Below are 115,343 nucleotides of genomic sequence, written 5' to 3' on the forward strand. Positions count from 1 at the left end.
CGGCGCCGAGGTGCTGCACGCGCCGGCCGTGCGCATCGCCCCCGTCGAGGAGGACGAGATCCTCATCGGTGACACGCGCGCCGTCATCGACTGCCGCCCCGACGTCGTCATCGTCACGACGGCCTACGGCTTCCGGCGCTGGATCGAGGCGGCCGATGCGGCCGGCCTCGGTGAGGACCTGGCGCGAACCCTCGACCACGCCCGCGTCATCGTCCGCGGACCCAAGGCGCGCGGCGCCGTGCGGGCGGCGGGCCACGTCGACGACGGCATCGCCGACGACGAGCGGACCGCGTCGACCGTCGGGCTCGCCCTCGAGGGCGGCGTCGTCGGGAGGCGGGTGGCCGTGCAGCTGCACGGCCACGAGGACGTCGAGCAGCTCGAACGGCTCCGGTCGGCCGGGGCGACGGTGCTGACCGTGGCGCCCTACCGCTGGGTGCGGCCGACCGACGAGAGCCGGCTGGGACGTCTCGTCGCGGCCGTTGCGGCCCGTGAGGTCGACGTCGTCACCTTCACGTCGGCGCCGGCCGTCGACGGACTCGTCTCTGCCGCAGCGCAGCTCGGCATGGACGGCGTGCTCGTCGATGCCCTGCGGTGCGGCGTCACGGCCGCTGCGGTCGGACCGGTGACGGCGGCGCCGCTGCTCGACCTCGGGGTGACACCGATCGTGCCCGACCGCTTCCGGATGGGCGCGCTCATCCGCACCGTCGTCGAGCACCTGACGCTCAACGGCGTCGCCGAGGTCCAGACCGCGCTGGGTCCGCTCGTCGTGCACGGGCGGGTCGTGACCTTCGGCGGCGAGACGGTGACCCTGGCCCGCGGGCCGCGGGCGATGCTCGCCGCCCTGATGTCCGAGCCGGGCGTGGTGCTGAGCCGCGAGCGGCTCCTCGACGAGCTGCCCGAGGCCGAGAACGAGCACGCGCTCGACATGGCCGTGAGCCGGCTCCGGTCGGCGCTGCCCGACCGTCACCTCGTGCAGACCGTGGTGCGACGGGGCTACCGGCTCAACGTGTAGCGGCGGCCGCCTCGGCGTCGCCGACGATCGCGGGCGCGTGGTCGGCGATCCAGTCCATGAGCGGCACCATCCGCTCGGCGAGCTCGCCGCCACGTGCGGTGAGGGTGTACTCGACGTGCGGCGGGACGACCGGCCGGGCGTCCCGGTGGACGAGCCCGTCGGCCTCGAGCATGCGCAGGGTCTGGGCGAGCATCTTCTCGCTGACGCCTTCGGCGCGACGGCGCAGCTCGCTCCACCGCAGCGGATCGCCCTCGGCGAGGGCGAGGATGACGAGCGTGCCCCACTTGCTCGTCACGTGGTCGAGCACGACGCGGCTGGGGCAGTCGGAGGCGAAGACGCCGTCGGGGAAGTGTCGACGCAGGGTGGGACTAACCGTCATGTCAGTACCTTACTTCAAAGTGGGTACTAACTTCTGGGAAGCATGCTGTCGGAGCGGTCGTTCTGGAGGGTGTCAGCCCCACCCGAAAGGAACGTCATGACCCTTCTCGTCACCGGTGCCAGCGGTCACCTCGGCCGTCTCGTCGTCGAGTCCCTCCTCGAGCGCGGCACGCCCGCCGACGACGTCGTCGCCATCGCCCGCAACCCCGAGTCCGTCGCCGACCTGGCTGACCGCGGTGTCGTGGTGCGCCGCGCCGACTACACCGATCCGGCGTCGCTCGACGCTGCGTTCGAAGGTGTCGACCGGCTCCTCCTCGTCTCGGGAAGCGAGGTCGGCCAGCGCATCGCCCAGCACGCCAACGTCATCGATGCGGCAAAGCGGGCCGGGGTGGGCTTCGTCGCCTACACGAGCATCACGCGCGCCGACACGTCCGACCTCGCGTTGGCCGCCGAGCACCGTGCCACGGAGGAGCTGCTCGCGGCGTCCGGCCTGCCGCACGCCCTGCTGCGCAACTCCTGGTACCTCGAGAACTACACCGGCCAGCTGCCGACCGTCCTCGAGCACGGTGCCGTCCTCGGTGCCGCCGGCGACGGGCGCGTCAGCGCCGCGACCCGGGCCGACTATGCCGACGCCGCCGCCGTCGTGCTCGCGGGTGAGGACGGACGCGGTCACGAGGGCGCCGTCTACGAGCTCGGTGGCGACGACGCGTTCACCCTCGGCGAGCTCGCCCAGACCGTGGGTCGCGTCGCCGGACGCGAGGTCGCCTACCGCGACCTGTCCGTCCCCGACTACACCGCGGCTCTCGTCGCGGCCGGCCTCCCCGAGGGGTATGCCGGCGTGCTGGCCGACAGCGACCGCGGGATCGCCGCGGGGGCCCTGTTCACCGACAGTGGCGACCTGTCGCGTCTCATCGGCCGCCCGACGACCAGCCTCGAAGGCGCCCTGAGCGCCGGCTTCGTCGCCACCACCCCCACAGCCTGACCCCGCTCACCCCGTTCCACCCGTCGAAGGGCCACACACCGGGCTCCGGTTTGTGGCCTTTCGACGGTGGGGACCGGCAGAGTCTGGCCTCTCAACGGTGGGGGACCCGCAGATCGTGGCCTTTCGACGGTTCAGGGGAGGGGGAGGCCGACTCGCACGATGCCGTGCTGGACGCGGACGGCATACGTCGGCAGGGCCACCTCGGGATCGTCGAGGGCGGCGCCGGTGCGCAGCGAGAAGACGTGCTTGAGCAGCGGTGAGGCCACGGTCGGCTCGCCGCCGCGGTCGCCGGTCAGGCCCCGCGAGAGGACCGCTGCCCGCGCGTACGGGTCGAGGTTGTCGACGGCGTAGATCATCCCGTTGGGCAGCAGGAAGAGGGCCGCCTGGGCGCCGCCGGGGAGGAGCACGGCGACACCACGGCCGGGCACGAGCGCCGTGACCGGGCAGGCGGACACCCACTGTCTCGCTCCGGGGGACGGCAGGATGCCGGGCCGCACGTTGCGACCGGCCGCGGCCGCGACCTCGGGCGGCAGCGCCTGCGGCGGGGTGACGAGTGTGGTCATGACGGGTTCCCTTCGGTATCAGGCGTTCTCACGGACGACGGGAAGCCCGAGCAGCACCGGCACCTTGCGTGGGCCGGACTCGTCGAAGGCGACGGTGGGGTCGGCCTCCTCGGGCGCGTTGACGAACGACACGAAGCGCGAGAGCTTCTCGGGGTCGTCGAGGACGGCCTTCCACTCGTCCTGGTAGCCCGCGACGTGACGGCCCATGGCCGCCTCGAGGTCGTCGGCGATCCCGAGCGAGTCGTCGCATACGACGGCCCTGAGGTGCTCCAGACCGCCCTCGAGCGCGTCGAGCCACGGAGCCGTGCGCTGGAGGCGGTCCGCCGTGCGGACGTAGAACATGAGGAAGCGGTCGATGTAGCGCACGAGCGTCTCGTCGCCGAGGTCGCTCGCGAGCAGCCGCGCGTGGGCCGGCGTCTGGCCGCCGTTGCCGCAGACGTAGAGGTTCCAACCCTTGTCGGTGGCGATGACGCCGACGTCCTTGCCGCGGGCCTCGGCGCACTCGCGCGCACAGCCCGAGACGCCGAACTTGATCTTGTGCGGCGAGCGGAGACCGCGGTAGCGGTGCTCGAGGTCGACGGCCATCCCGACCGAGTCCTGCACGCCGTAACGGCACCACGAGGAGCCGACACACGACTTCACGGTGCGCAGCGACTTGCCGTAGGCCTGCCCTGACTCCATGCCGACGTCGACGAGGCGCTGCCAGATGGCGGGCAGCTGCTCGACGCGGGCGCCGAAGAGGTCGATGCGCTGGCCGCCGGTCACCTTGACGTAGAGCCCGAAGTCCTGGGCCACCTGGCCGATCGTGATGAGCTGCTCGGCCGTGACCTCACCCCCGGGCATCCGCGGGACGACGGAGTAGGTGCCGTTCTTCTGGATGTTGGCGAGGAAGTGGTCGTTGCTGTCCTGGAGCGCCGCCTGCTCGCCGTCGAGCACGTGGTCGCTGCTCGTCGAAGCGAGGATCGAGGCGACGGTGGGCTTGCAGATCTCGCAGCCGGTGCCCGTGCCGTAGCGCGCCAGGAGCCCCGAGAAGGTGCGGATGCCCGTCGAGGCCACGATCTCGAACAGCTCGGCCCGGCTCTGCTCGAAGTGCTCGCACAGGGCCTTGGAGAGCTCGACGCCCGAGTCGACGAGGAGCTTCTTGACGATGGGCAGGCAACCACCACAGGTGGTTCCGGCGTTCGTGCAGCCCTTGATGGCTGCGAGGTCACAGGCGCCCTCGGCGATCGCACCGCAGATCGACCCCTTGGTGACGTTGTTGCACGAGCAGATGACGGAGTCGTCGGGGAGGGCGTCCGTGCCGAGCTCGGCGCCAGCGGGCGAGACGAGTGCACCCGGGTCGCCCGGGACCTCGCGGCCGACGTACGCCTTGAGCGTCGTGTACGCCGAGGCGTCGCCGACGAGGATCCCGCCGAGCAGCGTCCGCGCGTCGTCGCTGACGACGACCTTGGCGTAGGTGCCTTTCGTCGCGTCGGTGTGGACGATCTCGAGGGACCCCGGGGTCGTGGCCATCGCGTCGCCGAAGGATGCGACGTCCACGCCGAGCAGCTTGAGCTTGGTCGACAGGTCGGCGCCGGGGAACGTCGCCTCGCCCCCGAGCAGCCGGTCGGCGACGACCTCGGCCATCGTGTAGCCGGGGGCGACGAGGCCGTAGCACCGACCCTCGACGGCGGCGACCTCGCCCACGGCCCAGACGTTCTCGTCGCTCGTGCGGCAGGCGACGTCGGTGAGGACGCCGCCCCGCTCCCCGACGTCGAGGCCGGCGGCGCGCGCCACGGCGTCCGACGGGCGCACGCCCGCCGAGAAGACGACGAGGTCGGTGAGCAGCGCCGTGCCGTCGGAGAGCTCGACGGCGAGGCGCCCGTCGTCCTGCGCGGCGATCGAGCTCGTGCCGGCGCCGGTGTGGACCTGAACGCCGAGGTGGCTGATGAGCCCCTCGAGCACCGCGCCGCCACCGTCGTCGACCTGGAGCGGCATGAGGCGGGGAGCGAACTCGACGACGTGCGGCGTGAGGCCGAGCAGGCGCAGGGCGTTGGCCGCCTCGAGGCCGAGCAGGCCACCGCCGACGACGAGGCCGTTCGCCTCGCGCCCCTCCGCCGCGGCCCGCTCGATCGCGGACTCGGCGGCGACGCGGATGCCGTCGAGGTCGTCGAGCGTGCGGTAGACGAAGCAGCCCGTCGAGTCATGGCCCGGGACCGGGGGCACGAAGGGGTGGGAGCCGGTCGCGAGGACGATCTCGTCGTAGGCGATGACGTCCCCGGTGCTCGTCGTGACGGTGCGAGCCTCGCGGTCCACCCGCTCGGCCCGGGTGCCGAGCCGCAGGTCGACGAGGTCGTCGCCGGCATACGTGTTGCCCGCGAGGGCGAGCGACGTGCGGTCCCAGGCTCCGACGTAGGAGGAGAGGCCGACGCGGTCGTATGCCGCCTCGGCCTCCTGCGAGAGGACGGTGACCTTCCACGTGCTCTCCGTGTCGCGGGACCGCAGGGCCTCGACGAAGCGGTGGCCGACCATGCCGTGGCCGACGACGACGACGGTGCGGGTGGTGGTGCCCGTCGGGTTCTCGGTGGGGGTGGACATCAGGCGGCTCCTTCGGTCAGGGCGGCGGCTGCCGGCACCGGTTCGGGGGTCGAGGAGATGGGGGAGGCGGTGGGGGTGGGGGCGGGCTCCGACGAGCGCAGCCACGAGCAGAGGCCGTCGACGGCGCCCTTGCACGAGCCGCAGCCGGTCGTCGCGCGGGTCGCCTCGGCGACCGCGCCGACGGTCTCGGCGCCGGCCCGGAAGGCGCCGACGATCGCGGACTTCGTCACGGTGTTGCACCGGCAGATGACGGCCGCGCCGGGCATCTCGGCGAGGTTGACGGCCTCGGTCGCTCCCGACCGGGTGATCGCGCGACCGAGCATGAGCGAGAGACGGTCCCGCGGGACGACCGAGCCGGTGTCGTAGAGCTGGGTCAGGGCGCCCGCCGCGTCACCGACGCCGAGCAGGATGGCGCCGACGAGACGGTCCTGGCGCAGCACGAGCTTGGCGTAGCGGCCCCGGCTCGGGTCGGTGAAGGCGAGCACCTCGTGACCGGGGTCGTGGACGTCGACGTCGACCGTGCCCATGCTCGCGAGGTCGATGTCGGGAGCCTTGAGCCGGGTCAGGACGCTCGTGCCCTCGTACGTGGCGTCGGGGTCGGCGCCGGTGAGGACGTCGGCGAGGACGCGGGCCTGGTCCCAGCCGGGCTGGACGAGGCCGGGCACCTCACCGCGGTGCTGGGCGCACTCGCCGATGGCGTGGAGGTGCGGGAACGAGGTGGCCAGGCGGTCGTCGACGACGATCCCGCGGTCGACGTCGAGACCGGTCGCGACGGCGAGGTCGGTGCGGGGCCGGACGCCCGTCGCGACGACGACGAGGTCGGCGGCGAGGATCGTGCCGTCGTCGAGGACGACGTGGGCGGACACCCCGTCGACCGGTGCGTGTCGCTCGACGACGAGGCGTCCGAGGACGAGGCGGGCGCCGATCCCGCGGACGACGCGGGACAGGACGGCGCCGCCGTCGGCATCGAGCTGGCGGTCCATCGGGAAGTCCTGCGGGTGCACGACGGTGACGTCGACGCCGCGGGCGAGCAGGCCACGGGCCGCCTCGAGCCCGAGCAGACCGCCGCCGAGGACGACTGCGGTGGAGGCGGATTCGGCTGCCTCGACGATGCGGCCACAGTCGTCGACCGTGCGGAAGGCGACGACCCCGTCGGCCAGCGGGGTCGCGGGACCGGGCGAGCCGGCATACAACCCCTCGGTCGGGGGGACGAAGCTCGTGCTGCCGGTCGCGAGGACCAGCTCGTCCCACGTGACGACGCGCTCGGTGCCGTCGGTGTCGAGCGTCGCCGTGCGTGCGTCGGCGTCGACGGCTGCGACCCGGGATCCGGCGAGGACGTCGATGTGGCGCGCGGCCCACCAGCCGTCGGGCTTGAGGCGCGTGTCGCGCGGGCTGATGCCGCCGGCGACGACGGTCGACAGGAGCACCCGGTTGTAGGCCGCGTGCGGCTCCTCGCCGACGACCGTGACGGCGAAGCGCTCGGCGTCGGGGTCACGGTGGCGGATCTCCTCGGCGAGCCGGGCGCCGGCCATGCCGTTGCCGACGACGAGGACGTGCCTGCGGTGGCGGGTCATGCGATGGCCTCCAGGCGGACGGCGCACGCCTTGAACTCGGGCATGCGGCTGGTCGGGTCGAGGGCGGCGTGGGTCAGCGAGTTGGCTCGCGCGTCGCCGGCCCAGTGGAAGGGCAGGAAGACGACGTCGGCGCGCATGTCGTCGTCGACGCGGACGACGGCGCGGGTGCGGCCGCGACGGCTCACGACGTCGGCGAGGTCGCCGTCACCGAGCCCGGCCGCGTCGGCCGTGTCGGGGTGCACCTGGACGAACATGTCGCCGGCCGCCGCCGACAGCTCGGTGACGAGCCTCGTCTGGGCGCCGGACTGGTAGTGCTGCAGCACCCGACCCGTTGTCGCGACCAGGGGGTATGCCGCGTCGTCGGCCTCCGCGGGCCCCACGTGGTCGACGGCGACGAAGCGGGCGCGGCCGTCGGGTGTCGCGAAGCCGTCGAGGAAGAGCCGCGGCGTGCCCTGCGGTCGCTCGGTGCTGCACGGCCAGTGCAGGCTCTCGCCGGCATCGAGCCGCTCCCACGTCACCGCGGAGTAGTCGGCCGGTCCGCCGGCCGAGGCCCGGCGCAGCTCGTCGAACACGACCCGAGGGTCGGTGGGGAAGGCTGTGCTGCAACCGATCCGGAGTGCCAGCTCGCTCCAGAGCTCGAGCTCGCTGCGGCACCCCACGGGGGCGTCCAGCGCCTTGCGGCGGCGCAGGACCCGGCCCTCGAGGTTGGTGAGGGTGCCCTCCTCCTCGGCCCACTGGAGCACGGGGAGCACGACGTCGGCGACGGCGGCCGTCTCGGAGAGGACGAAGTCGGAGACGACGAGCAGGTCGAGGGCGGCGAGGCGCTCGGCCACGACCCGTGCGTCGGGGGCCGAGACGACGGGGTTGCTGCCGTGGACCATGAGGACGCGCGCACCGCCGTCGGTGCCGAGTGCCGACAGCAGCTCGAAGGCGCTGCGGCCCGGACCCGGCAGGTCCGCGGGGTCGATGCCCCAGACCGCGGCGACGTGGGCCCGGGCGGCCGGGTCGTCGATCTTGCGGTAGCCGGGGAGCTGGTCGGCCTTCTGGCCGTGCTCACGTCCGCCCTGGCCGTTGCCCTGGCCGGTGATCGTGCCGAAGCCGGTGCCGGGGTTGCCGGGCAGCCCGAGCGCGAGGGCGAGGGCGATGAACGCCGTCACCGTGTCGGTGCCGCTCGCGTGCTGCTCGCTGCCGCGGGCCGACAGGACGTAGGCGCCGCGCTCGGTGTCGCGGGCGCGGGCCAGCGCGGCGACGGCCGCCCGCATCGTCGTGACGGCGACACCCGTGACCCGCTCGACGCGCTCGGGCAGCCATTGCGCGGCGATCGGCCAGAGGTCGTCGAAGCCCGAGGTCCGCTCGGCGACGAACCCGCGGTCGGCGTACCCCTCGGTGACGGCGAGGTGGAGCATCCCGAGGGCCAGGGCGGCGTCGGTACCGGGGCGCGGCTGCAGGTGCAGACCGCCGCCGTCGACGGCCTTGGCCGCGGTCGGCGTCAGACGCGGGTCGGCGACCATGAGGCCTCCGGCGTCGGCGGCGCGGACGAGGTGCGTCAGGAAGGGCGGCATCGTCTCGGCGGGGTTGGCGCCGAGGAGCAGCACGGCGTGTGCCGAGCCGATGTCGGTGACGGGGAAGGGGAGGCCCCGATCGAGACCGAAGCAGCGGATGCCGGCGGCGGCGGCCGAGCTCATGCACCAGCGGCCGTTGTAGTCGATCTGGCTCGTGCGGAGCGCCACTCGCGCGAACTTGCCCAGCTGGTAGGCCTTCTCGTTGGTCAGACCCCCACCGCCGAAGACTGCCACGGCGTCCCGCCCGTATACCGCCTGCGTCCGCACGATGGCATCGGCGACGACGTCGAGGGCCTCGTCCCACGACGCGGGGGTCAGGTCGCCGTCGCGGCGGACCAGCGGGGTCGTGAGGCGTCCGGGCGTGCGCAGCAGCTCCGCGCTCGTCCATCCCTTCTGGCACAGGCCACCCCGGTTCGTCGGGAAGCGACGAGGGCTGACCGTGAGGTCGGCCGCCGACGACCCGGTGAGCGTCATCGCGCACTGGAGCCCGCAGTAGGCGCAGTGCGTCGCGACGCCCGCCTGCTCGGAGGGGACGTCCCCACCGAGCGAGCGGGACGGCATTCTCCATGAGGTGGCGGTCATCGGCGGTAGCGCACCTTCGTCAGGGTGGCGGCGCCGACGTAGAAGAGCGTGAAGACGACGAACGCGGCCGTGGCCGAGTGGCCGGCGCCCTGGTAGGACGCGCGCAGCCCGAGGTTGATGAGGACGCCGCCGAGGGCACCGATGGCGCCGGCGATGCCGATGAGGGCGCCGGCCATCGAGCGCGACCAGGCCGTGCGCTCGACCGCGGGACCGGGGATCGAGGCGGACTTCGCCTCGAAGAGGGCCGGGATCATCTTGTAGACGGAGCCGTTGCCGATGCCCGAGAGGACGAAGAGGAGGACGAAGCCGCCCATGAGGCCGGTGAGCTGGAGCCCGGTCGCCGCGCCCGAGGTCACGTCGTCGGAGCGAGCGGCGAGGGTGACGAGGACGCCCGCGACGGTGAGGCCGACGAACGTCCACAGGGTCACGGCGGCCCCGCCCCGGCGGTCCGCGAGCTTGCCACCCCAGACCCGGCTGACCGAGCCGAGGAGCGGTCCGATGAAGGCGATCTGGGCGGCGTGCAGGCTCGCGGCCGCGGTCTGGGCCGGGGTCGGGGCGGCGCCGCCGGTCATGCCGGCGAGGAACGTCTGGTTGAGCACCTGGCCGAACGCGAAGCCGAAGCCGATGAACGAGCCGAAGGTGCCGATGTAGAGCAGCGAGATGACCCAGGCGTCGGCGTGCCGCAGCACCTCGAGCATCGCCTTCGGGTTGGCCGTCTGGTGGTCGAGGTTGTCCATGCGGACCGCGGCGCCGATGCTGGCCACGGCGAGCAGCACGAGGTAGACGGCGCAGACGACCTCGGGTCGGCGGTTGCCGAGCGTCGCGATGACGAGGAGCCCGACGAGCTGGATGACCGGCACGCCGATGTTGCCGCCACCGGCGTTGAGCCCGAGGGCCCAGCCCTTCATCCGCTGCGGGTAGAAGGCGTTGATGTTCGTCATCGACGAGGCGAAGTTGCCGCCGCCGAGGCCCGCGAGACCGGCCACGAGCAGGAAGGTCGACAGCGAGTGGCCGGGGTTGACCATGAGCCACCACGTCAGGGTGGTCGGCACGAGGAGGGCGATGCCGCTGACGATGGCCCAGTTGCGACCGCCGAAGAAGGCCGTCGCCATCGTGTAGGGCACCCGGAGCACGGCGCCGACGAGTGTCGGGACGGCGACGAGGAAGAACTTGTCGGCCGGCGTGAAGCCGTAGACCGCCTGCGGCATGAAGAGGACCATGACCGACCAGATCGACCAGATCGAGAAGCCGATGTGCTCGGTGGCCACCGACCAGATCAGGTTGCGGCGCGCCACGTCCTTGTTGCCGCCCTCCCACGCCGCCGTGTCCTCGGGGTCCCAGTCGCGGATGACCCGCGTCCTGGGGGCGGTGAGCTCACGGAAGCGACCGCGACGGTCGAGCGCAGGAGCGAGAGTGGGTGACGTGGTGCTGGTCTCGGCGGCACTGCCGGTGGTGCTGTCGGTGCTGCTTCCGGTGGTGGTGCTCACGGGGTTCCTCCTGGGCTGCTCGAGCCGAGCGGGACGCTGACGGGGTGAGGCGGTTCTGGGCCGCTGCGAGAGCGTGACGCTCACGCTAGGAAGCCGGTGTTGCCGGTCGCCGGGTCCGCTGTGACACCGTGGTTACAGCTGTCTCACGGACTCCGGGAGGGTCGGTGAGGTTACGCACGGAGCTCTCCCGCGGGGCCCTCACGGACGACCGGGAGCAGCGTGAGGTGGACCGCCGCGTAGGCTCGCGCTCATGACCACGGCTGCTGACCAGGCCTCCCTCAACACCCTGTCCGTGGGCACGGCCGGGCCGCGCATCGCCTTCCTGCACGGGCTCTTCGGCCAGGGCCGCAACTGGAACCAGATCGCCAAGGCGGTGAGCGGCCCGGAGGGCACGGACGCCCGCTGCCTGCTCGTCGACCTCCCGGACCACGGGCGGTCCCCGTGGTCGCAGCAGTTCTCGCTCGACGCGTATGCCGACGCTGTGGCAGCGACGCTCCGCGCGGTCGGCGAGGGGGAGCAGTGGGCCGTCGTCGGCCACTCGCTGGGCGGCAAGGTCGCCATGGTGCTCGCGCTGCGCCACCCCGAGCTGGTCGAGCGACTCGTCGTCGTCGACATCGCGCCCAAGGGCTACGGCTCGCTCGAGCGCTTCGAGGGCTACATCCGCGAGATGCAGGCCCTGCCGCTCGGCGAGCTGACGAGCCGCGGTGACGCAGAGGCCCGCTTCTGCGAGCCCGACCCCGGCGTCAAGGCCTTCCTCCTGCAGAACCTGCGCCGCGACGGCCAGACGTGGCGCTGGCAGGTCAACCTCGACCTCGTCGCGAGCGACGCCGCGCTGGGGGTCGACTCACGCATCGCCGACTGGCCCCATGACGCCGACGAGCTCGCGCCCTACGAGGGCCCGGTGCTGTGGGTCGCCGGCGGCGACTCCCGGTACGTCAAGCGCGAGGACGGCGAGCGCATGCGACGCCACTTCCCGCGCACGCGGCTCTTCACGATCAAGGGCGCCGGTCACTGGGTGCACACCGACGCGCCGGACATCATCGTCACCGCCCTGCGCCGCTTCGTCGCCGACCCCGCCTGACCGGCATACGCCCGCTCCCGCCCACGTCGCGAACGCCGCGTTCGGTGACGAACTCTCTGTTCTAACAACGCTTTCGCGACCGAACGCTGCGTTCGGTCCAGGGCGCAGGAGGATGCGGCGGGTCAGAGGAGGCGGCGGCCCATGGCCCAGGCGGTCAGCTCGTGGCGTGAGCTGAGCTGGAGCTTGCGCAGCACCGAGCTGACGTGGGTCTCGACGGTCTTGACGGAGATGAAGAGCTCCTTCGCGACCTCCTTGTACTGGTAGCCGCGCGCGATGAGGCGCATCACCTCGCGCTCGCGCGCCGAGAGGCGGTCGAGCTCCTCGTCGATCTCGGCGACCTCACCAGCCGTCGCGCCGAACGCGTCGAGGACGAAGCCGGCGAGGCGCGGGCTGAAGACGGCGTCGCCGTCGGCCACCCGACCGATGGCGGTGAGCAGCTCCTCGGCGCTGATCGTCTTCGTGACGTAGCCCCGGGCACCGGCGCGGATGACCGCGATGACGTCCTCGGCGGCGTCTGAGACGGAGAGCGCGAGGAAGCGGACCGGCACGTCGGCGCCTGACTGGACCCCGGCGCACGCTCGGATGACGTCGGCGCCACCGTGCCCGTCGCCGCCGGGCAGGTGCACGTCGAGGAGCACGACGTCGGGTCGCTGCTCCTTGATGACCTGCACGGCCGACTCGACCGCACCGGCCTCGCCGGCGATCTCGAGCGTGAAGGCCCCGGCCCGCGGCGTGGCGGCGAGGGAGGTCAGCTCGGCGCGCACGCCGGTGCGGAACATGTGGTGGTCGTCGACGATGACGATGCGGATGGTCCGCGGGTCGGTCATGAAGCCTGCTCCTGGGGGTCGGGGTCCGGCGTGCTGCGAGGGTGGCTGCCGGCTGTGCTGCTGGGGTCGGTGACTGGTGCGGGGGAATCAGCCGGCCCGCCGGCGGAGGACGCCTCGGGCTCGTTCGGCTGCCGGACCGGCAGGCGCAGGACGACCTCGGTGCCGTCGGCGCGGCGCCGGATGCGGGCCGTGCCACCGTGGCGCTCCATGCGGCCGATGATCGACTCGCGCACACCGGCTCGGTCGTCGGGCACGGTGTCGAGGTCGAAGCCCGCGCCGTGGTCGCGGACGAACGCCTCGACGGCGTCGGGCCCGACCTCGACGTAGGCGCTGACGGGCGGGCTCGCGTGGCGCACGGCGTTCCACGTGGCCTCGCGCACGGCCTTGACGAGGGCGTCGAGGTGCTCGTCCATCGGCCGGTCGCCGGTGACGACGAGCTGGACGGGCACGCCGTGGAGGTCCTCGACCTCGCCCATGGCCGCGGTGAGCGCGGCACCGAGCGTGCCGGCCCGGGCGTCCTCGTCGTAGAGGTAGCTGCGCAGCTGCCGCTCCTGGGCGCGGGCGAGACGCGCGACGGTCGCGGCGTCGCCGGACTGGCGCTGGATGAGGGCCAGGGTCTGGAGCACCGAGTCGTGCAGGTGGGCGGCGATGTCGGCGCGTTCGGTGGCCCGGATGCGCGCGGCCTGCTCGAGGCGCAGGTTGCTCCAGAGACGCAGGATCCACGGTGCCGACAGGACGGCGACCCCGACGAGGGCGGCGAGGACGGCACCCGCCACCTGCCACAGCTCGGTGAGGTTGGTACCGCGCACGAGCAGGCCGACGAGGCCGAGGATGGTCAGGCCGAGGCCGACGACGAGCCAGATCCAGCGGACCGGGCGGCGGGCGCCGAGGGTGTCGGTGTCGTCGAGCTGCGACCAGAAGAAGATCGCGCCGATGACGATGGCGACGACCGGGAGGATGAGCTCCGCGTGGACGTCGAGACCGGCACCCCCGAGCCAGAGCGCCCCCGCGACGGCCAGGGCGGCCACGCCGAGGAGCGTGATGATGACGGCCTGGTTGCCGCTCCGCAGCCACGTGCGCAGGCCGGCGAGGTCGACGTGGTGCTGTCGGACGCCGGGGGAGCCGGACATGGTGCCGGCGCTCGCGGGGCCGGTGGCGATCGGGCCGCCCGGCGACAGGGTCGGGGCGGAGGAGACGGCGGGGTCGACGTCGCCGACCTCGCGCATCGTGGCCCAGAGGAAGACGTAGACGACGAGCCCCGCGCCGAAGGGGATGCTCGTCAGGACGAGAGCCACGCGGACGGCGACGACCGGCAGGCCGAGGTGCTCGGCGAGCCCCATCGCGACTCCCGCGATGACCTTGCCCTGCCGCTGGCGCACGAGCGGGGGCCGTGGCGTCGCCCGCCAGGCCGGGCGCACGGGGCCCGTTCCGTTCTCGTATGCCGTCTGCACCGTTCCATCCTGACTCACCCGGCGGGCGAGGGCGACCATCCCGGCCTCCTTTGGGGGTCGCGTCAGGGTGCGCTCAGGGTCGACCCTCATGGTTGGCAGGCGTCCGGCGCGTCACTGTGGTGGCATGACGAAAAGCAATGACGCCCCTCCGCAGGGGCACGGCCTCGACGGTTTCTACACCGCTCTGCGACGCCCGGGGATCGTGCGTCAGGGAGACGGTCGCTGGTTCGCCGGCGTCGCGACGGGTCTGGCCCGTTGGCTCGGCGTCGACCCGCTCGTCGTCCGGGCGGGCTTCATCCTCTTCTCGATCTTCTTCGGGATGGGCGTCGCCCTCTATCTCGTGCTCTGGCTCCTGATGCCCGACGAGCGCGGCGAGATCCACGTCGAGCGCGCCCTCAAGCACGGCGAGGGCAGCTCGATCTTCCTCCTCGTCGTCACGGCCATCTCCGTCCTCGGGGGTGGGCCCTGGTGGGGCGGCGACTCGAGGGGCTTCCGCTTCTTCGGCTTCGTGCTCCTCGTCGTCGGTGCCTGGTGGTTCGCGACCCGGACCGCCACCGGCCGCGAGCTGATGCAGCAGGCGCCGTGGCGCAACCGCGGCACCGGCGGACCAGGTGCGGCCGGCGCCACGACCGTCGATCCACTGACCGGTGAGGCCGCCGGCCAGCCCGGCACGGGCACCGGCACCCCGGCACCCGCGGCCGCGACGGCATACGGCTCGACGGGCAATGCGGCAGCCAACGCCGGTGCGACCCTCGCGACGCCGCGGCCACCCGCACCGACGCCCGTCCGTGAGCGGACCCGCGCGATCGGCTTCGCCGGTGGGCTGCTCGTCCTCGGGCTCGCCATCGTCGTCGGTGTCGTGATGTCGTCCGTCGCCCAGGCCGCCGGCTGGCCGGGCAACCACGCGGCCGTCGGGATCGCTTCCGGGCTGGGCGTGCTCGGCCTGGGCATCTTCGTGGCCGGCATCGCCGGCCGCCGGGCCGGAGGGCTCGCGTTCTTCGCCGTGACGGGCATGATCGCGGCCGCAGCCACGACGGCTGCGCCGATGGGTCTGTCGCAGCCCTGGCAGGCCGGCGACCGCAGCTACACGGTGACCTCGATGACGCCGGCTCCCGCCTTCGAGCTGGGCCTCGGCCAGATGAAGGTCGACCTGCGCGACGCGAACTGGAAGGGCACCACCGGAACGGACACCGTGACGACGACGATGGGCGTCGGCGAGCTCGACCTCGTCGTCCCCGAGGGCGTCAACGTGGTCGTCAACACGAGGGCACGCGCCGGCGAGATCATCGCCACGGGAACCGGCGTGGCCGGCGAGGGCATGCGACGCGTCGGGCCGGACCAGCTCCAGCACGAGGGCACGGGATGGACGCAGACGGTGACCTTCGGGGACACCACCAAGACCCCCGAGATCGTCGTCGACGCCGAGCTCGGCGTCGGCCAGATCAAGATCACGACGGCGAGCGCGTCATGAGCGCCCGGCCCCAGGACCCGACGAACGACCCGACGAACGACCCGACGAACGACCCGACGACGAACCCAGCGGAGAGCAGTGACATGAGCAGCAACGACACCCCGGACCCGACGGCGGAGTTCCGCGACCCGACGGCCGACCCGGTGCCGGCCCCGACGCCCGCCTCGATGCCCGCCTCGATGCCCGACCCGATGCCCGACCCGGCCGAGACGACGACGATCCCGGCCACGTCGACCCAGGCACTGCCGTCGGCGACGCCCTTCCGCGTCGAGCCCGCGACGCCGGTCCCCGACGACGCCGTCGCAGAGGGGGCCCGCCTCCCGCACCTGCCGCCGCCGACGACCTCGGCGCCCGACCCCTCGTGGCCGGCACCGACGGTTCCCGCGTCCGCGCCGCAGCCGGCCCCGCGCCCGGCTCTCGTCACGGTCCGCAAGGGCCCGCGTCCCGGGTCGATCATGCTCGGCCTGCTGACGATGCTCGTCGCGGCCTACATCCTCGTCGCCAACCTCACGAACGCCGACCTCAGCTTCCGGATGGTGGGCCCGTCGATGATCGGTGCCTTCGGCGGGATGCTCCTGCTCGTCGGCCTCGCAGGCGTCGTCGCCGGCCGGCTGCGGCGCTGAGCCCGGCCGCCGACGCCAGCACACGGCATACCTCCTCCCGGGGTGGTCGGCGCACGTGGCGTCGGCGGTCGTGACTAGGCTCGGCAGCACGCTCGCCGGTCAGGTCCGGCACTCGCAGTGGGGAGAGAACGTGCTCATGAAGTCCGGCATCACGCTCGAGGGATTCGACCGGTCCGCCCGGCCCCAGGACGACCTGTTCCGGTTCGTCAACGGCACCTGGCTCGACACGACGGAGATTCCGGGCGACCGGGCCCGCTTCGGCACCTTCGACATCCTGCGCGAGGAGTCCACCGCGCGGGTGCGTGACCTCATCGAGGAGGCGGCCGCCGCCGAGGCGGGCGCCCCCGGGTCTCCGAAGCGCCAGGTCGGCGACCTCTACGCCAGCTTCACCGACACCGACCGCATCGAGGAGCTCGGGCTCGCGCCCCTGCAGGTCGTGCTGTCGGAGGTCGCGGCGGTCGACGACGTCGACTCCCTCGGAGCGGCCCTCGGCCGCGTCGCCCGTGACGGTGTCGCCGGCGCCCTGCAGCACTTCGTGTCGCCCGACGAGCGCTCGCCCGAGGACTACGTCGTCTATCTCGAGCAGGCCGGTCTCGGTCTGCCGGACGAGTCCTACTACCGCGAGGACAAGTACGCCGACATCCGCACGGCCTACGTCGCGCACATCGAGAGGCTGCTCGGTCTCGCCGGCATCCCAGACGCCGGAGCCAAGGCCACGAGCATCATGGCGCTCGAGACCCTCCTCGCGGCCTCGCACTGGGACACCGTGAGCAACCGCGATGCGATCAAGACCTACAACGCGCACTCGCTGGACGAGGCCAAGGCACTCGCGCCCCAGTTCCCTTGGGACGCATGGCTGTCCGGCCTCGGTGCGCCTGCGGGCTCGTTCGACAAGGTCGTCGTGCGCCAGCCGAGCTTCGTCACCGGCCTCGGGGCCGCGCTCGAGTCCACCGATGTCGCCGACTGGCGCTCGTGGCTGACGTGGCACGTCCTGTCGGAGTTCGCGTCGGTGCTCCCGCAGTCGTTCGTCGACGAGGACTTCGACTTCTACGGCCGCACGCTCTCGGGCCAGCCGGAGAACAAGGAGCGGTGGAAGCGCGGCGTCTCCGTCGTCGAGTCGTGTGTCGGCGAGGCCGTCGGCCAGCTGTATGCCGAGCGCTGGTTCCCCCCGGCGGCCAAGGAGCGCATGCAGCAGCTCGTCGCCAACCTCGTCGAGGCCTTCCGCCGCTCCTTTTCCTCGCTCGAGTGGATGGGTCCCGACACCCGTGCGCAGGCCGTCGACAAGCTCGACGCGTTCACGCCCAAGATCGGCTACCCCGACGTGTGGCGCGACTACGCCGCCATCGAGATCGACCCGACCGACCTCGTGGGCAACGTGCGCCGCAGCTCGGCCTTCGAGGTCGACCGCAACCTCGCCAAGATCGGCGGTCCGATCGACCGCACCGAGTGGTTCATGCTGCCGCAGCACGTCAACGCCTACTACATGCCGTCGATGAACGAGATCGTCTTCCCGGCCGCGATCCTCCAGCCGCCCTTCTTCGACCTCGAGGCCGACGACGCCGTCAACTACGGCGGCATCGGCGCCGTCATCGGCCACGAGCTGGGCCACGGCTTCGACGACCAGGGCTCCCGCTATGACGGCACCGGAGCCCTGCGCGACTGGTGGACCGAGGCCGACCGGGAGCGGTTCGACGCGCTGTCGCACCGGCTCATCGAGCAGTTCAGCGGCTACACCCCGGCCGGGCTGTCCGACGACCACAAGGTCAACGGCGGTCTCACCGTCGGCGAGAACATCGGCGACCTCGGCGGCCTCCAGATCGGCTACTCCGCCTACCGCATCGCGACCGAGGACACCGGCATGCCGGAGCTCGACGGGTTCACCGGCCCCCAGCGCTTCTTCATCGGCTGGGCACAGGTCTGGAAGGGCAAGGCCCGCGAGGCCGAGGCCATCCGGCTGCTCGCCATCGACCCGCACTCCCCGCAGGACGTCCGCGGCAATGCCGTGCGCAACCTCAGCGAGTTCCACGAGGCCTTCGCGGTCAAGCCCGGCGATGCCCTGTGGCTCGACGAGGCCGAGCGGGTCCGCATCTTCTGAGCGAGCGCCCTCGGCGGCCGTCCGAGTGGCGCCGTCGCGTGACGACCGACCCCGTGGGCAGCGCCCGCGGGGTCAGTCGTCGAGGGCGAGCTTGAAGCCGACGTGCGATGCGACGAAGCCGAGCCGTTCGTAGAAGCGGCGGGCGTCGGTGCGGCTCGCGTCGCTCGTCAGCTGCACGAGGGTGCACCCGAGGCGGCGTGACTCCTCGACGGCCCACGTGAGGAGCTCGGTCCCGAGACCCGTGCCGCGCTCGTCGCGGGAGACGCGCACGCCCTCGATGACCGAGCGCGTGGCTCCGCGCCGGGAGAGTCCGGGGATGACGGTGAGCTGGAGCGTGCCCACGACCGAGCCGTCACGCTCGGCGACGACGAGGTGCTGGCCGACGTCGGCCACCACCCGGTCGTAGGCCGCGTCGTACGTCTGCGGGTCGCCGAGGTCCTCACGGGCGGCGCCGAGCGGGTCGTCGGCGAGCATGGCCACGATCGCCGGCACGTCGTCGCGGGTCGCCGGCCGGATCTCCAGACCCATCAGGCGCTCTCGGCGGTGCGCTTGAGCTGCGCGAGGCCCTTCTCGAAGTCGGGTCCGATGAGCTTCTCCATCGACCACACCTTGCTCATGAGGCGCATGACGAGGTTCTGCGGGCCGGTCATGGCCCATTCGACCCGGGTGCCTTCGCCGGCGGGCGCCAGCGTGAAGTCGACGCGGTTGTGCGCCTTCATCGGGGCGGCGAAGAGCAGGTCCACGGCGAGGTGCTGCGGCTCCGACTCGAGGATCTCCATGCGGCCCTCGCCGGCCTTGCTGTTGCCGCGCCAGGCGTAGACGGCGCCGACACCGGACGTCGGGCCGGCATACGTGCGCTCCATCGCCGGGTCGAGACCCTCCCAGGGCGACCAGGCCTGCCACTCGTGGAAGTCGTTGACGAGAGCGTGGATCCGCTCCGGGGGAGCGGCGATCGTCGTCTCGCGGCTGATGTGGAAGCTCTTGTCGGCCATGGCGGCATCCTGCCATCGCGAGCCACCGGGCGGGCGCACCCCGGGTCGGGCGACCCCTTTGTTCCATGTGTCACATGCGCCCCGATATCACCGATTCGGAATGAGTTCCGGGGGTTTTCCGGACATGTGACGTGTTCCTCAATACCTTGGGCCGAGGGATGGCGTGGCGGACACGGCTCGCGCAGGGAACGGGCACACGACACGCCCCCACATGGGGAGAATCATGGTGCGCAAGTCGATTCGTCGTGCCCTCGGAGCCGGTCTCACCTCGCTCCTCGTCGTCGTGGGAGCGCTGGCCGGCCAGTCGCCTGCGTATGCCGCCGACCCCGATCCCGGGGTCGACCGCGTCGTCGCGCTCCTGGGCGGCAGCGGAGGCACGCGGAACCTCGCCGCCTGGACCTCCGGGCTCGCCGGCATCGGCGCGCTCGGGAAGCCGATTCCCTTCGTGTCGGCGAGCCCCGGCGGCCTCGCCGGCGCCGACGACCTGATCGCCAAGGGCGTGTCCCCGACGCTCGCCGGCACGACGACGTGGGCCGACCTCGCGACGTCGGGCGAGTCGGTCGCCCTGCCGGGAGGTCGCACCGGGACGCTCGACGTCTCCGTCGACGACCTCGCCGACGGCAAGCGCGTGCACGTCAACCTCGTCGTGACCCGCACCGCGAACCAGCAGGCGCTCACCGTCAGCTCCACGAGCCCCAAGGTCGAGCTGTCCTCACCCAAGGGGGTCACGGCCACCGTCGAGGCCACCCTCTCCCTCTGGGTCGTCTGGACCGGACCGACGACCAACCGCGTCTACCTCGCCAGCGACGCGGCTCACGCGCCGCGGCTCGACGTCGACGTGACGGCGCAGCTGTCCGGCGCAGCCAAGGCCGCCGTCGGCATCCTCGGCGTCACGCTGAAGAGCACCGACTTCACCGTGAAGGCGCACGCATACGCCCGCGTCAACGACCCGAACAACGACGGGGTCCTCGCCTACGACGCAGCCGGTGTCGGCGACGGTGAGCTCGCCGCGGACGGTTCCCTGGCCGGCCTCGTGTCGGCTGACCTCGACCCCACCGGCTCGGCCTCCGACCCCGGGACCCCGGGCTCGGTCACGGGCACCCTGTCGATCGCCGCGGACACGAGCGGCATCGCGGGCGTCAGCTTCCCGAGCAACGTCGCCGCCGACGTCACGCTGACGTGGGCGAACATCTCGACCGGCACGCCGACCGTCTCGGCGCCGACCCTCGCCACCCTCGTCGGCAAGTTCCAGAACATGAGCCTGCGCGACCTCGCCGACGGCCTCGCCCAGGTCGCGGTCGCCCTGACCGGGATCCAGCAGGCGAAGTTCGACCCCGACGGCGCCGGACCGCTCCCGACGACCGGCAACCTCGATCTGCCCTTCCTGCGCGGCACCGTGTCCGACGCCGTCAAGGCCAACCAGGTCCTCGTCGACTTCCTCAAGGCCAACGTCGTCCAGCAGCCGGACCCCGACCAGCCGTCGCCGTCCGGCTTCGACGCGACAACGGTCGGCAACCCGACCTTCGACTCCCTGCAGGACCTCATCGCCAAGCTCAAGGCGGCGGGCATCGGCCTCGACGACCTCGCGTGGGACCCGACGACGAGCAAGCTCGTCTTCCGCATGCGCATGGTCAAGACCGCGCCGAGCACCGGGGTCGCCATGGACGCCGGCAGTGCCCGCACCTCCCGGCCCTCGGCGACGTATGCCGCCACGGGCCTCACGCTCGACGACGGCTCCCAGCCGTGGCAGGCGAACCAGTGGACCGGCATGCGCGTCATGGCCGGCACGTCCGCCGGTGAGATCGCCTCGAACACGAAGAACGCGCTGACGCTCTCGGGACCCTGGATCGGTGGGCAGCCATCTGCCGGAACGCCGTTCGTCATCGTCGGTCCCGAGGCCCAGCTCGGCGCCGTGACCTTCGGCGACCGGCTGACCGACCAGCCCGTCGCCGGTGGACCGCGCCGCGGCATCCTGCGGGCGAACTCCGCCCAGACCTTCGCCACCGTCAAGCCGTCGTTCGCGGCGGACCTGACGCTCGTGCTCGACCTGCAGGACGCCCGCACCGGTGCGGCGTGCATCGGTTTCGAGGGCAACACCGAGGCCTGCCCGTTCCTCCAGACGACCGGGGCGTTCAAGACCAACGTCACCTCGCTCCCGCTGGGCGCCGACCGCGTGCTCATCCGCACCGGCAGCCCGCTGCTCACGGCCGACTTCCCGATCGACACCGCGGTCGACTTCACCGCCAACGCCGGCTTCTTCCAGGTGCGCCTCAAGGGGCACCTCGCGGTGTGCAACAGCGCCGCGCCCGCCGACTGCTCGGCCCCCGGCACGGGGCACATGCTCTCGATCGGCCTCAAGCAGGCCGGGGACGCCCAGCACGACATCCGCCTGCGCCAGCTCTTCGACCAGCTCGTCACGGCGAGCCCGACCGGGCCCAGCAAGGCCGGCGACCTGCTCGACGTCGACGTCAACGTCCGTGCCACCGCAGACCTCAAGGCTTCGATCCCCGACGCGGACGGCTTCCTGCCTGCCGGCACCGACATCGGCGTCTCCGCCTCGTGGAACGACCTGACCCGGCTCACCGGGACCGACGGTCCCCAGCTTGACCTCAGCCGGCTGAGCCGGATCTTCGCGCTCGACATCAAGCCGGGCTCACAGGCCGAGCTCTTCGCGATCGTGCTCAAGACCTTCCAGACCCTCGCCGCCCAGCTCGCCGACGCCCAGCCCGGCGGCGCGTCGGGCGTCTACAGCCGCGAGATCCCCGGCACCGGCACCTCCCTGCGCGACCTCATGCAGCGCGACTCGTCGGGTGTCGGCAGCGACGTCAACTACGGCACGAACACCCTCCAGCACGTGGGCCGCACGTTCGACGCGTCCTTCGTCGGACGCACCGTCGTCGTCGGCACCCAGGTGGCGGTCGCCGCGTCGGTCTCGGGTGACACGGTCACCCTGACCGACAACTGGACGACCAAGCCGGCCGACGACACGGCATACACCTTCCGCTCGCCCCTCGACGACGCCATCGACATCATGTCGGTGCACCCGCCGCAGAACATGCAGGACCTCGTCGCGTTCCTCGACGAGCGACTCGGCACCGGCGCGCTGCACTTCCGCTACCTCGACGACGGCGGGACGCCGAGCGTCGTGCTCGACCTCGACTGGAAGCGCGACTACCAGACGAACGCGCCGCTGCGCCTCGACCTCGGCGGCGACCAGTCGCTCGTCTCGGCGGCCGCCAGCGGCCAGGGCTCCGTGCACGTCAAGGGCGGCGTGGACGTCGGCCTCGTCGTGCCGCTCGCGCCCGGTACGGGGCCGGGCGACGCCACCTCGCTCAAGGTCCTCGCCGACTCGAAGGTCAGCGTCGCGGCCGCGGCCAGCTTCAACGGCCGCGTCGCGGGCACCATCGGACCGCTGACCGTCTCGGCCGGCGACCCCGGCGGCGATGCGGCCAAGCAGGTGTCCCTCAAGGCCGACGTCAGCCTCGACCTGGCCGACGCGAGCGCGACCGCCGACACCCCGGTGAGCTTCTCGACCTTCCTCTCGGGCCTCGACGTCAGCTTCAACGCCTCGAACACCCCCGTCGACTGCGGCGAGGGCCTCGCGACCCCGCTCATGGTCTGCGGCACCGTCCCGCTCTACGCGACCGTGCCGGGCAGCCCGCCGGCCTCCCTGGGCTCCATCGCGCTACGGCTCCCGGACTCGACGAACCCCGCCGACCTGGCCACCCTGACGGGCAACCTCCCGGCCCCCGACGCCGCCAAGCAGCGCTTCGAGGTGCCCGACCTGTCCGCGGCGTTCGCGAGCGCCTTCGCCGACTTCACCCAGATCGGGCCCGGCCTCGACGGCTACCTCGAGAAGATCGAGCAGGCCATGCGCCTGGCCACCTTCGACGGCAAGCTGCCGTTCGTCGGCAAGGACCTCCAGCAGGGCGCCGACTCCATCGGCCGGCTCCGGACGGAGATCAAGTCCAAGCTCGGCAGCGTGCCGGCCAGCCCGGCCGAGGCCCGCACCTACGTCAACGACAAGCTCGCCGAGGCGATCACCGCAGCCGGTCTGGAGAAGACGACGCTCGAGGTCAACTACGAGTGCAAGCTCAAGCTCGAGCCGACCGGCGCACCGACCCTTGCTGCCACGCCGTCCACGACGGGCTCCACCTCGTGGCGCTACGAGATCGTCGCCAGCCAGGGCAGCGGCTCCGGCACCGGCGGCGACACCGTCCCCTCGGGCGCGAGCGCCGCGGCGACGACGTCGTGGACGACCCTCGGCGGCGGCAACTCGATCACGGTGTCGTGGTCGGCGGCCCCTGGTGCCACGAAGTACAAGGTGCTGCGCAGCAAGGACGGCGGCGCCTACGAGCTCGTCAAGGTCGTCGACGCGGCGTCCGGCAGCGCGCAGACCTTCACCGACGACGGCACCGCCACGGCCACGGCATACGCGCCCGTGAGCACCAAGCCCGACCGCACCGACTGCCCGACGACGAGCATCAACGGGATCAGCCTCGCCTTCACCATCAAGGCGGGCACGGTCACCCCCGAGCAGGGCTGCGTCGCAGGCTCCGGCTGTCTCGGTGACGGCAAGAAGCTGCCGCTCGACATCGGCATCCCGGGCCTCGCCCTCAAGGCGGGCGACACCGACGCCATCACCTACGGCGTCGGCCTCCAGCTGCACCTCAAGGCCGGTGTCAACACGACCAAGGGCTTCGTCATCTACACGCACGACGCCTGGCAGGACGGGGCGGCTGCGCCCGAGTTCGGCCTCGGCGCGCGCTTCGACATGCCTGCGTCGATGAATGCCCAGCTCGCGTTCCTCGACATCGACGTCACGAAGAACGGCACCGCGCCGCTCTTCGCCGGCGCCTTCCTCGTCGACCTCACCTCGCGCGACACGACCGAGTCCGACGGCTCGGTCCTGACGGTCGCCGACATCGGCGACGGGGACGCGTCGTCGCTCTTCGGCATCTCGCTGACGGCGAAGGTCAAGGCCGACTGGATCGTCAAGGCGTCGGTCGACTCGGTGCTTCCCGGCGTCCAGGCGAACTTCGTCATGGGCTGGGAGTTCACGAACCAGGACCTCAAGCACCTCGGCGCACCATCCATCGAGTTCAAGGACGTCGCCATCGACGCCGGTGGCTTCCTGTCCAACCTGCTCGGGCCGGTGCTCAAGAAGGTCAAGTCCGTGACGGGCCCGCTCCAGCCGGTGCTCGACACGCTCTACGCCCCGATCCCCGTCCTGTCCGACCTCAGCCGGATGGCAGGTGGCGGCGACGTCAGCCTCATGACGCTGGCCAAGACGTTCAACACCCTGGCCGGCGGCCCGAAGCTCGACTTCGTCGACAAGATCGCCGCACTCACCACGCTCATCAACAACCTGCCCGACTGCGGCGGTGGGGGGCCGTCGTGCCTCATCCCGATCGGCAGCTTCACCGTGAGCGGTGACAAGGCCCTCGACACCGACGTGTCCCCGACGAGCAGCCTCGCGCCGGGCACCGCGGGCTCGCTCATCAAGACCGCCAGCGCGGCCAGCCCGGACAGCGTGAAGTCCGCCCTCAACACCAAGGGCGGCAAGGGCAACGTCTTCGGTGCCGGCGCCGCCGCCGGCAGCGCCAGCAGGTCCGGCTTCACCTTCCCGATCCTCGACAACCCGTCGTCGGTCTTCAGCCTGCTCATGGGCAGCGACGTCTCGCTCGTCGAGTTCGACAGCGGCCCGCTGACCCTCGGCTTCACCTGGCGCCAGTCGTTCGGACCGGTCTACGCCCCGCCGCCTGTCATGGTGACACTGTCGGGGTCCGCGTCGGTGACCTTGCGCTTCATGGCCGGCCTCGACACCGCCGGCATCAGGTATGCCGTCGAGGCCGCCCAGCAGGGAGCCGCGGTCAACCCCGTCAAGCTCCTCGACGGCCTCTACTTCAAGACGACGGACTCCGAGGGGCGGCCGGTGCCGGTCGTCCAGCTCGACGGCGAGATCGCCGCCGGCGCCGCGGTCACGGCCGTCATCATCACCGTCGGCATCGAGGGTGGGCTGCACCTGACCATCGGCTTCCACTGGAACGACCCGAACAACGACGGGAAGTTCCGGGTCAGCGAGTTCCTCCACGCCGCGGTCAACAACCCGCTCTGCCTCTTCACGACCACGGGCCGGCTCAGCCTCTTCCTGCGCCTCTACGTGACCCTCGGGTTCTCGCCGTTCAGCGTGTCCTTCTCGATCAACCTCGCGGACATCACGCTGCTCGACTTCACGGCACAACCCAACTGCACCCCACCACCACCCAGACTCGGCGGCACCTCGGACGGCACGCTCGCCGTCTTCGCCGGACGCTTCGGCACCGACAGCCAGCGCGGTGAGCCCTGGGGCAACACGAGCGAGACCGAGGCGGACGTCGTCAAGGTGACGGCCCTGCACTTCGCCCAGACGGCCGCCGACCCGGACGGCACCGACGCGGGCTTCGACGGCTTCGCGATCCAGATGCTCGGTGAGCGCCGTGAGTACCTCGACCCGACGCTGAAGCGCGTCGTCGTCGACGGCCGCGGCTCGTCGACGCCCCTCGTCGTCAGCTTCGTGGGCGACGGCAAGAAGGACTCCGACCCGTCGTCGGCGGGCGGCGCGGGAGACCTGAGGTCCTTCGACAAGGACGCCATCGTCTTCGGCACCCCCGGCAACGACCAGATCCAGACCGGCACGGGCAGCTCCTGGGTCGACGGCGGCGACGGGGACGACCGCATCGTCACCGCCCACGCCGTGGGCCAGGTCGCCCGCGTCGCCGGCGGGGTCGGCGCCGACGCCATCACGACCGGACAGGGCGACGACTTCGTCACCGGCGACGGCAGCCTGCCCTCGCCCCCGAAGTCCTTCTCGGCGACGCTCAACGGCGTCGACGATGCCAACTGGCCGGGCAAGACGCCCATCACTCTCGGCGACCTCGTCGACCCGGCCCAGCTGAGCGTGGACCCGACGACCCGCGCCCAGGCCACGGGCGGCGCCGACACCATCAGCGTGGGCCTGGGCCGCAACCGCGTCGACGCCGGTCCCGGCGACGACAAGGTGGGCGTCGCGGCCGACCGGCCGGACGGCTCCGGATCCACCATCCGCTCGAAGGGCAACGTCCTCGTCGGCGGGCTCGGCAGCGACTCGGTCACCGGCGGGACCGGACCCGACACGATCTACACGGCGTCGGAGCAGAACTTTGGCGTCGACGCAGCCGGCCCCGCCGACACACTCACGACGCCGAGCGGCCAGCCGACGGTGCCGAACATCGTCGAGACCGGCTCCGGCGACGACGTCGTCTACGGCAGCCGCGAGCAGGACGTCGTCACGAGCCACTCGGCGCCGTCCGAGCACGCGCGCATCCTCGGCGGCGGGGGCGAGGACGCCCTCGTCGGCGGCTACGGCTCCGACGCGATCTACGGCGGACCGGGTGACGACTACGTCGTCGCCGAGCCCAGCCGCGTCGGTGGACTCGGGGCCACCGAGACGATCGAGGGGGTCACCTTCGGGCACACCCGCCTCGTCGAGCACCAGGCCCTGCCCGCCGGCACGGCGCCGTCTCCCAAGACGCTCGTGGGGGGCCGGGGCAGCGACCACGTCATCGGCGGCGACGGGGCGTCCACGATCTTCGGCGACACCCTGCGTGACGCCGCGACCGTGGCAGCCGCCGCCGACGAGACCTGTCGCGCAGGCTCGCCCGTCGCGTCCGACCCGGTGCCGGAAGGCACGTCGGGTGGCGGCGACCCGAGCACCGACGACGGTCCCGACCTCATCACCGGTGGCGCCGGCGTCGACACCATCTCCGCCGGGGGTGCGGCCGACCGGGTCGACGCCCGCGGTGGCGACGACCTCGTCTGCGGCCAGCAGGGTGACGACGTCCTCTTCGGCGGCGACGGCGCCGACCGCGCCTGGGGCGGCACCGGCCAGGACCGCGGCTACGGCGGACAGGGCCTCGACCTGCTCTTCGGCAACGCCGGCGCCGACGTCCTCTACGGCCAGGAGGCCGCGGACGTCATCGAGGGCAACGACGGCGCCGACTGGGCCAGCGGCGGCGACGGCGACGACCTCGTCTACGGCGGCACGCGGGCCGCGGGCCGCACCGACACGGACCCGGCCGACGCCGGCGACGTGCTCTCGGGCGACACCGGCCGCGACATCCTCATCGGTGACAACGGCACCGTGGACGACCCGTCGACGTCTGCAGACGCGCCTGCCGTCCCGTTCGACCTCGCCGGGACCTCTCCCGACGCCGGTCGCGGCGACAAGCTCTTCGGCGGCGCCGGCGACGACACGGCGTACGGCGGGCTCGGCGACGACCGCGTCAACGGCGGCGACGACGCGGACCACCTCGAAGGCAACAACGGCTCCGACCTCGTCCACGGTGACCGAGGCGAGGACGAGGTCGTCGGTGGCTCGTTCCAGCAGGCGACCGCCGGGGTCGGGCGACCGGACTCCGGTGACGTGCTCTTCGGCGACGCCGGCCCCGACATCGTCGCCGGTGACAACGCCGTCGTGACCTCCGGGGTCAGCGCGGCCGACTCGACGCCGATCACGCGCATGCGCGGCTTCGCGACCACGCACCGGATCACGCTGCTCGACCTCGGCGCCGGCCCGGTCCTCGCCAACTCGGGGGCCGACCAGGTCTTCGGCGGTGACGACGCGGACGTCGTGCTCGGTCAGCGTGGCACCGACCGACTCAAGGGCGACGCGGGCGACGACTACGTCGAGGGTGGGCCCGACATCGACTGGGTCGAGGGCGACCTCGGCGACGACGACCTCGTCGGCGGCAGCTCGACGCCTGAGGGTGGCTCCGGCGACACGACGTCCGGCCAGCCGGACACCGACGACGCCGTCTTCGGTGGTCCCGGCGACGACGTCGTCCTCGGCGACAACGGTCAGGTGCTGCGCCCGGTCGCGGGCCAGGCACCCACCTCGGTGACGGTCCGCCTCGGGAGCACCCCGGGCGCGGCGATGACGTCCCGTGTCATCGAGCCGTACGACCGCTCCGTGGGTTCGGGCTTCCTCACGACCCCGTCCGCGACGCTCTACGGTTTCGACCGCCTCTCCGGCGGCGACGGCGTCGACGTGCTCGAGGGACAGGACGGGAACGACGTCATCACCGGTGACGCCGGCGCCGACCACGTGCAGGGCAACGGGGGAGCCGACGCGCTCTTCGGTGACCTGCCGTTCGGCACGGCGTCGGCGCACGGCACCGCGGCGACGGCACTGAGCGCCGCCTGGCCCGGGTCGGCCAGCGCCGTGGGGCTGCTCCGGGGCACGAGCACCGATGCGGGTCAGGACGACATCGTCGGTGGCACCCCGACTCCCGGCTTCCGCGACGGCGCCGACGTCATCGAGGGCAACGGCGGCGACGACGTCGTCCTCGGCGACAACGGCTCGCTCCTGCGCACGCTCGTCGGCGCAGCGGGCACTCGCTCCGAGAAGGCGTATGCCGACCGCTACCCGGACGGTCCGCTCCCTGCCGACGCGACCGCGTCGCGCACGCACGACCCGGCCCTGCCGGGTCCGAGCACCCGCTTCTGCGCCACGGCGCAGGTGACGTGCGAGGTGGCCGGTGCCTTCGGCGCCGACGTCATCTGGGGTGACGACGGCAACGACGGCATCTGGGGCCAGGACGGTGACGACACCGTGTCCGGTGGGGCCGGCGACGACGACCTCTACGGCGAGCTCGGCAACGACCGTCTGACCGGCGACAGCGGTCGGGACGCCATCGTCGGCGACCGTGGCGGCATCGTGAACCAGTACCTCAGCGCCGGCGACAGCCCGGCGGCGTTCACGAGCTCGCTCAACAGCCCGCCCAAGGAGAGCTTCACCGGCTTCGCGCGGACGGCGTACGACCGGCGCGTCGACCTGCTCCACGACGTCGACGGCGACCAGTGGATCGGCTCGTCGACCGACGCGTCGATGCCGCACAACGGCATGGACGACGGCGGGCGCGACCTCATCCGGGGCGGCACCGACGACGACACCATCCACGCCGGCTACGGCGACGACGTCGCCAACGGCGACAGTGGCGGTGACGACGTCTTCGGTGACGACGGCGAGGACGTGCTGTGGGGCGGCCAGGGCTGCGACGCAGGGCTCGACGGCAACACGCCTGACTGCCGCACGAACGGCGCCTTCGACCCGACGTCGCGCGGCACCGGTGACCGGTTCGTCGACCACCTCTTCGGTGGCGCAGGCGAGTCCGACCCGACGAAGCAGGACGTCCTCGGCTCGGACCTGCTCGACCTCAGGCCGCGCGGCAGCTACACGCCGGGCACCGGGTGCACGCTCGGCGACTGGCCGCTGACGTCGGGCACGAAGAAGGCCGTCACGACGGTCGACCCGTGCCTGTGGTTCGAGATGACCGGGACCGACGACGCCGACCCCGCGAACAACAACCACCACCAGGGGACCGACTGGATCTACGGCGGCTGGGACCGCGACGTCATGCAGGGCGACGTGACGGCCAACGGCCCGAACGCCGGTGACCGGCTCATCGACTGGAACGGCGCCTACAACCTGTTCTCGCACTGCAGCTCGGCCTACGGCGGCTTCAACGACGTGCGTCAGCACTCGCCGGCGATGCAGGACTTCCTGCAGCAGCTGGCGTGGGCCACGAGCGCCGGACGGTCCGCCACCGACGTGACGACGGCGGGGACCTCGGCCTTCCGCGAGCTCGCCCTCGTCCACCCGGGCGAGACGGAGCACGGGGCGGGGGCGGCCTACCCGGGCACGCCTGGCCACTTCGACGAGGCGGCCTGCCAGAACTGAGGCCCGCCGGTATCAGCCGGGCATGACTGCGGCGCCGTGGGATCCGAGATCCCACGGCGCCGCGGTCGTGCGTCGGGCAACGTGCGCCCTGCGTCCGGCGTCAGGCCGGCGGAGCGATGTCCTGCTGGGCCGGGAGCTGGTCCTGGCGCACGATCCCGACCGGGCACGTCATGCCGTTGGGGCCGTGGTTGCAGTAGCCGCCGGGGTTCTTGTGGAGGTAGCCCTGGTGGTAGTCCTCGGCGAGGTAGAACGGCCCGGCGTCGTCCGCGGAGCGGACCTCCGTCGTGATCTGTCCGTAGCCGTTGTCATCGAGCACCTTCTGGAACGCCTCGCGCGTCGCCTCAGCGGCGAGCCGCTGGCCCTCGGTCGTCCAGTAGATCGCCGAGCGGTAGGCGGTGCCGATGTCGTTGCCCTGGCGGTTGGACGTCGTCGGGTCGTGGTTCTCCCAGAAGGCCTTGAGCAGCAGCTCGGGCGAGGTCTTCTCGGGGTCGTAGACGACGCGGACGGTCTCGGCGTGGCCGGTGCGCCCGGTGCACGTCTCCTCGTAGGTCGGGTTGGGCGTGTAGCCACCCATGTAGCCCGCCGCCGTCGAGACGACGCCGTCCTGCTTCCAGAAGATCCGCTCGACCCCCCAGAAGCAGCCCATCGCGACGTAGAGCACCTCGGAGCCGTCGGGCCACGGGCCCTCGAGCGGGGTGCCCAGCACGACATGGGTGGGGTTCACGGCATACGGGCGGTCCGCGCGGCCCGGGAGGGCCTCGTCGCGGCTGGGCATCTGGGACTTCCTACCGAATCCGAACACCATGCCAGTGTCACATCCTTCGTGCTGGGAGCGTCTTACGTCCCTGTAACGTCCGCGACCCCCCGCGTATGCCGGATGGCGCGGTCCCGGACAAATCGCTCGCCGCGCGCGGGGCCGGCCCGACAGACTGCCCACATGAGCGACGACCTCGAGATCCGGCCGATCGACCTGCTCGACCGTGCCCAGGAGGCCGCGGCCACCGACTGGATCGGCGTCCACGCAGCCGTCCAGCGCGAGCTGTTCGGTCCCGCGGGCAGCGCCTGGACCCTGGACGAGATCCGGGGCTTCCACCGCTCGCCGTCGGGCACGCGGGTCGCTCGCGCGGCGTGGGTGGGGGACCGTCTCGTCGGTGCGTTCGAGGCCCGGATGCCGACGAGCGACAACCTCGACCTGGCCCTGTTCTGGCTGTCGGTCCTGCCGGACCACCGGCGGCGGGGCATCGGTGAGGCCCTCCTGCGCGAGGGAGAGGCGATCGCCCGCGAGCACGGCCGCGGCACGTTGATGGGCGAGACCGAGTGGGCCGAGGGCGGTGTCGACCTCGCGGAGATGTTCGCCGCTCGGTACGGCTACGCCGTGGGGCAGACGATGCTCCGCAGCGCCATGCCGCTTCCCGCCGACCGCGACGCGCTCTCGGCGCTGGTGGCCGTCACCGACGACTACGCCGTCGAGACCTTCGTCGACACGATGCCCGAGGCGTGGCTCGACGACCGCGCGGTCCTCCAGCAGCGGATGAGCACCGACGCCCCCACGGACGACCTCGCCCTCGAGGAGGAGGCCTGGGACGCCGACCGCCTGCGGGAGACGCACGCCCGCACGCGGGCCTCCGGGCGGCGGATCGTCGAGTCAGCCGCGCGCCACACGCCCTCGGGCCGTCTCGTCGCCTTCACGACGATCGGGGTGTCCGCAGGAAGCCCCGACCTCGGCTACCAGCAGGACACCCTCGTGCTCAAGGAGCACCGCGGGCACGGGCTCGGTCTCCGGCTCAAGGCGGCCAACGCGTTGCGGCTCATGGACGAGCTGCCCGACGTGACGGCGGTCCGCACGTGGAACGCCGACTCCAACGAGCACATGCTCGCGGTCAACCGGCAGCTCGGCTACGCCGTCGACGGGTACAGCCGGGAGTGGCAGAAGATCACCGGGTGCGGCGAATGACCTTGCAGACCAAGGAGATCGACCTCGCCGTCGACGACCCGACGAGCGAGGCCTGGCTCGAGGTGCACCACGCAGCCAACCGCCACGTGTGGGGCGACGCCGCCGAGCGCACGACGGTCGCCGAGATCGTCGACGTCGCGGAGCGCCGGCACGAGGTGCGGCGGTCCTTCGTCGTCACCGAGGAGGGCGCGGACGGCCCAGTCGCCGCGGCGCAGACGATCCGTCGGACGCGCGACAACGTCGGCACCGCGGGGCTGTGGCTCTCGGTGCACCCCGACCACCAGCGGCGCGGGATCGGCTCGTCACTCCTCGTCCACTGCGAGCAGGTGCTCCGCGACGACGGGTGTGACCGCATCCACGAGCACAGCGGCGCGCCCGTCGAGAACGGAGACGCCGCAACGGGATTCGCCCACGTGAACGGCTACCGGCAGACGCTCCTCGACCTCCGGCAGGACCTGGCCCTGCCGGTGGACGAGGCAGCGCTGACCGCGCTCGACCCCCGACCCGACCCGGCGGCATACGTCATCGAGACGTCGGTCGACGGGCTTCCCGAGGCGTGGCTCGAGGACCGGGCGCTGCTCGCACGACGGATGAGCACCGACGCCCCGTCCGGCGACATCGACCTCGACGAGGAGGACTGGGACGCCGAGCGCGTGCGGCTGCTGTGGAACACGCCGAGTCCCATCTGGGGCATCGAGTCCGTCGCGCGGCACGTGCCGACCGGACGCCTCGTGGCCTTCACCGACATCGTCGTGCGGCCCGGGCAGCCCGACCTCGCCGTCCAGTCGGACACGCTCGTCCTCCGGGAGCACCGAGGCCGGGCGCTCGGCCTCGCCGTCAAGACCGCGAACCTCCGCGCCCTCCGGCGGGAGCGCCCCGACGTCACGACGGTGCGCACGTGGAACGCCGACACGAACACCCACATGGTCGCCATCAACGAGCGGATGGGCTTCGTCGTCACGGGCTGGACGCGGGAGTGGGCCAAGGACCTCTGAGCCCGGGCTCGGTGAACCCACGGCGGCTGCACGGCGTCGTCGTGAGCAGGTACTAGGACCAAAGCCCGATGGTGCCTGCCCGCCCCGAGGACGCACGGTGGACCCACAGCACCCGCTGACCCGCCGCGGACCACCCGGGACGGGCCCCCACCAGGAGGTCACGCATGAGGACTCGCCGAACTCTCACCGCCACGTCCGCCATCGCCCTCGTCGCAGCAGCCCTCGCGTCAGGCGCCGTCACCCTCGCGCCGGCCGCCTCGGCCAAGGGACTCGAGGTGCGCACGTCGGGCACCTGCTCGGCCGGCGCGACGTGGACGCTCAAGGCCAAGCAGGACGACCGCCGGATCCGGGTCGAGCTCGAGGTCGACAGCAACCGCGTCGGCCAGCGCTGGAGCGTCGCGCTCAGCGACAACACCATCCCGGTCCGGTCCGGGTCCGCCGTCACGACGGCGCCGAGCGGCTCGTTCACGGTGCGCAGCCTCGTCACGAACCGCGCCGGTTCGGACACGATCCGCGCCTACGCCCGCTACGCGGCGACGGGCCAGGAGTGCCGAGCCACCGTCGTCTACCCCGGCTGACCGCAGCCCGCCGCCCTCGCGCCCACCCACGAAAGGTCCACCCCCATGAGACGCCTCACCCTCGCCGCGGCTGCTGTCGCCGCCCTCGTCCCGGCCACCCTCGGCCTCGTCGGCAACAGCTCCTTCGCCCAGAGCGTCCCCGCCCGCGTCCCCGCGTCGGCGCAGCTCCTGCCGGAGTCCGGCGACGACGACCCGACCCCGACGGGTATGCCGTCCGCCACCCCGAGCGCCACCCGGACCACCGAGGTCGGTGACGACCACGGCGGCGACCGTCCCCGCGACTCCCGCACCGAGGCCGGCGACGACCACCGTGCGGGCGGCTCGTCGGGCTCTGCCTCGTCGGGTTCCGGCTCCTCGGGCTCCGGCTCGTCCGGGTCCTCCGGTTCCGGGTCGTCGCACTCGGGGGGCGACGACTCGGGGTCGGGGCGTTCCGGCTCCGATGACTCCGGCCCGCACGCGTCCGGCTCGCACTCGTCCGGAGGCCACGGCTCGGACGACTCGGGTGGTGACGACCACTGACCAGTCAGCGCACCGACCGCGCAGGCGCCGGGGACACGATCCCGGTGCCTGTGCCGGCGCCGCACCCGGGGGACCCCCAGCCCCCGGACGCGCCGCGAGCCGTCGGCGGGCGTGACCACCGGGACCTCCCCCCTTGGTGGACGCTCGCCGACGGCGTCGCCCCGGCGCGGGTGCGCCCCCTGCCGAGCCGGCGCCGGATGCTCGTGCAGCTCGGGCTCGCGGCCCTCGTCGTCTTCGTCGTCGTCGTGGTCGGGGCCTCGTTCGCGGCGAGCCGGCTCGCCGAGCGCGAAGCCGTCAACGACGCGGCGCACACGACGAACCTGCTGGCCCTGGCCGTCGTCCAGCCGGTGCTGCAGGACGCCCTCCTCACCGGTGACCCGGCCGCGTACGCCGCTCTCGACCAGGTCGTCCGCGCACGTGTGCTGCCCAACGGGATCGTCAGGGTCAAGCTGTGGGCACCGGACGGACGCATCGTCTACGCCGACGAGACGCGGCTCGTGGGTCAGCACTTCGCGCTGGGCGACGAGCAGCGCGAGACTCTCGTCGCGCCGCAGACCCGGGCCGAGGTGTCCGACCTCGACCGGTCCGAGAACGAGTTCGAGCGCTACGGCGGCAAGCTCCTCGAGGTGTACCGCCCGGTGTGGACCCCGTCCGGCTCCGAGCTGCTCTTCGAGGTCTACGGCGACTACGGTCCCGTCAGCACGCGCGCCTTCGACCTGTGGCGCGGTCTGGCCGGAGTGCTCGCGAGCAGCCTCCTGCTGCTCCTCGTCCTCATGGCGCCGATCATCTGGCGCCTGCTCGACCGGCTCGGCACCGCGCAGGAGCAGCGCGAGTCCCTGCTGCGGCGCGCGGTCGACGCCTCGGCCCGGGAACGCCGCCGCATCGCGGCCGACCTCCACGACGGTCCGGTCCAGGACCTCGTCGCGAGCTCCTTCGCCGTCAGCGGCGCTGCGGAGTCCGCACGGGCACAGGGCCGCTCGGCACTCTCCTCGACGATCGGCGACGCGGCCTCCACGGTGCGGGCGAGCATCGCCAGCCTGCGTTCCCTGCTCGTCGACATCTACCCCGAGCGGCTCGCGGACGCCGGCCTCGCGACGGCCGTCACCGACCTCGCTCGTCCGCTCGCCGGACGCGGCATCGCGGTGTCCGTCGACGTCGACGGGGAGCAGGCCGCGCGGCTCGGCGAGCTGGCCCAGCAGGTGGCGCACCGCGTCACCCGCGAGTGCCTGCGCAACGTCGTGCGCCACGCCGGGGCCACGCACGTCTGGATCCGGCTCTCCGCCGACGGCTCCGACCCGGCGCGCCCGGTCGTGCTCCGGGTCCGGGACGACGGGATCGGCTTCGATCCCACACTGTTGCCCCGTCTCGAGGGACACTTCGGCGTACGCGTCCTCGCCGACCTGGCGACCGACGTCGGGGCGGTCCTGCGGGTCCGGTCCGCGCCGGGACGCGGCACGCAGTGGCTGCTCGCACTCCCGGTGCAGAAGGAGGACGGATGACGACCGTCGTCGTCGTGGACGACCACCGGCTGGTCCGTGCCGGCCTGCGCACCATCATCGACGCCAGCGACGACCTCCGCGTCGTCGGGGAGGCCGCCGACGGGGCGGAGGCCGTCGTGGTCGTCGGCGACCTCGGTCCCGACGTCGTCCTCATGGACCTCTCGATGCCCGGCGTCGACGGCGTCGAGGCGATCCGCCGCCTCCGCGCCGCCGGCACCACGTCTCCCGTCGTCGTCCTCACCTCGTTCGCGGAGGCCGACCGGGTTCGCGCCGCGGTCGAGGCCGGGGCCATCGGCTACCTGCTGAAGGACAGCGAGCCCCGGGACGTCCTCGACGCGGTCCGCGCCGCGGCCGCCGGACACGCGCCCCTCGACCCGCGCGTGGCTCGCGCGCTGCTCCCGTCGCCCGACCGGCGCTCGGCCGGGCCGGCCCTGAGCGAGCGCGAGCGCGAGGTGCTGACACACGTCGCACGAGGCCTCGCCAACAAGCAGATCGCCCGCACCCTCGGCATCAGCGAACGCACCGTCAAGGTGCACCTCGGCAACGTCTTCCGTCGGCTCGGCGTCGGTGACCGGACGTCGGCGGCGCTCTGGGCCCGCGACCACGGCGTCGGCTGAGCCCCTCGCGAGGAGTGGCTCGATCCCACCGCGGCGGACGGGAACCGCGGGAGTGCACGCGGCGTCCCTGACCTGCAGCGCACCGGTGGTCGGTGCCGCAGACAGGAGACCCCACATGGTCCGGAACGTCGTCGCCTCGCTCGCCGTCGGGGTCGTCGCCCTCGCCGGGTGCACCTCGTCCCCGGCCGACGCCCCGTCTCCCGACGCGTCCGGGTCGGTCGCTGCGGGTGACCGCGCGCAGGCGCTCTGGGCCGACCGGACGGCATACGTCGGCGACAACTCCAAGGTCATCGCTCTCGTCGGGGACGCCGGCTTCGGACCCGCCGGCAGCTACACGCTCTCGCTGTGGACGACCCGACCTCCGTATGCCGTGACGATCACCGTCACCGACCCGGCGAAACCGCTCGACGCGACCGACCTCACCGGGCCGGCCACGCTGCTGCTCGGCACGGTGACCAACCTCGACGCCGTCCACGTCACCGGCCCGGGCAGCACCTTCTCCCTGACGGCGCGCGAGGCGACCGCGACCCTCGGGCACGACGTCAAGACGCTGGGCACCGACCGTGCCGCCCTCGCCGACTACGTCCGTTCGCTCGACGACTGAGCACCTCCGCGGCGGTGGTGACACTCCGGGCGGGAATGCGAACGGCTCGCGCTCGGTTGGCACGCGGTGGGCCATGCCGACACCTGATTATGCCCATCCCAAGATGGGCTTATAGGTTGGCGGCCGTCCCGACCCCATCCCACCGATCCACCAGGAAGTGCCCACCATGCGTTCGAGGTTCACCCTCACCGCCCTGCTCGCCACGCTCGTCGCCGTCGTCCTCACCGCTTGCAGCACCGGCTCCGGTGGCGGCTCGGACCTCGAGTCCGTCAAGCAGGCGGGCGTCCTGCGCGTCGCCACGGAGGGCACCTACTCGCCGTTCTCGTTCCACGACCCGAAGACGAACGCCCTGACCGGCTACGACGTCGAGGTCGCGAAGGCCGTCGCCGACAAGCTCGGCGTCAAGGTCGAGTACGTCGAGACGCCGTGGGACGCGATCTTCGCCGGTCTGGCCGCCGACCGCTACGACGTCGTCGTCAACCAGGTCACGAAGAACCCGGAGCGCGCCGGCCTCTACGGCCTGAGCAGCACCTACACGTGGTCCGAGGGCGTCATCGCCACCCGCGCCGACGACGCGACGATCTCCTCGCTCACGAGCCTCGAGGGCAAGAAGTCGGCGCAGAGCCTGACGAGCAACTGGGCCAAGGTCGCCAAGGATGCCGGCGCCCAGGTCGAGTCGGTCGAGGGATTCACCCAAGCCATCACGCTGCTCAAGCAGTCGCGTGTCGACGCGACCGTCAACGACAGCCTCGCGGTCCTCGACTACCTGAAGTCGACGGGCGACACGACGGTGAAGATCGCGGCCAAGACCGGTGACGTCTCCGAGCAGGTCGTCGCGACGCGCAAGGACTCCGACCTCGTCGCCGCCATCGACACGGCGCTCGCCGACCTCGAGGCCGACGGCACCCTGACGAAGATCTCGCACAAGTACTTCTCGGCCGACGTCTCGAAGCAGCCGGCCGGCGCCTCCGGTTCGTGATCGGGTCGTGAACGAACAGACGACCCAGCTGATCCTCGACTCGCTGGGCCCGCTCCTGCGGGCCACGGTGACCACGACGATCCCGCTGACTCTCATCAGCTTCGTCCTCGGGCTGGTCCTCGCGCTCGGCGTCGCCCTCATGCGGCTGTCGTCGGTGCGGGTGGTCTCGTCCCTGGCGCGGATCTACGTCTCGCTGGTTCGTGGCACGCCGCTGCTGCTCCAGCTCTTCATCATCTACTACGGCCTGCCCGCCCTCGGGGTGCGCTTCGACCCCTTCCCGGCCGCGGTCGTCGCCTTCACTCTCAACGTCGGTGGCTATGCGGCCGAGGTGATCCGTTCGGCCATCCTCTCGGTCCCCAAGGGCCAGTGGGAGGCGGCCTCGACGGTCGGGATGGGCTACGTCACGACCCTGCGCCGGGTGGTCCTGCCGCAAGCCGTGCGCACGGCCATCCCACCGCTGTCCAACACGCTCATCTCCCTCGTCAAGGACACCTCGCTCGCCTCGACCATCCAGGTCACCGAGCTGCTCCGCGTGGCGCAGGAGGCCGCGGCACCGACCTACGAGTTCTTCGCGCTCTACGGCGTCGCCGCCGTCTACTACTGGGTCGTGTGCCTCGTCCTCTCCTTCGTCCAAGCCCGTCTCGAGGAACGACAGAACAGGTACGTCTCGACATGACCGAGCCCACCACCCCCTTGATGTCGGCGGAATCCGCTGCGCCGCGGCCCGCCCCGCTCGTCTCGGTGTCCGGCCTCGCGAAGTCGTTCGGCGACCACGAGGTGCTCCGGTCGATCGACTTCGAGGTCGCCCCGGGGAGCGTCACCGTCCTCATCGGCCCTTCGGGTTCGGGCAAGACGACGGTGCTGCGCTCGCTCAACGCGCTCGACGTCGCCGACGCTGGCGTCGTCCGCATCGGTGAGGTCGAGGTCGACTTCGCGCAGCGTCCGGTGACCAGGCAGCAGGTGGCGACCCTCCGCGCCCAGAGCGGCATGGTCTTCCAGTCGCACCATCTCTTCCCGCACCTGACGGTGCTCGAGAACGTCACGGCGGGGCCGGTCCTCGCGCAGCGTCGCGACCGCGCCGAGGTGGCTGAGGAGGCGCGCGAGCTGCTGCGGCTCGTCGGGCTCGAGGAGAAGGCCGACGCCTACCCCTACCAGCTCTCCGGCGGGCAGCAGCAGCGCGTCGGCATCGCCCGCGCGCTCGCCATCAAGCCCAAGCTGATGCTCTTCGACGAGCCGACGTCGGCCCTCGACCCCGAGCTCGTCGGCGAGGTGCTCGTGGTCATGAAGAACCTTGCGGCACAGGGCTGGACCATGGTCGTGGTCACGCACGAGATCCGCTTCGCCCAGCAGGTCGCGGACCAGGTGCTCTTCATGGACGGTGGTGTCGTCGTCGAGCGCGGCACGCCGGACGAGGTGCTGACCCGACCGCGCACCGAGCGAGCCCGCCAGTTCCTGCACCGCATCCTCGACCCGCTCGACTGAGCGGCGCTGCGGCGCAGCGCAACCCGAGGACGTATGCCGTCCGGCCGGCTCAGGCGATGAGGCCCGCTCGGTCGACGGCGCGCTCCACGACGGTCGCCATCTCGGCGTAGCCGCGGTCGTTGGGGTGGAACTTGTCCGACGCGAGTCGGCCCCGCCACGACCGGGGCCCGTCACGGCGCATGTCGACGAGAACGAGGTGACCGGCGTCGGCGCGTGCGCGCAGCATGGCGTCGACGGCGCGGGCCTCGCGGTGCGGGTTGGGCAGGTTCGAGACGAGCGCACCCTCGGGCAACCGGTCGAGCATCGCCGCGAAGCGCTCGACGAGCCCACGACGGTGGCGGCGCATGACGACGTCGTTCGAACCGATGACGACCGTGACCAGCGTGGGCGTCTGGCCGTCCGTGGCGAGGGACTCGAGAGCCGGTAGCTGCCGGTCGAGCACGTCCTCGACCCGCGCGCCGTTGACTCCGAGGTTGACGATGCGGTGGTCCCAGCCGCGCACGGTGAGCCGCTCGCTCAGCTGCCCGACCCACCCGCGGTCCGGGGCGCTCGCGCCGATGCCCTGCGTCATCGAGTCGCCGAGGGCGACCCACAGGGGCCTGCCACCCGCGGCGGCCACGCGGTTGTGGGACTCCCACCACCCGGCATACGGCAGCACCTGCTCCTGGACCGAGCGGATGCCGGGGAAGGCCGTCGAGAGCGCCGACAGCACCGGACCACGCGGTCGGTGGCTGCGGTTGCTGTAGTCGAAGTCGGGCCCCACCGGGGCAGCATCGCAGACGTCGGTGTGACCTCCGCCGCAGCGCCGCCGTCGCGGGTGGCGGCGGAGCCCGACGGGCTTCGGGGGGCCGCGGCTCAGGGCATAGGCTCGTCCTCATGTCTGACGAGCACGGCTTCTCCACACGCGCCATCCACGCCGGCCAGGAGGCCGACGAGCTCACTGGAGCGGTGGTGCCCCCGATCTACCAGGTCTCGACCTACAAGCAGGACGGCATCGGCGGCTTCCGCAACGGCTACGAGTACAGCCGGTCGGCCAACCCGACCCGGACCGCGCTCGAGGAGTGCATCGCCGCGCTCGAGGGCGGCAGCCGCGGCTTCGCCTTCGCGTCCGGCCTCGCCGGCCAGGACACTGTCGCCCGCGCTCTGCTCGTCCCCGGCGACCACGTCGTCGTCCCGAACGACGCCTACGGCGGCACGTACCGCTACTTCAACAAGGTCGCGAAGCCCCAGGGCATCGAGCACTCCATCGCCGACATGGGCGACCTCGAGGCGGTCCGTGCCGCGATCCGTCCCGGGCAGACGAAGATGGTCTGGGTCGAGACCCCGACCAACCCGCTGCTCGGCATCGCCGACATCGAGGCCATCGCCGCGATCGCCCACGAGGCGGGCGCCGTGCTCGTCGTCGACAACACATTCGCGACGGCCTACCTCCAGAGCCCGCTCGCGCTCGGCGCCGACGTCGTGACGCACTCGACGACCAAGTACTCCGGCGGCCACAGCGACGTCGTCGGCGGCGCCGTCGTGACAGCCAGGAGCATCACGGTGCCCGGCTACGCAGACGCCGAGGAGCGGATCGCCTTCCACCAGAACAGCATCGGCGGCGTCGCCGGGCCGTTCGACTCGTGGCTGACCTTGCGCGGGCTCAAGACCCTCGCCCTCCGCATGGAGCGCCACTGCGACAACGCCGAGAAGGTCGTCGAGTTCCTCGAGGGCCACGACGGCGTCTCCCAGGTGCTCTACCCGGGGCTGCCCGGCCACGCCAACCACGATGTCGCCGCGCGCCAGATGAAGCGCTTCGGCGGCATGGTCAGCTTCCGGATGCGTCGCGGTGAGGACGCCGCCGTCAAGGCGTGCGCGGCCGTGAGCCTCTGGACGCTGGGCGAGTCGCTCGGCGGTGTCGAGTCGCTCATCGAGCACCCGGGTCGCATGACGCACGCGAGCGTCGCCGGCACCGAGCTCGAGGTGCCGTCCGACCTCATCCGCCTCTCGGTCGGCATCGAGGACGTCGACGACCTCATCGCCGACCTGCGCGAGGCGCTCGACATCCACGGCTGACCGCTCCGCGCCACGAGACCACCACCGCGCATGACGATCCTCACCGTCGACTTCGGGTCGACGTTCACCAAGGGTGCCCTCCTCGCCGACGACGGCGCCGTGCTCGGCACGGCGTCGACCCCGACGACCGGCACCGAGGGTCGGGGCGACATCCTCGACGGCTACCGGACGCTGCGCGACGAGCTGGACGTCCCTGACGACGCGACGGTGCGGGCCTGCTCGAGCGCGGGTGGTGGGCTGCGGCTCGCCGTCGTCGGCTACGAGCGCACCGTCACCGCCCAGGCCGGGCACCGGGTCGGCCTGTCCGCCGGGGCCAAGGTCGTCCACGTCGCGGCCGGGGAGCTGACGACCGCCGACGTCGCGGGCATCCGCGCGGCCCGGCCCGACATGATCCTGCTCGTCGGCGGCACCGACGGCGGCAACAGCAACGTCCTGCTGCACAACGCCTCCCGGCTCGCCAAGGGCGCCATCGGCGGGCACGGGGCGCACGCCGTGCCGGTCGTCGTCGCCGGCAACGTCGACGCGCGCGACGAGGCGGCGGCCGTCCTCGCGACGACGGGCCGGCCGACCGTCCTCGCCGAGAACGTCCTCCCGCAGATCGGGGTCATCGCGCCCGAGTCGGCACGGGCCGCGATCCGCGACGCCTTCCTGCGCCACGTCATCGGCGGCAAGGGGCTGTCGCGTGACCCGGCCTTCGCCGCGATGGTCGAGGCCGCGACCCCCGACGTCGTCCTGCGCGGCGTCGAGGTGCTGGCCTCGGTGACCGACGGCGGCGACGTCCTCGTCGTCGACGTCGGCGGTGCGACGACCGACGTCTACTCCTGCCTGACCCCCGAGGGCGAGGACGCCGGCCTGCGCAAGGACGTCGTGGCCCCGCTGTGGCACGCCCGCACCGTCGAGGGCGACCTCGGCATGCGGTGGAACGCCGAGCACGTCGTCGAGGCCGCCGTGGCCGAGCACCTGCTCGACACCGTCGCCGACCGCGACGCCCTGACCGCGTATGCCGCCCGCGTCCACGAGCGCCCCGGCTCGCTCCCCGTCGACGACGCCGAGCGCGTGCTCGACCTCGAGCTCGCGCGGCTGGCGGCGCTCGTCGCGGTGCGCCGGCACGCACGCCCGGCCCAGCCGACAGAGTCGCCGCGGCCGCTCGCGAACGTCACGGCGCTCGTCGGGTCCGGGGGAGTGCTGCGCCACACAGACGCCGCCGGGCGCGACCACGTGCTCGGCGCGGTCCTCGCCGACCACGCCGGTGGCTGGAAGGTGCCGCGCGCCGCCCGCGCGACGGTCGACACGGCATACCTCCTCTTCGCGGCAGGCCTGCTCGCCGACGACCCCGACGAGGGCCACCTCGCCCGAGCCGTAGCCACCCAAATCCTCTAACCGTCGAAAGGCCAACGTTTGCGGGTGCCGACCCGTCGAGGGGCCAACGTTTGCGGGTGCTGACCCGTCGAGGGGCCAACGCTTGCGGGCACCAACCGTTGTCCACACCTCTTTGGCCGCAGGCGCCGTTACGCACAGGTGACCCGACGGGCGTCGCGCGCCGTGCCATGGGCGTCGGACCGTCTGGGCATGGAAGCCCAAGCACTGCCACCCGACCTGCTCACTCGTCCCTTCAGGACGTCCGAGGCCCTCCGACGGGGAGTGACACCCTCCCGACTGCGTGCCGACGACCTGTGGACCCCGACACCGGGCGTCCGCACCGTCGAGATTCCGACGACGCTGCTCGAGCGTACGTATGCGTTCGCCGCCGCGGCGCCCCAGGAGTTCGCGTTCGCGCACGCCACGGCGGCTCGTCTCCTCGGGATCCCCCTGCCCTATGCGCTCGACGAGGATCCGCACATCCACATCGTCACGCCCACCGATGCCAATCGGATCCGGCGCGGTGAGGTGATGGGCCACCGCGGTCTGGAGTCGAGAGAGGTCGTCGAGGTTCACGGTCTTCCGGTCGTCGGACCTGCGGACACGTGGGCGGACCTCGGGGAGTACGTCGGTGCCGGACTCCCGGTTGGCCTCGATGACCTCATCGTTGCGGGCGATGCGGCAGCAAACCTCCTGGGGGAGGTCGCCCCGCTCAAGCGGGCCGTCGAGGCGCGGGTGCGGCCCCGTGGCAAGGTGACCCTGACGTTCGCCCTGCCACGGGTGCGGCTCGGAGCGTGGTCGCCCATGGAGACCCGTAGCCGTCTGATGGTCACTCGGGCAGGACTTCCGGAGCCTGGTCACAACCGCCCGGTGGTCAGTCACACCGGCGAGTTGCTCGGGTTCGGCGACCTCGTCTGGGAGCAGCAACGTGTCGTGGGGGAGTACATGGGCGTCGAGTTCCACACTCGCTCACGGGACAAGGTCCATGACGGTCTCCGCCGTGACCGGGTCGAGCGAGGCGACTGGGCCGTCGTCGAGATCGTCTCTGCCGACGTGTTCGAGCACGAAGCCCGTGCCGCGAAGCTGCGCGAGATCGCCGGCTGCCTGGGGGTCAACGCTCACGTGCTGGACGTGATCGCCGCCGCGCCGCAGTTCTTCGCGCCTGCTCAGTTCGCTCGGCCTCGCCGTCGACGGTCTTAGCGGTGGCAACCGCGATCTTTGGCCTTTCGACGATCAGGGACCCGCGAACTTCGGCCTTTCGACGGGTGAGGGTGGGGATGTGCGAGCGGGCCGGCCCCTCCGTGGAGGGGCCGGCCCGCTCGGTCAGGCGTCTGCGGTGCTCAGCCGGTGTAGGGCTTCGCGGCGATGATCTTGACGCCGATGGTCTTCCCGTTGGGGGCGACGTAGCTCGTGCTGTCGCCGACGCTCTTGCCGTTGATGGCGGCGCCCATGGCGGACTTCTCGGAGAAGACCTGGAGGTCGGAGCCGTCAGCGATCTCACGGTTGCCGAGCAGGAAGGTCTCCTCGTCGCCGAAGATCTCGACGGTCACGAGCATGCCCGGCTCGACGACGCCGTCGTCGGGGGGCGTCTCGCCGATCGTCGCGTTCTGGAGCAGCTCGGTGAGCTGGCGGATGCGGGCCTCCATCTTGCCCTGCTCCTCGCGGGCGGCGTGGTAGCCGCCGTTCTCCTTGAGGTCGCCCTCCTCGCGGGCCTCCTCGATCTTGTGCGCGATCTCGAGGCGACCTTCGCCCGTCAGCTGGTCGAGCTCCGCCTTGAGGCGGTCATGGGCCTCCTGGGTCAGGAAGCCAGCGGCAGTCTCGGTCACGGTGTGTCACTCCTCGGATGAACAGCGCCCACGCGGTGCTCGCGTGGGCGCCTGCACAAAAATATGGGCCCGAACCGTGGTGTCGTCGACTCGTGATGCCGGTCGGCGACGGGTCCGGACCCTGGATGAAGCAACAAGGATAACAAAATGAACGGCAAACGTGCAGTTCACGCGGCATTTCCGTGCTGGCGACCCCCGGCGGCGGCACCGTTCACGAGCAGGTCTTGACCTGTCCGGTCACGGCTCGTGACGTCGTGCGGAGCGTCACCGACTCGTCCGTCGTCTCGTCGGCGCTCGCCGGCACCTGCACGGTGCTCGTCCCGACGGGGGCAAAGTCGCGCGCCAGCGCCTCCACCGTGCACGTCAGGGCGGTGCCACCCGGTCGGTAGACCTGGAAGTCGACCCGCACCTGCTGGTCGCTGACCACCTTGTAGCCCAGGGTCTGCCAGCTCGGCTGGCCCAGCGTGGACGACAGGCCGAACCAGATGGCGAGGCCGACACCGGCGAGGATGCCGACCGTGCCGACGACCCACCACTTCAGCTGGCCGGGGGCGGGGCGGGGCAGGGTCGTGCGGGACGGCATACGGAGTCCTGGCGGTTCGAGCCCGCGCATCGTCAGGTGCGAGGGAGTGAGAGGATGGCGGACGGGTCCAGTGTCTCCCATGGCACGGCGCGAGCCGCACGGACCCGGACGCCGAGGGGCACCGGACACCACCAGCCACCCGCGTCCCACCCACGAAACTGACGACGAACAGGGAGCCACGTGGCCGAGGGCATGCGTTTGATGGCGGTGCACGCGCACCCCGACGACGAGTCGAGCAAGGGCGCCGCGACGACGGCCAGGTACGTCGCCGCCGGCACCTCCGTCATGGTCGTGTCGTGCACGGGCGGCGAGCGCGGCGACATCCTCAACGAGAAGCTCAAGGACGACCCGCACATCCTGCGCGACATCGCCCAGGTGCGCCGCGACGAGATGAAGGCCGCGCAGGAGGTGCTCGGCTGCGAGCACACGTGGCTCGGCTTCGTCGACTCCGGTCTGCCGGAGGGCGACCCGCTGCCGCCGCTGCCCGACGGCTGCTTCGGTCTCGAGGACATCGACGTGACCACCGAGGCGCTCGTCCGGGTCATCCGCGCGTGGCGACCGCACGTCATGACGACGTACGACGAGAAGGGTGGCTACCCCCACCCCGACCACATCATGTGCCACACGGTCTCCATGGCGGCCTTCGAGGCGGCGGGCGACCCGTCCCGCTACCCGCACGCCGGCGAGCCGTGGCAGCCGCTCAAGATCTACTACAACGGCGGCTGGTCCAAGGACCGCCTCGAGGCGATCCACGACGCGATGCTCGCCGAGGGACTCGAGAGCCCCTATGCCGAGTGGCTGGCCAACTGGAAGCCGCGGCGTTCCGGACGCCCGACGACGACGATCGCCTGCGGCGAGTTCTTCGAGACGCGTGACCGCGCGCTCATGGCGCACGCGACGCAGGTCGACCCCGACGGCTTCTGGTTCCAGGTGCCGCTCGAGATCCAGACACGGGTCTGGGGCGTCGAGGAGTTCGAGGCCGCCCTGTCCTACGTCGAGATCGCCGACGGGGAGGACGACCTCTTCGCCGGGCTCGGGACCCCCGCAGAGGCCGACGCGCTCGCGACCCGCACCGACCTCGAGCTCGTCCACGACGGCCGGGTCGACGACGAGCCCGAGCCCGACGAGGCCGAGCAGGAGACCGGTCGCGCCCACGGCGACAGCTCCGACACGCACACCGACGAGGACGACGACGCGGACAGCGACAGCGAGAAGGCGGACGCGCGATGAGTGGCGGCGGCAACCTCCCGATCGGACCCGGCATCTGGGGCTTCATCGCGTTCTTCGTGCTCGCGATCGCGCTGTGGTTCCTCGTGCGCAACATGAACAGCCGGCTGCGCCGGATGGCCTACCGCGACCGGGACCGGGCCGAGCAGTTCGCCGCGGACGCCGACGTCGTTGGCACGAAGGACGAGCCGGCGACGGCCGGCACGCCGGACCCCGACGTGGACGAGCCGGGCGACGGCCCTCGCTCGGACGGCGAGACCCCGCGCCCCTGAGACGCTGCGAGCGGCATACGCCCTCGGACACGACGAACGCCCCGGCACGGTGCCGGGGCGTTCGGACGTTCTGGGCTCAGGTCGCGAAACCTGCCGACGTCACGTCGCTGCCTGGTAGCCGATGACGGCGAGCGTCACCGCCACGAAGTGGGTGAGGAAGCCGCCGAGGGTGAAGGCGTGGAAGACCTCGTGGAACCCGAACCACCGGGGCCACGGGTTGGGCCGCTTCGTGCCGTAGACGATCCCGCCGGCGGTGTACATGAGGCCGCCGAGGCCGATGAGCGAGCCGATGAGCGGGCCACCCTCGCGCCAGAACGGCACGACGTAGAAGATGGCGGCCCAGCCGAGCGCGAGGTAGAGCGCCGTGTAGAGCCAGCGCGGGGCGCCGACCCAGAAGACCCGGAAGAGGACGCCGGCGATGGCGCCGCCCCAGATGACGAGGAGCAGCAGCCGGGCCTGGTCGGCCGGCAGGAGCGTCACGGCGAACGGCGTGTAGGTGCCCGCGATGATGAGGTAGATGTTCGAGTGGTCGAACCGCTTGAGCAGGCCCGACATCTTCGGGCCCCACGTGCCGCGGTGGTAGACGGCCGAGACCCCGAAGAGCAGGGCGGCGCTGATCGTGAAGACGATCGAGGCCGTGCGCACGGACCCGGGTTCGGAGAGGAGCACGAGGACCAGGCCGCCGATGAGGGCGACGGGGAACATGCCGAGGTGCAGCCAGCCGCGCAGGCGGGGCTTGACGATCGCAACGAGGTCGGCGACGGGGGTGCCCGACGGGTCCTCGGTGCTGGGGTCAGGGCTGTGGCCAGCGGTGGGCTCGGGGGTGCTGCTCATCGCCCCACTGTAACCTACGCGACCGTAAGTTACGGCAACGTAGGTTCAAGGATTCCTGAGTGCCCCGGGCCCCCGGACACCTCCACGAGACCCTCACGAGGTCGTCACCAAAGCCTCGCGACGACTCCCACCCGACCGCCTCGGTACGCCGATGGGCGAGCGGTACGGTGGGACCGCGGCCCGCTCGGGGCTGCCCAGACCGTGACCGGCGATGACACGAGCGAGTCGACGAGGAGGCCCCGTGGGGTGGCGCGATGTGGTCTACGGCGCGTACGAGCGCCGAGTCCTCAAGGACCTCCCCAAGGAGGCGCTCCCGCGGCACGTCGCCGTCATGCTCGACGGCAACCGGCGGTGGGCCAAGGCCCGCGGCGCCGGCACGGCCAGCGGCCACCAGGCCGGGGCCGACAAGATCGAGGAGCTGCTCGAGTGGTGCCGCGAGGCCGGCGTCGAGTACGTCACCCTCTGGCTGCTCTCGACCGACAACCTGCGCCGCGCCGAGGAGGAGCTCGCTCCGCTCCTCAAGATCATCGAGACGGCCGTCGCCGACCTCGCCGAGTCGGGGCACTGGCACCTCAAGATCGTCGGCGCCCTCGAGCTCCTGCCGCCCGAGACGGCCGCGAGCCTCAGCGCGTCGGCCGAGCGCACCCAGGACGTCCACGGGATGATCGTCAACGTCGCCGTCGGCTACGGCGGCCGCCGCGAGATCGCCGACGCCGTGCGCGACCTGCTGCTCGCGCGGGCCGCTGACGGCGAGACCATCGAGCAGATCGCCGCGGAGCTCACGGTCGAGGACATCGCCGGGCACCTCTACACCAAGGGCCAGCCCGACCCCGACCTCGTCATCCGCACGTCGGGCGAGCAGCGGCTCGGTGGCTTCCTGTTGTGGCAGAGCGCGACGTCGGAGTTCTACTTCTGCGAGGCCTACTGGCCCGACTTCCGCCACGTCGACTTCCTCCGGGCGCTCAGGGCGTATGCCGGCCGGCACCGTCGCTTCGGCGGCTGACCGACCGCTCGACCGACCGCTCGCCCGACCGCTCGACCGACCTGCTGCGACACGCCGCAGCCGTGGGGAGTCCTCCCCATTGTCCGGGTTGGTGCGGTTGCGTAGGTTGCGGGTGGGCCGAGACGCCGGGGCATGCACAGCGGCTCCGAGCCGGCCGGCACGTGCACGACGAACACGGCGACGACATCAGGGGAGTACGAGAGATGGCGATCTACAAGAAGGGTGCCGACCCGGTGGCCCTGCGGGCGTCGGCCGAGCGCTTCACCGGGCACGCCCGTGAGTGCGACACCCTCAAGGGAGAGGCGAGCCGTGCGGTCCATGCCCTCAAGGGCCAGTGGGGCGGCGCCGACCTCGACCACCTGATTGACCGCTGGCCGCCGGTCGAGGCGCAGCTGACCCAGTTCGGCACCGACCTCGGCAAGCTCGCCGAGGCGCTGCGCCGCAACGCCGGCGCCCAGGACAGCACGAGCGGCCAGGGTGGCTCCGGCTCCGGCGGGGGACCCGGCGGGTCCGGTGGCAGCGGGGGCAGCGGGGGCAGCGGCGGCATCCCGGGCTACGACCTGCTCAAGTCGCTGTGGACCCCGATCAAGGGTCTCGGCACGGCCGTCGGTCTGCTCGGCACGGGCATGAAGATCAAGAACTTCCTCTCCAACCTCGGCAGCTGGGACCGCGCGACGGGCCTGTTCGCCAACCTCAAGAACGCGTGGAGCACCGGCCGGCTCGCCGAGTTCGGCGACGCGCTCAACCCGAAGAACTGGAGCACCCTCTCGCGCTTCATGCCGTCGCTCGCCGAGGGCGGGGCGTTGGCCCGCACGCTCGGCACCGTCGGCAAGGCGCTGGGCCCGATCGGTGTGGCCTTCGGTGGCTTCACCGTGGCCAACGACATCTCCGAGGGCAACTACGGCCGTGCCGGCTACGACTCCGTCATGACGGGCCTCGGTGCCGCGGCGCTCATGACGCCGCCCCCCGTCGACGTCGTCTGCGGCATCGCCGCCGGCGGCATGGCGGTCGGCCAGCTCGTCTACGACAACTGGGACACGATCACCGACTTCACCGGTGACGCCGTCGACGCCGTCGGCGACTTCGCCTCCGACGCCGGCGACGCGATCGGCGACCTGGCCGACAAGGCGTGGCCGTTCTGACCGGTCCCGAGGGCCCCGGGAGGCGAAACCCCGGGGCACCCGGCATCGTTGACGTGACGACAGGGCCCACGCGCCGGCCGCACGACCATCCCGCGAACGACACACAGACCACGACCGAGGAGAACCATGGCTGACCCGATGAAGGGCACCCCGCTCGAGGGCTTCGAGCTCCCTGAGGACGTCTTCGGGCTGGGAGCCGCCGAGCTCGCCTACCTGATGGCCCGCCACGAGACCCCGGCCGGTGAGCGCTCACGCCGCCTGCTCATGCTCGACCCCCGTGCGGCCGACGACGCTGCCCTGCTCGCCGGCGCCTCGAGCCTCGCGTCTCGCGGCTGGCTCACGGTCAGCGACGAGGGCACGCCGCAGTCGCGCTCGAACGCCGCCCTCGTCGAGTACGCCGTGGGCGCGGCCACGCGGTGGACGCGCATCGGGCTCGTGGGTGAGAACGTCAGCCAGGCCGACTTCGCGATCCTCGTCGAGTCCGACACCGTGATCGCCCTGATGCAGCCGCGCCAGCTCGCATCGTGGTTCATCCGCCTCGGCGAGCGCGACGGCAACACCGGTGCCCTCGTGACCGGGCTCGTGCGCGAGCGGTTCGCGGCGAACGCCGAGTCCGGCGTCTTCCTCGAGGTGCAGACCCTCGAGGGCAGCACCAACCTCGCGATCCGCCGCTCCGGCACCGACTTCGAGGCGCTGACCGACGTCGCCGGGCCGGGCACCGGCACGGGCGGGGTCGTCGACGCCGAGGGCCTCCAGGCTGCCGTGTCCGCCCTCTACACCGAGAAGGTCGACGCATGAGCGCCCCGACGCCCCGCCAGACCGATCCGACCGGGCAGACCCCGCCGAAGGAGCCGTTCTCCTACGTCAGTCAGGAGCGCGGGCTGCTCACGCTCAAGATCCGTGAGCCCGCGCTGATGTTCCTCTTCTTCCTCGCCTTCACGGTCGTCGGCGTCATCTTCTTCTCCATGGTCAAGAAGGGTGCCGACGAGGGCGCCGAGGGCGCCATGGGCGTCGCCTACCTCATCCTCGCGATCTTCGGCGGCCTCGGCGTCATCGGCATGGCCATCGCCGCCGTGCGCTGGCGCTGGAAGCGTGAGTACGTCCGCGTCATGGGCCGCTCTCCTTGGGCCTGACGCCCCGTCGCGTCGACCTCGGCGCGAGCACCCGAGTGCGCCACCTCGCCGTCGGTCCCGGTCCACGACCGGGGCCGGCGGCGACCGGTGTGTGACGCCCACGTGAACTCTGCGGCGACACGACGACACGACGTCACTCAATCCCCGTCGCCGTCGCCTCCGGGTCGTACCGTCGTCCCAACGGCCGACACCCGTCGGACGTTGCCAGGAGGCCCACCCATGGAGCGATCGCTCAGGACGGAGGGTCGGGCAGTGCGCCACCCTCTGGTGGTCACCGCCCGGCATCTCGGGAGCGATTAGGCGCGCGACGCGCGCCGCGTAGGGAGTGGCACATGGCTCGTACGACCCGTCAGGTCACGTCGGACCCCGCCAGCACGAACACCAAGCCGGCCGCGGCCTCCACACGCGCCACGACTCGCGCCTCCACGCGCACGACGGCCCGCGAACGCGAGCCCGAGCACAAGACGTACGTCCTCGACACGTCGGTGCTCCTGTCCGATCCCCGGGCCATGCTCCGCTTCGCCGAGCACGAGGTCGTCCTGCCGGTCGTCGTGGTGACCGAGCTCGAGGGCAAGCGGCACCACCCCGAGCTCGGCTACTTCGCCCGCCAGGCCCTGCGCCTGCTCGACGACCTGCGCGTCAGCGAGGGCCGGCTCGACAAGCCGGTCGCCGTCGGCACCGACGGCGGGACACTGCGCGTCGAGCTCAACCACACCGACCCGTCCTCGCTGCCGGCGGGCTTCCGCCTCGGCGACAACGACACCCGGATCCTCGCGGTGGCCCGCAACCTCGCCAACGAGGGCGCCGACGTCACCATCGTGTCCAAGGACCTCCCGATGCGCGTCAAGGCCTCGGCCTGCGGTCTCGAGGCGGAGGAGTACCGCCACGAGCAGGGCATCGACTCGGGCTGGACCGGGCTGCAGGAGCTCGAGGTCAGCAGCGAGGAGCTAGACCAGCTCTACGACCGTGGCCGCATCGAGCACGCCGGCGCCGCCGAGCTGCCGTGCCACACCGGTCTCGTCCTGCTCTCGCCGCGGGGAAGCGGCCTGGGGCGGGTCGGCGCCGACAAGCAGATCCGGCTCGTGCGCGGCGACCGTGACGCGTTCGGCCTGCACGGCCGCAGCGCCGAGCAGCGGATCGCCCTCGACCTGCTCCTCGACCCCGATGTGGGCATCGTCAGCCTCGGCGGTCGGGCCGGCACCGGCAAGTCGGCCCTGGCGCTCTGTGCGGGCCTCGAGTCGGTCATGGAGCGCCGGGCCCAGCGCAAGGTCCTCGTCTTCCGCCCGCTCTTCGCCGTCGGTGGCCAGGAGCTCGGCTACCTGCCCGGCACCGAGCAGGAGAAGATGAACCCGTGGGGCCAGGCTGTCTTCGACACCCTGGGGGCGCTCGTCTCGACGGAGGTCGTCGAGGAGATCATGGACCGCGGCCTGCTCGAGGTCCTGCCGCTGACGCACATCCGCGGACGCTCGCTCCACGACGCGTTCGTCATCGTCGACGAGGCCCAGTCGCTCGAGCGCAACGTGCTCCTCACCGTCCTGTCGCGCATCGGCCAGAACAGCAAGGTCGTGCTGACCCACGACGTGGCCCAGCGTGACAACCTGCGCGTCGGACGGCACGACGGCGTGGCCGCCGTCATCGAGAAGCTCAAGGGGCACCCGCTCTTCGCCCACGTCACGCTGACGCGGAGCGAGCGCAGCCCGATCGCGGCGCTCGTCACCGACATGCTCGAAGGTCTCGAGATGTGACCTGAGTCACAGACCGCACGGCGCTCCCCGAGCACGCAGCTCGGGGACGCTGTGCGCTGGGCCACTCGCCACGACCCTTGGAGCACCCCTCGACGGTGGATGCCGACTTGCCCCGCGGGGCGGTCGAATGGCACCGTGTGAGGTTGAAAGATCTCGGAACGGTAACGCTCGCCTCGGGGTGTGAGCGCAACCGGCCGGGTCACCATCACACGTCGGGCGCAGCCGTCGACGGGCCAGCGCCCGCAGACGCGCGCGCCGGGCACTCCCCTCGACACAGGAAGGCGTGACGTCTGTTCATGGCACGGTATGAAGGCCGGCACCGCAACGCACCGGCTCCCTCGACCGCTCCGCGCCCGAACCCCGCCACACCCTCGGCGCGGTCCGGCCGCGTCCACCCCGAGACGGCTCCGGCCGTCCCCCGCAGCCCCCGCCCGGTGAGCCACGGCTCGACCGGCGCGGCAGTCGCGTCAGGTGCGCCAGACGCGAAGGGTGCGACCCAGGGGGCCCGCCGGGCCTTCGACCCGACGCGTGCCATCCCCGTCACCCCGGCCGCTGACCGCGCCGCCTCCGCCAAGACCGCTGCGGGCCCCGACGCCCGCCGCTCGTCGTCGGCCCAGCCGCACGGAACCCGCAGCAGCCGACACCACAAGCCCTCGGCGCGCCGGCGTCACGTCGGCCGACCGATCCTCGCCGGCGCACTCGCCCTCGGTCTCGGCGCCTCGGGGTTCGCCTACGCCAAGGCCACGAACCTCATCGGCGCCGACGCGGCCGCGTTCGTCGTCGGCAGCGGCGTCGTCGCCCAGACCGACGAGCTGGCCCGCGCCTCGACGGTCGACACGACCTACCGCGCCGCCGCCTCCGTCTCGCGCAACGAGCGCCGCACCGCCATCGCGGCCACCGGCCTGCGCACGGCCAAGGAGCTCGAGGCCAAGAAGAAGAAGGAAGCCGCCAAGCAGGCCGTCCTGGCCCGCGAGGAGGCGGCCAAGGCCGAGCGCGCCAAGGAGCGCCAGCGCGCCATCGACAACGCCAAGGACGACCCGCAGGCCGCCGCCCGCGTCCTCATGGCCGACCACGGCTGGACGAGCGACGCGCAGTACAACTGCCTCGTCAACCTCTGGACCGGCGAGAGCGACTGGCGCTGGTTCGCCGAGAACCCCAGCTCGGGCGCGTACGGCATCCCGCAGTCCCTGCCCGCCCGCAAGATGTCGCAGTTCGGTGCCGACTACCGCACCAACCCGCTGACCCAGATCAAGTGGGGTCTCTGGTACATCGAGATGTCCTACGGCAACCCGTGCAACGCCTGGTCCACGTGGCAGGCGCGCTCGCCGCACTGGTACTGACCTGACCCAGCCGTATGCCGTGTGGCCGGCTCCCAGCGGGAGCGCGCCACACGGCAACGTGCGTCGTGGGCAGGGCGCCCCGAGGCTGCGGCCAGGGCCGTCGGTCAGATCTTGCGGAGCCGCACCCGGCGTACCTCGTGGTTGTCGCCCTTGGACAGCACGAGGCTCGCCCGTGAGCGCGTCGGGAGGATGTTCTCGACGAGGTTCGGGCCGTTGATCTCGCGCCAGATCCGGTTGGCGGTCGCGACCGCCTCGTCGTCGGACAGCACCGCATACCGGTGGAAGTACGAGTCGGGGTCCGAGAACGCCGTCTCGCGCAGCCGCAGGAAGCGTTCGACGTACCACTTGCGCACGTCGTCGACCCACGCGTCGACGTAGACCGAGAAGTCGAAGAAGTCACTGACCGCGAGACCGGTCCCTCGCACGGGGTGCACCTCCGGCGCCTGGAGCACGTTGAGGCCCTCGACGATGAGCACGTCGGGTTGGCGCACGACGATGCGCTCGCCCGGGACGATGTCGTAGGTCAGGTGCGAGTAGACGGGGGCCGTGACCTCGGCCCGGCCGGACTTGATCTCGGCGACGAAGCGGAGCAGGGCACGACGGTCGTAGGACTCGGGGAAGCCCTTGCGCTGCAGGATGCCCCGGCGCTCGAGCTCGGCATTGGGGAAGAGGAAGCCGTCGGTCGTGACGAGCGCAACGCGCGGCGTGTCGGGCCAGCGGGCCAGCATCTCGCGCAGGATGCGGGCCGTCGTCGACTTGCCGACGGCGACCGAGCCCGCGACGCCGATGACGAACGGCGTCTTGGCCGGGCGCTCGCCGAGGAAGTCGCTCGTCACCTGGTGGAGCTGGCGGGTGGCCCCCACGTAGAAGTTGAGCAGGCGCGAGAGCGGGAGGTAGACCTCCTCGACCTCGTTGAGGTCGACGCGGTCACCGAGGCCGCGCAGTCGCGCGAGGTCGGCGTCGTCGAGGTTGAGGGGGTGGTTCTCGCGCAACCGGGACCACGCGGCCCGGTCGAACTCGACGTACGGCGACGGGATCGCGGTCCCGTTGGCGCCGTTGCCGCCGTTCCCGCCGGTACCGCTGGATGGCTCCGACACGAGCGACATTCTTGCGGACGCCACCGCCGGGGGTGGCATTGGGCCCCCGGACGGTCCCTTAGGCTGGACCCCATGTGCGGAATCGTGGGATACGTCGGGCGGACCGACGACGGAACGGCGCTCGACGTCGTCATGGAGGGTCTGGCGCGTCTGGAGTACCGCGGCTACGACTCGGCCGGCGTGGCGCTCATCGACGGAGACCACGTCGAGACGCGCAAGAAGTCGGGCAAGCTGGCCAACCTGACGGCCGAGCTCGAGGCCGACCCGATGCCGTCGTCGACGACCGGCATCGGCCACACCCGCTGGGCCACGCACGGCGGCCCCACCGACCAGAACGCCCACCCGCACCGCGGTGGCAAGGACGGCAAGCTCGCCCTCATCCACAACGGCATCATCGAGAACTTCCACAGCCTGAAGAAGGGCCTGCTGTCCGACGGCGTCGAGTTCACGAGCGAGACCGACACCGAGGTCGTCGCCCACCTCGTCGCCGCCGCCTACGAGCGCGAGCAGGACCTGACCGACGCCATGCGCGCCGTCGTCGCCGAGCTCGAGGGCGCGTTCACGCTCCTCGCGATCCACGCCGACCAGCCCGGTGTCGTCGTCGGCGCCCGCCGCAACAGCCCGCTCGTCGTCGGCCTCGGTGACGACGCCAACTACCTCGGCTCCGACGTCGCGGCCTTCATCGGTCACACGCGCCATGCGCTCGAGCTCGCCCAGGACCAGATCGTCACGATCACGCCCGAGGGTGCCAGTGTCATCAACTTCGACGGTACGCCCGCCGAGGGCAAAGCGTACGAGGTCACGTGGGACGCCGCGGCTGCCGAGAAGGGCGGCTACGCGACGTTCATGGAGAAGGAGATCCACGACCAGCCGCACGCCGTCGCCGACACGCTCCTCGGGCGCACCGACGCCGAGGGTCGGCTCGTCCTCGACGAGATGAGCATCTCCGAGGAGCAGCTCCGCTCCATCGACCGCATCACGATCGTGGCCTGTGGCACCGCCGCGTACGCCGGCATGGTCGCGAAGTACGCCATCGAGCACTGGACGCGCATCCCCGTCGAGGTCGCCCTCGCCCACGAGTTCCGCTACTGCGACCCCATCGTCAACGAGCGCACCCTCGTCGTCTCGATCAGCCAGTCCGGCGAGACGATGGACACCCTCATGGCCGTCAAGCACGCCCGCGAGCTCGGTGCCATCACGGTCTCGGTGTGCAACACGCACGGCTCGACGATCCCGCGCGAGTCCGACGCCGTGCTCTACACGCACGCGGGCCCCGAGATCGCGGTGGCCTCGACCAAGGCGTTCCTCGCCCAGATCACCGCCTGCTACGTCCTCGGTCTCTACCTCGCGCAGCTGCGCGGCGGCTCGTTCGCCGACGACGCGCAGTCGGTCATGAAGGAGCTGAGCGGCGTCCCCGCCAAGATCGAGACCCTGCTCGGCCAGATGGGCCGCGTCAAGGAGATCGCCAAGTTCATGGCCGACACCCGCTCGGTCCTCTTCCTCGGGCGCCACGTCGGCTACCCGATCGCCATGGAGGGCGCGCTCAAGCTCAAGGAGCTCGCCTACATCCACGCCGAGGGCTTCGCGGCCGGCGAGCTGAAGCACGGCCCGATCGCGCTCATCGAGCCCGGCCAGCCCGTCTTCGTCGTCGTGCCGTCGCCGACGAGCGAGCACGGCCTGCACGGCAAGGTCGTCAGCAACATCCAGGAGGTCCGCGCGCGCGGCGCCCGCACCCTCGTGATCGCCGAGGAGGGCGACGACTCCGTCGAGCCCTTCGCCGACGAGGTCATCCGGGTGCCCGCGACGTCGTCACTGCTCGCGCCGCTGCTCACCGTCGTGCCGCTCCAGGTCTTCGCGCTGTGGCTCTCGACGGCCAAGGGCCTCGACGTCGACCAGCCGCGCAACCTCGCCAAGTCGGTCACGGTCGAGTGACGTGATCGTCGGGGTCGGGATCGACGTCGTCGACATCGCGCGTTTCGAGTCCACCCTCGAGCGCACCCCGGCGCTGCGCGAGCGGCTCTTCACGCTCGAGGAGCGCCACCTCGGCATCGCCTCGCTCGCGGCGCGGTTCGCCGCGAAGGAGGCGCTCGCCAAGTCGCTCGGTGCGCCCGTGGGCCTGCACTGGACCGATGCCCGGGTCGTGACGAACGACGACGGCCGCCCCACGCTCGAGATCGGCGGCACCGTGCTCGCGCGGGCCAACGACCTCGGCGTCGACTCCTTCCACGTGTCCCTGTCGCACGACGCCGGCGTGGCGTCGGCCGTTGTCATCGCGGAGGGCTGATGATCCGCGCGCACTCCGTCGACGCGGTCCGCACCGCCGAGGCCGCCGCCCAGGCGCAGCTCCCCGAGGGTGAGCTCATGTCCCGGGCGGCCCTCGGGCTCGCCGAGGTCGCGGTGGCCCGCCTCGCCGACGTCGAGGGCACGACCGTCGTCGGGCTGATCGGCGCCGGCGACAACGGCGGCGACACGTTGTATGCCGTCGCCCACCTCGCGGAGTCGGGTTTCGCCTGCGCCGTGGTGCTCGTGCCGGCCTCGGGCCGTGCGGGCGTCCACCCGGGAGGCCTCGAGGCCGCCGAGGCAGCCGGTGTCATGGTCCACGTCGCCGCCGACGACCCGGCCGCTGCCGCCGACGTCGTCGCCGAGGCCGACCTCGTGCTCGACGGCATCGTCGGCATCGGTGGTCGCCCCGGCCTCCGGCCCGAAGCCGCTCACCTCGTGGACGCGGTGGACGACGACGCATGGGTGCTCGCCGTCGACCTCGCCAGCGGGCTCGACCCCACGGGTGAGTCCGGCGAGGACGACGCCGTCTGGGCCGACGAGACCGTCACCTTCGGCACCCCGAAGCCCGTGCACCTGCTCCCGGCGGGAGAGGCCGCGACCGGCCGGCTCACGGTCGTCGACATCGGGATCGACGTCGACGAGGTGCCTGCGGCCGTCGAGCGCCTGACCTGGGACGACGTCGCCGAGCTGTGGCCCGTGCCCGGACGGGGTGACGACAAGTACTCCCGCGGCGTCCTCGGCGTCGTGGCAGGGAGCGAGGCCTACCCCGGCGCAGCCGTGCTGTGCGCGACGTCGGCTGCCGAGGCCGGCGTCGGGATGCTCCGCTACGTCGGCACGCCGACCCCGGTGGGTCTCGTGCACCAGGCCGTGCCCGAGGCGGTCATGGGCGACGGTCGGGTCCAGGCCTGGGTCATCGGCCCGGGCCTCGACGTCGAGAGCACCGACCCGGAGGCGCAGTCCCAGGTGGCGGTGGCCCGGGCCGCCCTTGCCTCCGACCTGCCCGTCGTCATCGACGCGGGCGGGCTCGACCTCATCGAGGGGTGGCGCGGCGCGCCGACCGTGGTCACACCGCACGCGGGAGAGCTCGGCCGGCTGCTGGCACGGATGGTCCGGCCCGGCGCCGAGCCAGGCGAGCTCGAGATCACCGCCGCCGACGTCCAGGCCGAGCCACTGCGCTCCGCCCGCGACCTCGCCGGGCTCATCGGCGGCACCGTGCTGCTCAAGGGAGCCACGACGCTCGTCGTCAGCCACGGCGACCTGCCCGTGCGTTCCCAGGCCGATGCGCCGCCGTGGCTCGCCACGGCCGGAGCCGGTGACGTGCTCTCCGGCGTCATCGGGGCCCTGCTCGCGGCGGGGCTGTCCCCGCTCGACGCGGCGTCGCTCGGCGCGCTCGTCCACGGCGTCACCGCCGACCGGGTCTCCGGCGGCGGCCCGTTGCGGGCGCTCGCGGTGGCCCACGGCATACGACCGACGGTGCGCGACCTGCTGGCCCGGGGACGGTCCGCGCCCGGCTGAGCCGGCCCGCGCGCCCTGCACGCGTGGCCCTGCACCCGGACCTCCCACACGAACTGCGAGACTGAACCGATGAGCCAGATCGACGCCTCCGACGCCGAGCGGACCGCGACGCCCACGGCGGCCGCACGCCCCGCCGCGCCGGAGACCCACGGCCTGACGGTGTGGGCCGAGATCGACCTCGGCGCGCTCGAGGCCAACGTGCGCACGCTGCGCGCCCTCGCTCCCGGCTCCCAGTTCATGGCCGTCGTCAAGGCGGACGCCTACGGGCACGGCCTGCTGCCCGTCGCGCGTGCAGCGGTGCGCGGCGGCGCCACCTGGCTCGGCGCGGCCCAGCTCGCCGAGGCGTTCGCGCTGCGCGACGCGGGCCTCACGACGCCGCTGCTGACGTGGCTCACGGTGCCCGGATCGGACGTCGGCGGCGCCATCCGACGCGACATCGACCTCTCGGCCTCGGCGCCCTGGGTCCTCGACGAGATCGCGGCCGCCGCGTCCGCGCTCGGGAGCGTCGCCCGTGTGCACCTCAAGGTCGACACCGGCCTCGGGCGCGGGGGAGCCTACGGCGGGGACTGGACCACGCTCGTCCAGCACGCGCGTCACCTCGAGGAGGAGGGTGCCGTCTCGGTCGTCGGGGTGTGGACCCACTTCGCCCACGCCGACTCGCCCGAGCACCCCACGGTCCTCGCGCAGCAGGAGCGCTTCTTCGAGGCCGTCACCGAGGCCGAGCAGGCCGGCCTGCGACCCGAGCTGCGCCACCTCGCGAACTCAGCCGCGACGCTCGTGCACCCGTCGGCGCACGCCGACCTCGTGCGCCCCGGGATCGCGATGTACGGCCTGACGCCGGTGCCCCAGGTCGACGACGACTTCGGGCTGCGTCCGGTCATGACCCTCCGCGCGCGCCTCGCCCTCGTCAAGGCGCTCCCCGCGGGACAGGGGATCAGCTACGGCCACGCGTACGTCCCGGACGTCGACACCGTCGTCGGGCTCGTGCCCGCCGGCTACGCCGACGGCGTCCCCCGCAACGCGACCAACGTCGGGCCGCTCCTCGTCGACGGCCGGCGCACCACCATCGCCGGGCGCGTCTGCATGGACCAGTTCGTCGTCGACCTCGGACCGGGGTCCACGGCGCAGGCCGGTGACGTCGTCACGCTCTTCGGTGGCGCCCCGGGCGAGCCGACAGCTCAGGAGTGGGCCGACGCGACCGACACCATCAGCTACGAGATCGTGACGCGGCTCGGGGCCCGCGTGCCGAGGCTCTACGTCGGCGGCTCGGAGGCCGACGCATGAGCCCGCGTCGCAACCCCGTCATCGGCATCGCCGCCGCGACCCTCGGTGTCGCCGCGGGTGTGGCGGCCGGCATCGCCGCCGACCGTGCGGGCAAGCACCGCGCGGCGATGGCCGCTCTCGAGACCCCAGAGCTGCTCGAGATCACCCCCGACGAGGAGCACGTCGTCCTCACCGACGACGGCGTCCCGCTCCACGTCGAGATCGACCTCCCGGCCGCGGCCGCAGCCGCCGCGGCCGCGGCCGGCACCACCCGCCACGGCCGTCCCGACGAGCTGCCCACCATCGTGCTGACCCACGGCTACTGCCTCAGCCTGCGCTGCTGGGTCTACCAACGCCGGGCCCTCAAGGAGGCCGGCTACCGCGTCGTCAGCTGGGACCAGCGCGGCCACGGCCGCTCGGGACGCGGCGAGAAGGACAGCTACACGATCGACCGGCTCGGTCAGGACCTCCACACCGTCATCAGAGAGCTCGTGCCCGAGGGCGACATCGTCCTCGTCGGCCACTCGATGGGCGGCATGACGATGCTCGCGCTCGGCGAGCATCACCCGCGCCTGGTCGTCGACCGGGTCGTCGGCGCCGCCTTCGTCGCGACGAGCCCGGGGGGCATCATGCTCGCCAACGGCGGGCGCACCGCGACCCTCGGCCGCCTCATGCTCGAGCGCCTCGGACCGGGCGTGCTCGGCCCGCTGAGCCACCGGCCCGAGCTCTTCACCCGGATCCGACGCGTCGGCCGAGACATCGAGCACTTCATGGTCGAGCAGAACTCGTTCGCCTCGCCGGTGCCGCGCTCCGTCGTGCGCTACACGAGCGACATCCTCCTCAGCACGCCCCTCGACGTCGTCAACGACTACCTCCAGACGTTCGACGGCTTCGACAAGCGGCCCGCGCTGCTCGAGTTCCGGCACGCCGTCGTCCTCGTCTTCAACGGGCGCGACGACATCCTCACGCCGCCGTCGCACAGCGAGCTCATCGTCGAGGGCATCCCGGGCGCAGAGCACATCGTCGTCAACGACGCCGGGCACGTCATCATGCTCGAGCACCCCGACCTGCTCAACGCGCACCTCGTCCAGCTCGTCGACCAGTCGGCGCGGGCGCGAGCCGAGCAGATCGACGTCGCCCAGCAGCCGCGGGTGCGCCGCATCGTCACCGACGTCGCCAAGAACCGCCGCCAGCGCCGCCTCGAGAAGGAGGCCGCCGAGCTCGTCCGGTCCGGCCGCGGCAAGCAGGCGCGCACCAAGGGGGCGTGACCAGGTGGAGCGCCAGGTGCGCTGGGCCACCACTGACGACACCCAGGACTTCGGCCGACGGCTCGGCGCCCTGCTGCGCGGTGGCGACGTCCTCGTCCTCACCGGCGACCTCGGTGCCGGCAAGACGACCCTGACCCAGGGCATCGCCGAGGGGCTCGGGGTGCGCGGGCCGATCACGTCGCCGACCTTCGTCATCGCGCGGGTGCACCCGTCGCTCGTCGGCGGCCCGCTGCTCGTCCACGTCGACGCCTACCGCCTCGGCAGCGCCCTCGAGCTCGACGACCTCGACCTCGACGCCGACCTCGACGCGAGTGTCACGGTCGTCGAGTGGGGCGCAGGTCTCGCCGAGCAGCTGAGCGACACGCGGCTCGAGCTGACGGTCACCGGTGACGACGTGCGCACGGCGCGGCTGGTGGGAGTGGGCGAACGGTGGGACGACGTCCTCGAGGCCGTGGCGCCGGCGACCCGACCCGACCTGACCTGACCCGTCCGCGTGAGCCGGGCGGACGGCATGCGCGTGCGGGTTCGGGGACCCGGCGGGTGCTCGGATAGCCTGACCGACGTGCTCCTGCTCGCGATCGACACCTCCACGACCGCCATCGCCGTCGGCCTGCACGACGGCACCTCGGTCGTTGCGGAGGTCTCGACGCTCGACGCCCGGGCGCACGCCGAGCACCTCGCCCCCAACATCCGCGACGCGCTCGCCTCGGCCGGCGCAGAGCCCGGCGACGTCACCGACGTCGTCGTCGGCATCGGCCCGGGCCCGTTCACCGGCCTGCGTGTCGGAATCGTCACCGGTCGCACCTTCGCCTTCGCGCTCGGCCTTCCCGTGCGCGGCCTGACGAGTCTCGACGCCATCGCGCACGAGGCGTGGCTGGGGGGCCGGCGCGGTGACCTGCTCGTCGCGACCGACGCCCGCCGCAAGGAGGTGTATGCCGCCGCGTACGTCCTCGGGGACCACCGCGCCGACCGCGTGACCGAGCCCGCAGTGTCCCGCGCGGCCGACCTGCCGGCCGCGACCCGCGCCCTGCCGACCGCAGGTCGTGGTCCCTCCCTCTACGCCGAGGCGCTCCCGCGCGCCGTGGCACCGCTCGACGTCAGCGGGGGAGCGCTCGCCGACCTCGCGGTGCGCCGACTGGGCGAGACCGCACCGGCCTCCGGTGAGCTGCAGGGGGTCGATCCCGGCCACGGCTTCGACGGGCTCGAGCCGCTCTACCTGCGTCGACCCGACGCGGCACCCGCGCCGCCCTCGACGAAGTCGACCCTCGGATGACCGTGGCGCAGCCGCACACGCACCCCGGCGAGGAGGTCGTGCTGCGCGACCTCGAGTGGACCGACCTCGCCCACCTCGCGACGCTCGAGCAGCAGCTCTTCGCCGACGACGCGTGGTCCGAGGCCACGTGGTGGAGCGAGCTCGCCGGGCGCCCGCGTCGCGACTACGTCGTCGCCACGACGCCCGACGGCACGATCGCCGGGTATGCCGGCCTCGACGTCGCGGGGGACGTCGCCGACGTCATGACCATCGCCACCAGCCCCGGCCACCAGGGCCGGGGCACGGGGCGGGTCCTGCTCGACGAGCTCGTCCGCCGGGCGACGCTGCGAGGGGTGGACGCGGTGCTGCTCGAGGTGCGCGCCGACAACGACGCGGCGCGGCGCCTCTACGACCGCGCCGGCTTCGAGGTCATCTCGGTGCGCAGCCGCTACTACCAACCAGGCAACGTGGACGCGCTCGTCATGCGCCTCCTCGTCACGAAGGGAGACGCATGAGCGACGAGCCCCTCGTCCTCGGCATCGAGACGTCCTGCGACGAGACCGGTGTCGGCATCGTGCGCGGCCAGACGCTCCTCGTCGACACCGTCGCGAGCAGCGTCGAGGAGCACGCCCGCTTCGGTGGCGTCGTGCCCGAGGTCGCGAGCCGCGCCCACCTCGAGGCCATCGTGCCGACGATCGAGCGCGCGTGTCGTGAGGCGGGCGTCCAGCTCCGTGACCTCGACGCCATCTCGGTGACCTCGGGTCCCGGTCTCGCGGGTGCGCTGCTCGTCGGCGTCGCCTCGGCCAAGGCCCTGGCGCTCGCCCTCGGCAAGCCGATCTACGGCGTCAACCACCTCGCCTCGCACGTCGCCGTCGACATCGTCGAGCACGGGCCGCTGCCCGAGCCGACGATGGCGATGCTCGTCTCCGGCGGGCACTCCTCGCTGCTCCTCGTGCCCGACGTCACCAACGACGTCCGCTCGCTCGGCTCGACGATGGACGACGCCGCCGGTGAGGCCTTCGACAAGGTCGCGCGCGTGCTCGGACTGCCCTTCCCCGGAGGGCCGCACGTGGATCGCGCTGCGCGAGAAGGCAACCGGATCGCCATCGACTTCCCACGAGGGCTCACCACCGGGCGCGACATGGAGCGGCACCGCTTCGACTTCTCCTTCTCGGGGCTCAAGACCGCCGTCGCGCGGTGGGTCGAGACGCGACAGCGCGCCGGCGAGGCCGTGCCGGTCGCGGACGTCGCCGCCAGCTTCCAGGAGGCCGTCGTCGACGTCCTCACCCGCAAGGCCCTGCTCGCCTGCAAGGAGCACGACGTCGACCACCTGCTCATCGGCGGCGGGGTCGCGGCGAACTCGCGCCTGCGCGCGCTCGCCGAGGAGCGGTGCGCCAAGGCCGGTGTCACTCTTCGCGTCCCGCGCCCCGGACTCTGCACCGACAACGGGGCGATGGTCGCGGCTCTCGGGGCGCAGATGGTGGCGAAGGGGCGCGAGCCCAGCGACCTCGGACTTCCCACTGACTCCTCGATGCCGGTCACTCTCGTCCAGGCGTAGGTGACGTCCCGGCCCGCGTGGCTGGGTCGTGGGCGCTGCGCCCGCGACGTGGTGTCGGCGGGCACCCGCTCGCCCGCGCGGCGTGGAGCGAAGGCGGCGTATGCGGGCACGTGGCCTTGCAGGGACACGGTGCCGCCTTCGATGCCGCGCGGACGAACGGCTGCCCACCTCCCGGCCTGTTGTACTGCGCACCCTGCGTGCGCCTCCTGGACCCGCCCGAGGCCCTCTCGTGCTGGCGGGGTGTGACCGGCTGCAGCTGATCTGCACCCACCCTTGGTCGTCGGCTCACGCTGGGAGGGTGGGGTTCGGTGGGGCTGGTGACTGGGTCGGGGACGCGGTCTGGGTGTTGCTGTCTGGGCCTACGGGCAGCGGGCCAGGCCCATCCTGAGCTTGAGGTCGACGACTCTCGTCGCGGCGGTCTGGACCTGCTTCGCGAAGGCGGGGCTCGCGTTCATCTTCTTCGTGATGGCGTCGTGCATGGCGGGCACCGTGGCAGGGCGGGCGGTCAGGGTGATGTCACCACCGGCCTCGATGAAGCGGGTGGCGCGCGCCCCGACGGGCACGTCGGCGACGGCCTTCGCAGCGCCGACGTCGTCGGTGATGACGACCCCGTCGTAGGAGAGCCGGTCGCGGAGCAGGTCGGTGACGATCGGCCTCGAGAAGACGGCGTTGGTGCCCGGGTCGATGCGGCTGTAGATGGCCGAGCCGACCATGACGAGCTCGACGCCGTCCTGGATGCCGGTGCGGAACGGCTCGAGGTAGGGGTCGTCGACGGTCGTCGTGCGGTCGGTGATGCCGCGTGACGTGACGTCGGTGTTGCCGGTGATGCGGCCGAGGCCGGGGAAGTGCTTGACGGTCGAGGCGATGCCACCCGCGCGCATGCCGGCGATGAAGGCACCGACCATGCGCGCGTTGCGCTCTGGGTCGCTCGAGAACTGACGGTCGTACTGACCGATCGGCCCGTTGTCGCGCCCGATCGACGTCGGCACCGTGTCGGCGACCGGCGCGAGGTTGACGTTGATGCCCGCGGTGCGCAGTTGGTCGGCCCACCGGGTGGCGTCGGCGGTGAGGGCGCTGGCCGAGCCCTGGTCCTGAACGCGGGCGGACGGCATGCGGCTGAAGCCGTCGCCACGCAGTTGCTGCACGGCCCCGCCCTCCTGGTCGGCGGCGACGAGCAGGCCGAGGCCCGCGGTGTCCTCCTTCGAGGCGAGCGCCGCGAGGTGTCGGGTCGTCGCGCGGACGCGTTCGGTGCCGCCGTCCCAGCCGCCGAGCAGGATGACCCCGCCGAGGTGGCGCCGGGCCACGAGAGCGTCGAGGCTCGTGCGGCTCGCCCCGTTGTCGAGGCCGACCATGAGCAGCTGCCCCGCGCGTTCGTCGTCGTCCATGCCGGCGACGATCGCCGGTGCGCACGAGGAGGGCGTCGACGGTGTGCTGGTCGTGGCGGCGGGAGTGGTCGTCGTCGACGGGGTGGCGCTCGTCGACGGGACCGTCGTGGGCGCGCTCGATGCCGAGGTGGAGGGGACGGTCGTGGTGCCCGTCGCGGTGGGCCCGGCTGCCGGCGGGGCGGAGGAGCAGGCGGTCACGAGGGACGTCACGGCGACCGCGAGGACGGCCCCCCGGGCGATGGACGGGCGGCGTCGGCTGTGGCTCGGGCGCATCGTTCGAGCCTATCCTCGGACGCCGGTCGTCCCCAGCGGGGCCGCGGCGCCACCCGACCGGTACGTTGCCGCTGTGACGACCGAACCCACCCCCATCGTGCTCGACGTCGACACCGGAGTCGACGACGCGTGCGCCCTGCTCCTCGCCGCCCTGCACCCGGCCCTCGACCTGCGCGCCGTGTCGTGCGTCGGGGGCAACGCCCCCGTCGACGACGTCGTGCGCAACACGCTGCTCGTCCTCGAGACCGCAGGACGCACCGACGTCCCGGTGGCCCGTGGTGCCGAGCGCCCCCTGCTGGAGCCGCCCGTCGACGCCCGCCACGTGCACGGGGACGACGGCATGGGCGACCTGCACTGGCCGCCCGCCGCCATGAAGGCCGACCCGCGCCACGCCGTGGAGCTGCTCCGGGACGTCTGCCGTGAGGCCGCGGCGGAGGACCGGCCGATCACGCTCGTGCCCCTGGCGCCGCTGACGAACATCGCCCTGCTGCTGCGGACCTATCCGGACGTCGTGTCGGGCATCTCCGAGATCGTCTTCATGGGCGGCGCCGCCAACGTCGGCAACGCGACGGCGTCGGCGGAGTTCAACGTCTTCCACGACCCCGAGGCGGCGGCGATCGCACTCGACGCCGCGGCCGACCTCGGCATCCCGGTGACGATGTACGGCCTCGACGTCTTCTACGAGCCGGTCGTGTCGGGCGAGCTGGCCGACGAGCTCGTCGCCGTCGGTGGTCGGGGGCCCGCCGAGCTCGCGGGCAGCCTGATCCGCTTCCAGAACGCCCGCTTCGACCGGCCGGCGTCGACCATCGGTGACGCCGGCGCCGTCTGCGTCGTCATCGACCGGGCCGGGATCCGGACCGAACCGCTGCCGCTGCGCGTCGAGCTCGCCGGCACGTGGTCACGGGGACGCACCATCGTCGACCGGCGTGACTGGAGCGGCGACATGGCCCACGACCCGCACGGCGAGGCGCCGGTGCGCGTCGACGTGGCGCTCGAGGTCGACGGTCCCCGCTACGCACGGCTCTGGGCCGACACCGTGCTCGGTCGGGCGGGCGAGCGCTGATGGGCCGCGTCGCGGTCCTCGGCTCGCTCAACGTCGACGTCGTCATCCTCGTCGAGCGGCACCCGGTGCCCGGGGAGACCCTCCTCGGTGAGGCAGGGGGCACATATGCCGGTGGCAAGGGTGGCAACCAGGCCGCGGCTGCCGCTCGGGCCGGGGCCGCCGTCTCGATGCTCGCCCGGGTCGGCGACGACGGACCCGGCCGGGCCTACCTCGACCGCCTCGCCGGTCTCGGCATCGACACCGCAGCGGTGTCGACGAGCGGAAGCGCCCCGACCGGCACGGCCTTCATCACCGTCGACGAGCAGGGCGAGAACTCGATCATCGTCGTGGCCGGCGCCAACGGTGAGTGTGATCGGGCGCTCGTCGAGCAGGCCGGAGGGCTCGGACCCGACGACGTGCTGCTCTGCTCGCTCGAGGTCGACCTCGCGACGGTGGCCGATGCCGCTCGCGCGGCCCACGCCGCGGGAGCCCGGGTCGTCCTCAACCTCGCACCGTATGCCGCACTGCCGCCCGACGTCATCGCGCTCGCCGACCCGGTCGTCGTCAACGAGTCGGAGATGCGCGACCTCGCCGACTCCGACCTCGTGCCGGAGTCGCTGCTCGTGACCTTCGGGGCAGCGGGCGCGCGCTGGGGGATGGACGGCGTGGACGGCATACCCGTGGCGAAGCGCGACCTCGGTGACACGGTCGGTGCCGGGGACGCGTTCTGCGGGGCGCTCGCGGCGGCGCTCGCCGTGGGAGCGGACCGTCAGGCCGCCCTCGAGGCGGCCAACGCGGCCGGCGCGGCCGCCGTGCGCTGGGTCGGGGCCCAGCCGGACGCCGCGCTCTGAGCCGCAAGGCGTACCTTGTGTGTTACGTAACGAGCGACTTACTCTGTGCTCGTGAGCGGGACCTGGGAAGCACTGACCGACCCGACGCGGCGGACCATCGTCGAGCACCTCGCCCGTGGGGAGCTGACGGCCGGCGAGGTCGCGGCGCTCTTCGACGCCTCGCGGCCCGGGATCTCGAGGCACCTGCGGGTGCTGCGCGAGGCAGGCGTCGTCGAGGCGGAGGCGGCCGGCCAACGGCGCGTCTACCGGCTGACGCCGGGCGCCCTCGACGAGGTCGAGCAGTGGTGCCGTGAGGTCCGCTCGTTCTGGGGGCAGCGCCTCGACGCCCTCGACACCGAGATCGCCCGCGGCGCGCGGGCCCGACGACAGGGACAGGGACACCGATGAGCGAGCTGACGCAGGTGCTGGGCCGGATCGAGCGCGACGGCGAGGAGGTGGCGGTCGTCTTCGACCGGCACTACGCGACGTCGCCCGACGACCTCTGGCGGGCGTGCACCGAGCCCGACCGCCTCGCGCGTTGGTTCGCCCCCGTCCAGGGGGAGCTGCGACCCGGTGGCGACTTCACCATCCACTTCGACGACGCCGACACCCCGGTGTGCCGCGTGGTGGTGTGCGAGGCGCCGAACCGGCTCGTCTGGGAGTGGCCGATCGGCGACGTGCGGTCGGTCGTCACCGCCGAGGTCATCGCCGACGGGGAGGGCGCCCGCCTGCACCTGCGGCACGAGCGGCTCAGCGGCGTCCAGGCAGCGGGGTATGCCGCGGGCTGGGACACCTACGTGCGTCGCCTGGAGTCGGACGTCGCGGATGCTGCGATGGCGGACTGGGACGCCACGTGGAGCGCCCTGCACGCGCTCTACGCCGCCATCGCCTGAAGCCCGTGGCGGCCGTCGCGCTCGGTCGAGGAGCGACGAGGCGTCCGTTGCCGGGAGCGGCATCGGCGGCGGGCCGCTGACGCTGGAACGCCACGTCGGAGACGGACGCCCGCCACCGCTCCCGTTGCGAGCGGTGGCGGTCGCTTTGGCAGCCTGGGGCGCCGGTCAGCCGGGGCTGCCGGTCAGGCGGGGGTGACGACGAGGGCGACCTGGCCGCCGCCGACGCGTGTCAGGACGAGCGTCGCCTCGGAGCCACCCTTGCCCCGGCCGGTCATCTTCAGCTGCCGGCGCAGCAGGTCGGCGTCGAGGGTCACGCCGCGCTTCTTGATGGTGACCCGGTCGTGGCCGTGATCGCGCAGCCAGCGGGCGAGGCGCTTCGTCGACAGGGGCATCGCCTCGACGACCCGGAAGCGTCGCGCCCACGGCAGCTCGCGCGCGACGCCGCTCGAGACGTAGCCGACGCCCGTCGCGAGCTCGGCGCCGTCGACGGCCGCCACGAGCGCCCCCGTGAGCCCGGCCCGGATGACGGCCCGGTCCGGCTCGTAGAGCCACTCGCCGATGTCGGTCACCGACCCGAGGCCGGGCCTCTGGCCGCCGTCGACCGCATCCTGATCCGTGACGACGGAGGTCGAGGTCTCGGTGCACACGGCGGCGGTCCGTCCGGCGGTCGCGACGAGCGGTCCCCACCAGACTGCGCACTCGAGCACCTCGCCGTGCCACGACGTCCACTGCGCCTCCGCCCCCGACGGGACCGAGCCGTGCGGGAACGCGGGGGAGAGCTTGGCCCCCGTCGCCGGCACCTGCGCCGCGAAGTCGAGCACCTGTGACCACGACGGCGAGATCGCGTCGAGCGAGAAGACGCGCTTCGTGCGCCCGCTGATGTCGGCCACGCCGGTGACGCGGCGGGCCGGGTCGAGCCACAGCCCGAGGTGCCGTCGCCCCTCGCCCTGCGGCAGGCGTACGTCCTCGGCGAGCCCGTGCGTCACCCGGGCTGACGGCCAGTGACGCAGGTTGACCGCGGCGACGCGGGCGGTCGTGTCGTCGGCGTCGACCGCGTGAACTGTCAGGTCCAGCCCGGCGAACGCCATGGCGTCGGCGCCCAGCCCGCACCCGAGGTCGTAGACGTCGCGGACCCCGGCGGCGGCATACCGGTGCGCGTGCCGTGCGGCGATGGCGAGGCGGGTCGACTGCTCGAGCCCGTCGGAGGTGAAGAGCATGCCGGCGGCGAAGTCGCCGAACTTCTCGGTGCCCCGCGAGCGCAGCCGCGACTGGGTCATCGCGGCCGCGACGAGGTCGGCCGCGAAGCCCGCCTCGCGCAGCCGGCCCTGCAGGTGCAGCGAGCCGTCCTCGTCGTAGGGAGGCAGCGACTGGAGCAGGGCCCAGCCCTCACCTGCGGCGAGGCGATCGACCATGGCGGCATCCATGGCCTCATCCTGCCAGCGCCGGTGGGTGCGCCCGTCCGGGCCGCGGCGCGCCGACGAATCTGGCACTCGACTTGACCGAGTGCTAATGACAAACCTAGATTTCATCTTGTTGGCACTCTCGACCTGAAAGTGCCAGCACCCTCATCGAGGGAGGTCGACCCCCGCGACGGCGGCCAGCCTCGAAGAGCCCACAGTCCGTAGTCAGTTTTCCGACTGTCCCGAAGGGAAGGTCACCACCGTGTCGGTTTCCATCAAGCCGCTCGAAGACCGCATCGTCGTCAAGTCCCTCGAGGCCGAGCAGACCACTGCTTCCGGCCTCGTCATCCCGGACACGGCCAAGGAGAAGCCCCAGGAGGGCGAGGTCCTCGCTGTCGGCCCCGGCCGCTTCAACGACACCGGCACCGAGCGCGTCCCGCTCGACGTCAAGGTCGGCGACAAGGTCATCTACAGCAAGTACGGCGGCACCGAGGTCAAGTACGGCGGCGAGGAGTTCCTGATCCTCTCGGCCCGCGACGTCCTCGCCATCGTCGGCTGACCCAGCCGTATGCCGTGACCGCACCCCGGTGAGCCCCGCTGGGGTCTCCCCGGGGTGCGTCTCGTTTGACCGGGCATGCTCGCAGATGCCCGGATTCCCAAGAACCACAAAGCAACCCGAGCCAAAGGAACACCATGGCCAAGCAGCTGGAGTTCGACGACTCCGCCCGCAAGTCGCTCGAGCGCGGCGTTGACGCGCTCGCCAACGCCGTCAAGGTGACGCTCGGCCCGAAGGGCCGCAACGTCGTCATCGACAAGAAGTGGGGCGCCCCCACGATCACGAACGACGGCGTGACCATCGCCCGCGAGATCGAGCTCGAGGACCCCTACGAGAACCTCGGCGCCCAGCTCGCCAAGGAGGTCGCGACCAAGACCAACGACGTCGCCGGTGACGGCACGACGACCGCGACCGTGCTCGCCCAGGCCATGGTCAAGGAGGGCCTGCGCAACGTCGCCGCGGGTGCCGCCCCGGCCGCGCTCAAGCGCGGCATGGACAAGGCCGTGACCGCGGTCAACGACCGCCTCCTCGAGAACGCCCGCGAGGTCGACGGCAAGGACGAGATCGCCTCCGTGGCCACGCTCTCCGCCCAGGACGCCACCCTCGGTGGCCTCATCGGCGAGGCGTTCGACAAGGTCGGCAAGGACGGCGTCATCACCGTCGAGGAGTCGTCGACGACGGCGACCGAGCTCGAGTTCACCGAGGGCATGCAGTTCGACAAGGGCTACCTCTCGGCGTACTTCGTCACCGACACCGAGCGCATGGAGACCGTCCTCGAGGACGCCTACGTGCTCATCAACCAGGGCAAGATCTCCTCGGTCGCCGAGGTGCTCCCGGTCCTCGAGAAGGTCGTGCAGTCCGGCAAGCCGCTGCTCATCATCGCCGAGGACGTCGACGGCGAGGCCCTCTCGACGCTCGTCGTCAACAAGATCCGCGGCACCTTCAACGTCGCGGCCGTCAAGGCCCCCGGCTTCGGCGACCGCCGCAAGGCCATGCTCCAGGACATCGCCATCCTCACCGGTGGCCAGGTCATCGCGCCCGAGGTCGGCCTCAGCCTCGACCAGGCCGACCTGACCGTCCTCGGCCAGGCCCGCCGCGTCGTCCTCACCAAGGACAACACGACGATCATCGACGGCAACGGCGAGGAGGGCGAGGTCTCCGGCCGCGTCCACCAGATCAAGGCCGAGATCGAGCGCACCGACTCCGACTGGGACCGCGAGAAGCTCCAGGAGCGCCTCGCCAAGCTTGCCGGTGGCGTCTGCGTCATCAAGGTCGGCGCGCACACCGAGGTCGAGCTCAAGGAGAAGAAGCACCGCATCGAGGACGCCATCTCGGCGACCCGCGCGGCCATCGAGGAGGGCATCGTCGCCGGTGGCGGCACCGCCCTCATCCACGCCGCGTCGGCCATCGACGCCCTCGAGCTGACCGGTGACGAGGCCACTGGCGCGTCCATCGTGCGCAAGGCCGTCGCCGAGCCGCTGCGCTGGATCGCCGAGAACGCCGGCCTCCAGGGCTACGTCGTCACCTCCAAGGTGGCCGAGCTGCCCATCGGCCAGGGCCTCAACGCGGCGACGGGCGAGTACGGCGACCTCATCGCCGCGGGCGTCATCGACCCGGTCAAGGTCACCCGTTCCGCGTTGCGCAACGCCGAGTCCATCGCGTCGATGATCCTCACGACCGACACGCTCGTCGTCGACAAGCCCGAGGACGAGGAGCCGGCGGCCGGCGGTCACGGCCACGGTCACGGTCACTGACCGACCGCGCGACACGGCATACGACCGGGGTCCTTCACGGGCCCTGGTCCCACGCCCCGGCACGACAGCGAGGGCCGCTCCCCGACGGGGAGCGGCCCTCGCTGCGTCTCGACCTCCGCGACCCCGTCGTGTCTCGCGGTCCGGTCGAGCGGCTGCGTCGGTCGTCGGCGGCGTGTGCCGGCGACCGTCAGACGGTCAGGAAGCCTCCTGGATGCCGTCGTAGAGGACCTCGCGCTCGGCCTCGGTCAGCCCGCCCCAGACGCCGTACGGCTCGCGGACCTCGAGGGCGTGCGAGCGGCACTGGGCCACGACGGGACAGGCGGCGCACACGGCCTTGGCCTGGGCGTCCCGGTTGCGACGGCGTGGTCCGCGCTCGCCCTCGGGGTGGAAGAAGACCTCGGGGCTGACGCCTCGGCAGGCCCCGTCCAGCTGCCAGTCCCAGAGGTCGGCTACCGGTCCGGGCAGGCGGGTGATCTCGGCCATGAACTCGTCTCTCGGTCGGGCGGGGGTGCCCGCCGTGTCGTACCGGCCCGCTCGGTGCGTGTGGTGGGTCGCGGGGCCGCGGAATCGACGCTAACCGGGCACGCGATCACGGATAAAGAGCGGAATCTTAAGGACTTGTTCAAGAATTGCCATCTGGATGGCATGCTCGTCCAAGGAGGCGGATCCGACCATCCGAACTCGTCCCGAGGGGTCCGTTCGCACTACCATGGCCCCGCTCTGGGCGAGCACCGACGGCGGCGCAGACGAAGGCGTCGCCTGCACAGACAGCAGTTCGGGGGGACGAGGACTCACATGGGTCTTGGTTGGTCCACGCACGCCGGCGTAACACCCGGCGGCGTTGGTGCGATGGAGCGGATGGACGCTCCATCGCTTCGTGAGCTCGTGGCCCTCGCCGCGCGTGACGACAACGCGCGCGACGTGCTGCTGGCGCGCGTCAGGGACATGGCCCTGCGGTACTCCCGCGTCCGCCTCGGCCGCTTCGGCGCCGAGGACACAGCCCAGGACGTCGCTCAGGAGGTGTGCATGGCCGTCGTGACCGCCCTGCCGACCTACCAGGAGCGCGGGCTGCCCTTCGAGGCGTTCGTCTACACCATCACCTCCCGCAAGCTCGCCGACGCCCAGCGTGCCGCGATGCGCGGACCCTCACCCGTCGCCGACGTCCCCGACGGACCCGACGACGGTCCGTCGCCCGAGTCCGTCGCCGTCATGCGCGACGACGCCGCCACGGCGATGGCCCTCATGCAGCAGCTGCCCAGCGCGCAGCGCGAGATCCTCACGCTGCGCGTCGCCGTCGGCATGAGCACCGACGAGACCGCGGCCGCGCTCGGCATGTCCGCCGGCGCGATCCGCGTCGCCCAGCACCGGGCTCTGACGAGGCTACGCGCGATGGTCGCCGAGGCCGGGGCGGGTGACGTCGCGTGAACGACCTGTCTCCCCTGAGCGACCTCATCGCCGACGACCTGCTGCTCGACCGCCTCGCCGGCCGCGTGGACGCCGGGTCCGAGCCGGTCGCCACGTTGCTCGGTGCCCTCGCGGCCCACGCCGACACCCCGCTGCCCTCGCGCACCGGGCGCCGACGGATCGCCAACAAGCACCGCTACCTCGGGGCCTTCGCCGCCCTCGCGGTCGCAGCGTCCGGCGCCGGGGTCGCGGCGGCCGTCACGCTCCCGACCAACGGTCCGAGCCAGGCCGACCGCGCCCGCATCGTCAGGAAGATGGACGAGAGCGCCCGGAGCGACAGCCCCAGCGCGCTGCTCGCGCGACTCGGCCTCCCGCAGACCTCGGGCACCACCGAGGCCAAGGGACTCGTCCTCGCGCGCGCCGAGGACGGCACGATCGTGCTGCTGCCCGCCGCGGTGGTCGTCGCCCAGGGCCGCGCGGCTGCTGCGGGGATCAACGGCATGCCCGGCGCCGTCGCCGGTGCGGCGGGCGGTCGTCCGGTCGCGAACGGTCAGGTCGGCAAGGGCCAGGTCGGCAACGGTCAGGTCGGCAAGGGTCAGGTTGGCAAGGGCCAGGTCGGCAACCCGCAGGGCGGCACCGCGGCCGGCGGGGGCCAGACCGGCACGCCGCGGGCGACGAACAACGGCAAGAAGCCTGCCGCCGGCACCAAGGGCGGGAAGAAGGCGACCGCGACGCCGACGGCCACGCCGACTCCCACCCCGACGGGCACGTCCGAGGTCGTCCCGCAGGCCACGCTCGCCACGAGCACCCCCACGGCCCCGGCGTCCAAGACGCGCCCGACGGGACCCGTCCGTCCGCGCCCGACCGGAACCACGGGCGGCTCGAGCGAATCGGGATCGTCCGGCACCTCCGGCACCTCCGGCACCTCCGGCAGCACGAGCGACGGCACCAGCGGCACCGGCGGCACCAGCGGCACCAGCGGCACCGAGGGCCTCACCGACACCCTGTCGGGCACGCTCGACGGCGCCGCCTCGACGACGGCGAACGTCGTCGGCGCCCTCACGCTGCCCGTCGTGCCCACCCTCTGAGGCACGTTCGGTCGCACCCCCGGCAGCCCGTAGAATCGGGCAATGAGCCTCGGATCGTCTGACGTGCCCGCTGCTTTCGCCTCGATGGGGCTGACGTACGACGACGTCCTGCTCCTGCCGGGCTACAGCGACCTCGCCCCCAACGACATCGACACGACGACGCGCCTGACGCGCGAGCTGTCGATCCGGTCCCCGCTCATCTCGGCGGCGATGGACACCGTCACCGAGGCCCGGATGGCCATCGCGATGGCCCGCCAGGGTGGTCTCGGTGTCCTCCACCGCAACCTCTCGATCCAGGACCAGGCCTACCAGGTCGACCTCGTCAAGCGGACCCAGACCGGGATGATCTCCAACCCGATCACCATCGGTCCCGACCGCACCCTCGAGGAGCTCGACACGATCTGCGGCGAGTACCGCGTCTCGGGTCTGCCGGTCATCGGCGACGACAAGAAGCTCATCGGCATGGTGACCAACCGCGACCTGCGCTTCACGCCCGTCGCCGAGTGGGCCACGACGCTCGTGAGCGACGTCATGACCCCGATGCCGCTCATCACCGGCCCGGTGGGCATCGGGCGCGACGAGGCGACGGCACTGCTGCGCCAGCACAAGCGCGAGCGCCTGCCGATCGTCGACTCCGAGGGCCACCTCGCCGGGCTCATCACGGTCAAGGACTTCGTCAAGGGCGAGCAGTTCCCTGACGCGAGCAACGACGCCGACGGCCGCCTCATGGTCGGTGCGGCCATCGGCTACTTCGGCGACGCGTGGGAGCGCGCCACCACGCTCATCGAGGCCGGCGTCGACGTGCTCGTGGCCGACACCGCCCACGGCCACGTGCGCCTGCTCATCGAGATGGTCGCGCGCCTCAAGAGCGATCCCGCGACCCGCCACGTCCAGGTCATCGGCGGCAACGTCGCCACCCGCGAAGGCGCCCAGGCGTTCGTCGACGCCGGCGCCGACGCCGTCAAGGTCGGCGTGGGTCCGGGCTCGATCTGCACGACGCGCATCGTCACCGGGGTGGGTGCCCCGCAGGTCACCGCGGTCCACGCCGCCGCCCAGGCGTGCAAGCCGGCCGGTGTGCCGGTCATCGCCGACGGTGGCCTCCAGTACTCCGGCGACATCGCCAAGGCCATCGTCGCCGGCGCCGACTCGGTGATGGTCGGCTCGCTCCTCGCCGGCTGCGAGGAGAGCCCGGGAGAGCTGATCTTCGTCAACGGCAAGCAGTTCAAGGCCTACCGGGGCATGGGCTCGCTCGGCGCGATGAGCAGCCGGGGCAAGAAGTCCTACTCCAAGGACCGCTACTTCCAGGCCGAGGTCGACTCCGACGACAAGATCGTGCCCGAGGGGATCGAGGGCCGCGTGGCCTACCGTGGTCCGCTCGCGGCCGTCGCCCACCAGATGCTCGGTGGCCTGCGCCAGTCGATGTTCTACGTCGGCGCGCGCACGATCCCCGAGCTGCAGGACAAGGGCCAGTTCGTGCGCATCACGTCGGCCTCGCTCAAGGAGAGCCACCCGCACGACATCCAGGGCATCGTCGAGGCGCCCAACTACTCGATCGGCTGACACCGCGCTCCGGGCCACCCGGCGCACCACCCGATGACGTATGCCGTCCCGCGGAGCCCGCGGGACGGCATACGTCCGCTCGTGACCGGGTCGGTAGGATCGGCCGGTGACCGAGATCGAGATTGGCCGAGGCAAGCGCGGACGGCGCGCCTACTCCTTCGACGACATCGCCGTCGTGCCCTCGCGGCGCACGCGCGACCCCGAGGAGGTCTCGGTGTCGTGGCAGATCGACGCCTACCACTTCGACATCCCGGTCATGGCGGCGCCGATGGACTCCGTCGTCTCGCCCGAGAGCGCGACGGTGCTCGGCAAGCTCGGTGCCCTGCCGGTGCTTGACCTCGAGGGCCTGTGGACCCGCTACGAGGACCCGACCGCGCAGCTGCGTGAGATCGCCGAGATCGAGCCGGAGGCCGCCACGGCGCGCATGCAGCAGATCTACGCCGAGCCGATCAAGCCCGAGCTCATCACCGAGCGGCTGCGCCAGCTGCGCGAGGCGGGGGTCACGGTCGCCGGCGCCCTGTCGCCGCAGCGCACGCAGCAGCACTGGAAGACCGTCGTCGATGCCGGCGTCGACCTCTTCGTCATCCGTGGCACGACGGTGTCGGCCGAGCACGTCTCCGGTCGCGCGGAGCCGCTCAACCTCAAGCGCTTCATCTACGAGCTCGACGTGCCCGTCATCGTCGGCGGCGCCGCGTCCTACACGGCGGCCCTGCACCTCATGCGCACGGGCGCGGCCGGTGTCCTCGTCGGCTTCGGTGGTGGCGCGGCGCACACGACTCGCACGGCCCTCGGCATCCACGCCCCGATGGCCTCGGCCGTCGCCGACGTCGCAGCCGCGCGCCGCGACTACCTCGACGAGTCGGGTGGCCGCTACGTCCACGTCATCGCCGATGGCGGCGTCGGCACGTCCGGCGACATCGTCAAGGCCGTCGCCTGCGGCGCCGACGCGGTCATGCTCGGGGCGGCCCTCGCCCGGGCCACCGACGCCCCCGGCGGCGGCTACCACTGGGGCCCGGAGGCCCACCACCAGCAGCTGCCGCGCGGCGAGCGCATCGCGCTCGGCACCCAGGCCTCCCTCGAGGAGATCCTCTTCGGCCCGGGCCGACAGGCCGACGGCGCCACCAACGTCATCGGAGCCCTGAAGCGGGCCATGGCCACGACCGGCTACTCCGACGTCAAGGAGTTCCAGCGCGTCGAGGTCGTCGTCTCGCCCTACCTCGGCAACTGAGCGCCCAGCCGTCCCCTCGGGGGCGGCTACGGCGTCCCGAACGGCCCCCGTTCGGGACAGATAGTATTTGTGCGGCAATCGCCCCGAGCGGGGTGGCGCGGCCGGGATGGCGTCAGGGAACTCCCGCCGCGAGACCAGATCCACCGGAGCACGGGAGCCACGAGGCCGCCCCGTGCGGGAAAGGCACCAGACATGACCGAGGCGACTCCCGAGCACGTGACCCTGCCGAGTCCGGGCAGGCCACTCTTCTCGGTGGTCTCGGCCGTCTACAACGTCTCGCGCTACCTCGAGGAGTACATCGCCTCGATCGAGGCGCAGACCTTCGACCTCGCGCGACTCCAACTCGTCCTCGTCGACGACGGCTCGACCGACGACTCGCGGGCCGTCCTCGAGGAGTGGGCCACCCGCGCCCGCTGCGAGGTCGTCGTGCTGCACCAGGAGAACGCCGGGCAGGCCGCAGCCCGCAATGCCGGCCTCGAGCGCGCCACCGGTGAGTGGGTCACCTTCATCGACCCCGACGACACCGTCAACGCGACGTTCTTCGCCTCGATGGCCGCCTTCGCCGCCGCGCACCCGGAGGTCCAGTTCCTCTCGGCCAACGTCGTGCTGCGCAACGAGGGCACGGGCGAGCTCGGCAAGCACCCGCGCTGGAAGATGTACGCCGAGGACCGCCTCGTCGACCTCGACGTCGCGACCTCCTACATCCCGGGTAGCTCGACCACCTCGTTGATGCGCCGCGACGTCATCGGCGACCTGCGCTTCAACGCGGGGCTGCGCCCGAACTTCGAGGACGGCGACTTCGCCGTGCGCTACCTGCTCGCGGCGCCCAGCCGGCAGACCGGCTTCGTCGGGTCGGCGTGCTACTACTACCGCAAGCGTGCCGACCAGAGCTCGACGCTGCAGACCGGCATCTCCGCGACGGGCCGCTACTCGACCGTCCCCCGCGACGGCTACCTCGAGCTGCTCCGCGAGGCGCGTCGCCGCCACGGCGCCGTCCCGATGTGGGTCCAGCACGTCATCCTCTACGAGCTGTCCTGGTACTTCTCGTCCGAGGACGCCATGGCCAACTCGGCGTCCGCCATCAGTGGTGACCTCGCGGCGACGTTCCGCGAGACCCTCGGCGAGATCGCCGAGCTGCTCGCGCCTGACGTCGTCGACTCCTTCACGATCCGCAAGTTCCAGCCGCACTGGCGCGACATCCTGCTGCACGGCCTCCGCGGCCGGGACTGGCACACCTCGTACGCCGTGACGGACAAGTACGACCGCACCAAGCGCATGGTGCGCGTGCTCTACCGCTACATCGGCGAACCGCCCGAGGAGGCGGTCTACTCGCGCGGTGAGCTCAAGGCCCCGCGCTACGCCAAGACGCGCGCCATCGAGTTCTTCGGTGACACGCTCATGTGGGAGCGCGTCCTCTGGGTCGATGCCCGGGGCACCCTCGAGCTGCGTCTCGACGGCTCGCGAGTCGAGCTGCTCGGGGCCTGGAAGGGCGTCCGCACGCGTGCCCTGGGCGCCCGGGCGATCGCCAACCGCTTCCGTCGTCCGGGTCGGCGGCGTCGCGAGGCTCTCGACCGGCTCAAGGTCGACCCGGTGCGCGTGCTCGCCTCCCGGGCCCAGGTGCGCAAGCAGTTCGAGGGCGCCTGGGTGCTCATGGACCGCATCCACGACGCCAACGACTCGGGCGAGATCCTCTTCCGGTGGCTGCGCGACAACCGTGAGGACGTCAACGCGTGGTTCGTCCTCGAGAAGGACACCCCGGACTGGAAGCGGCTCAAGGCCGAGGGCTACGGCTCGCGCCTCGTCGCCCACGGCACGCTGCGGTGGAAGCTGCTCATGATCAACGCCGGGCACCTCATCTCCTCGCACATCGACGCGCCCGTGCAGAGGCCGCCGGCCATCCTCAAGCACATCGACCCGCGCTGGAAGTTCACCTTCCTCCAGCACGGCGTCATCAAGGACGACCTGTCCCGCTGGCTCAACCCGAAGCAGATGGACATCTTCGTCACGTCGACGCCGGGGGAGTACGAGTCGATCGCGGGTGACGGCTCGCCCTACGTCTTCACGGCCAAGGAGGTGGCCCTCACCGGTCTGCCGCGCTTCGACCGCCTGCACGCCAAGGCGCAGCGGATCCAGGGCGACGCGTGCGACCTCATCCTCGTCGCACCGACCTGGCGCAACTGGCTCGTCCCGCCACTCAAGCCGGGCAGCCAGCGTCGCGTCATCGACTCGCACTTCTTCGAGACCGAGTACGCCAAGGCGTGGACGGCCTTCCTGCGCAGCCCGGAACTGACCGAGCTCGCCGCCCGCACCGGGCGCACCGTGGCGTTCCTGCCGCACCCGAACATCCAGCCGGTCCTGGCCAAGATGGACCTGCCCGACTCGGTGCTGCGCCTGTCCTTCGACGGCGCTGACGTGCAGGAGTACTTCGCGCGGTCCGCCGTGCTCGTCACCGACTACTCGTCGATGGCGTTCAACGCCGCCTACATGGACCGCCCCGTCGTCTACTTCCAGTTCGACGCGCAGCGGGTCATGGCCGGCGGGCACGTCGGCCGGGCCGGCTACTTCCAGTACCCCCGTGACGGTTTCGGGCCGGTCGTCGAGGACGTCGAGGCCGCTGTCGCGGCCGTCGTCGACATCGCCGACAACGGGTATGCCGCCCGCCCGGACTTCCAGAGCCGCATCGACGCGACGTTCCCGATGCGTGACGGCCAGTGCTGCGCCCGCGTCACTGCGGCCATCGAGGAGCTCGACAAGGCCCGCCAGGGTGAGCCTGGCCGCCCGAAGAAGGACCAGCCCGCGGCTGTGAGCCGCTGACGGCCGCGGGCTCAGCCGGCGTCGCCGGCCGGGCCCGCACGGTCGCTGGACGGCCGGAGCGACAGGTTGCCGTTGCGCGTGCGGTAGGCCTCGATGCCGTCGAGCGACGGGAGTCCGACGGTCGTGGGCAGCTCGACGGGGTGTGGCTTGCGGGTCCGCACCGGGAGCCGGCTGCGCAGCGCACCCACGACGTCGACCCTGACGTCCCATGCAGTGGCAGGTGTCGCGACCGCGCCGCGTGACGGCAGCTCGAGGACCGCGTCGAAGGCGCCGTCGCGGCGCAGCCGTGCGACGGCCGAGGACAGGCGTGCGCTGCTGTCACGATCGACGAGCGAGACGGCGAGACGCGCGTGCGCACCGATGGCGCCGTCCCCGTCGACGACCGTGCCGGAGAGGTGCAGGGCGCCCTGCACCACGTGCACCTCGCGACAGGTGGCCGTCCAGATGCGGCCTCGCCGGGCATGCTCCGTCGCGACGACCGACGTCAGGTCGTGGTCGGCAGACGCCTCGCCCGCGGGTCGGTACGGCCACCACCACCGGTCGGCGCGCAACGCGAGCGGGCGGTCGACGTGGAGGCGGCGATAGGCGAAGAGGCAGGCGGCCACGGCGCTCTCGGAGCTGCCGTCGACGAGCTCGCGGACCGCGAGGCGGTAGGGCTGGTCGAGACCCTCACGCAGCTCGGTGGGCAGCTCGGTGAGGTAGTCCCGCACCGCTGCGAGGAAGGCCGTCCGGTAGTCGGCGTCCCGGGAGTCCAGGTCCTTGCCGTAGAGCGACAGGTCGTGTCGGACGAACTTGTCGAGCTTGGCCGACGCGAGGTCCGGCCGGCCGGTCAACTGGACGTCGATGGCCCGGTTGGCGGCGAGGCGGTCGTGGACGTTGGCGATCTCGTGGCGTCGCGCGGTGATCGACTCCTCGCCCGCGACGTTGTTGACGTACCAGTGGTAGACGACCTCGTCGAGGGTCGCGACCCGTCGCGCCGTCGACCAGAGCGCCACGGTGAAGGGCTGGTCCTCGTAGAGGATGCCCTCCGGGAAGCGGATCGCCTCCTCGTCGAGCAGCGCCCGCCGCATGACCTTCGCGACGGCGATGGTGTCCTGCCACAGGGGTGAGCCGGGCGACAGCGGGTCGACCGGCCCCGTGGTGTAGCCGGTCGCCGGAAGCGGTGTGACGCGGTCGGTCCGCTCGTTGTAGCGGGCCACGGCGCCGGCCGCGACGTCGGCGTCCTGGGCGACCGCGGCCTCGAGGAGCCGGCGCAGGGAACCCGCGACGTACGTGTCGTCACTGTCGACGAAGGCCACCCAGTCCCCGCGGGCCTCGTCGAGGCCGAGGTTGCGCGGCGCCCCCGGGGCGCCGTCGTTGACGCCACGGTGCACGACGCGTACGCGATCGTCCTCGGCGGCCAGCCGGTCGGCGACGGCGCCGGTGTCGTCGGTCGAGCCGTCGTCGACGACGAGGACCTCGACGTCGGGTCCCTCGCACGCGGCGAGGGCCGACCCGACGGCCCTCGGGAGCCGTGCGGCGTCGTTGTGGACATTGCAGATGACGGTCAGCAGGGGAGCGGCGGAGGGCACGCAGGTTCTCTTCCGGTCGAGGAGGGTCGGCCCATCCTATGGGCCGTTGTCTGAGCGGAGCCTGTGCTCGCGAGCGCCCCCCAGCCCGGCGAATCGGTCTCCGGCAGGTTCGTGCGTTAGTTTGTCTGGGTCATTTCGCGGTGGGCAGGGGCACAGCCCGCACAGGAGTACCAGCAATCCGGAGTAGATCCCTTGGCACTGCCCGACAGACCGAGTGTGGCGATCGTCGGCGACGCCGAGGACGTCGTCACCAGCCCCCGAGAGATCTCCGCTCAGGTCGCGCAACCGCGCAGGGACATCCAGGCGCTGCGCGCCGTCGCAGTCGCGCTCGTCGTGGTCTACCACTCCTGGCCGCAGCGCCTCACCGGAGGCTACGTCGGGGTCGACGTCTTCCTCGTGATCTCCGGCTTCCTCATCACGCTCCACCTCCTCGAACGTCCGATCCGTAGCGCCGAAGATCTCTTCTCCTTCTGGTCTCGTCGCATCCGACGGCTCATCCCAGCGGCCACCCTCGTGCTCGTGACGACGCTCGCGGCGAGCATCGTCTGGCTTCCCCAGACGGTCCATGAGCGGGTGGCGAAGGAGGTCCTCGCCTCGGCGTTCTACGTCGAGAACTGGTTGCTCGCCCTGACCTCGACCGACTATCTCGCGACCGACCAGCTGCAGTCGCCGACCCAGCACTACTGGTCGCTGTCGGTGGAGGAGCAGTTCTACGTCGTCTGGCCAGTGCTCATCGGCCTGGCCCTGCTCGTGTGCCGTCGCCGCGGGCTCTCGTTCCGCTTCCCACCGCTGCTGGTGATCGGCGTCGTCAGCCTCGTGTCCCTTGCCTTCTCGGCCTGGTTCACCCGCGAGGATGCCGGTCAGGCCTACTTCGTCACCACGACCCGGGTGTGGGAGCTCGGGGTCGGGGCGGCGGTCGCTGCGGCGGTCCACGCCGGCCTTCGCGCCCGGGGCGCCGTCGTCCGCTCCCTGCTCGTCTGGGGAGGCCTGGCCGCCATTCTGTGGTCCGCCGTGGCGTTCACCGTCGAGACCTCCTTTCCGGGTGTCGCGGCACTGGTGCCCACGTTGGGAGCTGCGGCGGTCATCGCGGCAAGGTCCGACGACCTCCGAACTGGTCCACGGCGGCTCTGGTCCGGGCGTCACGTCCAGTGGCTCGGCGACGTCTCGTACTCGGTCTACCTGTGGCACTGGCCCGCGATCGTGATCGCGCCGTTCGTGCTCGACGAGGACGACATGCGGGCGTGGCAAAAGTGCGTCCTGATCGCCGGTGTGCTCTGCCTGTCGGGCCTGTCGAAACGCTGGGTCGAGGAGCCGTTCCGCCTCGCGCCGAAGCTGACTCAGAGCGTCAGGCGCTCCTTCGTGCTGCTCGGGGCCTGCCTCGCGCTCTCGGCCGGCCTCGCGGGCCTCGCCCTGTGGCACGCCCAGCGGGTCACTGAGTCTGCCGCGACCGTCGTCGTCGACCCTTCGGCGAGGTGCGTGGGTGCAGACTTCTTCCGCACCGCTGCCTGCGCCACCCGCGACATGCCATTGCTGACCTCGCCGGTCGCGGCTGCCAAGGACAAACCCGAGGTCTACTCCGACGGCTGCTGGAACGAACGCCCGTTCACCCGACGAAAGGTGTGCGGCTACGGCCCACGCTCGACCCCCGTGCGGATCGCCCTGTACGGCAACTCGCACGCGGGTGCCTGGTTTCCCCCGCTGCACAGCCTGGCCCGCGAACGCGGATGGCGGATCGACACCTACCTCACCTCCGAGTGCTACTCGGTAGACGTGCCCATCTCCTTCAACCCGCCCGAGATCGGGGCGAACTGCCGAGCGTGGAACGACTGGACTCGTCAGCGCATCAACTCGGGCGGCTACGACCTCGTGGTCATGTCGGACCGTACGCTCCAACCGCTGGTCGGTGTGCCCGCCAACCGTAAGACGGCGGTGGCGCAGCAGGCCTACCGACGTGTGCTCGAGGGCTTCGTTCGCCAAGGCCTGCGGGTGCTCGTCATTCGCGACACCCCCGACGCGGGAGGAAATGTGCCGGACTGCGTGGCCCGCTACGCGGACGACCTCACGCGGTGCGGAATCGACGTGGACAAGGGCCTCGAACCCGACCCTCTGACCTCAGCAGCACTCCAGGGTGGGTTTCCAGCAGGAGCGGTGAGCACCCTGGATGCCACCAGCCTGCTGTGCAAGTCCGGCAGGTGTCCCGCCGTCGTCGGGGGTCTGATCACGTACTTCGATCACGGGCACATGACGACGCAGTACTCCATGACGCTCTACCCCGAGGTGGCCTCAGCGGTGACGAGGGCATTGCGTCCCTGACCCCAGGAGGAACGCCTGCGCGGCGGCCGACATGCACGGTGTGCACGCCCTGGCGACTACTTGACGGTGATCGCCAGGGACGCCGGCAGGTCGTAGAAGAGCTTGTAGCGCGTCTCCCACGGCTCGAAGTCGGGGTCGGGGGCATGGACCCACCGCCCGCCGTACGGTAGGTGCCTGAGCACGACGCGCGACGCGCCATCCGCCACGGCCGTCCGAGCGGTCGCCTGTCGCGCCGCGGAGGCTTCGTCGATGCGGTGGTAGATCTCGTAGCGGACGACGAAGGCCGTGACCCCGATGACCGCCGCAGCGGCGACGAGGATGTAGGCCGAGGCCCGAGCGGGGACGCGGCCCAGGTGTCGCAGGCCGACGCGTGCGAGCACGGCGACCGCCACGAGGAGAAGGACGTACGAGGGAACGAAGCACCTGGGCCCGAGCGGCTTCACCACCAGGAGCGGCGCGATGAGGAGGACGAAGCCAATGGTGACGAACAGCAGGAGCCGCCGGTCCTCGTGGTCCTCCACGGTGACCATGGCACACGCCATCGTCACGAGCACGAGCACCAGACTGGCGATTCCTCCCGACGTAAGAGCGGACGCGTCGTGTGGCACCCACCACACGACGAGGACAGCGGCCAAGAGGGCGACCACGCCGATGGCGCCGAAGAAGAGTCGGGCGGTGGCCCGGCTCGCGTGAGTCGCTCGGCGTGCCGCCACCAGGCCCAGCAGACCCAACAGGACGACGTTGAGTGCGGTGTTGAGAGCGACGCCGTATGTCCCGATGATCGTGTCGAGCGAGGTGAGCATCTGCTCCGTTCGGCTCCCGCCCTGCGACCCGATCTTCTGGTAGCCATCCGCGCCTGAGAAGGCGCGACGATACGCGCCGTTCGAGAACATGGCGGCGGCCCCGAGCACCGCGCCCACGAAGAGGCACCACAGGGACGCCCCGACGCCTCGACGCGTGACGACCGACCAGAGGACGCACCCACCCGTGACGGCGACGACGAGGATCGTCACGTGCTCGATGAAGAGCTGGCCGACGAAGGCGAGCAGGAAGAGCGCGATACCCCGCAGGACGGGGTGAGTGGGGCGGTTGGAGGTCCGCGTCAGCGCAGACCGGAGGGCCACCATGACGCCCAGCATGGAAAGCGTCGCGAGCATGTAGTTGCTGAAACCCGAGGTCCAGACGATGCCCTGGCGCCAGACGTCGACAGGGGTCGCGAGCAGGAGCGCATAGACGAGCACGTATCCGGTGAGCGTCCGGAAACGAGCGAGGTGCAGGACGAGGAAGGCGGCCGCTGCCACCGCCAGGGCCATCGTCACCGCCATCGCGGCACTCGACCTCGTGAGGACGAGGACGGCGAGGTTGCCGGCGTAGCGGCCGTTGTAGTCGGCGAAGAAGGTCGACAGCCGGTCGACGCCGATCTGCGAGCCCCAGGCCCAGTCGTCCCCGCTGTAGGGGAACAGGTCGGCCAGCACGCCGAAGGTCACGACGATGACGGCCAGGACCGCGACCTCGAGCAGCCGCGGCAGCCGCTCCGCCGGCCCGCGCCAGACGATCGGGTTCACCTGGTCGTTCCGACCACGGCGCCGTCCGCCGACGCTTCGACGTCACTGAACGGGTCGCGGTCACGCATGAGATGGCTTCCTAGCAGGTACGAGAACGGGATGGCGCAGATCCCCGCGATCAGAGGCGCGAGCCGCACGTTGACGTGAAGCAGCTCGACGAGCCCCACGACCCCCACCGAGGTGAAGAGGATGTTCGGGAGGTTGGAGAGCGGGAAGAGCAGGTATCTCTTCCACGTCGGCCTGACGTGGTAGGTGAATCGACAGTTCATGAGGAAGGAGAAACTGATGGAGACGAACCAGCCCACGACGTGGGCGACGAGGTATGGGGCGACCTGGACGAGGAGCAGGTAGATGCCGTAGTAGACCCCCGTGTTGAGCACTCCGACCAGCGCGAACCGCATCAGGGGACGGAAGTGCTCGTCGATCATCGCCCTCATGTCGACGTGTGGCCGGTCTCGGCCAGGTCGACGACCTCGGGCTCCTCATCGAGCGACCCGTCGAACGCGTGTGGCGCGATCTGGGGGCTCGCCATGGACCCTTGGCTGTCGTAGGAGAGCAGGAAGATCGGGCGTCGTTTGGTCTCGTTGAAGATCCGGCCGACATACTCTCCGATGATCCCGAGCGTCAGCAGCTGGACCCCGCCCATGAGAGAGCTGATCGCGATGGTCGTCACGTAACCTGGGGTGTCGACGCCGTTGATGAGGGCCGCCAGGAGAATCCACATCGAGTATGCGACGGTGATGCAGATGACGATCACGCCCATCCAGATGGCCAGACGGAGCGGTCTGCTGTTGAACGACAGCACACCTTCGATCGCGTAGTTGAACAGCGAGCGCATGGTCCACGTCGACCCGTCACGAGAGCTCGCGACGTCGTCGTACTTTATCTCCATCTGGGAGAAGCCCACCCACGCGAACATGCCCTTGGAGAAGCGGTGCACCTCACCGAGCTGGAGCAGGGCGTCCACGCAGCGGCGGCTGATGAGACGGAAGTCCCCGGCGCCGTCGGTCAGGCGGACCTCCATGAGGCCGTTGACCAGGCGGTAGTAGAGGCGGGACACGCTCTTGCGGACGACCTTCTCCTGGCCTCGCGTGCGTCGGGCGACGACTTGGTCCCAGCCCCGACGTCCGTAGTCGAGCATCGCCGGGATGAGCTCCGGCGGATGCTGGAGGTCGGCGTCCATGATGATGACGAACCGTCCGCGCGCCGCCTGCAACCCGGCGTACATAGCCGCTTCCTTGCCGAAGTTGCGGCTCAGGCCCAACGCTCGCACCCGTGGGTCCGACGTCGCCATCGATCCCGCGAGCAGGCGCGTGTCGTCGCGGCTGCCGTCGTCGACGAGCAGGATCTCCCAGGAGCCGACCCGGTCGGACAACTCGTTGACGAGGGCCGAGTAGAGGGCTTCGAGGGTCGCCTCCTCGTTGTAGCAGGGGACCACGATGGACAGTTCCACGGCGCGGTCCGACGACTCAGTTCTCCCCTCCACGGGAGGCCACTCTACACGCGGCCGACCACGCGCCCGGACACTCGCCCAGCCGTCGCAAGGAACTTACTGTCGGTAGCCTAGGGGTGTTCGGACCGTTAGCCTGACGTCCATGAAGACCGACCACGACCACGACCACGACCACGACGTCGTCGTCATCGGGTCCGGCTTCGGCGGGTCCGTGGCCGCGCTGCGTCTCGCCGAGAAGGGCTACGGCGTCCACGTCTACGAGGCGGGCCGCCGCTTCGAGGACGACGACTTCGCCCGGACGAGCTGGGACGTGCGCCGCTACCTCTGGGCACCGCGCCTCGGCCTCTTCGGGGTCCAGCGCATCCACCGACTGCCCGACTGCCTCGTCCTCGCGGGCGCCGGCGTCGGTGGTGGGTCGCTCAACTACGCCAACACCCTCTACGTGCCGCCGGCGCCGTTCTTCCGCGACCGCCAGTGGGGGCACATCACCGACTGGCAGGCCGAGCTCGCGCCGCACTACGCGACGGCCCAGCGCATGCTCGGGGTGACCGTCAACCCGTGCCACGGCCCGGTCGAGCAGTTGATGCGCGACACGGCCACCGACCTCGGTGTCGGCGAGACGTTCCGCAAGACCCCGGTCGGCGTCTTCTTCGGCGAGCCGGGCAAGCGCGTCCCCGACCCCTACTTCGGCGGTGAGGGGCCGGCCCGCACCGGGTGCACGGAGTGCGGCAACTGCATGGTCGGGTGCCGCGTCGGTGCCAAGAACACCCTCGTCAAGAACTACCTCGCGCTCGCCGAGCGACGCGGTGTCAGCATCGAGCCGCTGCGCACGGTGACCCGGGTGCGGCCGCTCGACCCGGCCGCGCCGGAGCAGGGGTATGCCGTCACGACCGTCCGCAGCGGGTCGTGGGGTCGGCGTCGGGCGGGGGAGCGCACCGTCACGGCCGGCCAGGTCGTCGTCGCGGCAGGGGCGTGGGGCACGGCCCAGCTGCTCCAGGCCATGAAGGCCGAGCCCGAGGGGCGGGGGCTGCCGCGCCTGTCGGACACGCTCGGGGAGCTGACCCGCACGAACTCGGAGGCCCTGGGTGGGGCGATGACGGCGCGGGTGCCCGACGGCGTCGACCTGACACGAGGCGTGGCGATCACGTCGAGCTTCCACGTCAACGACACGACGCACGTCGAGAACTGCCGCTACGGCAAGGGGTCCAACCTCATGGGAGCGCTCGCCGTCATGCAGGTCGACGGCGGCGGACGCGTCCCCCGCTGGGTGCGTTTCGCCGGCACCGTCGCGCGCCACCCGTGGGTCTTCGCCCGGTCGCTGTCGAGCCGGCGCTGGAGCGAGCGCACCGTCATCGCCCTCGTCATGCAGAGCAGCGACAACTCGATCAAGGTGCGCCGCCGGCGCGGCCTCCTCGGGTGGCACCTGACCTCGACGCAGGGCCACGGCGAACCCAACCCGACCTACATCCCCGAGGGCAACGAGGCCGTGCGCGCCATGGCGGCGCGGCTCGAGCGCACGACGGGGGAGCGGGCCTGGCCCGGGTCGTCGGTCGGCGAGGTCCTCGACATCCCGATGACGGCGCACTTCCTCGGCGGGGCGGTCATCTCGGACTCGCCGGAGCACGGGGTCGTCGACCCGTACCAGCGGGTGTGGGGCTACCCCGGCCTGCACGTGCTCGACGGATCGGCCGTCTCGGCGAACCTCGGGGTCAACCCGAGCCTGACCATCACGGCGCAGGCCGAGCGGGCCGTGTCGCTGTGGCCCGTGCGCGGCGAGGCCGACCGGCGCCCGGCCCAGGGCGAGGCCTACCGACTCGTCGACGCCTGAGCGCGTCCGGGCTGTCGGGCCGCGACCCTGCCGGGTGCGGTCGACGGTGCCCTGGCCCCCGCAGGTGCACACACGACCGGACGACCCCAGCGAGTGCCGCTCCTGCTCTTCTCGGCCGTCACCGGGAGCCTGTGGTACCCCTGACCGGTCGGGTCGGGCGCACCCGACCGGGAGATGAGGGAGGGTGAGGCCGTCACCCCTCAGAGACGGCCCCACCCGACGGTGCGGGCTAGCAACCGGTCGAGAAACAGCCCGGCACCGCGCTGACAACGACGCAGGCCGAGGGGGGTTACGGCTTCTGTCGCTTATTTGCGGAAGTTGTCGAGACCGCCTTCCGGACGCAGTGACGACGGGGCCACTCGACGTGGTCGTCGAGTGGCCCCGTCGTCATGCGGTGCCGCCTGGTGGGGTCTGGTGCCGGCTCGTCCCAGCGGCTGTCAGCGGGCGGGCTGCGGCTCGTCGCGCCATGAGCGCCACAGGGCGGCATACGCCCCGTCGGCCTCGAGCAGCTCGTCGTGCGAGCCGATCTCGCTGATCCGTCCGTCCTCGACGACGCACACGCGGTCGGCGTCGTGCGCGGTCATGAGCCGGTGCGCGATGGCGACCACGGTGCGGCCGTCGACGACCGCGGCGAGCGATCGTTCGAGGTGACGGGCTGCACGCGGGTCGAGCAGCGAGGTCGCCTCGTCGAGGACCAGTGTGTGCGGGTCGGCGAGGACGAGCCGTGCGAGGGCGAGCTGCTGCGCCTGCGGTTCGGTGAGCCGGTGCCCACCGGAGCCGACGACGGTGTCGAGCCCGTCTGGCAGCTCGAGCGCCCAGCTGCGCGCGTCGACGGCCGCGAGGGCCTCGAGCAGCTGCTCGCGCGAGGCCTCGGGGCGGGCGAGACGCAGGTTGTCCTCGAGCGAGCCGACGAAGACGTGGTGCTCCTGCGTCACGAGCGCGACCTGGCCGCGCAGCTGGGCGAGCTCGAGGTCGACGAGGCGGACCCCGCCGACGTCGACGCGGCCCTGGCGCGGGCCGTCGATCCCGGCCATGAGCCGCCCGAGCGTCGACTTGCCTGCTCCGGAGGGACCGACGATGGCGAGGCGCTCGCCGGGCTGGAGGTCGAGCGAGACGCCACGCAGCACGTCACGACCCGCGCGGTAGGAGTAGTGGACGTCCTCGACCTCGAGGTGGTCGTCCTCCGGCTCCTCGCCCGTCGCGGCGCGGTCGGCCGGGACGTCGGCGATGCCGATGACGCGGGCGAGCGAGGTCGCACCGACCTGGATCTCGTCGAGCCACGAGATGAGCTCGTCGAGCGGCCCGGCCATCTGCTGGACGTAGAGGGCCACCGCCGTGACGGTGCCGGCCGTCGCGACGTCGCGCGAGATGAGGTAGCCGCCCCAGAGGAGGGTGACGGCGACGGGAGCGAAGAAGGCGAACTCGACGGAGGGGAACCACCGCATCCGCAGCTTCAGCGTGTAGAGCTCGGCGTCATAGCAGTCGTGCAGGGCGTCGTCCATGCGCTGCCGCCGGCGGCTGCGCAGGCCGAGGGCGTCGACGGTGCGGGCGCCGTCGGCCGACTCGGTGACGACACCGTTGAGCACGGCGTACGTCGCGCGCTCGCGCAGGTAGCCGTCGGGCGCGTACCGCAGGTAGCGGCGCGTCGAGAGCACGAGGATCGGCACGCCGACGACGATGGCGAGCGCCACCTGCCAGCCGGTGAGGAAGGCCGCGACGACCGTGATCGTCGTCGTGACGGCGCCGACGAAGATCGACGGGATGCCGAAGCGGATGACGTGCGAGAGGGCCTCGACGTCGTTCGTCGTGCGCGAGACGAGGTCGCCGGTGCCGGCGCGCTCGACGGTCGACAGGGGCAGCTCGACGACGCGCCCCATGAACTGCTCGCGCAGCTCGGCGAAGATCGTCTCGCCCATGACGAACGAGGCGCGCCGCGCGAACCACGTGACGACGGTCTGGACGACGACCGCGCCGGCGATCCAGAGGGCGAGCCGGTTGACGACCTCGAGCGACCGGCCGTGGCTGATCTCGTCGACGAGCAGGCCGATGACGCGGGGCGCCACGAGGGCGGCGCACGCGGCGACGGCATGCAGGCCGATGACCGTGAGCAGGCTGCCGCGGTGGCGGCGGAGCAGGCCGCGGGTGTGGTCCTTGACCGAGTCCATGTCGGCCACGGGAAGGGTGCGCGTGGACGGCGCTGGTGTCAGCGACATCAGTCCTCCTCTCCTCGGACGACGGTGCGTCGGTAGTCGGGTTCGTCGGCCATGAGACGACCGTGGGTGCCGGATGCGGCGACCTTGCCCTCGCGCAGGAAGACGACGTGGTCGGCCTGGTCGAGGATGAGCGGGCTGGCCGACATGACGACCGTCGTGCGTCCGGCGCGCGCCGCGGTGAGGCGACCGGCGATGCGGGCCTCGGTGTGGGCGTCGACGGCGCTCGTCGGCTCGACGAGCACGAGGGTGTCGGCTTGGGTGAGGAGGGCGCGGGTCAGGGCGAGCCGCTGGCGCTGGCCGCCGGAGAAGGCCCGGCCGCGCTCCTCGACCTCGTTGTCGAGGCCGCCGGGCAGCGCCTCGAGCACGTCGTCGCCGCTCGCCACCGACAGGGCGTCGAGGATCGAGGCGTCGTCGTGGTCACCCCACGGGTCGAGCTCGTCGCGCAGCGTGCCGGTGAAGAGGCGGGGGTCGGTCTCGGACACGACGACCCGGCGGCGCACCTCGGCCAGCGAGGCATCGGCGAGGCGCGTGCCGTCGAGCCGAACGTCCGTCTCTCCGACACCGAAGCGGCCGAGTCGGTCGGCGAGGGCCGCGGACTCCTCCGGGCGCGCAGACACGACGACGGTGAACCGGCCGGGCTCGATGGTGACGCCGCTGCGCGGGTCGTAGAGGCGGGCGGGCCCGGTGGGCAGCGGCTGGGCGTCCGGCGTCTCGACGTGGTCGGGCTGGATGCGCAGGATCTTCGTCAGCTTGCGGGCACCGATGTGGGCGCGGGTCGCCCGGTCGACCATCTCGGTCGCCGTGCGGAGCGGGATGACGAGGAAGGCGGTGTAGCCGTAGAAGGCGACGAGCTGCCCGGCCGTGATCTCGCCGGCGATGGCGAAGCGTGCCCCGAGCCACACGACGACGAGGACGAAGAGCCCGGGCAGCAGCACCTGTGCGGCGTCGAGCGCTGCCTGGTAGCCGGCCACCCGGTTGCCCACCTGGCGCACGGACTGCGACTGGACGGCATACCTGCTCAGGAACGTGTGCTCGCCGCCGATGCCGCGCAGCACCCGCAGCCCGGCGACGGTGTCGGCGCCGAGCCCGATGAGCTTGCCGGACTCCTCGCGCTGGGCGAGCTGGCGCGCCTGGAGCGGGCGGACGATGAAGGTGAGGCAGGCGACGAGCACCGGGACGCCGATGAGGACGACGAGGCCGAGCGGGGTCGAGGCGCCGAGCAGGATGAGCGCGACGACGACGTAGGACACGACGGCGCCGGCGAATCGGGCTGACACGTCGTAGAGCCCACCGATGCGCATCGCGTCGGAGCTGACCGTCGCGACGACGTCGCCGGTCGGGACCGAGCGCGACAGGGCCTCACCGGTGTCAGCCGCCTTGTGACCGATGAGCTGGGCCGAGCGGAAGGCGCCCTGCATCCAGTTGGCGACGGCGTACTTGTGCCGCATCGCGCCGGACAGGGCGCTGACGGTCACGAGACCGATGAGGATGCCGCACCACTGCAGGAGTGAGCCCGGGTCGCCACCGATGATGCCCTCGTCGATGGCCTTGCCCATCGCGGCGGGGAAGAGTGCCTGGCTGACGAGCCACACGATGCCGAAGGCGATGGCGACGACGAGGGTGCGCCACTGGCCCTTGCCGACCCAGCGGAGGTAGGCCGTCGGGCTGGTCAGGTCGGGAGTGCCGGGGTCGGCGTGGGGCAGCGAGATCACTTGGTTCATCGTACGTTCGGCGCGGGTATGCCTCATGCCATTTTTCGTCACGGTCACGGGGCCGACCGCAGGAGCTCAAGCGTGCTTGAGGTCAACCACGAGGGCGTATGCCGTGTGGAAGCCTCGAGGTCAGGGCGCGGGGTCCTGACCCGAGCGGTCAAGGGCCTCGGACAGCTCGTCGACCTCGAGGGTCTCGGGGTCGACGAGGCGGTTGCGGTAGGCCGCCCGGGCGACGAGGTGTGCGGACACCGGGGAGGTGAAGAACTGCGTCGCGGCGAGCAGGACGAGCGTCGTGACCGCCGCCCACGTGCGTAGCGTCAGGGCGAGCCCGGCGAGGATGAGGATGAGGCCGAGGGTCTGCGGCTTCGTCGCCGCGTGCAGGCGGGAGAGCGTGTCGGGGAAGCGGATGAGGCCGACGGCCCCGGCCATGCAGAGGAACGAGCCGAGCAGGAGGCACACGGCTCCGGCGACGTCGAGGGCGGACGACCACGTCATGACTGCTCCCACCCCTCGGGCTGCTGTCGTGGCTCCGGGTGGTCCACCTCGACGGCGTCGTGCTCGTCGGAGTCACGGGACATGAAGCGGGTGACGGCGACGCCGCCGACGAAGCCGACGAGGCCGAGGATCATGAGCAGCGGCAGGTAGGTCGTGCTCCGCTGACGGGCCGACTCGAGCGCGACACCGGCGATGACGATGACGAGGAGGATCTCGGCGGCGATGATGCGGTCGAGGTTGCTCGGGCCACGGAAGAGGCGCACGAGGACGAGCGCCGCCGCGGCGCCGAGCATGGCGAGCGAGATGCCGAGGACGATGGTCACGGGCGCTCCTCCCCGTCGCGGGGGCTGGTGTCGTCGAGGTCCGGGCCCTCGGTGGCGTCGAGGTGGTCGCCTGCACCCCGAGGGGCGCTCGCCGAGCCGGTTGCCACCGGCCGCGGACCGCCCGCCTCGAGCGCCGCGATCTCCTCACGGGACCCGAGGGCTCGGACGACGCGCCGCTCGATCGCGAGGACGTGGGCCCGCTGTGCCTCGATGGCGCTTTCGCCCCTGACGTCGAGCAGGTGCAGGTAGAGCACCGACGTCGAGCGCCGGGCGTCGACGACGACCGAGCCGGGCACGAGGGCCACGAGCTCGGCGGTCAGGGTGAGGTAGAAGTCCGATCGCGAGCGCAGCTGCACCTCGATGACGGCGTTGCGCAGGCGCCGACGCCCGAAGGCGAGCCGCATGACCTGCCACGAGGCGCCGACGAGGTCGACGAGGAAGTGCGCGATGAGCAGGAGCACGCGGTGCGGTCGCAGCCGCCCCTGGAACTCGATCGAGGGGAGTGGGAACGCATACGTCACGAGCAGGCCGACGAGGACGCCGTTGACGACGTTGCCCCACGTGAGGCGGTCCCACAGCAGCACCCAGGCGAGGGCGATCGTCGCAACGGCACGCGGTTGCAGCACCCGCCGCCGACGGCGCGGCGACTCGGGCTCGCGCGGGGCCGTGGCCGTCCTGATGTCGGTCATCGGCGGACCTCCACGGGAAGGACGCTCGTGATGTAGGGCTCGCGGCTCATGAGGTCGGTGGCCGCACGCTGGGTGTAGGCGAAGAGCGGTCCGGCGACGACGGTGATGAGCAGCCCGACGACCGTCATGGCGGCGGTGGCTCCGAGCATGGTGCGGGGCAGCGCTCGGGGGCCGGTGTCGACGCGGACGGTGTCGACGAGGACGGTGCCGGCGGGGTCGGCGCCCGGCTCGACGTCGCGGGTGCCCGCCTCGATGGTGGCTGCCGTCTCGGTCGAGCGCGGGGCGTCGGCGAGCGTGCGCCAGAACGCCTGACTCCAGACCTTGGTCAGGGCGTAGAGGGTGAGCAGGCTCGTGACGACGCCGCCGACGACGAGCAACCAGGCGAGCGGGGTGCCGAGCTCGATCCCGGCGTTGAGCAGCCCGACCTTGGCGAGGAAGCCGGAGAGCGGCGGGATGCCCGAGAGGTTCATCGCCGAGACGAAGAAGAGGGTCGCGAGCACGGGGGAAGCGACGGCGAGGCCGCCGAGACGGTCGAGCGACGTCGTGCCGGCGAGACGTTCGACGAGGCCGGTGATGAGGAAGAGCGCCGTCTGGATCGTGATGTGGTGCGCGACGTAGAAGATCGCACCGGCGGTGCCCTCTGGCGTCGCCAGCGCGATGCCGAAGATCATGTAGCCGATGTGGCTGACGAGCGTGAACGACAGGATCCTCTTGAGGCCCGACTGGGACACGGCGCCGAGGATGCCGATGACCATGGTGAGCAGCGCGGCCCACATGAGCAGTCCCTGCAACGGCGAGTCCGGGAAGAGCAGCGTCTGGGTGCGGATGATCGCGTAGACGCCGACCTTCGTCAGCAGGCCGGCGAAGACGGCCGTGACCGGCGCCGGCGCGGTCGGGTAGCTGTCTGGCAGCCACGCCGACATCGGGAAGACGGCGGCCTTGATGGCGAACGCCGTGAGCAGCGAGAGCTGGAGCACGAGCGCGACGCCGGGGGCGAGGTCGCCGATGCGGATCGCCAGCTGGGCGAGGTTGACGGTGCCGGTCGCGGCATACGCGGCGGCGATGGCGACGAGGAAGAGCGCGGAGCTGAGCAGGCTGACGACGACGTACGTCGTGCCCGCGTGGATGCGCGCGGCCGAGCCGCCGAGCGTGATGAGGACGTACGAGCTGAAGAGGAGGATCTCGAAGCCGACGAAGAGGTTGAAGAGGTCTCCGGCGAGGAACGCGTTGGCGACGCCGGCCGAGAGCACGAGGTAGGTCGGGTGGAAGATCGTGAGCGGGGTCTCGCTCTCCCTCTCGTCGTCGCTGTCGGCCTGGCCCTGCCCGATGGCGAAGACGAGCACGAGCAGCGTGACGATGCCCGAGACGAGGAGCATGAGGGCGCTGAGGCGGTCTGCGACGAGCGAGATGCCGAGGGGCTCCTGCCACGCGCCGAGCCACAGCACCTGCGGGCCGTTGGCGTCGGTCTGCCACACGAGGACGCCGGCGACCGCGACGACGGCGGCGAGCACGGCGATGCTGACGCTCCGCTGCAGGCGCGGGGACCGGCGGAAGGCGAGGGTCAGGGCCGCGCCGAGGAGCGGGAGCAGCACGGGCAGCGGCACGAGGTTGGGCACGGCGATGTCGGTGAGGTTCATGGGCGGGGGCTCCCGTCGCCGTCCGCGAGCTCGTCCGACGTCGTCGTCGACTCCTCGGACGGGTCGTAGGTCGACGACGTCTGGTCCTCGAGGGCGAGGCGCTGGATGCGGGCGTCCTCGGCGTCGTCGGGCACGTCGTCGGTGCCCGAGATCTGCCACAGCCGGTAGGACAGGGCGAGCAGGAAGCCGATGGTCGCGAGGGAGATGACGATCGCCGTCAGCACCATGGCCTGTGGCAGCGGGTCGCTGATCGCCGCGGGGTCCTCGCCGACGAACGGTGCGCGCCCGGCGCGTCCGCTGATGACGAGGTAGAGCACGGCGATGCCGTTGCCGATGAGCACCATGCCGAGCAGGACGCGCACGAGGCTGCGGTCGAGCGCGAGTGCCGTGCCGGCGGCGACGAGCCCGACGGTGACGAGGACGAGCGTGATGTTGGGCTGGAGCGTCGACTCGATGAGTGCGGGAGCGAGCGTCGTCATGGGCGGGCCACCTCCGCCTGGCCGCCCGCGGAGGCATCCGTCTCCTCGGTCTCCGCGGCCTCCTCCTCGGCGATCTGACGGTCGATGCCGGTGCCGAGGCTGCGGACGATGTCGAGCATCATGCCGACGACGATGAGGTAGACGCCGATGTCGAAGACGAGCGACGTCACGAGGTGCACCTCGCCCCACGGCGGGAGCGTGAAGTCGACGGCCGTCGTCTCGAGGATCGTCCCGCCGAACGCGAGCGGGGCGAGCGCGGAGCCGACCGCGACGAGCAGGCCCAGGCCGACGAGCAGTCCGGCGTCGAACGGCGCGGCCTCGTCGAGCTCGTAGCGGCCACCCGCGAGGTAGCGCACGACGAGCGCGAGTCCCGCGACGAGCCCTCCGGCGAAACCGCCACCGGGCTGGTTGTGGCCGGCGAAGAGGAGGAAGAGCGAGGCCGCGAGCATGATGTGGAAGACGAGCCTCGTCACGACCTCGAAGATGACCGAGCGCTTCTCCTTGCGCATCGTCCGCCCCCCGTGCAGCCACGTGCCGCGGCTGGCATTGGTCGACGGCAACGACTTCGAGGTCGCCCGGGAGAGCCGGGTGTTGCGGGTGCGGACGAAGATGAGGCTGGCGATGCCGGTCGCGGCGGCCACGAGGACCGACACCTCGCCGAGGGTGTCCCAGGCGCGGATGTCGACGAGCGTGACGTTGACGATGTTCTTGCCGTGGCCGAACGCATAGGCCTCCGTGGGGAACCCGGCCGACACGGGCACGGCGGTGCGGCCCCCGGAGGCCACCAGCGCGATGGCTCCGACGGAGGCTCCGACGGCCACACCGAGCGCGATGCGCCACGTGCGCGAAGGCGAGTGGGGGTGGCGGGTGAACTTCGTCGGCAGGCGGCGCAGCGCGAGAACGAAGACGACGAGCGCCACCGTCTCGACGAGCATCTGGGTGATCGCGAGGTCGGGAGCCCCGTGGAGGATGAAGAGCAGCGAGACGCCGTAGCCGGTCGCGCCGACGAGCATGACCGCCGTGAGCCGGCGGCGGGTCACGAGCACGAGCACCGCGGCGGTCACGACGACGACCCCGACCACGGCCTGCCCGGGGTTGTCCCAGAGCCGGACGTCCGGGACCGTGCCGCGGGTCACGGCCGCGAGACCCGGCAGGGCGACGAAGACGATGAGGATGCCGGCGAGGTAGATCGGGAGCGAGCCGCGTTGGGTCACGGCGGTCGTCTCGACCGCCCCGCGGTCGACCCACCGCAGCGTGCGGGCGAAGCCGCGCTCGCCGTCGACGAGCGACGGAACGCCGGACTGCACCCGGGCGACGAGGTCGCGCTGGGCGAAGAGGACGAGGCCGACGGCCACCGACACGAGCGAGAGCATCAGCGGCACCGTCAGGCCGTGCCACAGGGCGAGCGACTGCGGCTCGGCCCCGACGGGGAAGCCCACGGCATACGGGAGCAGCCACGGGGACTCGAGTGGCGACAGGAGGCCGACGAGCAGGCACGCCACGCCGAGCAGCACCGGTGCGAGGACGAAGCCGGGGTGGGCGGCCTTGACGGGCGTCGGGGCGACGCCGGGCTTGGTGGCGAAGGTGCCCCAGAGGAAGCGCGCCGTGTAGGCGACGGTCAGCGCCGACCCGGCGACGACCCCGATGATCGTCAGCCAGCTCCACGGAGCCGGGAGCGGCGCGGAGGTCTGGACGTCCTCCCAGAGCGACTCGAGCGCGCTCTCCTTGGACACGAACCCGGCCAGCGGCACGATGCCGGCCATCGAGAGACCGGCGAACGTTGCCGGCACGGCGACCGGGAGCAGCCGACGCCCGACGCCGGACAGCTCGCGCAGGTCGCGGGTGCCGGTGCACTTGTCGACGACCCCGACGGTGAGGAAGAGCGTCGACTTGAAGAGGGCGTGCGCGATGACGAGGGCCAGCGCCGAGAGCGCGGACGCCTTGGTGCCGAGACCGGCGATGGCGACGATGAAGCCGAGCTGGCTCACGGTGCCGTAGGCGAGGAGCAGCTTGATGTCGTGCTGGCGCAGGGCACGCCACCCGCCGACGAGCATCGTGAAGAGGCCGAGGCCCACGGTCAGGGCGTGCCAGGCGGGGGCGCCGGCGAAGGCCGGGGCGAGCAGGGCGACGAGGTAGATGCCGGCCTTGACCATCGCGGCTGCGTGGAGGTAGGCGCTGACCGGAGTGGGTGCGGCCATCGCGCCGGGCAGCCAGAAGTGGAATGGCACGAGCGCCGACTTCGACAGGGCGCCGACGAGCAGCAGCACGACGGCGGTCACGGTGAGGGTGTCGAGAGGCGGTGGGTCGGCGATCAGCGCCGAGATCGAGTAGGTGTGGTGGACCCCGAGGATGATGATGCCGACGAGCATCGCGAGGCCGCCGAACGTCGTGACGATGAGCGCCTGCATCGCCGCGCGCCGGTTGGTCGAGCTCGCCGGGTTGTGGCCGATGAGCAGGTAGGAGAAGACCGTCGTCAGCTCCCAGAACACGTAGAGCACGAGAAGGTTGTCGGTGAGGACGAGGCCGAGCATGGCGCCGGCAAAGGCCGTGAACACCGAGGTGAAGCGCCACAGCGTCGGATCGCGGTCCGTGAAGTACCACGTGCAGTAGAGCAGGACGAGCGCGCCGACGCCGGTGACGAGAAGGCCGAGCACCCACGAGAGCGTCGTGACCCGGAAGTCGAGATCGATCCCGAGACCGGGGACCCACGAGATCCGTTGGGTCGGAAGGTTGCCCGCGCGGACGTCGTTCGAGACGGAGACGAGCCAGACGAACGACACGGCGGGGGCGAGCGCGAGGACGGGGAAGGCCTTCGTGCGCAGGGCCTTGGCCAGCCACGGCGCGAGGGCGGCGGCGAGCAGGTGCAGGAGCAACAGTTGCGCCACGGCGGCCCCTCGGTCGTCGGGTGTGTCGAGCTCGGTCCAGTTCTGCGTCGGTCGTGACCCAATCCTAGGTGCAGCGAAGGACCCCGCCGACCACTGGTCGGCGGGGCCCTCCCCGTCAGCTGCGGATCAGGACCGCTCCGAACCGCGTCGCCGGGACGTCCCGTCGTGACGCCCGTTCGTGAGGTCGGTACGCGTTCGTCGACGTCTGCGCCCGCTTGTGCCTTCTGGGCGTCGGCGCCTCAGAAGGTGGTGAACGTGTCGCGGGCCAGGAAGAAGCCGTGCCGGCTCGACTCGTCGATGCACGTCACGCCGAAGCTCTCGCTGAGACAGGCGGTCGTCCCTGACGGTGGGGTGCGTGAGCCGTAGCCGAGCTCGGGATCGCCGCCCGTGCGGATCGTGTCGGAGTTGCACACCGGCAGCGCGCCCTTCGGTCCGAGCTCGATGCGGCCGATGTCCGACGGTCCACCGGCCGGGCAGATCGAGGGCAGCGGTGGGTCGATCCGACCCTTCTCCACCTCGCACGCGGCCAGGCCGGAGTCGGTGCTGCGGCGGCACACGATGTTGCCGCTCGGGCTGCGGAAGCGGTCGCTCACGGAGGCCGCGGGGCGGGCGGCGTCGAGGCGCGCCTTGGCCTCGTCGAACGACCTGGGTGCGCCGCGCAGCCTGCCGACCGCGAGGGCCGTCGGGACATCCGTCGACGTCGGCGCGCTGGTCGCCACCTGGGTCGTCGTCGCTGCCGGCGTGCCGGCCGGCGCCGTGCTCGGCGCGTCGACGGTGACGGTGACCGTGCGTCGCGGCGTCGGGATGTCGGTGGCGCCGCACGAGGCGAGCAGGGACGCCACGGCGAGGATGGCGGGGACGACGACCGCGACTCCCGGCATACCTGCTCGGCGTCGGCGCAACGAGGACATGGCGCAGGAGTCTGGCACGGATGGACGCCCCGGGTCAGGTCCGAGCCGGGAAGGTGACCTACCCTTGGGGCGTGTTCCGGCGCCTGCTCACCCCTCGCTGGGTCGGCATGCTCGCCGCCCTGGCCGTCGTCGTCGCCGCCTGCGTCCTGCTCGGCCTGTGGCAGCTCGGCGTGGCCCGCGACTCCGGTCGCCAGGACGCCGTGGCCGCGGCGTCGACGCTCGAGCGTGCGCCCCTGGAGCAGGTGACCGCGCCGCACAGCGACTTCAAGAGCGACTACTCCAACCGCGCCGTCACCGTGACGGGGACGTATGCCGCTGGGCGCAGCCTGCTCGTCGTCGACCGTCGGCTCGACGGCCGGGTCGGCTCGTGGGTCGTGACGCCGCTCGAGACCGCGGCCGGCACCGTCCCGGTGCTGCGCGGCTTCGTCGACGGCACGCCGGCGTCCGTGCCGGCGCCCCCCACCGGTGTCGTCACGGTGACGGGCACGCTGGGCCCGGGGGAGTCGCCTCGCGACGGCGCCCCGCTGCCCGCGCCGCAGGTGCGCTCGGTCGACCTCGCCTCGCTCGTCAACGAGTGGCCCGGCGACCTCTACAACGTCGTCGTGCTGGCGTCGGCGGAGTCCGCCGGGCGCACGGTGGGCACCCCGCTCGCGGCCGCCGGTCTGAGCCGCGTCCCGCCGCCCCCGCTCGATGCCCCGCTCAACCTGCGCAACGCGGCCTACGCGGTCCAGTGGTGGGTCTTCGGGATCTTCGCGATCTGGATGTGGTGGAAGATGTTCCGAGCAGAGCAGCAGGCGGACGAGCCCGTCGCTGCACCGAGAGAAGGCGCGACGACGTGAGCACGTACCCCCAGACCCTGGCCAAGCCGCAGCAGATCCGCTCGGCGCTGTCGATCTACCGGGTCCTCGCGACGGTCGCCGGCATCGCCCTCTTCGTGCTCATCCTCGAGATGGTCATGAAGTACGTCTTCAAGCAGACGAACGTCCTCACGGAGTACTGGAGCCCGATCCACGGGATCATCTACTTCGCGTATGCCGTGTCGGTCGCCAACCTCGGCCTCAAGGCCGCGTGGGGCCCGGTGCGCATCGTCAAGAACCTCCTCGCCGGCTTCGTTCCGGTGGTCCCGTGGATCGCCGAGCGGCGCAACACCGTCCAGACCGAGGCGTTGCTCTCGCGCGCCTACGTCGCGGGCGACGGGACGTCGTCGGAGGAGCCCTCAGCGGGCCGATAGTCTTGGCGCGTGACTGACGCCGTGCCGAACGAGCCGACCGACCTCCAGAGCCACCCCGTCCTCGTCGTCGACTTCGGCGCCCAGTACGCCCAGCTGATCGCGCGGCGCGTCCGTGAGGCGCAGGTCTACAGCGAGGTCGTGCCCCACTCGATGGCCGTGGTCGACCTGCTCGCCAGGGAGCCGGCCGCGATCATCCTGTCCGGCGGCCCGAGCTCGGTCTACGAGGACGGCGCCCCGCGCCTCGACCCGGCGCTGCTCGAGGCCGGTGTCCCGGTCTTCGGCATGTGCTACGGCTTCCAGTCGATGGCCCAGGCTCTCGGCGGCACCGTGGCCCGCACCGGAGCCCGTGAGTACGGCAAGACCGACGCCGCGATCAGCGACGTCGAGTCGACGCTCTTCGCCGGCCAGCCGCCGAGCCAGACCGTCTGGATGTCGCACGGTGACTCCGTCAGCGCCGCTCCCGAGGGTTTCGCGGTCACGGCCACGACCGCGGGCACGCCGGTCGCCGCCTTCGAGGACGACGACCGACGCCTCTACGGCGTCCAGTGGCACCCCGAGGTGCTCCACTCCGAGCAGGGCCAGCGCGTCCTCGAGAACTTCCTCTGGAAGGGCGCGGGCATCGCACCCGACTGGACGCCCGGTCACGTCGTCGACGACCTCGTGTCGACGATCCGCGAGCAGGTCGGCGAGGACCGCGTCCTCTGCGCCCTGTCCGGCGGAGTCGACTCCTCCGTCGCGGCAGCCTTGGTGCAGAAGGCCGTCGGCGACCAGCTGACCTGCGTCTTCGTCGACCACGGGCTCCTCCGTGAGGGCGAGGCCGAGCAGGTCGAGCAGGACTTCGTCCAGGCCACCGGTGTCGACCTCGTCGTCGTCGACGCCCGTGAGCGCTTCCTCGAGGCGCTCGCCGGGGTCACCGACCCCGAGACGAAGCGCAAGATCATCGGCGAGCAGTTCATCCGCGTCTTCGAGCAGGCCGCGCGCGACGTCGTGCACGACCGCGGCGACGAGGAGCACCCCGTCAAGTGGCTCGTCCAAGGCACGCTCTACCCCGACGTCGTCGAGTCCGGCGGCGGTGAGGGGGCAGCCAACATCAAGAGCCACCACAACGTCGGCGGCCTGCCCGACGACCTCCAGTTCTCGCTCATCGAGCCGCTCCGCACCCTCTTCAAGGACGAGGTGCGGCAGGTCGGTCTCGAGCTGGGCGTGCCCGAGGTCATCGTGTGGCGCCAGCCGTTCCCCGGCCCCGGCCTCGGCATCCGGATCATCGGCGCCGTCGACGCCGAGCGCCTCGCGATCCTGCGCCGCGCCGACGCCATCGCCCGCGAGGAGCTGACGCGGGCGGGCCTCGACCGCGACATCTGGCAGTGCCCGGTCGTGCTCCTCGCCGACGTCCGTTCGGTCGGCGTCCAGGGTGACGGCCGCACCTACGGCCACCCCGTCGTGCTGCGCCCCGTGGCGTCGGAGGACGCCATGACGGCCGACTGGGCCCGGGCGCCCTACGACGTGCTCGCGACGATCTCGACCCGCATCACCAACGAGGTCGAAGAGGTCAACCGCGTCGTCCTCGACGTCACGAGCAAGCCGCCGGGCACCATCGAGTGGGAGTGACCCGCTGAGACCGGACGACCCGACGAGGGCGGCCCCGACCTGACGGTCGGAGCCGCCCTCGTCGCATCCCGGGCCGTGACCTCGCCTGGCGTCGCGCGTAGCACTTCCGGGTGTCGCCCGTCGGGATAACCCCAGACCGTCGCCCCCCAATTCTCGGGGAGTGTCACCCCCCACCGTGGCGCATGCCCCTCGGTGTCGACGCTCCCACGATGGACGCAAGTCCTTGAGGGGGGATCGTGATGAGTCGATGTGACGCTCGTCCGGCAACGGATCGACCGGCGACCGCTCGCCGCTGTGCTGGCCCGACCGGCTTGACCGTCACCGACGTCCACGGACCCCGCCGGCGCGATGCCGCCGCCACGCGCACCCCGGACCCGGGAGCCGACACCCGGGCACCGTGCCGCCCCGACCCGTGGGATCGGTCGCGGAGCCCTGACCAGGGCCGGTCACCCCATGTCAATGCCAGTCAACGCAGCAGGAGATGGATGGAGGACGGAGATGTCTAGTCAACTGGGGGGTGCGCTCTCGAAGCGCCACGTCGGCGGACCCGACCCGGGAGGCGGTGTCCGACGGCGCCGACTGCTCTCGGCCGCGGCCGCCATCGCACTCGCGGCGGGCCTGGCCCCGGTCGCGAGCAACGCCGCGCACGGCGCCGCCACCCCGCTGGTCGCTCCGGCGATCAACCCCGTGGTGGCCTCGAGCACGCAGTTCGACATCACTGGCTTCCTGCAGTCCGCGACCCTCGACTCGGCGGCCGACCCGCACTCGGGTGGCACGCTGACGCTGAACGGTCACACGGTCGTCGTCCCCAAGGAGACGATCGTCATCCTCCCGGCCAGCGCTCTGACGTGGCAGGAGCTCTTCACCCACGCACCGGCGCCGTACGGCCCCACGCAGACCGGCATGGCCCTGGGCGACAGCCCGAAGCCGCTCACGACGTACGAGGTGCACGTCGTCGGCAACCGCGTCATCAACGGCAGCGGTGACCGCTACATCGCCGGCATGGTCGACATCTCCGAGCAGGACCTCAACAACGGGGCCGGCTACGTGAACTACCTCAACTACTCCACCGGCGAGATGGAGGTCGGTGGCACGCCGGGCGTCGCCGGCACCGGCACGCGCGTGCGGATCAACGACCCGGCCATCGCCGGGTCGACGACGTCCGGACGCTATGGACGTGCGATGTCGCCGGACGACCGCTTCCAGGTCGACCAGGACAACCCGACGATCCTCGCCGAGACCGGGTTCCCGATGTGCATCCCGCGCACCGCGCCGACGACGACGAACGACGACGCCGAGTGCCCGCAGACCAACCGGCCCGTCTACACCGGGACCGACACCTCGGGCATCACCCCCCAGCCGGCGCTGCCTGCGGTGGGCGCGGCATACACGATGTTCCGGATGGACGCGCCGTCCGACGTCGACGCCAACACGTGCGCCCGCGGAACGTGCGCCGACCCGCGCAAGCAGGCGCCGTTCGAGATCGGTGACTACGTGACGTTCGCCGGCAACCTCGTGCAGGACGGTGGCGCCAACGGTGGCCAGTACATCTCCGCCCACACCATCGTGGCCAGCCTGGGCATCTACACCCAGCCGGGTGTCGACCCCGCCTACGTGTCCGTCGACGTGTCGATCCTCGGCACCGGTGGCCTGACGATCTTCGGTGCCGGTGAGGCAGCCGTGCGAACGAGGTTCGAGGGCATGACCACGGACGAGAGCCGGATGGTCCGTCTCTACGGCATCGACGTCAACCCGGCCACCGGCGCCACGAGCGACCGTGAGTGGGGCACGATCATGCCCGACCCCGGTCCTCCCGGCGGAGCGGTGCGAGGACGCTGGCGGTTCCGGCCGCCGTGCACCGCGACGGTCCCCACCCAGAAGGCCTGCACGCCTCCTCCGGCCGGGCAGTTCATCCCGCCCACGCGTGAGGTCCGCGCCGTCGTCGACGGGCTGTCCGAGTTCGTCCCGGGCACCCTGGACGCGAACCCCCGCAGCCAGGTCCCCGGCACCACGAGTGCCAAGACCGCGGCCAACGGGATCTACTACGGCCAGTACCACGCCCCGATCGGTGAGTACATCTTCCCGGAGAACGTCCCCGGCTCCCCGGTGCCGGAGAACAACTTCAACTCGATCCCGTTCCTCGCGTACGGCGGGTACTCGTCGCTCACCGGCGTCCAGGCAGGCGTCCTGAGCCCGTGGCCGAGCAGCGTGGCGGCACCGGCCGTCGTGTGTGCCGTGCCGACGATCAACGGTGCTCCGTACTCCGTCGCCAACGGTGGGACCATCCCGCTGTCCGGCAGCGTCACCGCCGGTGCCTCCACCCCGGTCACGCTCCGGTGGACGGCCGGGACCTCGGCCGGAGGCACGAACCTGGGCGGTGCGCTCACCGGTGCCGGCACCACGACCCCGACGTTCAACGCGACGGGACTCGCGGCCGGCACCTACCACCTGACGTTCACCGTCTCGAACGCCTGCGGCGTCGCCTCGGCCGCCACGACGATCGTCGTCCAGGCCGCGCCGAAGCCGACCATCGCCCCCATCCAGAACCAGACGGTGACGGCGGGCAACCTCGTGACCCTGACGGCCTCGAGCAGCTCGCTGCCGGCGCCCACCTGGGTGTGGAGCCAGACGTCGGGCCCGGCCAACCCGGCCCTGAGCCAGACGCCGTCGGCGGCAACGGCCACGGGCACGTCGCAGCTGAAGTTCACGCCCACCGTCGCGGGGACGTACATCTTCGGCGTCACGGCGACGAACGCCAACGGGTCCTCGCCGGCCACGTCGGTCACGGTGACCGTCACGGCCTCGGTGCCGACGAACGTCACGCTGACCCCGGTCGAGTACCGGACGTCCAAGCAGCGGCTGATCGTGACCGCGACGTCGACGGACACGACGGTCAGCAGCATGGTGCTCCTGCCGTACCTCACGGAGTCGGGCACGATGTTCGACCCCGCCACCCTGGGTGCTGCGAACCTCACGGTCTCGCTCGTCGCGCCCGGCTCGTTCACCGTCACGGCCGTCGGGGCACCCGCCCCGGCCTGCAACCTGGGTGGCGTGTACGCCACTCCGTGTGCACAGGCGCCCCTGACGGTGAAGTCGCTCAACACCGCAGGAGCGGTGATCGGCACCAGCGCCCCGTCGAGGCTCGACAAGATCCGGCAGTAGGGCGCCGTCAACGGTGGCTGTCGGGGTCGCACCCCCCGACACCGACAGCTCACCGCAGGTACCGCCGGGGTCGGACCCGCACCTCCGGCCCCGGCGGCGAACCCGGTGGGCCGCCTCCATCTCCCCGGAGAGGCGGCCCACCGGGCCCCGTTCACGACGAGGAGGACCCGATGTCACGTCGACCGATGCCCACTCGGACCCTTCGGCTCGTCGGGGCAGGCGTCGCGGTCCTGCTCGCGGGCGGAGTCCTCTCGGGGTGTGGGGCCGGGCCCGACGCGCACGGCGCCGCCCCCGCGGCGAGCTCCGCGGCGGGGCTGTCCTCCGTGACAGGTCGCGTGGCAGGTCGCGTGGCAGGTCCCGTGGACGCCGGGCCCGCACCGGCCACGGCCACCGCCTCGCAGGCCCCGGCCCGGGACGCCACGTCCTCGACCCGTGGCGGCCACGTCGACCGGATCGAGGTCGGCAAGTGCTGGACCAATGCGACGAAGAGCCAGGGTGGACAGCTGCTCATCAGCGCGAGGAGCTCGGACCCGGCCGCGCACCTGCGCGCCTACCGGCCGGACGGCTCGCTCATCGGGGACGTCGGCAACGGCCGCGGGCAGCGCTACGGCGGCACCGTCTTCGCCTACGAGCGCAGCGACCCGGGGTGGGTGACGATCCGTAGCAGCGCCGGCGGCAGCCTCACCGTGCCGACGACGCCGTTCAGCGTCGAGGACTGACGGTCAGCGACGGCCGGCCCGGTGCGCGGTGGCACCGGGTCGGCCGTCGGCCGTGAGGATCGGTGAAAGCTCGTGCCGGAGATCAGAGGCCGGTGGCGGCGATGTAGCGGGCCGTGTTCCCGTTGGGGTTCACCAGGACCCTCGGCATGTGGCAGTACTTCGGAAGCATGACCATGCCGTCCAGTCGGGCGTCACCTTCCATGTCCAGGGTCGCGGTCCCCGTCGTGCCGACGACCATGTCGTTGCAGACCACGGAGGCGCTGATCGAGGTCACCGTGCCGGTGCCGACGCCAGGGATGACGAGGCCCTCGACACGGACGCGGACTCGGCCGTCCTCACGAACGCGGGCGAAGCCCTCGTCGACGACCCAGGCGAACGGGGCCGGGGGAACCATCGCGATCGTCGGACCGTCGGGCATGCTGCCCATCAGGTCAGAGTGCAGGATCGTGTGGCCTGAGCTGCTCGAGTGGCCGTCGCTCGCGGATGCGGCGGGTGCCACGAGCGCGGAGATGCCGAGGACGGCGCCGGCGACGAGGGTGGCGGTGCGGGTCGGTCCGTGCATGTCGTGCTCCTTGTGGTTGAGGTGCCTTGGGTGCTCCCTTTCTGGACGACGCTCACCCGACGTGATCCGGTTCACTTCACAAGAGAACTGCTCGGAAAGCCGCGCGTCGCCGCCGGCGGTGGGTGGGCGGGGCCGGTCCCCGCCCGTCTAGGGTTGACCTCATGTGCGGAATCGCCGGACACCTGGGTGTCCACGCCGACGAGGCCCAGCTCGACCGACTGCTCGACCGACTGATCGCGACGCATCCGGGCTCGGGCGATGCGGCGACCGCGCGGGACGGTGACGCCGGCGTCGGGGTGCGGGAGGCGCGCCCGGGCGTGACCGCCGAGGACGACGGCGGGCAGGGCGTCGCGAGGCTCGCGGTGGCCCGCGGTGGACGGTTCACCCTCGCCCTCGACGGCGAGCTCTACAACCGCGCCGAGCTGCGCGCCGACCTCGACACCCTCGGTCACGACTTCGGCGTGGGCAGCGACGCGGAGGTCGTCCTCGCAGCCTTCACCGAGTGGGGCACCGACGGCCTCGACCGGCTCGACGGCGCCTTCGCGCTCGCGGTCTGGGACCGTGACACCCGGCGGATGACGCTGGCGCGAGACCACTTCGGCGTGCGTCCGCTCTACCTCGCCCGGGCCGGTGACGGGTGGCTCGTCGCGAGCGAGATCCGCGGCATCCTCGAGAGCGGCCTGCACGAGCGTCGTCCCGATGACCGCACCATCTACCGCTACCTGCGCTTCCGCGTCCACGACGACGGCCGGTCCACGTTCTTCGCCGGGATCGAGCGCGTCGGCGCGGGCGAGGTCGTCACCCTGGGCGCCGACGTGCCGGGAGGGCTCGAGCGTCGTCCCTACACGCGGCTCCGCGAGGAGCTGGCCGCGCTGGGGAAGGCCCCCCGGGCATACTCCCCGGCGGTCGCCGCCGAGTTCCGCACCCTGCTGACGGCGGCCGTACGGCGCCGCGCCACGTCGTCGGGGCGGGTCGGCACGGCCCTGTCCGGTGGCCTCGACTCGGCCGCCATCGCGGCGCTGCTCGACGTCGTCGAGCACGAGTCCGGTCGCTCGGCCGCCGATGCCGTCCAGGACACGTGGTCCGCCATCTACCCCGGTTCGCGCAACGACGAGGTCGAGCACGTCGACGCCGTCGTGGCAGCGCTGGACGGGCGGGTGCAGGAGCACCGCATCGAACCGACGCCGACCGAGTTCAAGCAGGACCTCCGCGACCTCGTGCGCACCCAGGAGGAGCCGCTCGTCTCGACCGGTGCCTACACGCAGTACCGCGTGCTGCGCGAGGCGTCCGAGACCGACAGCGTGGTCCTCGACGGACACGGCGGCGACGAGACCCTGGCCGGCTTCGGTCCGCACCACCTGATCCACCTGCGCGAGCTGCGTCACCTCAGCGCGGTGGGCGCCGCCTCGGAGCTCGGGCGCTCGCTCGACGTGCTCTACCGGCGGGGCCGGCCGCTCATCGGCGACCGGCTGCACGGCCGCAAGGACGTGCCGGTGGCCTCGTTGCTCGACGCGGACTTCGCGCGCGCCCACGCTGCCGAGGGCTATGACGTCGAGAAGGCCGACCTGCGGGCCCGTCTCGTCGACGACGTCTTCACCGGTTCGCTGCCGGCCCGACTGCGCTACACCGACAAGAACGCCCGAGCCTTCGGGGTCGCCGTGCGGATGCCGTTCGTCGACCGCGACCTCGTGCGGTTCGTCTTCGGCCTCGCCGACGACGCCCTCGTCAAGGACGGCGTCGGCAAGCGTGTGCTCCGCGACGCGATGCGGGGACTGCTGCCGGACTCCGTCCTCGACCGTCGCGACAAGGTCGGCGCGACGACGCCGCAGGGCGAGTGGTTCATGCGCCTCAAGAACCACATCTACGGCGAGTTCCTCTCCGAGTCCTTCGCCAACCGGCCCTACTTCGACCAGACGGCGGTGCTGCACGCCTTCGAGGGCTGGATCAAGGGCACGAACTCGATCGACTCGATGACCGTCTGGCGCATGCTCAACCTCGAGCTCTGGCTCCAGGAGTTCTTCGACGAGCGCGAGCCGGAGGACCCCGGTCAGGCCGAGCACGTCAAGACCGACTACGAGCCGAACGCCCGCAAGCAGCTCGACCTCGTCACGGAGGACGGCACCGCGGTCCGCCGCTACCCGTTGCGCACCGAGCTCTACGCCCGCGAGGACGACCTCGAGGCCAAGACGCTCGGTTACGTCGAGCGCTTCTTCTCCGGCCTGCCCGACGTCGGCCCCGAGCACGCGTCCGCCACCAGCGGGCGGTGGTACTTCTTCATCTCCGAGAAGATCGTCGCCATCACCCAGGGTCGCTCGTACTTCATCTGGGACATCAAGGTCGGCCGCCCGGCGCGGTTGCTCAGCCGCTATGTCACGCGCACCCCGGCCGGCATCGGCCTCGGCTCACCCTTCACCATGCAGCTCGCCATCGAGGAGGCCGGCCTGCCGCGGGTGCTCTTCGCCTCCGCGGGCGGTGCCGTCGGCAAGGTGCTCGGCAAGCGGGGCCTGTTCTACGACCTCGTCGGCGGTGACATCCGTGCCATCGACGGTCCGACCGAGTACTCCGTCTACCCGGCCAACGTGTCGGCCAAGCTCGGTCCCAAGGACCCTGACGACGTGGCCGCACACCTCTCGGCGGCCATCCGCGCGCGGGTACCCGAGGCCTACCGCGACACGTTCGGCGGCACGGTCGTCATGGACGCCAACGACATCGGCCGCAACGTCCTCGGCAAGGACGCGCCGGGACCCAAGGAGCGCTACGAGCTGATGTTCGCCGACAACCCGCTGGGACAGGGATCCGAGCAGACGCCGATGGCCATCGTCTTCGAGGCGCCTTCTCGCTGAAGACCTTTCGGGCGTATGCCGCCCGGTGGCTTGGGTGCCGAGCGTCAGCTCTCGATGAGCGAGTCGCGCACCTGCTTGCGGAGGACCTTGCCGATCTGCGAGCGGGGCAGCTCGTCGACGACGACGACGCGGCGCGGCACCTTGTAGGCGGCGAGGTCCGCCCGGCAGCGGGCGCGCACGTCCTCGACGACGAGCTCGACGCCCGGCTCGGTCGTCACGGCCGCCACGACGTCCTCGCTGCCGTCGTGCTTGGGCAGCCCGACGACCGCGGCATCGGTGATGCCGGGGACCGTTCGGAGCACGGCCTCGACCTCCGACGGCATGACGTTGAAGCCGCCGGTGATGATGATCTCCTTGATGCGGTCGACGACCGAGACGAAGCCGTCGGGGTCGACGACGACGATGTCACCGGTGCGGAACCAGCCGCCGTCGAGCAGGGCCGCTGCGGTCTCCTCCGGCCGGCCCCAGTAGCCGCCGAAGACCTGCGGCCCGCGGATGAGCAGCTCGCCGCGCTCTCCGGGCGCGCGGTCCCGGGTCGGGTCCTCGGGGTCGACGACGCGGATGTCGGTGCTCGGGAAGGGCACGCCCACCGCGCCGGGCCGGCGGTCGCTGCCGATGGGGTTGCCGAGCGCCACGGGCGAGGTCTCGGTGAGGCCGTAGCCCTCGACGAGCAGCCCGCCCGTCACGTCCTCCCACAGCTCGAGCGTCTCGCGGGGCAGCGCCATGGCGCCGGAGATCGCGAACCGCGTTGCCGTCAGGTCGATCCCGCGCTCTCGGGCGGCGGTGGCGAGGCGCTCGTAGATGGGTGGCACAGCAGGCAGGAACGTCGGTGGGTGCTTCTTCGCGGCGGTGAGCACGAGGTCGACGTCGAACCGAGGGAAGAGCACGAGGCGAGCCCCCATGCTCATCGCAAAGGTGAGGCACAAGGTGAGCCCGTAGGCATGGAACATCGGCAGCACGGCATAGACGACCTCCTGACCCGGCGTGAGGCCGGGCACCCAGGCACGTCCCTGCGCGGCGTTGGCCATGAGATTGCCGTGGCTGAGCATCGCGCCCTTGGGGACGCCGGTCGTGCCGCTCGTGTACTGGATCGCGGCGAGGTCGTCCACGGTCGGCCCTGGGGTCGACGGGGCGAGCGGGCCGTGCCTCACGACGTCGGACCACGGGGTCGTGCCCGGAGCCGGTCCCGTGAGCTGCGCGCGCAGCGCCCGGGCCCGGGCGACCGGCAGCCGCAGGGCGAGGCGCTTCGTCCAGGGCATCGACGCGGTGATGTCGACGGCGACGACGTGCTCGACACCGGGGAGTGCGGTGATCGTCGTGGCCATCCGGTCCCACGCGATGGCGACGGTCGCACCGTGGTCACCGAACTGGTGGGCCATCTCGGTCGGGGTGTAGAGGGGGTTGTGCTCGACGACGACGGCTCCGAGCCGGAGCACGGCGTAGAACGCGACGATGTGCTCGGGGCAGTTCGGCAGGACGAGCGCCACCCGGTCGCCCGGACGGACGCCGAGCCGGCGCAGGCCCTCGGCCGCCACGTCGACCTGGCGCCCGAGCTCGGAGTAGGACAGCTCGGCGCCGAAGAACTCGAGCGCCGGACGGTCGCCGTAGGTGGTCACGGCTCCGGTCAGCAGGTCGACGAGTGAGGAGTCAGGTGGCTCGATCTCGGCCGGAACACCCTTGGCGTAGTGGGCGACCCACGTGTGCTCCAGTCCCGCCGTCATCCGAGCCTCCGCTCCGGTGGTGCTGCCGCGCAGTGCGGCACGACCAGTATGGCGTGGGCGGCGGGACTGCACGGACGGGCCCGTCCCGGGCACACGGCATACGCCGACGGCAGGGTCAGGGGGAGCCCACCCCCGTCAGCCGGGTGCCCGGTGCCGACCGCCCCGTCGGGCAGGTGCGGTGACGAGAGGGCCTGCTGGGACGAGCGCGAAGGCGCCCTCCTCCTCCTGGCTGTTGTGGAGGCGGCAGACGGCGTAGAGGCCGTAGAGCAGCCGCCTCAGCTCGGTGACGTCCTCGGGGGCGACGGAGCCGGGCTCGATCCCGTCGAGCAGGCGGCGCAGCCGCGACACCTGGTGCTCGATCTCCGCGTGCGTCCGCCGCATGGTCGTCGTGGCCGAGCCGCCGAGAGCCCGGGCCACGAGGGGCATGAGCTCTGCCTCGTCGTCCCGCTCGTGGGGGAGCAGCTCGGCCTCGAGCCGGTCGAGGAGCGCGCGCACGGGAGCGAGGTCGCAGGCGTGGGTGTGCAGGCCGTCGGCGACGGCCCGGACCTGCTCGACGGCGGCGATGGCGACGTCGTGACCCTCGCGCAGGCGGCGCGCCGTGGCGACGTCCTCGGCGGACATGGGGACGCTGTGCAGCGGGGTCGGGAGCAGGGCACGCAGGGCGATGCCGATCGCGAGGACGTCGATGCCCTCCTGGAGCACCGCACCCGCCGCCGGCGGCAGCAGGCCGGCCGCTGCGGCGACCATGGCCACGAGCGAGAGACCCATCCCGACCACGACGGCCTCCAACGCGACCCGGCGGGACCGGCGCGCGATGAGGATGGCGTCGGCGACGGCGTCGACCCGGTCGACCGTCAGCACGACGTCAGCAGCCTCCGACGACGCCGTCGCGCCACGGGCGGCGAGGGCGACCCCGACCCCGGCGGCCGCGAGGGCGGGCGCGTCGTTGACGCCGTCCCCGACCATGATGGTGCGCGCGGTGGCCGACTCGTCGCGGATGGCCGCGAGCTTGTCGGCGGGGTCGCGGTCGGCGAGAACGGCGTCGACGCCGACGATCCGGCCGACCGTCTCGGCGATGTCGGCACGGTCGCCGGAGAGCAGGACGGTCCGCCGGATCCCGACCTCGCGCAGGGCCGAGACCATCCGGGGCGCATCCGCCCGCACCGGGTCGTCGAGCAGGAACGCGCCGGCCGGGGCGCCGTCGACGGCGACGAAGACCGTGAGGCACCCGTCGAGCGCGGCCCGGCGGCGCACCTGGCGCAGCCACGCCGGATCGTCACCGACGATCCACCGGGCCTTGCCGAGACGGACCACCGTCGTGCCGACCCGACCCTCGAGGCCGTAGCCGTGCACCTCGTGGACGGCCGTCGGGAGCACGAGGTCGAGGCCGCGGGTCCGAGCAGCACCGACGAGGGCGCTCGCGAGCGGGTGGGGCGAGACCTGGTCGAGCGAGGCCGCGAGGCGCAGCACCTCCGCGGCGGGCGGGGCGCCCGGGGCGACGACGACGGCCGTGAGCTCGGGCCGACCGTGGGTGAGGGTGCCGGTCTTGTCGAAGAGCACGACCTCACCGGCCGCGAGAGCCTCCAGGGCGGCGCCGCCCTTGACGACGACGCCGATCCGCGAGGCCCGGGACAGGCCCGACATGATCGCCACCGGAGCGGCGAGCAGCAACGGGCACGGGGTTGCCACGACGAGCACCGCGACGGCCCGCAGCGGGGACCCGGCCAGGGCCCAGGCGGCACCGGCCAGCGCGAGCGTCAACGGGACGAAGAGCACCGCGAAACGGTCGGCCGTCCGGACGAAGGGGGCCGAGGTCGCCTGCGCCTGCTCGACGAGTCGCACGACGTTCGCGTAGGTCGACTCGGAGGCTGACGAGGTGGCCACGACGTCGACCGGAGGCCCGGCGTTGACGACCCCGCTGCGCACGTCGTCCCCGTTCGGGCGCTCGACGGGCATCGGCTCGCCCGTCAGCGCCGACTCGTCGAACGTGCCGGCCGCGAGCAGCCGGCCGTCGACCGGCACGACCTCGCCCGTCCCGACGACGAGCACGTCACCCGGGGACACCTCCTCAACCGGTATGCGGTCCACGCCGGCACCCGTGCGCCGCCGGGCCGTCCGCGGCGTGCGCTCGACGAGCAGGCGCAGCTCCCGGTCGGCCCGTGCGGCGGCCCGGGCCTCGAGCAGGCGACCGCTCGCGAGCATCAGGGTGACCATGGCGCCCGCGAACTCCTCACCGACCCAGAGCGCACCCGCCAGAGCCAGGACGGCGATGACGTCGACCGTGGCGCGGCGCTCGGCGACGGACCGCACCGTCCAGAGGACCGAGAGCGCGAGTCCGAGCACGGTGGCCGCCACCCAGAGGGCGCCGGACAGCTCCTCCCTCCCCGACAGGGCGGCGAGCGCGCCGCCGGCCAGCAAGGCGGCCGACGCGACGAAGAAGACCGCCGGGGAGCGGCCGCGCCACCAGGTCACACCTCCATGATCCGCCGCCCGCGACCGCGCAGACCGCGTTCGGGACAGGCATCACACCGTCGAGAGGCCACGTTCTGCGGGTGCGCTCGCGTCGAGAGGCCACGTTCTGCGGGTGCGCCCGCGTCGAGGGGCCATGTTCTGCGGGTGCGGCCGCGTCGAGAGGCCACGAACCGGGTCAGGCGAGCCCGTCGAAGACGTCACGGCGGATCGGATCGTCGGGGCGCGCGGAGCGGTCGACGAACCACTCGCGGCCGAAGACGAGGTCGTAGAGAGGGCGGGGGATCCGCAGGAAGGCGGCCAGGGTGCGGTCGGCGCCGCCGTCGGCACTGGCCTGCGAGGCGTGGGCGCGCATCGAGGCACGCTTGGCCGCGATGTGCCGGCGGACGCTGATCCGGTGGGTGATCTCGCTGCGCGCCGAGAAGGCGCGGTCGAAGCTCGACCGGTCGAACTCCGGCGGGAAGCGGTAGACCTTCGCCGCGAGGTCGATGGCGCGGCAGATCGTGTCGCGCGGGACCGTCGCCTCGAGCACCTTCGGGGTGCCTGCGAGCTCGGCGGCGCGCGTGCCGACGACGTGGACCTGCTGGTGGTCCGGGTGTCCGTAGCCGCCGTTGGGCTCGTAGTGGAGCAGGACGTCGACGCGCTCCTCGCGGAGGATCGCGGCGAGGCGCTGGGCCGCCTCCTCGACGTCGGCGCGGACGAAGCGCGTCGCGCCCGGCGGGTCCGGTG

General features: G+C 72.1%; 92 protein-coding genes (2 of these 92 running past the window's edge). 56 read left to right on the forward strand and 36 right to left on the reverse strand.

Annotated elements, in window-relative coordinates; genetic code table 11:
* Positions 1–1,012: the 3' portion of a uroporphyrinogen-III synthase gene (locus tag AB4Z14_RS02745; protein WP_442273825.1), read on the forward strand. Its footprint begins 203 nt before the window's first position; only the last 1,012 of its 1,215 coding nucleotides appear in the window; its start codon lies off the left edge, out of view; its stop codon occupies positions 1,010–1,012.
* Here the strand turns inward: AB4Z14_RS02745 and AB4Z14_RS02750 are convergent.
* Complete coding sequence (locus AB4Z14_RS02750) at positions 1,002–1,391, reverse strand: winged helix-turn-helix transcriptional regulator (RefSeq protein ID WP_056826742.1); 390 nt, start codon at positions 1,389–1,391, stop codon at positions 1,002–1,004. The genes AB4Z14_RS02745 and AB4Z14_RS02750 overlap by 11 nt on opposite strands.
* A 96-nt stretch (positions 1,392–1,487) precedes the next feature.
* On the opposite strand from AB4Z14_RS02750, the gene AB4Z14_RS02755 reads away from it, so the two are divergent.
* On the forward strand, positions 1,488–2,372 hold the full coding sequence (locus tag AB4Z14_RS02755) for an SDR family oxidoreductase (protein ID WP_442273826.1): 885 nt from the start codon (positions 1,488–1,490) through the stop codon (positions 2,370–2,372).
* Positions 2,373–2,503: 131 nt separating this feature from the next.
* On the opposite strand, the gene nirD is transcribed toward AB4Z14_RS02755, so the two are convergent.
* From nirD to AB4Z14_RS02780, 5 genes are read right to left on the reverse strand one after another with little or no spacing between them, the layout of a single operon-like run.
* Complete coding sequence (gene nirD, locus AB4Z14_RS02760; protein ID WP_442273827.1) at positions 2,504–2,935, reverse strand: nitrite reductase small subunit NirD; 432 nt, start codon at positions 2,933–2,935, stop codon at positions 2,504–2,506.
* 18 nt (positions 2,936–2,953) lie between these two features.
* Positions 2,954–5,512, reverse strand: coding sequence for a nitrite reductase large subunit NirB (gene nirB, locus AB4Z14_RS02765; RefSeq protein WP_442273828.1), 2,559 nt, complete (start codon positions 5,510–5,512; stop codon positions 2,954–2,956).
* Positions 5,512–7,086, reverse strand: coding sequence for an FAD-dependent oxidoreductase (locus AB4Z14_RS02770; RefSeq protein WP_442273829.1), 1,575 nt, complete (start codon positions 7,084–7,086; stop codon positions 5,512–5,514). The genes nirB and AB4Z14_RS02770 overlap by 1 nt, the downstream gene beginning before the upstream one ends.
* Positions 7,083–9,209 (reverse strand): molybdopterin oxidoreductase family protein, encoded by a 2,127-nt coding sequence (locus AB4Z14_RS02775; RefSeq protein WP_442274015.1) that lies wholly within the window; start codon positions 9,207–9,209, stop codon positions 7,083–7,085. Before AB4Z14_RS02775 ends, AB4Z14_RS02770 begins: the two co-directional genes overlap by 4 nt.
* Before the next feature lie 17 nt (positions 9,210–9,226).
* On the reverse strand, positions 9,227–10,717 hold the full coding sequence (locus AB4Z14_RS02780) for a nitrate/nitrite transporter (protein WP_442273830.1): 1,491 nt from the start codon (positions 10,715–10,717) through the stop codon (positions 9,227–9,229).
* A 250-nt stretch (positions 10,718–10,967) separates the two neighbouring features.
* Between AB4Z14_RS02780 and AB4Z14_RS02785 the strand changes: the two genes are divergently transcribed.
* Entirely contained in the window at positions 10,968–11,798 is an 831-nt protein-coding gene (locus AB4Z14_RS02785) for an alpha/beta fold hydrolase (RefSeq protein WP_442273831.1), read from the forward strand.
* 122 nt (positions 11,799–11,920) lie between these two features.
* Here the strand turns inward: AB4Z14_RS02785 and AB4Z14_RS02790 are convergent, their stop codons facing one another.
* Positions 11,921–12,625, reverse strand: a complete 705-nt coding sequence (locus AB4Z14_RS02790) for a LuxR C-terminal-related transcriptional regulator (protein ID WP_056778093.1) — start codon at positions 12,623–12,625, stop codon at positions 11,921–11,923.
* Complete coding sequence (locus AB4Z14_RS02795) at positions 12,622–14,166, reverse strand: ATP-binding protein (protein WP_442273832.1); 1,545 nt, start codon at positions 14,164–14,166, stop codon at positions 12,622–12,624. Before AB4Z14_RS02795 ends, AB4Z14_RS02790 begins: the two co-directional genes overlap by 4 nt.
* A gap of 34 nt (positions 14,167–14,200) precedes the next feature.
* On the opposite strand from AB4Z14_RS02795, the gene AB4Z14_RS02800 reads away from it, so the two are divergent.
* From AB4Z14_RS02800 to AB4Z14_RS02810, 3 genes are all read left to right on the forward strand, one after another.
* Positions 14,201–15,547, forward strand: a complete 1,347-nt coding sequence (locus AB4Z14_RS02800; RefSeq protein ID WP_442273833.1) for a PspC domain-containing protein — start codon at positions 14,201–14,203, stop codon at positions 15,545–15,547.
* Positions 15,544–16,170, forward strand: a complete 627-nt coding sequence (locus tag AB4Z14_RS02805) for a hypothetical protein (RefSeq protein WP_442273834.1) — start codon at positions 15,544–15,546, stop codon at positions 16,168–16,170. Before AB4Z14_RS02800 ends, AB4Z14_RS02805 begins: the two co-directional genes overlap by 4 nt.
* 136 nt (positions 16,171–16,306) lie before the next feature.
* Positions 16,307–18,265 (forward strand): M13 family metallopeptidase, encoded by a 1,959-nt coding sequence (locus AB4Z14_RS02810; RefSeq protein WP_442274016.1) that lies wholly within the window; start codon positions 16,307–16,309, stop codon positions 18,263–18,265.
* Between the two features lie 72 nt (positions 18,266–18,337).
* Here AB4Z14_RS02810 and AB4Z14_RS02815 read toward each other — a convergent pair whose 3' ends face one another.
* Together AB4Z14_RS02815 and AB4Z14_RS02820 are read right to left on the reverse strand one after the other, a co-directional pair.
* Positions 18,338–18,793, reverse strand: coding sequence for a GNAT family N-acetyltransferase (locus AB4Z14_RS02815; protein WP_442273835.1), 456 nt, complete (start codon positions 18,791–18,793; stop codon positions 18,338–18,340).
* On the reverse strand, positions 18,793–19,257 hold the full coding sequence (locus AB4Z14_RS02820; protein WP_442273836.1) for an SRPBCC family protein: 465 nt from the start codon (positions 19,255–19,257) through the stop codon (positions 18,793–18,795). Before AB4Z14_RS02820 ends, AB4Z14_RS02815 begins: the two co-directional genes overlap by 1 nt.
* Positions 19,258–19,480: 223 nt before the next feature.
* Between AB4Z14_RS02820 and AB4Z14_RS02825 the strand changes: the two genes are divergently transcribed.
* Positions 19,481–30,016 (forward strand): calcium-binding protein, encoded by a 10,536-nt coding sequence (locus tag AB4Z14_RS02825; RefSeq protein ID WP_442273837.1) that lies wholly within the window; start codon positions 19,481–19,483, stop codon positions 30,014–30,016.
* Between the two features lie 100 nt (positions 30,017–30,116).
* Here AB4Z14_RS02825 and msrA read toward each other — a convergent pair whose 3' ends face one another.
* Entirely contained in the window at positions 30,117–30,791 is a 675-nt protein-coding gene (msrA, locus tag AB4Z14_RS02830; protein ID WP_442273838.1) for a peptide-methionine (S)-S-oxide reductase MsrA, read from the reverse strand.
* Between the two features lie 162 nt (positions 30,792–30,953).
* On the opposite strand from msrA, the gene AB4Z14_RS02835 reads away from it, so the two are divergent.
* From AB4Z14_RS02835 to AB4Z14_RS02880, 10 genes are all read left to right on the forward strand, one after another.
* Complete coding sequence (locus AB4Z14_RS02835) at positions 30,954–31,970, forward strand: GNAT family N-acetyltransferase (RefSeq protein WP_442273839.1); 1,017 nt, start codon at positions 30,954–30,956, stop codon at positions 31,968–31,970.
* A complete protein-coding gene (locus AB4Z14_RS02840; RefSeq protein WP_442273840.1) occupies positions 31,967–32,965 on the forward strand; it encodes a GNAT family N-acetyltransferase in 999 nt (332 codons plus the stop codon). Before AB4Z14_RS02835 ends, AB4Z14_RS02840 begins: the two co-directional genes overlap by 4 nt.
* 164 nt (positions 32,966–33,129) lie before the next feature.
* A complete protein-coding gene (locus AB4Z14_RS02845) occupies positions 33,130–33,543 on the forward strand; it encodes a hypothetical protein (protein WP_442273841.1) in 414 nt (137 codons plus the stop codon).
* A 45-nt stretch (positions 33,544–33,588) separates the two neighbouring features.
* Positions 33,589–34,062, forward strand: coding sequence for a hypothetical protein (locus AB4Z14_RS02850; protein ID WP_442273842.1), 474 nt, complete (start codon positions 33,589–33,591; stop codon positions 34,060–34,062).
* 44 nt (positions 34,063–34,106) lie between these two features.
* On the forward strand, positions 34,107–35,561 hold the full coding sequence (locus tag AB4Z14_RS02855; protein ID WP_442273843.1) for a sensor histidine kinase: 1,455 nt from the start codon (positions 34,107–34,109) through the stop codon (positions 35,559–35,561).
* Positions 35,558–36,178, forward strand: coding sequence for a response regulator (locus AB4Z14_RS02860; protein ID WP_442273844.1), 621 nt, complete (start codon positions 35,558–35,560; stop codon positions 36,176–36,178). Before AB4Z14_RS02855 ends, AB4Z14_RS02860 begins: the two co-directional genes overlap by 4 nt.
* Before the next feature lie 115 nt (positions 36,179–36,293).
* Positions 36,294–36,782, forward strand: coding sequence for a DUF4825 domain-containing protein (locus AB4Z14_RS02865; RefSeq protein WP_442273845.1), 489 nt, complete (start codon positions 36,294–36,296; stop codon positions 36,780–36,782).
* 166 nt (positions 36,783–36,948) lie between these two features.
* Positions 36,949–37,761, forward strand: coding sequence for a transporter substrate-binding domain-containing protein (locus tag AB4Z14_RS02870; protein ID WP_442273846.1), 813 nt, complete (start codon positions 36,949–36,951; stop codon positions 37,759–37,761).
* Between the two features lie 7 nt (positions 37,762–37,768).
* Entirely contained in the window at positions 37,769–38,437 is a 669-nt protein-coding gene (locus AB4Z14_RS02875) for an amino acid ABC transporter permease (protein ID WP_056778147.1), read from the forward strand.
* A complete protein-coding gene (locus AB4Z14_RS02880) occupies positions 38,434–39,243 on the forward strand; it encodes an amino acid ABC transporter ATP-binding protein (RefSeq protein ID WP_442273847.1) in 810 nt (269 codons plus the stop codon). Before AB4Z14_RS02875 ends, AB4Z14_RS02880 begins: the two co-directional genes overlap by 4 nt.
* Before the next feature lie 49 nt (positions 39,244–39,292).
* Here AB4Z14_RS02880 and AB4Z14_RS02885 read toward each other — a convergent pair whose 3' ends face one another.
* Entirely contained in the window at positions 39,293–40,006 is a 714-nt protein-coding gene (locus AB4Z14_RS02885; RefSeq protein WP_442273848.1) for an SGNH/GDSL hydrolase family protein, read from the reverse strand.
* Between the two features lie 113 nt (positions 40,007–40,119).
* Between AB4Z14_RS02885 and AB4Z14_RS02890 the strand changes: the two genes are divergently transcribed.
* From AB4Z14_RS02890 to AB4Z14_RS02900, 3 genes are all read left to right on the forward strand, one after another.
* Positions 40,120–41,298, forward strand: a complete 1,179-nt coding sequence (locus AB4Z14_RS02890; protein ID WP_442273849.1) for a cystathionine gamma-synthase — start codon at positions 40,120–40,122, stop codon at positions 41,296–41,298.
* 30 nt (positions 41,299–41,328) lie between these two features.
* Complete coding sequence (locus AB4Z14_RS02895; RefSeq protein WP_442273850.1) at positions 41,329–42,678, forward strand: glutamate mutase L; 1,350 nt, start codon at positions 41,329–41,331, stop codon at positions 42,676–42,678.
* Positions 42,679–42,867: 189 nt separating this feature from the next.
* The gene (locus AB4Z14_RS02900; protein ID WP_442273851.1) at positions 42,868–43,857 is read left to right on the forward strand and encodes a hypothetical protein; all 990 of its coding nucleotides are present in this window, start codon (positions 42,868–42,870) and stop codon (positions 43,855–43,857) included.
* 140 nt (positions 43,858–43,997) lie between these two features.
* On the opposite strand, the gene greA is transcribed toward AB4Z14_RS02900, so the two are convergent.
* Positions 43,998–44,483: a transcription elongation factor GreA gene (greA, locus tag AB4Z14_RS02905; protein WP_442273852.1), complete on the reverse strand. Its 486-nt coding sequence runs from the start codon at positions 44,481–44,483 to the stop codon at positions 43,998–44,000.
* 211 nt (positions 44,484–44,694) lie between these two features.
* Positions 44,695–45,066 carry a DUF4307 domain-containing protein gene (locus tag AB4Z14_RS02910; RefSeq protein WP_442273853.1) on the reverse strand — a complete coding sequence of 124 codons (372 nt, stop codon included), beginning with the start codon at positions 45,064–45,066 and terminating at the stop codon, positions 44,695–44,697.
* A 201-nt stretch (positions 45,067–45,267) separates the two neighbouring features.
* Here AB4Z14_RS02910 and mca point away from each other — a divergent pair, with 201 nt between their 5' ends.
* Both mca and AB4Z14_RS02920 read left to right on the forward strand, forming a co-directional pair.
* Positions 45,268–46,296: a mycothiol conjugate amidase Mca gene (mca, locus tag AB4Z14_RS02915; RefSeq protein ID WP_442274017.1), complete on the forward strand. Its 1,029-nt coding sequence runs from the start codon at positions 45,268–45,270 to the stop codon at positions 46,294–46,296.
* Entirely contained in the window at positions 46,293–46,565 is a 273-nt protein-coding gene (locus tag AB4Z14_RS02920) for a hypothetical protein (protein ID WP_442273854.1), read from the forward strand. Before mca ends, AB4Z14_RS02920 begins: the two co-directional genes overlap by 4 nt.
* A gap of 99 nt (positions 46,566–46,664) precedes the next feature.
* On the opposite strand, the gene trhA is transcribed toward AB4Z14_RS02920, so the two are convergent.
* Positions 46,665–47,399, reverse strand: a complete 735-nt coding sequence (gene trhA / locus AB4Z14_RS02925) for a PAQR family membrane homeostasis protein TrhA (RefSeq protein WP_442273855.1) — start codon at positions 47,397–47,399, stop codon at positions 46,665–46,667.
* A 211-nt stretch (positions 47,400–47,610) separates the two neighbouring features.
* Between trhA and AB4Z14_RS02930 the strand changes: the two genes are divergently transcribed.
* The 6 genes from AB4Z14_RS02930 (at position 47,611) to AB4Z14_RS02955 (ending at position 53,762) form a co-directional block, all read left to right on the forward strand.
* Positions 47,611–48,402 carry an isoprenyl transferase gene (locus AB4Z14_RS02930; RefSeq protein ID WP_442273856.1) on the forward strand — a complete coding sequence of 264 codons (792 nt, stop codon included), beginning with the start codon at positions 47,611–47,613 and terminating at the stop codon, positions 48,400–48,402.
* 203 nt (positions 48,403–48,605) lie between these two features.
* Entirely contained in the window at positions 48,606–49,544 is a 939-nt protein-coding gene (locus tag AB4Z14_RS02935; protein WP_442273857.1) for a hypothetical protein, read from the forward strand.
* 126 nt (positions 49,545–49,670) lie between these two features.
* Positions 49,671–50,342, forward strand: a complete 672-nt coding sequence (locus AB4Z14_RS02940; protein WP_442273858.1) for a hypothetical protein — start codon at positions 49,671–49,673, stop codon at positions 50,340–50,342.
* Positions 50,339–50,677 (forward strand): hypothetical protein, encoded by a 339-nt coding sequence (locus AB4Z14_RS02945; protein ID WP_442273859.1) that lies wholly within the window; start codon positions 50,339–50,341, stop codon positions 50,675–50,677. The genes AB4Z14_RS02940 and AB4Z14_RS02945 overlap by 4 nt, the downstream gene beginning before the upstream one ends.
* A 509-nt stretch (positions 50,678–51,186) precedes the next feature.
* Positions 51,187–52,422: a PhoH family protein gene (locus tag AB4Z14_RS02950; RefSeq protein ID WP_442274018.1), complete on the forward strand. Its 1,236-nt coding sequence runs from the start codon at positions 51,187–51,189 to the stop codon at positions 52,420–52,422.
* Positions 52,423–52,856: 434 nt separating this feature from the next.
* Positions 52,857–53,762, forward strand: coding sequence for a lytic transglycosylase domain-containing protein (locus AB4Z14_RS02955; RefSeq protein ID WP_442273860.1), 906 nt, complete (start codon positions 52,857–52,859; stop codon positions 53,760–53,762).
* A 104-nt stretch (positions 53,763–53,866) separates the two neighbouring features.
* On the opposite strand, the gene coaA is transcribed toward AB4Z14_RS02955, so the two are convergent.
* Complete coding sequence (gene coaA, locus AB4Z14_RS02960) at positions 53,867–54,868, reverse strand: type I pantothenate kinase (RefSeq protein WP_435986839.1); 1,002 nt, start codon at positions 54,866–54,868, stop codon at positions 53,867–53,869.
* 63 nt (positions 54,869–54,931) lie between these two features.
* Here coaA and glmS point away from each other — a divergent pair, with 63 nt between their 5' ends.
* The 9 genes from glmS (at position 54,932) to tsaD (ending at position 63,998) form a co-directional block, all read left to right on the forward strand.
* Entirely contained in the window at positions 54,932–56,791 is a 1,860-nt protein-coding gene (glmS, locus tag AB4Z14_RS02965; RefSeq protein ID WP_442273861.1) for a glutamine--fructose-6-phosphate transaminase (isomerizing), read from the forward strand.
* A gap of 1 nt (position 56,792) precedes the next feature.
* Positions 56,793–57,143 (forward strand): holo-ACP synthase, encoded by a 351-nt coding sequence (locus tag AB4Z14_RS02970; protein WP_056778198.1) that lies wholly within the window; start codon positions 56,793–56,795, stop codon positions 57,141–57,143.
* Complete coding sequence (locus tag AB4Z14_RS02975; RefSeq protein ID WP_442273862.1) at positions 57,143–58,657, forward strand: bifunctional ADP-dependent NAD(P)H-hydrate dehydratase/NAD(P)H-hydrate epimerase; 1,515 nt, start codon at positions 57,143–57,145, stop codon at positions 58,655–58,657. Before AB4Z14_RS02970 ends, AB4Z14_RS02975 begins: the two co-directional genes overlap by 1 nt.
* Positions 58,658–58,726: 69 nt before the next feature.
* The gene (gene alr, locus AB4Z14_RS02980) at positions 58,727–59,941 is read left to right on the forward strand and encodes an alanine racemase (protein WP_442273863.1); all 1,215 of its coding nucleotides are present in this window, start codon (positions 58,727–58,729) and stop codon (positions 59,939–59,941) included.
* Entirely contained in the window at positions 59,938–61,188 is a 1,251-nt protein-coding gene (locus tag AB4Z14_RS02985) for an alpha/beta fold hydrolase (protein ID WP_442273864.1), read from the forward strand. Before alr ends, AB4Z14_RS02985 begins: the two co-directional genes overlap by 4 nt.
* Positions 61,189–61,192: 4 nt before the next feature.
* Complete coding sequence (tsaE, locus tag AB4Z14_RS02990; protein ID WP_442273865.1) at positions 61,193–61,672, forward strand: tRNA (adenosine(37)-N6)-threonylcarbamoyltransferase complex ATPase subunit type 1 TsaE; 480 nt, start codon at positions 61,193–61,195, stop codon at positions 61,670–61,672.
* A gap of 78 nt (positions 61,673–61,750) precedes the next feature.
* Positions 61,751–62,461 carry a tRNA (adenosine(37)-N6)-threonylcarbamoyltransferase complex dimerization subunit type 1 TsaB gene (gene tsaB, locus AB4Z14_RS02995; protein WP_442273866.1) on the forward strand — a complete coding sequence of 237 codons (711 nt, stop codon included), beginning with the start codon at positions 61,751–61,753 and terminating at the stop codon, positions 62,459–62,461.
* Complete coding sequence (gene rimI / locus AB4Z14_RS03000) at positions 62,458–62,955, forward strand: ribosomal protein S18-alanine N-acetyltransferase (protein WP_442273867.1); 498 nt, start codon at positions 62,458–62,460, stop codon at positions 62,953–62,955. The genes tsaB and rimI overlap by 4 nt, the downstream gene beginning before the upstream one ends.
* Positions 62,952–63,998 carry a tRNA (adenosine(37)-N6)-threonylcarbamoyltransferase complex transferase subunit TsaD gene (gene tsaD / locus AB4Z14_RS03005; RefSeq protein ID WP_442273868.1) on the forward strand — a complete coding sequence of 349 codons (1,047 nt, stop codon included), beginning with the start codon at positions 62,952–62,954 and terminating at the stop codon, positions 63,996–63,998. The genes rimI and tsaD overlap by 4 nt, the downstream gene beginning before the upstream one ends.
* Before the next feature lie 359 nt (positions 63,999–64,357).
* Here the strand turns inward: tsaD and AB4Z14_RS03010 are convergent, their stop codons facing one another.
* The gene (locus AB4Z14_RS03010) at positions 64,358–65,383 is read right to left on the reverse strand and encodes a glycoside hydrolase family 3 N-terminal domain-containing protein (protein ID WP_442273869.1); all 1,026 of its coding nucleotides are present in this window, start codon (positions 65,381–65,383) and stop codon (positions 64,358–64,360) included.
* Between AB4Z14_RS03010 and AB4Z14_RS03015 the strand changes: the two genes are divergently transcribed.
* From AB4Z14_RS03015 to AB4Z14_RS03030, 4 genes are read left to right on the forward strand one after another with little or no spacing between them, the layout of a single operon-like run.
* The gene (locus AB4Z14_RS03015) at positions 65,382–66,719 is read left to right on the forward strand and encodes a nucleoside hydrolase (protein WP_442273870.1); all 1,338 of its coding nucleotides are present in this window, start codon (positions 65,382–65,384) and stop codon (positions 66,717–66,719) included. The genes AB4Z14_RS03010 and AB4Z14_RS03015 overlap by 2 nt on opposite strands.
* Positions 66,719–67,549, forward strand: a complete 831-nt coding sequence (locus AB4Z14_RS03020; RefSeq protein WP_442273871.1) for a PfkB family carbohydrate kinase — start codon at positions 66,719–66,721, stop codon at positions 67,547–67,549. The genes AB4Z14_RS03015 and AB4Z14_RS03020 overlap by 1 nt, the downstream gene beginning before the upstream one ends.
* Positions 67,550–67,600: 51 nt before the next feature.
* Positions 67,601–67,936 carry a metalloregulator ArsR/SmtB family transcription factor gene (locus tag AB4Z14_RS03025; protein ID WP_442273872.1) on the forward strand — a complete coding sequence of 112 codons (336 nt, stop codon included), beginning with the start codon at positions 67,601–67,603 and terminating at the stop codon, positions 67,934–67,936.
* The gene (locus tag AB4Z14_RS03030) at positions 67,933–68,421 is read left to right on the forward strand and encodes an SRPBCC family protein (RefSeq protein WP_442273873.1); all 489 of its coding nucleotides are present in this window, start codon (positions 67,933–67,935) and stop codon (positions 68,419–68,421) included. The genes AB4Z14_RS03025 and AB4Z14_RS03030 overlap by 4 nt, the downstream gene beginning before the upstream one ends.
* 182 nt (positions 68,422–68,603) lie before the next feature.
* Here AB4Z14_RS03030 and AB4Z14_RS03035 read toward each other — a convergent pair whose 3' ends face one another.
* A complete protein-coding gene (locus tag AB4Z14_RS03035) occupies positions 68,604–69,845 on the reverse strand; it encodes a THUMP-like domain-containing protein (protein ID WP_442273874.1) in 1,242 nt (413 codons plus the stop codon).
* A 238-nt stretch (positions 69,846–70,083) separates the two neighbouring features.
* Between AB4Z14_RS03035 and groES the strand changes: the two genes are divergently transcribed.
* The gene (gene groES, locus AB4Z14_RS03040) at positions 70,084–70,380 is read left to right on the forward strand and encodes a co-chaperone GroES (protein ID WP_020144866.1); all 297 of its coding nucleotides are present in this window, start codon (positions 70,084–70,086) and stop codon (positions 70,378–70,380) included.
* A gap of 134 nt (positions 70,381–70,514) precedes the next feature.
* A complete protein-coding gene (gene groL / locus AB4Z14_RS03045) occupies positions 70,515–72,131 on the forward strand; it encodes a chaperonin GroEL (protein WP_056778228.1) in 1,617 nt (538 codons plus the stop codon).
* A 195-nt stretch (positions 72,132–72,326) separates the two neighbouring features.
* Here the strand turns inward: groL and AB4Z14_RS03050 are convergent, their stop codons facing one another.
* Positions 72,327–72,614 (reverse strand): WhiB family transcriptional regulator, encoded by a 288-nt coding sequence (locus AB4Z14_RS03050; RefSeq protein ID WP_020144864.1) that lies wholly within the window; start codon positions 72,612–72,614, stop codon positions 72,327–72,329.
* 375 nt (positions 72,615–72,989) lie between these two features.
* On the opposite strand from AB4Z14_RS03050, the gene AB4Z14_RS03055 reads away from it, so the two are divergent.
* From AB4Z14_RS03055 to AB4Z14_RS03075, 5 genes are all read left to right on the forward strand, one after another.
* On the forward strand, positions 72,990–73,556 hold the full coding sequence (locus tag AB4Z14_RS03055) for a sigma-70 family RNA polymerase sigma factor (RefSeq protein ID WP_442273875.1): 567 nt from the start codon (positions 72,990–72,992) through the stop codon (positions 73,554–73,556).
* Positions 73,553–74,623, forward strand: coding sequence for a hypothetical protein (locus AB4Z14_RS03060; protein WP_442273876.1), 1,071 nt, complete (start codon positions 73,553–73,555; stop codon positions 74,621–74,623). Before AB4Z14_RS03055 ends, AB4Z14_RS03060 begins: the two co-directional genes overlap by 4 nt.
* 42 nt (positions 74,624–74,665) lie before the next feature.
* Entirely contained in the window at positions 74,666–76,183 is a 1,518-nt protein-coding gene (guaB, locus tag AB4Z14_RS03065; protein ID WP_442273877.1) for an IMP dehydrogenase, read from the forward strand.
* Positions 76,184–76,289: 106 nt separating this feature from the next.
* A complete protein-coding gene (locus AB4Z14_RS03070; RefSeq protein ID WP_020144860.1) occupies positions 76,290–77,411 on the forward strand; it encodes a GuaB3 family IMP dehydrogenase-related protein in 1,122 nt (373 codons plus the stop codon).
* A 192-nt stretch (positions 77,412–77,603) separates the two neighbouring features.
* Complete coding sequence (locus tag AB4Z14_RS03075; protein WP_442273878.1) at positions 77,604–80,225, forward strand: bifunctional glycosyltransferase/CDP-glycerol:glycerophosphate glycerophosphotransferase; 2,622 nt, start codon at positions 77,604–77,606, stop codon at positions 80,223–80,225.
* Positions 80,226–80,236: 11 nt separating this feature from the next.
* Here AB4Z14_RS03075 and AB4Z14_RS03080 read toward each other — a convergent pair whose 3' ends face one another.
* The gene (locus AB4Z14_RS03080) at positions 80,237–81,796 is read right to left on the reverse strand and encodes a glycosyltransferase family 2 protein (protein WP_442273879.1); all 1,560 of its coding nucleotides are present in this window, start codon (positions 81,794–81,796) and stop codon (positions 80,237–80,239) included.
* 216 nt (positions 81,797–82,012) lie between these two features.
* On the opposite strand from AB4Z14_RS03080, the gene AB4Z14_RS03085 reads away from it, so the two are divergent.
* The gene (locus tag AB4Z14_RS03085) at positions 82,013–84,109 is read left to right on the forward strand and encodes an acyltransferase family protein (protein WP_442273880.1); all 2,097 of its coding nucleotides are present in this window, start codon (positions 82,013–82,015) and stop codon (positions 84,107–84,109) included.
* A gap of 56 nt (positions 84,110–84,165) precedes the next feature.
* Here AB4Z14_RS03085 and AB4Z14_RS03090 read toward each other — a convergent pair whose 3' ends face one another.
* The 3 genes from AB4Z14_RS03090 to AB4Z14_RS03100 are packed head-to-tail and all read right to left on the reverse strand — an operon-like array spanning position 84,166 to position 87,127.
* Positions 84,166–85,674: a DUF6056 family protein gene (locus AB4Z14_RS03090; protein WP_442273881.1), complete on the reverse strand. Its 1,509-nt coding sequence runs from the start codon at positions 85,672–85,674 to the stop codon at positions 84,166–84,168.
* Complete coding sequence (locus AB4Z14_RS03095) at positions 85,671–86,102, reverse strand: GtrA family protein (RefSeq protein WP_442273882.1); 432 nt, start codon at positions 86,100–86,102, stop codon at positions 85,671–85,673. Before AB4Z14_RS03095 ends, AB4Z14_RS03090 begins: the two co-directional genes overlap by 4 nt.
* Positions 86,103–86,107: 5 nt before the next feature.
* Positions 86,108–87,127 (reverse strand): glycosyltransferase family 2 protein, encoded by a 1,020-nt coding sequence (locus AB4Z14_RS03100; protein ID WP_442273883.1) that lies wholly within the window; start codon positions 87,125–87,127, stop codon positions 86,108–86,110.
* Positions 87,128–87,269: 142 nt separating this feature from the next.
* Here AB4Z14_RS03100 and AB4Z14_RS03105 point away from each other — a divergent pair, with 142 nt between their 5' ends.
* The gene (locus AB4Z14_RS03105) at positions 87,270–88,955 is read left to right on the forward strand and encodes a GMC oxidoreductase (RefSeq protein ID WP_442273884.1); all 1,686 of its coding nucleotides are present in this window, start codon (positions 87,270–87,272) and stop codon (positions 88,953–88,955) included.
* A gap of 437 nt (positions 88,956–89,392) precedes the next feature.
* Here AB4Z14_RS03105 and AB4Z14_RS03110 read toward each other — a convergent pair whose 3' ends face one another.
* The 9 genes from AB4Z14_RS03110 to AB4Z14_RS03150 all read right to left on the reverse strand — a co-directional run bounded on the left by AB4Z14_RS03110 (position 89,393) and on the right by AB4Z14_RS03150 (position 100,299).
* Positions 89,393–91,168, reverse strand: a complete 1,776-nt coding sequence (locus AB4Z14_RS03110) for an ABC transporter ATP-binding protein (RefSeq protein WP_442273885.1) — start codon at positions 91,166–91,168, stop codon at positions 89,393–89,395.
* The gene (locus AB4Z14_RS03115; RefSeq protein WP_442273886.1) at positions 91,168–92,880 is read right to left on the reverse strand and encodes an ABC transporter ATP-binding protein; all 1,713 of its coding nucleotides are present in this window, start codon (positions 92,878–92,880) and stop codon (positions 91,168–91,170) included. The genes AB4Z14_RS03110 and AB4Z14_RS03115 overlap by 1 nt, the downstream gene beginning before the upstream one ends.
* A gap of 129 nt (positions 92,881–93,009) precedes the next feature.
* Positions 93,010–93,375: a monovalent cation/H(+) antiporter subunit G gene (gene mnhG, locus AB4Z14_RS03120; RefSeq protein ID WP_442273887.1), complete on the reverse strand. Its 366-nt coding sequence runs from the start codon at positions 93,373–93,375 to the stop codon at positions 93,010–93,012.
* The gene (locus AB4Z14_RS03125) at positions 93,372–93,698 is read right to left on the reverse strand and encodes a monovalent cation/H+ antiporter complex subunit F (protein WP_442273888.1); all 327 of its coding nucleotides are present in this window, start codon (positions 93,696–93,698) and stop codon (positions 93,372–93,374) included. The genes mnhG and AB4Z14_RS03125 overlap by 4 nt, the downstream gene beginning before the upstream one ends.
* On the reverse strand, positions 93,695–94,387 hold the full coding sequence (locus tag AB4Z14_RS03130) for a Na+/H+ antiporter subunit E (RefSeq protein WP_442273889.1): 693 nt from the start codon (positions 94,385–94,387) through the stop codon (positions 93,695–93,697). Before AB4Z14_RS03130 ends, AB4Z14_RS03125 begins: the two co-directional genes overlap by 4 nt.
* Entirely contained in the window at positions 94,384–96,024 is a 1,641-nt protein-coding gene (locus AB4Z14_RS03135) for a Na+/H+ antiporter subunit D (RefSeq protein ID WP_442273890.1), read from the reverse strand. Before AB4Z14_RS03135 ends, AB4Z14_RS03130 begins: the two co-directional genes overlap by 4 nt.
* Positions 96,021–96,503 carry a Na(+)/H(+) antiporter subunit C gene (locus tag AB4Z14_RS03140; protein WP_442273891.1) on the reverse strand — a complete coding sequence of 161 codons (483 nt, stop codon included), beginning with the start codon at positions 96,501–96,503 and terminating at the stop codon, positions 96,021–96,023. Before AB4Z14_RS03140 ends, AB4Z14_RS03135 begins: the two co-directional genes overlap by 4 nt.
* Positions 96,500–99,388 (reverse strand): Na+/H+ antiporter subunit A, encoded by a 2,889-nt coding sequence (locus AB4Z14_RS03145; RefSeq protein ID WP_442273892.1) that lies wholly within the window; start codon positions 99,386–99,388, stop codon positions 96,500–96,502. The genes AB4Z14_RS03140 and AB4Z14_RS03145 overlap by 4 nt, the downstream gene beginning before the upstream one ends.
* Before the next feature lie 239 nt (positions 99,389–99,627).
* Positions 99,628–100,299 carry a hypothetical protein gene (locus AB4Z14_RS03150; RefSeq protein WP_442273893.1) on the reverse strand — a complete coding sequence of 224 codons (672 nt, stop codon included), beginning with the start codon at positions 100,297–100,299 and terminating at the stop codon, positions 99,628–99,630.
* 71 nt (positions 100,300–100,370) lie between these two features.
* Between AB4Z14_RS03150 and AB4Z14_RS03155 the strand changes: the two genes are divergently transcribed.
* From AB4Z14_RS03155 to AB4Z14_RS03175, 5 genes are all read left to right on the forward strand, one after another.
* Positions 100,371–101,138 carry an SURF1 family protein gene (locus tag AB4Z14_RS03155; RefSeq protein ID WP_442273894.1) on the forward strand — a complete coding sequence of 256 codons (768 nt, stop codon included), beginning with the start codon at positions 100,371–100,373 and terminating at the stop codon, positions 101,136–101,138.
* Positions 101,135–101,530, forward strand: a complete 396-nt coding sequence (locus AB4Z14_RS03160; RefSeq protein WP_442273895.1) for a DUF3817 domain-containing protein — start codon at positions 101,135–101,137, stop codon at positions 101,528–101,530. Before AB4Z14_RS03155 ends, AB4Z14_RS03160 begins: the two co-directional genes overlap by 4 nt.
* 9 nt (positions 101,531–101,539) lie before the next feature.
* Positions 101,540–103,138, forward strand: coding sequence for a glutamine-hydrolyzing GMP synthase (guaA, locus tag AB4Z14_RS03165; protein ID WP_442273896.1), 1,599 nt, complete (start codon positions 101,540–101,542; stop codon positions 103,136–103,138).
* A 498-nt stretch (positions 103,139–103,636) separates the two neighbouring features.
* Positions 103,637–106,300: a PKD domain-containing protein gene (locus AB4Z14_RS03170; RefSeq protein ID WP_442273897.1), complete on the forward strand. Its 2,664-nt coding sequence runs from the start codon at positions 103,637–103,639 to the stop codon at positions 106,298–106,300.
* Between the two features lie 170 nt (positions 106,301–106,470).
* Complete coding sequence (locus AB4Z14_RS03175) at positions 106,471–107,019, forward strand: hypothetical protein (RefSeq protein ID WP_442273898.1); 549 nt, start codon at positions 106,471–106,473, stop codon at positions 107,017–107,019.
* A gap of 82 nt (positions 107,020–107,101) precedes the next feature.
* Here the strand turns inward: AB4Z14_RS03175 and AB4Z14_RS03180 are convergent, their stop codons facing one another.
* On the reverse strand, positions 107,102–107,581 hold the full coding sequence (locus tag AB4Z14_RS03180; RefSeq protein ID WP_442273899.1) for a hypothetical protein: 480 nt from the start codon (positions 107,579–107,581) through the stop codon (positions 107,102–107,104).
* A 161-nt stretch (positions 107,582–107,742) separates the two neighbouring features.
* Between AB4Z14_RS03180 and AB4Z14_RS03185 the strand changes: the two genes are divergently transcribed.
* Positions 107,743–110,424: an asparagine synthase-related protein gene (locus tag AB4Z14_RS03185; RefSeq protein WP_442273900.1), complete on the forward strand. Its 2,682-nt coding sequence runs from the start codon at positions 107,743–107,745 to the stop codon at positions 110,422–110,424.
* Positions 110,425–110,468: 44 nt separating this feature from the next.
* On the opposite strand, the gene AB4Z14_RS03190 is transcribed toward AB4Z14_RS03185, so the two are convergent.
* The 3 genes from AB4Z14_RS03190 to AB4Z14_RS03200 form a co-directional block, all read right to left on the reverse strand.
* Positions 110,469–112,145: a long-chain-fatty-acid--CoA ligase gene (locus tag AB4Z14_RS03190; RefSeq protein ID WP_442273901.1), complete on the reverse strand. Its 1,677-nt coding sequence runs from the start codon at positions 112,143–112,145 to the stop codon at positions 110,469–110,471.
* A 135-nt stretch (positions 112,146–112,280) separates the two neighbouring features.
* Complete coding sequence (locus AB4Z14_RS03195) at positions 112,281–114,617, reverse strand: heavy metal translocating P-type ATPase (RefSeq protein WP_442273902.1); 2,337 nt, start codon at positions 114,615–114,617, stop codon at positions 112,281–112,283.
* A 175-nt stretch (positions 114,618–114,792) separates the two neighbouring features.
* Positions 114,793–115,343, reverse strand: the 3' portion of a protein-coding gene (locus AB4Z14_RS03200; RefSeq protein ID WP_442273903.1) for a PIG-L deacetylase family protein. 271 nt of this gene lie beyond the right edge of the window; only the last 551 of its 822 coding nucleotides appear in the window; the start codon falls outside the window, past its right edge — the gene reads right to left on this strand; its stop codon occupies positions 114,793–114,795.

Source organism: Terrabacter sp. 2TAF16, from assembly GCF_052115065.1.
Classification (GTDB): domain Bacteria; phylum Actinomycetota; class Actinomycetes; order Actinomycetales; family Dermatophilaceae; genus Terrabacter.

Excerpts from the sequence above, each read along its gene's own strand:
- AB4Z14_RS02810 (WP_442274016.1), top strand. The coding sequence starts at position 16,307 with ATGAAGTCCGGCATCACGCTCGAGGGATTCGACCGGTCCGCCCGGCCC.
- AB4Z14_RS03140 (WP_442273891.1), bottom strand. The coding sequence starts at position 96,503 with ATGACGACGCTCGCTCCCGCACTCATCGAGTCGACGCTCCAGCCCAAC.
- AB4Z14_RS03110 (WP_442273885.1), bottom strand. The coding sequence starts at position 91,168 with ATGTCGCTGACACCAGCGCCGTCCACGCGCACCCTTCCCGTGGCCGAC.
- groL (WP_056778228.1), top strand. The coding sequence starts at position 70,515 with ATGGCCAAGCAGCTGGAGTTCGACGACTCCGCCCGCAAGTCGCTCGAG.
- AB4Z14_RS03015 (WP_442273870.1), top strand. The coding sequence starts at position 65,382 with ATGCCGGCGACGATCGCCGGTGCGCACGAGGAGGGCGTCGACGGTGTG.
- AB4Z14_RS03105 (WP_442273884.1), top strand. The coding sequence starts at position 87,270 with ATGAAGACCGACCACGACCACGACCACGACCACGACGTCGTCGTCATC.
- tsaD (WP_442273868.1), top strand. The coding sequence starts at position 62,952 with ATGAGCGACGAGCCCCTCGTCCTCGGCATCGAGACGTCCTGCGACGAG.
- AB4Z14_RS03095 (WP_442273882.1), bottom strand. The coding sequence starts at position 86,102 with ATGATCGACGAGCACTTCCGTCCCCTGATGCGGTTCGCGCTGGTCGGA.
- AB4Z14_RS02825 (WP_442273837.1), top strand. The coding sequence starts at position 19,481 with ATGGTGCGCAAGTCGATTCGTCGTGCCCTCGGAGCCGGTCTCACCTCG.
- AB4Z14_RS02935 (WP_442273857.1), top strand. The coding sequence starts at position 48,606 with ATGGCGATCTACAAGAAGGGTGCCGACCCGGTGGCCCTGCGGGCGTCG.
- AB4Z14_RS02795 (WP_442273832.1), bottom strand. The coding sequence starts at position 14,166 with ATGAGGGTCGACCCTGAGCGCACCCTGACGCGACCCCCAAAGGAGGCC.
- AB4Z14_RS02750 (WP_056826742.1), bottom strand. The coding sequence starts at position 1,391 with ATGACGGTTAGTCCCACCCTGCGTCGACACTTCCCCGACGGCGTCTTC.
- AB4Z14_RS02800 (WP_442273833.1), top strand. The coding sequence starts at position 14,201 with ATGACGAAAAGCAATGACGCCCCTCCGCAGGGGCACGGCCTCGACGGT.
- AB4Z14_RS02930 (WP_442273856.1), top strand. The coding sequence starts at position 47,611 with ATGACACGAGCGAGTCGACGAGGAGGCCCCGTGGGGTGGCGCGATGTG.
- AB4Z14_RS02985 (WP_442273864.1), top strand. The coding sequence starts at position 59,938 with ATGAGCCCGCGTCGCAACCCCGTCATCGGCATCGCCGCCGCGACCCTC.
- AB4Z14_RS02865 (WP_442273845.1), top strand. The coding sequence starts at position 36,294 with ATGGTCCGGAACGTCGTCGCCTCGCTCGCCGTCGGGGTCGTCGCCCTC.
- AB4Z14_RS02910 (WP_442273853.1), bottom strand. The coding sequence starts at position 45,066 with ATGCCGTCCCGCACGACCCTGCCCCGCCCCGCCCCCGGCCAGCTGAAG.
- alr (WP_442273863.1), top strand. The coding sequence starts at position 58,727 with ATGAGCCAGATCGACGCCTCCGACGCCGAGCGGACCGCGACGCCCACG.
- AB4Z14_RS03050 (WP_020144864.1), bottom strand. The coding sequence starts at position 72,614 with ATGGCCGAGATCACCCGCCTGCCCGGACCGGTAGCCGACCTCTGGGAC.
- AB4Z14_RS03055 (WP_442273875.1), top strand. The coding sequence starts at position 72,990 with ATGGACGCTCCATCGCTTCGTGAGCTCGTGGCCCTCGCCGCGCGTGAC.
- nirD (WP_442273827.1), bottom strand. The coding sequence starts at position 2,935 with ATGACCACACTCGTCACCCCGCCGCAGGCGCTGCCGCCCGAGGTCGCG.
- AB4Z14_RS02860 (WP_442273844.1), top strand. The coding sequence starts at position 35,558 with ATGACGACCGTCGTCGTCGTGGACGACCACCGGCTGGTCCGTGCCGGC.
- rimI (WP_442273867.1), top strand. The coding sequence starts at position 62,458 with ATGACCGTGGCGCAGCCGCACACGCACCCCGGCGAGGAGGTCGTGCTG.
- AB4Z14_RS02870 (WP_442273846.1), top strand. The coding sequence starts at position 36,949 with ATGCGTTCGAGGTTCACCCTCACCGCCCTGCTCGCCACGCTCGTCGCC.
- glmS (WP_442273861.1), top strand. The coding sequence starts at position 54,932 with ATGTGCGGAATCGTGGGATACGTCGGGCGGACCGACGACGGAACGGCG.
- AB4Z14_RS02890 (WP_442273849.1), top strand. The coding sequence starts at position 40,120 with ATGTCTGACGAGCACGGCTTCTCCACACGCGCCATCCACGCCGGCCAG.
- AB4Z14_RS02840 (WP_442273840.1), top strand. The coding sequence starts at position 31,967 with ATGACCTTGCAGACCAAGGAGATCGACCTCGCCGTCGACGACCCGACG.
- AB4Z14_RS02975 (WP_442273862.1), top strand. The coding sequence starts at position 57,143 with ATGATCCGCGCGCACTCCGTCGACGCGGTCCGCACCGCCGAGGCCGCC.
- AB4Z14_RS03175 (WP_442273898.1), top strand. The coding sequence starts at position 106,471 with ATGTCACGTCGACCGATGCCCACTCGGACCCTTCGGCTCGTCGGGGCA.
- guaB (WP_442273877.1), top strand. The coding sequence starts at position 74,666 with ATGAGCCTCGGATCGTCTGACGTGCCCGCTGCTTTCGCCTCGATGGGG.
- AB4Z14_RS02770 (WP_442273829.1), bottom strand. The coding sequence starts at position 7,086 with ATGACCCGCCACCGCAGGCACGTCCTCGTCGTCGGCAACGGCATGGCC.
- mca (WP_442274017.1), top strand. The coding sequence starts at position 45,268 with ATGGCGGTGCACGCGCACCCCGACGACGAGTCGAGCAAGGGCGCCGCG.
- AB4Z14_RS03035 (WP_442273874.1), bottom strand. The coding sequence starts at position 69,845 with ATGGATGCCGCCATGGTCGATCGCCTCGCCGCAGGTGAGGGCTGGGCC.
- AB4Z14_RS03190 (WP_442273901.1), bottom strand. The coding sequence starts at position 112,145 with ATGACGGCGGGACTGGAGCACACGTGGGTCGCCCACTACGCCAAGGGT.
- AB4Z14_RS02850 (WP_442273842.1), top strand. The coding sequence starts at position 33,589 with ATGAGACGCCTCACCCTCGCCGCGGCTGCTGTCGCCGCCCTCGTCCCG.
- nirB (WP_442273828.1), bottom strand. The coding sequence starts at position 5,512 with ATGTCCACCCCCACCGAGAACCCGACGGGCACCACCACCCGCACCGTC.
- AB4Z14_RS03030 (WP_442273873.1), top strand. The coding sequence starts at position 67,933 with ATGAGCGAGCTGACGCAGGTGCTGGGCCGGATCGAGCGCGACGGCGAG.
- AB4Z14_RS02815 (WP_442273835.1), bottom strand. The coding sequence starts at position 18,793 with ATGGGTCTGGAGATCCGGCCGGCGACCCGCGACGACGTGCCGGCGATC.
- AB4Z14_RS02755 (WP_442273826.1), top strand. The coding sequence starts at position 1,488 with ATGACCCTTCTCGTCACCGGTGCCAGCGGTCACCTCGGCCGTCTCGTC.
- AB4Z14_RS02895 (WP_442273850.1), top strand. The coding sequence starts at position 41,329 with ATGACGATCCTCACCGTCGACTTCGGGTCGACGTTCACCAAGGGTGCC.
- trhA (WP_442273855.1), bottom strand. The coding sequence starts at position 47,399 with ATGAGCAGCACCCCCGAGCCCACCGCTGGCCACAGCCCTGACCCCAGC.
- AB4Z14_RS02775 (WP_442274015.1), bottom strand. The coding sequence starts at position 9,209 with ATGCCGTCCCGCTCGCTCGGTGGGGACGTCCCCTCCGAGCAGGCGGGC.
- AB4Z14_RS02950 (WP_442274018.1), top strand. The coding sequence starts at position 51,187 with ATGCTCCGCTTCGCCGAGCACGAGGTCGTCCTGCCGGTCGTCGTGGTG.
- AB4Z14_RS03150 (WP_442273893.1), bottom strand. The coding sequence starts at position 100,299 with ATGTCCTCGTTGCGCCGACGCCGAGCAGGTATGCCGGGAGTCGCGGTC.
- AB4Z14_RS02945 (WP_442273859.1), top strand. The coding sequence starts at position 50,339 with ATGAGCGCCCCGACGCCCCGCCAGACCGATCCGACCGGGCAGACCCCG.
- coaA (WP_435986839.1), bottom strand. The coding sequence starts at position 54,868 with ATGTCGCTCGTGTCGGAGCCATCCAGCGGTACCGGCGGGAACGGCGGC.
- AB4Z14_RS02880 (WP_442273847.1), top strand. The coding sequence starts at position 38,434 with ATGACCGAGCCCACCACCCCCTTGATGTCGGCGGAATCCGCTGCGCCG.
- AB4Z14_RS03170 (WP_442273897.1), top strand. The coding sequence starts at position 103,637 with ATGTCTAGTCAACTGGGGGGTGCGCTCTCGAAGCGCCACGTCGGCGGA.
- AB4Z14_RS03075 (WP_442273878.1), top strand. The coding sequence starts at position 77,604 with ATGACCGAGGCGACTCCCGAGCACGTGACCCTGCCGAGTCCGGGCAGG.
- msrA (WP_442273838.1), bottom strand. The coding sequence starts at position 30,791 with ATGCCCAGCCGCGACGAGGCCCTCCCGGGCCGCGCGGACCGCCCGTAT.
- AB4Z14_RS03130 (WP_442273889.1), bottom strand. The coding sequence starts at position 94,387 with ATGACCGACATCAGGACGGCCACGGCCCCGCGCGAGCCCGAGTCGCCG.
- AB4Z14_RS02790 (WP_056778093.1), bottom strand. The coding sequence starts at position 12,625 with ATGACCGACCCGCGGACCATCCGCATCGTCATCGTCGACGACCACCAC.
- AB4Z14_RS02940 (WP_442273858.1), top strand. The coding sequence starts at position 49,671 with ATGGCTGACCCGATGAAGGGCACCCCGCTCGAGGGCTTCGAGCTCCCT.
- AB4Z14_RS02900 (WP_442273851.1), top strand. The coding sequence starts at position 42,868 with ATGGAAGCCCAAGCACTGCCACCCGACCTGCTCACTCGTCCCTTCAGG.
- mnhG (WP_442273887.1), bottom strand. The coding sequence starts at position 93,375 with ATGACGTGGTCGTCCGCCCTCGACGTCGCCGGAGCCGTGTGCCTCCTG.
- AB4Z14_RS02845 (WP_442273841.1), top strand. The coding sequence starts at position 33,130 with ATGAGGACTCGCCGAACTCTCACCGCCACGTCCGCCATCGCCCTCGTC.
- AB4Z14_RS03020 (WP_442273871.1), top strand. The coding sequence starts at position 66,719 with ATGGGCCGCGTCGCGGTCCTCGGCTCGCTCAACGTCGACGTCGTCATC.
- AB4Z14_RS03135 (WP_442273890.1), bottom strand. The coding sequence starts at position 96,024 with ATGAACCTCACCGACATCGCCGTGCCCAACCTCGTGCCGCTGCCCGTG.
- AB4Z14_RS02785 (WP_442273831.1), top strand. The coding sequence starts at position 10,968 with ATGACCACGGCTGCTGACCAGGCCTCCCTCAACACCCTGTCCGTGGGC.
- AB4Z14_RS03180 (WP_442273899.1), bottom strand. The coding sequence starts at position 107,581 with ATGCACGGACCGACCCGCACCGCCACCCTCGTCGCCGGCGCCGTCCTC.
- AB4Z14_RS03010 (WP_442273869.1), bottom strand. The coding sequence starts at position 65,383 with ATGGACGACGACGAACGCGCGGGGCAGCTGCTCATGGTCGGCCTCGAC.
- AB4Z14_RS02820 (WP_442273836.1), bottom strand. The coding sequence starts at position 19,257 with ATGGCCGACAAGAGCTTCCACATCAGCCGCGAGACGACGATCGCCGCT.
- AB4Z14_RS03185 (WP_442273900.1), top strand. The coding sequence starts at position 107,743 with ATGTGCGGAATCGCCGGACACCTGGGTGTCCACGCCGACGAGGCCCAG.
- AB4Z14_RS02920 (WP_442273854.1), top strand. The coding sequence starts at position 46,293 with ATGAGTGGCGGCGGCAACCTCCCGATCGGACCCGGCATCTGGGGCTTC.
- AB4Z14_RS02835 (WP_442273839.1), top strand. The coding sequence starts at position 30,954 with ATGAGCGACGACCTCGAGATCCGGCCGATCGACCTGCTCGACCGTGCC.
- AB4Z14_RS02805 (WP_442273834.1), top strand. The coding sequence starts at position 15,544 with ATGAGCGCCCGGCCCCAGGACCCGACGAACGACCCGACGAACGACCCG.